Annotated in this window: 97 protein-coding genes and 1 tRNA gene (1 of these 98 running past the window's edge); 50 read left to right on the forward strand and 48 right to left on the reverse strand. The window is 48.3% G+C overall.

The window, feature by feature from the left end:
- The 5 genes from NATSA_RS02310 to hutU all read right to left on the reverse strand — a co-directional run.
- Nucleotides 1-802, reverse strand: an 802-nt coding sequence (locus tag NATSA_RS02310; protein WP_210510074.1) for a hypothetical protein, incomplete at its 3' end; no start/stop codon positions are given.
- Nucleotides 803-1,057: 255 nt separating this feature from the next.
- Entirely contained in the window at nt 1,058-1,948 is an 891-nt protein-coding gene (locus NATSA_RS02315) for a formimidoylglutamase (protein WP_210510076.1), read from the reverse strand.
- 91 nt (nt 1,949-2,039) lie between these two features.
- Nucleotides 2,040-3,359: an imidazolonepropionase gene (hutI, locus tag NATSA_RS02320; RefSeq protein WP_210510078.1), complete on the reverse strand. Its 1,320-nt coding sequence runs from the start codon at nt 3,357-3,359 to the stop codon at nt 2,040-2,042.
- A gap of 49 nt (nt 3,360-3,408) precedes the next feature.
- On the reverse strand, nt 3,409-4,935 hold the full coding sequence (hutH, locus tag NATSA_RS02325) for a histidine ammonia-lyase (protein ID WP_210510080.1): 1,527 nt from the start codon (nt 4,933-4,935) through the stop codon (nt 3,409-3,411).
- Between the two features lie 76 nt (nt 4,936-5,011).
- Complete coding sequence (hutU, locus tag NATSA_RS02330) at nt 5,012-6,688, reverse strand: urocanate hydratase (RefSeq protein WP_210510082.1); 1,677 nt, start codon at nt 6,686-6,688, stop codon at nt 5,012-5,014.
- Between the two features lie 173 nt (nt 6,689-6,861).
- On the opposite strand from hutU, the gene NATSA_RS02335 reads away from it, so the two are divergent.
- Together NATSA_RS02335 and NATSA_RS02340 are read left to right on the forward strand one after the other, a co-directional pair.
- Nucleotides 6,862-8,442 (forward strand): calcineurin-like phosphoesterase C-terminal domain-containing protein, encoded by a 1,581-nt coding sequence (locus NATSA_RS02335; protein ID WP_210510084.1) that lies wholly within the window; start codon nt 6,862-6,864, stop codon nt 8,440-8,442.
- A gap of 340 nt (nt 8,443-8,782) precedes the next feature.
- Entirely contained in the window at nt 8,783-9,913 is a 1,131-nt protein-coding gene (locus NATSA_RS02340) for a baeRF7 domain-containing protein (RefSeq protein ID WP_210510086.1), read from the forward strand.
- A gap of 48 nt (nt 9,914-9,961) precedes the next feature.
- Here NATSA_RS02340 and NATSA_RS02345 read toward each other — a convergent pair whose 3' ends face one another.
- Nucleotides 9,962-11,665, reverse strand: a complete 1,704-nt coding sequence (locus tag NATSA_RS02345; RefSeq protein WP_210510088.1) for a Na/Pi cotransporter family protein — start codon at nt 11,663-11,665, stop codon at nt 9,962-9,964.
- A 542-nt stretch (nt 11,666-12,207) separates the two neighbouring features.
- Between NATSA_RS02345 and pstS the strand changes: the two genes are divergently transcribed.
- The 10 genes from pstS to recR all read left to right on the forward strand — a co-directional run bounded on the left by pstS (nt 12,208) and on the right by recR (nt 22,648).
- Nucleotides 12,208-13,389 (forward strand): phosphate ABC transporter substrate-binding protein PstS, encoded by a 1,182-nt coding sequence (pstS, locus tag NATSA_RS02350; RefSeq protein ID WP_210510090.1) that lies wholly within the window; start codon nt 12,208-12,210, stop codon nt 13,387-13,389.
- Between the two features lie 93 nt (nt 13,390-13,482).
- Nucleotides 13,483-14,484 (forward strand): phosphate ABC transporter permease subunit PstC, encoded by a 1,002-nt coding sequence (pstC, locus tag NATSA_RS02355; protein WP_210510092.1) that lies wholly within the window; start codon nt 13,483-13,485, stop codon nt 14,482-14,484.
- Nucleotides 14,481-15,341 carry a phosphate ABC transporter permease PstA gene (pstA, locus tag NATSA_RS02360; RefSeq protein WP_210510093.1) on the forward strand — a complete coding sequence of 287 codons (861 nt, stop codon included), beginning with the start codon at nt 14,481-14,483 and terminating at the stop codon, nt 15,339-15,341. The genes pstC and pstA overlap by 4 nt, the downstream gene beginning before the upstream one ends.
- Nucleotides 15,342-15,495: 154 nt before the next feature.
- Nucleotides 15,496-16,242, forward strand: a complete 747-nt coding sequence (gene pstB / locus NATSA_RS02365; RefSeq protein ID WP_210510755.1) for a phosphate ABC transporter ATP-binding protein PstB — start codon at nt 15,496-15,498, stop codon at nt 16,240-16,242.
- 154 nt (nt 16,243-16,396) lie between these two features.
- The gene (gene phoU, locus NATSA_RS02370; protein ID WP_210510094.1) at nt 16,397-17,059 is read left to right on the forward strand and encodes a phosphate signaling complex protein PhoU; all 663 of its coding nucleotides are present in this window, start codon (nt 16,397-16,399) and stop codon (nt 17,057-17,059) included.
- 139 nt (nt 17,060-17,198) lie between these two features.
- Nucleotides 17,199-18,161 carry a type I restriction enzyme HsdR N-terminal domain-containing protein gene (locus NATSA_RS02375; RefSeq protein WP_210510096.1) on the forward strand — a complete coding sequence of 321 codons (963 nt, stop codon included), beginning with the start codon at nt 17,199-17,201 and terminating at the stop codon, nt 18,159-18,161.
- A gap of 145 nt (nt 18,162-18,306) precedes the next feature.
- Nucleotides 18,307-19,665 carry an aminopeptidase P family protein gene (locus NATSA_RS02380; RefSeq protein WP_246481630.1) on the forward strand — a complete coding sequence of 453 codons (1,359 nt, stop codon included), beginning with the start codon at nt 18,307-18,309 and terminating at the stop codon, nt 19,663-19,665.
- Nucleotides 19,666-19,735: 70 nt separating this feature from the next.
- Nucleotides 19,736-21,655 (forward strand): DNA polymerase III subunit gamma/tau, encoded by a 1,920-nt coding sequence (gene dnaX, locus NATSA_RS02385; RefSeq protein WP_210510097.1) that lies wholly within the window; start codon nt 19,736-19,738, stop codon nt 21,653-21,655.
- A gap of 27 nt (nt 21,656-21,682) precedes the next feature.
- Nucleotides 21,683-22,012 (forward strand): YbaB/EbfC family nucleoid-associated protein, encoded by a 330-nt coding sequence (locus NATSA_RS02390; RefSeq protein ID WP_210510099.1) that lies wholly within the window; start codon nt 21,683-21,685, stop codon nt 22,010-22,012.
- Between the two features lie 33 nt (nt 22,013-22,045).
- Entirely contained in the window at nt 22,046-22,648 is a 603-nt protein-coding gene (gene recR / locus NATSA_RS02395) for a recombination mediator RecR (protein ID WP_210510100.1), read from the forward strand.
- A gap of 187 nt (nt 22,649-22,835) precedes the next feature.
- Here recR and NATSA_RS02400 read toward each other — a convergent pair whose 3' ends face one another.
- From NATSA_RS02400 to NATSA_RS02415, 4 genes are all read right to left on the reverse strand, one after another.
- Complete coding sequence (locus tag NATSA_RS02400; RefSeq protein ID WP_210510101.1) at nt 22,836-23,954, reverse strand: hypothetical protein; 1,119 nt, start codon at nt 23,952-23,954, stop codon at nt 22,836-22,838.
- Between the two features lie 169 nt (nt 23,955-24,123).
- Nucleotides 24,124-24,693: a hypothetical protein gene (locus tag NATSA_RS02405; RefSeq protein WP_210510103.1), complete on the reverse strand. Its 570-nt coding sequence runs from the start codon at nt 24,691-24,693 to the stop codon at nt 24,124-24,126.
- 11 nt (nt 24,694-24,704) lie between these two features.
- Nucleotides 24,705-27,272, reverse strand: coding sequence for a type I DNA topoisomerase (gene topA, locus NATSA_RS02410; RefSeq protein WP_210510104.1), 2,568 nt, complete (start codon nt 27,270-27,272; stop codon nt 24,705-24,707).
- A gap of 27 nt (nt 27,273-27,299) precedes the next feature.
- Entirely contained in the window at nt 27,300-27,779 is a 480-nt protein-coding gene (locus NATSA_RS02415; protein WP_210510106.1) for a peroxiredoxin, read from the reverse strand.
- A gap of 348 nt (nt 27,780-28,127) precedes the next feature.
- On the opposite strand from NATSA_RS02415, the gene NATSA_RS02420 reads away from it, so the two are divergent.
- The 4 genes from NATSA_RS02420 (at nt 28,128) to argS (ending at nt 32,300) form a co-directional block, all read left to right on the forward strand.
- Complete coding sequence (locus tag NATSA_RS02420) at nt 28,128-29,306, forward strand: phosphorylase family protein (protein ID WP_210510107.1); 1,179 nt, start codon at nt 28,128-28,130, stop codon at nt 29,304-29,306.
- Nucleotides 29,307-29,309: 3 nt separating this feature from the next.
- On the forward strand, nt 29,310-29,768 hold the full coding sequence (locus NATSA_RS02425) for a GNAT family N-acetyltransferase (protein WP_210510109.1): 459 nt from the start codon (nt 29,310-29,312) through the stop codon (nt 29,766-29,768).
- Nucleotides 29,769-29,881: 113 nt separating this feature from the next.
- Complete coding sequence (gene radC / locus NATSA_RS02430) at nt 29,882-30,601, forward strand: RadC family protein (RefSeq protein WP_210510111.1); 720 nt, start codon at nt 29,882-29,884, stop codon at nt 30,599-30,601.
- Between the two features lie 64 nt (nt 30,602-30,665).
- Nucleotides 30,666-32,300, forward strand: coding sequence for an arginine--tRNA ligase (gene argS / locus NATSA_RS02435; RefSeq protein ID WP_210510113.1), 1,635 nt, complete (start codon nt 30,666-30,668; stop codon nt 32,298-32,300).
- A 124-nt stretch (nt 32,301-32,424) separates the two neighbouring features.
- On the opposite strand, the gene NATSA_RS02440 is transcribed toward argS, so the two are convergent.
- From NATSA_RS02440 to dnaN, 4 genes are all read right to left on the reverse strand, one after another.
- Nucleotides 32,425-33,180 (reverse strand): class I SAM-dependent methyltransferase, encoded by a 756-nt coding sequence (locus NATSA_RS02440; protein ID WP_210510114.1) that lies wholly within the window; start codon nt 33,178-33,180, stop codon nt 32,425-32,427.
- A 48-nt stretch (nt 33,181-33,228) separates the two neighbouring features.
- Nucleotides 33,229-33,657: a SpoIIAA family protein gene (locus tag NATSA_RS02445; RefSeq protein ID WP_210510116.1), complete on the reverse strand. Its 429-nt coding sequence runs from the start codon at nt 33,655-33,657 to the stop codon at nt 33,229-33,231.
- 75 nt (nt 33,658-33,732) lie between these two features.
- Nucleotides 33,733-34,548, reverse strand: a complete 816-nt coding sequence (locus tag NATSA_RS02450; protein WP_210510118.1) for an SAM hydrolase/SAM-dependent halogenase family protein — start codon at nt 34,546-34,548, stop codon at nt 33,733-33,735.
- A gap of 7 nt (nt 34,549-34,555) precedes the next feature.
- A complete protein-coding gene (gene dnaN, locus NATSA_RS02455) occupies nt 34,556-35,671 on the reverse strand; it encodes a DNA polymerase III subunit beta (RefSeq protein WP_210510119.1) in 1,116 nt (371 codons plus the stop codon).
- A 193-nt stretch (nt 35,672-35,864) separates the two neighbouring features.
- Between dnaN and NATSA_RS02460 the strand changes: the two genes are divergently transcribed.
- The 7 genes from NATSA_RS02460 (at nt 35,865) to NATSA_RS02490 (ending at nt 41,490) form a co-directional block, all read left to right on the forward strand.
- Nucleotides 35,865-37,007, forward strand: a complete 1,143-nt coding sequence (locus NATSA_RS02460; RefSeq protein WP_246481632.1) for a PorV/PorQ family protein — start codon at nt 35,865-35,867, stop codon at nt 37,005-37,007.
- 6 nt (nt 37,008-37,013) lie between these two features.
- Nucleotides 37,014-37,955, forward strand: a complete 942-nt coding sequence (miaA, locus tag NATSA_RS02465; protein ID WP_210510121.1) for a tRNA (adenosine(37)-N6)-dimethylallyltransferase MiaA — start codon at nt 37,014-37,016, stop codon at nt 37,953-37,955.
- Between the two features lie 51 nt (nt 37,956-38,006).
- Entirely contained in the window at nt 38,007-38,255 is a 249-nt protein-coding gene (gene purS, locus NATSA_RS02470; protein WP_210510124.1) for a phosphoribosylformylglycinamidine synthase subunit PurS, read from the forward strand.
- Between the two features lie 316 nt (nt 38,256-38,571).
- Complete coding sequence (gene purQ / locus NATSA_RS02475) at nt 38,572-39,267, forward strand: phosphoribosylformylglycinamidine synthase subunit PurQ (RefSeq protein WP_210510125.1); 696 nt, start codon at nt 38,572-38,574, stop codon at nt 39,265-39,267.
- A gap of 50 nt (nt 39,268-39,317) precedes the next feature.
- On the forward strand, nt 39,318-40,379 hold the full coding sequence (locus tag NATSA_RS02480) for a M42 family metallopeptidase (RefSeq protein ID WP_210510127.1): 1,062 nt from the start codon (nt 39,318-39,320) through the stop codon (nt 40,377-40,379).
- A gap of 11 nt (nt 40,380-40,390) precedes the next feature.
- Nucleotides 40,391-41,167 carry an LPS export ABC transporter ATP-binding protein gene (lptB, locus tag NATSA_RS02485; protein WP_210510129.1) on the forward strand — a complete coding sequence of 259 codons (777 nt, stop codon included), beginning with the start codon at nt 40,391-40,393 and terminating at the stop codon, nt 41,165-41,167.
- Entirely contained in the window at nt 41,164-41,490 is a 327-nt protein-coding gene (locus tag NATSA_RS02490; RefSeq protein ID WP_210510131.1) for a rhodanese-like domain-containing protein, read from the forward strand. The genes lptB and NATSA_RS02490 overlap by 4 nt, the downstream gene beginning before the upstream one ends.
- Before the next feature lie 126 nt (nt 41,491-41,616).
- Here the strand turns inward: NATSA_RS02490 and rho are convergent, their stop codons facing one another.
- From rho to glgB, 7 genes are all read right to left on the reverse strand, one after another.
- A complete protein-coding gene (rho, locus tag NATSA_RS02495) occupies nt 41,617-42,858 on the reverse strand; it encodes a transcription termination factor Rho (RefSeq protein ID WP_210510133.1) in 1,242 nt (413 codons plus the stop codon).
- A 182-nt stretch (nt 42,859-43,040) separates the two neighbouring features.
- On the reverse strand, nt 43,041-44,345 hold the full coding sequence (locus tag NATSA_RS02500) for a tetratricopeptide repeat protein (RefSeq protein ID WP_210510135.1): 1,305 nt from the start codon (nt 44,343-44,345) through the stop codon (nt 43,041-43,043).
- A 28-nt stretch (nt 44,346-44,373) separates the two neighbouring features.
- A complete protein-coding gene (locus tag NATSA_RS02505; protein WP_210510137.1) occupies nt 44,374-45,669 on the reverse strand; it encodes a hypothetical protein in 1,296 nt (431 codons plus the stop codon).
- Nucleotides 45,670-45,674: 5 nt separating this feature from the next.
- Nucleotides 45,675-46,880, reverse strand: a complete 1,206-nt coding sequence (locus tag NATSA_RS02510) for a hypothetical protein (protein ID WP_210510139.1) — start codon at nt 46,878-46,880, stop codon at nt 45,675-45,677.
- A 16-nt stretch (nt 46,881-46,896) separates the two neighbouring features.
- Nucleotides 46,897-47,691, reverse strand: coding sequence for a glycogen/starch synthase (locus tag NATSA_RS02515; protein WP_210510140.1), 795 nt, complete (start codon nt 47,689-47,691; stop codon nt 46,897-46,899).
- A 121-nt stretch (nt 47,692-47,812) separates the two neighbouring features.
- Entirely contained in the window at nt 47,813-49,357 is a 1,545-nt protein-coding gene (gene malQ / locus NATSA_RS02520) for a 4-alpha-glucanotransferase (RefSeq protein ID WP_210510141.1), read from the reverse strand.
- Between the two features lie 18 nt (nt 49,358-49,375).
- A complete protein-coding gene (gene glgB, locus NATSA_RS02525; RefSeq protein WP_336244673.1) occupies nt 49,376-51,577 on the reverse strand; it encodes a 1,4-alpha-glucan branching protein GlgB in 2,202 nt (733 codons plus the stop codon).
- Nucleotides 51,578-51,731: 154 nt separating this feature from the next.
- Between glgB and NATSA_RS02530 the strand changes: the two genes are divergently transcribed.
- Nucleotides 51,732-52,964 (forward strand): ABC transporter permease, encoded by a 1,233-nt coding sequence (locus NATSA_RS02530; RefSeq protein ID WP_246481637.1) that lies wholly within the window; start codon nt 51,732-51,734, stop codon nt 52,962-52,964.
- 33 nt (nt 52,965-52,997) lie between these two features.
- Here NATSA_RS02530 and NATSA_RS02535 read toward each other — a convergent pair whose 3' ends face one another.
- Nucleotides 52,998-54,677 (reverse strand): UDP-N-acetylmuramoyl-tripeptide--D-alanyl-D-alanine ligase, encoded by a 1,680-nt coding sequence (locus NATSA_RS02535; RefSeq protein ID WP_246481639.1) that lies wholly within the window; start codon nt 54,675-54,677, stop codon nt 52,998-53,000.
- A 350-nt stretch (nt 54,678-55,027) separates the two neighbouring features.
- Between NATSA_RS02535 and NATSA_RS15565 the strand changes: the two genes are divergently transcribed.
- Nucleotides 55,028-56,068, forward strand: a complete 1,041-nt coding sequence (locus NATSA_RS15565) for a sugar phosphate nucleotidyltransferase (protein WP_210510142.1) — start codon at nt 55,028-55,030, stop codon at nt 56,066-56,068.
- Nucleotides 56,069-56,119: 51 nt separating this feature from the next.
- On the opposite strand, the gene NATSA_RS02545 is transcribed toward NATSA_RS15565, so the two are convergent.
- A complete protein-coding gene (locus NATSA_RS02545) occupies nt 56,120-57,049 on the reverse strand; it encodes a cation diffusion facilitator family transporter (protein ID WP_210510143.1) in 930 nt (309 codons plus the stop codon).
- A 221-nt stretch (nt 57,050-57,270) separates the two neighbouring features.
- Here NATSA_RS02545 and NATSA_RS02550 point away from each other — a divergent pair, with 221 nt between their 5' ends.
- The 3 genes from NATSA_RS02550 to NATSA_RS02560 all read left to right on the forward strand — a co-directional run bounded on the left by NATSA_RS02550 (nt 57,271) and on the right by NATSA_RS02560 (nt 62,273).
- Nucleotides 57,271-58,710 (forward strand): CCA tRNA nucleotidyltransferase, encoded by a 1,440-nt coding sequence (locus NATSA_RS02550; RefSeq protein ID WP_210510144.1) that lies wholly within the window; start codon nt 57,271-57,273, stop codon nt 58,708-58,710.
- 6 nt (nt 58,711-58,716) lie between these two features.
- Nucleotides 58,717-59,601 (forward strand): 4-(cytidine 5'-diphospho)-2-C-methyl-D-erythritol kinase, encoded by an 885-nt coding sequence (gene ispE / locus NATSA_RS02555; protein WP_210510145.1) that lies wholly within the window; start codon nt 58,717-58,719, stop codon nt 59,599-59,601.
- A gap of 143 nt (nt 59,602-59,744) precedes the next feature.
- A complete protein-coding gene (locus NATSA_RS02560; protein ID WP_210510146.1) occupies nt 59,745-62,273 on the forward strand; it encodes a glycogen/starch/alpha-glucan phosphorylase in 2,529 nt (842 codons plus the stop codon).
- Here NATSA_RS02560 and NATSA_RS02565 read toward each other — a convergent pair whose 3' ends face one another.
- From NATSA_RS02565 to gcvT, 11 genes are all read right to left on the reverse strand, one after another.
- Nucleotides 62,274-63,095 carry an energy transducer TonB family protein gene (locus NATSA_RS02565; protein ID WP_210510148.1) on the reverse strand — a complete coding sequence of 274 codons (822 nt, stop codon included), beginning with the start codon at nt 63,093-63,095 and terminating at the stop codon, nt 62,274-62,276.
- A 4-nt stretch (nt 63,096-63,099) separates the two neighbouring features.
- Entirely contained in the window at nt 63,100-63,510 is a 411-nt protein-coding gene (locus NATSA_RS02570) for an ExbD/TolR family protein (RefSeq protein WP_210510150.1), read from the reverse strand.
- Entirely contained in the window at nt 63,507-64,244 is a 738-nt protein-coding gene (locus NATSA_RS02575; protein ID WP_210510152.1) for a MotA/TolQ/ExbB proton channel family protein, read from the reverse strand. The genes NATSA_RS02570 and NATSA_RS02575 overlap by 4 nt, the downstream gene beginning before the upstream one ends.
- Nucleotides 64,245-64,283: 39 nt before the next feature.
- Nucleotides 64,284-65,678 (reverse strand): SPOR domain-containing protein, encoded by a 1,395-nt coding sequence (locus NATSA_RS02580; RefSeq protein WP_210510153.1) that lies wholly within the window; start codon nt 65,676-65,678, stop codon nt 64,284-64,286.
- 7 nt (nt 65,679-65,685) lie between these two features.
- Nucleotides 65,686-65,880 carry an HU family DNA-binding protein gene (locus NATSA_RS02585; protein WP_210510155.1) on the reverse strand — a complete coding sequence of 65 codons (195 nt, stop codon included), beginning with the start codon at nt 65,878-65,880 and terminating at the stop codon, nt 65,686-65,688.
- Nucleotides 65,881-65,891: 11 nt separating this feature from the next.
- Nucleotides 65,892-67,517, reverse strand: a complete 1,626-nt coding sequence (locus NATSA_RS02590; RefSeq protein WP_210510157.1) for a hypothetical protein — start codon at nt 67,515-67,517, stop codon at nt 65,892-65,894.
- 219 nt (nt 67,518-67,736) lie between these two features.
- Nucleotides 67,737-68,771, reverse strand: a complete 1,035-nt coding sequence (locus tag NATSA_RS02595; protein ID WP_210510159.1) for a lysylphosphatidylglycerol synthase transmembrane domain-containing protein — start codon at nt 68,769-68,771, stop codon at nt 67,737-67,739.
- Nucleotides 68,772-68,777: 6 nt separating this feature from the next.
- The gene (locus tag NATSA_RS02600; protein WP_210510160.1) at nt 68,778-69,482 is read right to left on the reverse strand and encodes a LolA family protein; all 705 of its coding nucleotides are present in this window, start codon (nt 69,480-69,482) and stop codon (nt 68,778-68,780) included.
- Nucleotides 69,466-72,009, reverse strand: a complete 2,544-nt coding sequence (locus NATSA_RS02605; protein WP_210510162.1) for an FtsK/SpoIIIE family DNA translocase — start codon at nt 72,007-72,009, stop codon at nt 69,466-69,468. The genes NATSA_RS02600 and NATSA_RS02605 overlap by 17 nt, the downstream gene beginning before the upstream one ends.
- Nucleotides 72,010-72,738 carry a 2-phosphosulfolactate phosphatase gene (locus NATSA_RS02610; RefSeq protein WP_210510163.1) on the reverse strand — a complete coding sequence of 243 codons (729 nt, stop codon included), beginning with the start codon at nt 72,736-72,738 and terminating at the stop codon, nt 72,010-72,012.
- The gene (gcvT, locus tag NATSA_RS02615; protein ID WP_210510165.1) at nt 72,735-73,838 is read right to left on the reverse strand and encodes a glycine cleavage system aminomethyltransferase GcvT; all 1,104 of its coding nucleotides are present in this window, start codon (nt 73,836-73,838) and stop codon (nt 72,735-72,737) included. Before gcvT ends, NATSA_RS02610 begins: the two co-directional genes overlap by 4 nt.
- 189 nt (nt 73,839-74,027) lie before the next feature.
- Between gcvT and NATSA_RS02620 the strand changes: the two genes are divergently transcribed.
- Complete coding sequence (locus NATSA_RS02620) at nt 74,028-75,125, forward strand: Mrp/NBP35 family ATP-binding protein (protein ID WP_210510166.1); 1,098 nt, start codon at nt 74,028-74,030, stop codon at nt 75,123-75,125.
- Nucleotides 75,126-75,209: 84 nt separating this feature from the next.
- Here the strand turns inward: NATSA_RS02620 and rplS are convergent, their stop codons facing one another.
- From rplS to ffh, 5 genes are read right to left on the reverse strand one after another with little or no spacing between them, the layout of a single operon-like run.
- Nucleotides 75,210-75,548, reverse strand: a complete 339-nt coding sequence (gene rplS / locus NATSA_RS02625; protein WP_210510167.1) for a 50S ribosomal protein L19 — start codon at nt 75,546-75,548, stop codon at nt 75,210-75,212.
- 15 nt (nt 75,549-75,563) lie between these two features.
- Entirely contained in the window at nt 75,564-76,256 is a 693-nt protein-coding gene (trmD, locus tag NATSA_RS02630) for a tRNA (guanosine(37)-N1)-methyltransferase TrmD (protein WP_210510169.1), read from the reverse strand.
- Between the two features lie 3 nt (nt 76,257-76,259).
- On the reverse strand, nt 76,260-76,787 hold the full coding sequence (rimM, locus tag NATSA_RS02635) for a ribosome maturation factor RimM (protein ID WP_210510171.1): 528 nt from the start codon (nt 76,785-76,787) through the stop codon (nt 76,260-76,262).
- Between the two features lie 39 nt (nt 76,788-76,826).
- Entirely contained in the window at nt 76,827-77,702 is an 876-nt protein-coding gene (rpsP, locus tag NATSA_RS15655; protein ID WP_210510172.1) for a 30S ribosomal protein S16, read from the reverse strand.
- 33 nt (nt 77,703-77,735) lie between these two features.
- Nucleotides 77,736-79,082, reverse strand: a complete 1,347-nt coding sequence (ffh, locus tag NATSA_RS02645) for a signal recognition particle protein (protein ID WP_210510174.1) — start codon at nt 79,080-79,082, stop codon at nt 77,736-77,738.
- Nucleotides 79,083-79,343: 261 nt separating this feature from the next.
- Between ffh and NATSA_RS02650 the strand changes: the two genes are divergently transcribed.
- The 6 genes from NATSA_RS02650 to NATSA_RS02675 all read left to right on the forward strand — a co-directional run bounded on the left by NATSA_RS02650 (nt 79,344) and on the right by NATSA_RS02675 (nt 84,396).
- Nucleotides 79,344-80,183 (forward strand): enoyl-ACP reductase FabI, encoded by an 840-nt coding sequence (locus NATSA_RS02650; protein ID WP_210510175.1) that lies wholly within the window; start codon nt 79,344-79,346, stop codon nt 80,181-80,183.
- 4 nt (nt 80,184-80,187) lie between these two features.
- Nucleotides 80,188-80,775, forward strand: coding sequence for a crossover junction endodeoxyribonuclease RuvC (gene ruvC / locus NATSA_RS02655; RefSeq protein ID WP_210510177.1), 588 nt, complete (start codon nt 80,188-80,190; stop codon nt 80,773-80,775).
- Nucleotides 80,776-80,799: 24 nt separating this feature from the next.
- Nucleotides 80,800-81,387, forward strand: a complete 588-nt coding sequence (ruvA, locus tag NATSA_RS02660; RefSeq protein ID WP_210510178.1) for a Holliday junction branch migration protein RuvA — start codon at nt 80,800-80,802, stop codon at nt 81,385-81,387.
- Between the two features lie 91 nt (nt 81,388-81,478).
- The gene (locus NATSA_RS02665) at nt 81,479-82,162 is read left to right on the forward strand and encodes a response regulator transcription factor (RefSeq protein WP_246481641.1); all 684 of its coding nucleotides are present in this window, start codon (nt 81,479-81,481) and stop codon (nt 82,160-82,162) included.
- Nucleotides 82,159-83,241: a sensor histidine kinase gene (locus NATSA_RS02670; protein ID WP_210510180.1), complete on the forward strand. Its 1,083-nt coding sequence runs from the start codon at nt 82,159-82,161 to the stop codon at nt 83,239-83,241. The genes NATSA_RS02665 and NATSA_RS02670 overlap by 4 nt, the downstream gene beginning before the upstream one ends.
- A 57-nt stretch (nt 83,242-83,298) precedes the next feature.
- Nucleotides 83,299-84,396 carry a mannose-1-phosphate guanylyltransferase gene (locus tag NATSA_RS02675; RefSeq protein ID WP_210510182.1) on the forward strand — a complete coding sequence of 366 codons (1,098 nt, stop codon included), beginning with the start codon at nt 83,299-83,301 and terminating at the stop codon, nt 84,394-84,396.
- A gap of 13 nt (nt 84,397-84,409) precedes the next feature.
- On the opposite strand, the gene NATSA_RS02680 is transcribed toward NATSA_RS02675, so the two are convergent.
- The 3 genes from NATSA_RS02680 to NATSA_RS02690 form a co-directional block, all read right to left on the reverse strand.
- Complete coding sequence (locus NATSA_RS02680; protein ID WP_210510183.1) at nt 84,410-85,168, reverse strand: MBL fold metallo-hydrolase; 759 nt, start codon at nt 85,166-85,168, stop codon at nt 84,410-84,412.
- Entirely contained in the window at nt 85,165-85,446 is a 282-nt protein-coding gene (locus NATSA_RS02685) for a hypothetical protein (RefSeq protein ID WP_210510185.1), read from the reverse strand. Before NATSA_RS02685 ends, NATSA_RS02680 begins: the two co-directional genes overlap by 4 nt.
- A gap of 322 nt (nt 85,447-85,768) precedes the next feature.
- Nucleotides 85,769-86,476 carry a porin family protein gene (locus NATSA_RS02690; protein ID WP_210510187.1) on the reverse strand — a complete coding sequence of 236 codons (708 nt, stop codon included), beginning with the start codon at nt 86,474-86,476 and terminating at the stop codon, nt 85,769-85,771.
- A 439-nt stretch (nt 86,477-86,915) separates the two neighbouring features.
- Here NATSA_RS02690 and NATSA_RS02695 point away from each other — a divergent pair.
- The 4 genes from NATSA_RS02695 to NATSA_RS02710 all read left to right on the forward strand — a co-directional run bounded on the left by NATSA_RS02695 (nt 86,916) and on the right by NATSA_RS02710 (nt 90,868).
- Nucleotides 86,916-86,989 (forward strand) — tRNA-Asp (locus NATSA_RS02695).
- Between the two features lie 321 nt (nt 86,990-87,310).
- The gene (gene mnmG, locus NATSA_RS02700) at nt 87,311-89,200 is read left to right on the forward strand and encodes a tRNA uridine-5-carboxymethylaminomethyl(34) synthesis enzyme MnmG (RefSeq protein ID WP_246481643.1); all 1,890 of its coding nucleotides are present in this window, start codon (nt 87,311-87,313) and stop codon (nt 89,198-89,200) included.
- A 44-nt stretch (nt 89,201-89,244) separates the two neighbouring features.
- Entirely contained in the window at nt 89,245-89,925 is a 681-nt protein-coding gene (locus tag NATSA_RS02705; protein WP_210510188.1) for a 16S rRNA (guanine(527)-N(7))-methyltransferase RsmG, read from the forward strand.
- Between the two features lie 10 nt (nt 89,926-89,935).
- Nucleotides 89,936-90,868, forward strand: coding sequence for a helix-turn-helix transcriptional regulator (locus NATSA_RS02710; RefSeq protein ID WP_210510190.1), 933 nt, complete (start codon nt 89,936-89,938; stop codon nt 90,866-90,868).
- 21 nt (nt 90,869-90,889) lie between these two features.
- Here the strand turns inward: NATSA_RS02710 and gyrA are convergent, their stop codons facing one another.
- Together gyrA and gyrB are read right to left on the reverse strand one after the other, a co-directional pair.
- Nucleotides 90,890-93,484 carry a DNA gyrase subunit A gene (gene gyrA, locus NATSA_RS02715; RefSeq protein WP_210510191.1) on the reverse strand — a complete coding sequence of 865 codons (2,595 nt, stop codon included), beginning with the start codon at nt 93,482-93,484 and terminating at the stop codon, nt 90,890-90,892.
- Between the two features lie 19 nt (nt 93,485-93,503).
- Nucleotides 93,504-95,426 (reverse strand): DNA topoisomerase (ATP-hydrolyzing) subunit B, encoded by a 1,923-nt coding sequence (gene gyrB, locus NATSA_RS02720; protein WP_210510193.1) that lies wholly within the window; start codon nt 95,424-95,426, stop codon nt 93,504-93,506.
- Nucleotides 95,427-95,715: 289 nt separating this feature from the next.
- Between gyrB and rpmB the strand changes: the two genes are divergently transcribed.
- The 6 genes from rpmB (at nt 95,716) to tyrS (ending at nt 98,684) form a co-directional block, all read left to right on the forward strand.
- Nucleotides 95,716-95,961, forward strand: a complete 246-nt coding sequence (gene rpmB / locus NATSA_RS02725) for a 50S ribosomal protein L28 (protein WP_210510195.1) — start codon at nt 95,716-95,718, stop codon at nt 95,959-95,961.
- 6 nt (nt 95,962-95,967) lie between these two features.
- A complete protein-coding gene (gene rpmG, locus NATSA_RS02730) occupies nt 95,968-96,138 on the forward strand; it encodes a 50S ribosomal protein L33 (protein ID WP_210510197.1) in 171 nt (56 codons plus the stop codon).
- 11 nt (nt 96,139-96,149) lie between these two features.
- Nucleotides 96,150-96,320, forward strand: a complete 171-nt coding sequence (locus NATSA_RS02735; protein ID WP_210510199.1) for a DUF4295 domain-containing protein — start codon at nt 96,150-96,152, stop codon at nt 96,318-96,320.
- A gap of 133 nt (nt 96,321-96,453) precedes the next feature.
- On the forward strand, nt 96,454-96,912 hold the full coding sequence (locus NATSA_RS02740) for a GatB/YqeY domain-containing protein (RefSeq protein WP_210510201.1): 459 nt from the start codon (nt 96,454-96,456) through the stop codon (nt 96,910-96,912).
- 2 nt (nt 96,913-96,914) lie between these two features.
- Nucleotides 96,915-97,442, forward strand: a complete 528-nt coding sequence (locus NATSA_RS02745) for a CvpA family protein (RefSeq protein WP_210510203.1) — start codon at nt 96,915-96,917, stop codon at nt 97,440-97,442.
- Between the two features lie 27 nt (nt 97,443-97,469).
- The gene (gene tyrS, locus NATSA_RS02750) at nt 97,470-98,684 is read left to right on the forward strand and encodes a tyrosine--tRNA ligase (protein WP_210510205.1); all 1,215 of its coding nucleotides are present in this window, start codon (nt 97,470-97,472) and stop codon (nt 98,682-98,684) included.
- Nucleotides 98,685-98,699: 15 nt separating this feature from the next.
- On the opposite strand, the gene NATSA_RS02755 is transcribed toward tyrS, so the two are convergent.
- Entirely contained in the window at nt 98,700-99,248 is a 549-nt protein-coding gene (locus NATSA_RS02755) for a class I SAM-dependent methyltransferase (RefSeq protein ID WP_210510207.1), read from the reverse strand.
- Between the two features lie 88 nt (nt 99,249-99,336).
- Nucleotides 99,337-101,388, reverse strand: a complete 2,052-nt coding sequence (gene uvrB / locus NATSA_RS02760; protein ID WP_246481649.1) for an excinuclease ABC subunit UvrB — start codon at nt 101,386-101,388, stop codon at nt 99,337-99,339.
- Between the two features lie 137 nt (nt 101,389-101,525).
- Here uvrB and tyrA point away from each other — a divergent pair, with 137 nt between their 5' ends.
- Both tyrA and NATSA_RS02770 read left to right on the forward strand, forming a co-directional pair.
- On the forward strand, nt 101,526-102,659 hold the full coding sequence (gene tyrA, locus NATSA_RS02765) for a bifunctional chorismate mutase/prephenate dehydrogenase (RefSeq protein ID WP_210510209.1): 1,134 nt from the start codon (nt 101,526-101,528) through the stop codon (nt 102,657-102,659).
- Between the two features lie 259 nt (nt 102,660-102,918).
- A complete protein-coding gene (locus NATSA_RS02770; RefSeq protein ID WP_210510211.1) occupies nt 102,919-105,018 on the forward strand; it encodes a S9 family peptidase in 2,100 nt (699 codons plus the stop codon).
- Nucleotides 105,019-105,255: 237 nt separating this feature from the next.
- Here NATSA_RS02770 and NATSA_RS02775 read toward each other — a convergent pair whose 3' ends face one another.
- The gene (locus tag NATSA_RS02775; protein ID WP_210510213.1) at nt 105,256-107,997 is read right to left on the reverse strand and encodes a CotH kinase family protein; all 2,742 of its coding nucleotides are present in this window, start codon (nt 107,995-107,997) and stop codon (nt 105,256-105,258) included.
- A 146-nt stretch (nt 107,998-108,143) separates the two neighbouring features.
- Here NATSA_RS02775 and metH point away from each other — a divergent pair, with 146 nt between their 5' ends.
- A complete protein-coding gene (metH, locus tag NATSA_RS02780) occupies nt 108,144-111,890 on the forward strand; it encodes a methionine synthase (RefSeq protein WP_210510215.1) in 3,747 nt (1,248 codons plus the stop codon).
- Here metH and NATSA_RS02785 read toward each other — a convergent pair.
- Nucleotides 111,827-114,112 (reverse strand): hypothetical protein, encoded by a 2,286-nt coding sequence (locus tag NATSA_RS02785; RefSeq protein ID WP_210510216.1) that lies wholly within the window; start codon nt 114,110-114,112, stop codon nt 111,827-111,829. The two genes, metH and NATSA_RS02785, sit on opposite strands and share 64 nt — an antisense overlap.
- A 74-nt stretch (nt 114,113-114,186) precedes the next feature.
- Here NATSA_RS02785 and NATSA_RS02790 point away from each other — a divergent pair, with 74 nt between their 5' ends.
- On the forward strand, nt 114,187-115,131 hold the full coding sequence (locus NATSA_RS02790) for a protein-disulfide reductase DsbD domain-containing protein (protein ID WP_210510218.1): 945 nt from the start codon (nt 114,187-114,189) through the stop codon (nt 115,129-115,131).
- Nucleotides 115,132-115,244: 113 nt separating this feature from the next.
- Nucleotides 115,245-115,343 carry the 5' end (the start) of a thioredoxin family protein gene (locus NATSA_RS02795; protein WP_210510219.1) on the forward strand. The gene runs 522 nt beyond the window's last position, so 99 of the gene's 621 nt are visible here — the first part of the coding sequence; it begins with the start codon at nt 115,245-115,247; its stop codon lies beyond the right edge, outside the window.

A 115,343-nucleotide genomic window follows, 5' to 3' on the forward strand; every position in this document is an offset into this window, starting at 1 on the left:
GGCCGAACAGGCTCACCTGAAACTCCGGGGAGACCAGCAGGTTTTCCGCCGGCGGGGAGAAGTTGCGGCGCGTGCGGCCGGTGCCCCCGCCGAAGCCGGCCTCAGGATCCTGCTGTTCATCGAAAAACGAATCCGGAACGTCGATCGAGCCCTCATCGTCGCGGGCATAGAAGCCCGAGAGCATAACATAGCTGCGGTTCTGGTTACCGTAGCCCAAACGGCCTCCGTAGAGCATGCGCTCGTAGCTCAGCCGGCGAACCGCCTCATCCTCACGCGGGCCGACCGCTCGGGCCGCCCGCCCGCCGGTCACCTCCAGGGTCAGAAGTCCCGGGGTCAGCTCCAGGCGCCCCCCGCGCAGACGCGTCCCGCTCAGGCTGTAGCGCGACCATGACGGGGATACGTCCCCGGCCGACAGGCGCACCCACCGCCAGCTGCCGCTGAATCCGATCTGGTTCATCGACTGGCGCAGGCGCGAGTCGTCGGTGTTGTAGCGAAAACTCAGCCCCGAATCAAAGCCCAGCACCGAAAAATTCGTGGTCGCCGTGGTCACGTTGCCCAGAGGGGCCCGGCGGTTGGCATCGCGGCTGGTGGTGTAGGCGTGCGCTTCAGTCGATACACTTCCGGTTATGTTGAACACCTGGATGTCGGTGTCTCCTACCGTTCCCGTTCCCTGGCCATGGACACTGGTCGTAATAGCCAGTGTCATCACAATCAATAATAAGCATCCCGGTACCAGGCGACGTAGTCCCTCACTGATATAAAACATACCCTCCAGTTGCAAAGAAAATTTCTTGATTCTCACTTGTGTGGACACCAGGATTTAAATGCATACTCAGACTCACCGACCTCATAAAACAGGCACTTGCAGGTAAGATACCGTTTACAAGAATAAATAAAAGTAAAATTTTATTAATGCGGAATTACGCAGTTTTCCTATCCCCTCCTGATTGATTCCGGCACTCCTGAATGAGCCAGTCAAAAACTCCTGCTGCGCATCTTCAAATATTATGAATGTGCATTTTCAAACTTCTGACTGTGTGTATCGGCCACCACTGCATTAAAACCGACTCGCCAATCCTTCAATACATTTCCAGATGGTTAAAGCCGCAAGACGAACGGTCTGGCTGTCAACGTCAAATGCCGGATTGACTTCCGCAATATCTATTGATGTTACATTCGGATTCCTCCCCGCATGCCACGCTGCTTGCAACAATAGTGATTTAGAAATGCCATCCGCACACGGAGCACTAACCCCGGGAGCGACGGATTGATCAACGGCATCCATATCCAGCGTTACAAATAGCGGATAAGCCGCTTCTTCCAGCAGCTCCCTGATTACCGAAATTTCGGTTTCATCCTTGAAGAACGTTTTCCCGTCATTCTCTTTGATATAGTCCAGATGGCTTTTTGAAACGGCATGGGGTTGCAGACCGGCAACATGATAACGACGGCATTTCGTGTCGGGATATCCGAGTATCTGGCGAAACGGGCTGCCTGAATGCCCGGCTCCCTTCTTCAGCGGACGCACATCCGTATGCGCATCCAGGTTCATAATAACATGTGCAATTCCTGCATGCTGATACCCCAGAAAATGGCCATAACTGGTTTCGTGTCCGCCTCCCATGATGATCACCGGTCTCTGCTTTTCAAGCCACGGCTGAATCGTCCTGCCCAGGTTTTCCTGCATGGCCTCCATATTGTCCGATGGGATGTCGCCAAGATCGCGTCCGTTTTTTACTATCGCCGAAAAGCGGTCACAGTTCAGCGCCGGAGGTGTCATCCTGAATAACTGATCCCTGATGAGCCGCGGAGCGGATGCTGCCCCCGGCCGGCCGTTGTTTCTTGCCACACCTTCATCGACCGGACACCCGGCCAGCACAAATGAAGGATCCCCGCTGCCTGTACCCAGTATTTCACCTATCCGTGTATCTTTGTCTTGAACCGTCATATTCTCATCTCTTTCCTTAAAAATTGCCCATTGGTAAAAAAGTTAACCCGTTAACATCCAATACCTTGAAAAAGAGTATTAACCGACGGCATCAGTTACGCTGCCGGGTAACGAGGCACGCACCCTCTGACCATACCCGCGCTGCTGCATCCGGACGAAAATGATACAGCCAATGATTTACGGACTCCGTATCCAGTTCCACAAAATCCGCTTTTTTCCCCGGCTCGACAGAACCGGTAACATTATTCACCCCCAGAGCCCGGGCCGCATAAATCGTCGCCCCTTTGAGTACCTCGGCCGGAGACATGTATTGCAATGTACAAGCGAGGTGCATGGCCATCGGCAGGTGGAATGAAGGAGCAGAACCGGGATTGAAATCGGTCGATACCGCCACAGGAACCCCGGCCTCCATCAGTTTGCGTGCCGGAAGCGGCTCTTTTCTCAGGTACCATGTAGCCAGCGGCAGACTTACCGCGACCGTGCCTGCTTCCCGTATGCTTGTGATTCCCCGGTCTGAAACGCATTCGAGATGGTCGGCGGAAACGGCGCCGACTTTTGCGGCAAGCTCTGCTCCCCCGTTGGCCGTAAGCTGATCGGCGTGAACCTTTGGAATCAGTCCTGCTTTTTTTCCTGCCTCCAGAATTACCTCCCCCTCTTCGATGGTAAAAGCCGGCGCATCTACAAAAACATCACAAAATTCAGCCAGGCCAGCTTCGGTTACCGCCGGAATCATTTCCTCTGTTACAAGGCGGACATACTTCCCCCGCTTATCGCGATATTCCGGCGGGATGGCATGGGCGCCTAAAAATGTACTCATCATCCGGATGGGAAAACTGTTTTTCAGACTGCGATACACCCGCAGCTGCTTAAGTTCGTCCTCCAGAGTGAGGCCGTATCCGCTTTTGCATTCGATGGTGGTGACCCCCAGCCTTACCATCTCTTCAAGGAGCCCTGCGCTCTTCCTGATCAAATCCTGCTCGCTTGTATCACGTGTGGCCGATACCGTGCTGAGTATTCCCCCGCCGGCTGCGGCAATCTCTTCGTAGCTTTTCCCAAGTGACCGCAGTTCAAATTCATCAGGGCGCCAGCCTCCGAAGGCCAGGTGGGTATGACAATCGATCAGTCCGGGAATGACAACCCGTCCTTCAGCATCAAATGACTCATCGGGTTCCGGCAGATCACGATTTCCGGGCAGCTCCCCCTCCGACCCTGCCCATAAAATGACATCTCCCTTCCACAGCAGGGCGGCATTCCGCCGCGGTTTTACGTACTCCTGCCCGCCGTCGTCCGGGCAGATAAAAAGCGTACCTATGTTTTTTAACAGCCGGACCGCCTCGGGGTCAGCCCGGTCTTCCGGCCAGATGATTTCATTGGTGTGTCTGGACTGCAGATACTGATTTCTGGCACTCATATACGATGGTTTTTTTACCTTGCCTGTTTTGCCTGTTTCCTTTCCCTGTTTATTTCAGTTTGCCGGATGCCGATTCGGCGTGCTCCCGGAGCTTCTTCTCTTTCAAAAGCACCTTTCCCCGGTCGATTTCTTCCCGCATGTAGCGGTCCTCCTCGAGGTGGGGAATCTGTGACCGAAGATAGTCGTGGGCTGCCAGCACGCCCCTGCCCGGCTTCAGCGGCTTCCGGAAATCAAGCGCCTGTGCGGCGGTCATGAGTTCGATGGCCAGTATCGTTTCCACATGCTCAAATACCTGAAGCAATTTCAATCCGGATATGCTGCCCATGCTGACATGGTCCTCCTGTCCCAGGCTTGTGGGTATCGAATCTACCGATGCCGGATGGGAGAGAATTTTGTTTTCCGATACCAGCGATGCCGCCGTGTACTGCGGAATCATGAATCCGGAGTTGATACCGGTCTCCTGCATCAGCAGCTTGGGCAGCCCGTCGTGTCCTTCCAGAAGCAAATAGATGCGGCGTTCGGAGATGCTGCCCATTTCCGAAAGCGCAATGGCGGCATAATCCATAGCCAGGGCCAGCGGCTGCCCGTGAAAATTCCCGCCGCTCACAATATCCCCGTTTTCGAGCACCAGCGGATTGTCATTGACCGAATTCAGTTCCGTTTCTATCACATTCCGGGTATGACGGATGGCATCACGGCTTGCTCCATGCACTTGCGGGACGCATCGCAGACAGTAGGGATCCTGCACTTTGCCGCAATGGCGATGGCTGTCAAGTATTTCGCTTTCCTTCAGCAATGACCGGACATTGGCGGCAACATCGGATTGTCCGGGATGGGGCCGCAGACTGTGAATCCGCTCGTCAAACGGCACAATGCTTCCCTGCAGTGCCTCCAGGCTCATAGCGGCGACAAGATCAGCCATGGCAAGAAGGTGGCTGCATTTTTCCATCACCCACGCTCCGCAGGCGGACATCAGCTGCGTGCCGTTGATCAGGGCGAGTCCGTCCTTGGGCTGAAGCGAGATCGGCTCCAGCCCGTGGTCTTTCAGTGCTTTCACTGCATCAACCGGCTTGCGACGGTCTGCGGAAGCGCCCGGGCCTCCATCCCAAAACTCGCCGTATCCGATCAGCGGAAGGGACATATGTGCCAGCGGCGCAAGGTCTCCCGATGCCCCGAGGCTCCCGCGGGACGGTATCACCGGTATGAGATCGTTTTCGGCAAAATAATGCAGCCGGTCAAAGGTCTGCAAAGATACCCCGGAGTATCCCAGTCCAAGGGTATAGAGCTTAAGCTTGAGCATCAGGCGGGAAATTTCAAACGGAAGCGGCGGTCCCACCCCGACGGCGTGACTGAGCAGCAGGTTGGTTTGCAGCTTTGAAAGGTCACCGGCACCAATTTTTTTTCCGGCCAGCGCCCCGAATCCGGTATTGATCCCATAATAGGGCCTGCCGTCTGCAAGTGCGCGGTCAACGACTTCCCGTGATTTCTGAAGAGCACTCCTGCTGCTTTCAGAATTCCGGATCTCCCGGTCCAGATCCTCGTACAAATGCTCCACTCTGATTTTCGATTCCACCATATTCACAAGCTAAATTATGTCATCCGGTCACCCGGCCATCCTGAAACGATGTTGCTGCCGGCTGCTTCTTTACAAGTTACTCATTCTGAATGGACGGCAAGTCCACACCGCGCTCCCTTGCCGTTCGTACGGCCTCCTCATAGCCGGCATCTGCGTGCCGCATGACTCCGGTCCCGGGATCCGCCGTCAAAACGCGCTGAAGTCTCCTTCCGCCGGATCCGGTACCGTCTGCCACACAAACCATTCCGGCGTGTATGGAATAACCGATACCCACTCCGCCTCCGTGATGCAGCGATACCCAGCTGGCGCCGCAGGCCGTGTTGAGCATGGCATTCAGAAGCGGCCAGTCGGCGATGGCATCGGACCCATCCCGCATACCCTCTGTTTCCCTGTTGGGGGATGCGACCGAGCCGGTATCAAGGTGATCCCGTCCGATCACAACCGGCGCCTTCAGCTCTCCCTTCCGGACGAGTTCGTTGAAATGAGCGCCCAGTTCGGCACGTTCGCCATACTCCAGCCAGCAGATACGCGCAGGCAATCCCTGAAAGTGCACCTTTTCACCGGCCTTTCGGATCCAACGAGCCAGGTGATCTTTATCCGGAAATATTTCCAGCACGGCCTGATCAGTGCGCCGGATGTCGTTTGGATCACCTGACAAAGCCGCCCAGCGGAACGGGCCGGCACCTTTGCAGAACAGGGGCCGTATGAATTCCGGAACGAATCCGGGTATCTGAAATGCCTTGTGCATATCCCGGTAATCGGCTACCTGGCCGCGCAGATTGTTTCCATAGTCGAAAACTGCTGATCCTCTTTTTTTGAGTTCCAGCATGGCCTCAACATGCCGTACCATGGAATCCAGAACCTGATGATCATATTTTTCCGGATCCTTGCGTCGAAGTTCACTGGCCTCTTTGAGGGTGTACCCGGAAGGGATGTAGCCTTCTCTGAGATCGTGTGCCGAGGTCTGATCGGTGACGACATCCGGAAGAACGGATGTGTCACCGGATGATCGATTTACAATTCCGGGCATCACATCGGCGATATTTGCGACCAGTCCGACCGAAAGCGGTTTTTTTTCGGCCACGGCACCGGCAACCAGGTCCAGGGCTTCATCGAGGTCGTAGGAAATGCGGTCACAGTATCCGGTTTCCACCCGTTTCCGCACTCTGGATTCATCAACTTCGACAGCCAGGCAGACACCGCCGTTCATGGTCGCCGCAAGAGGCTGGGCTCCCCCCATCCCCCCAAGTCCGGCAGTCAGAACAAACCGGCCGGCCAGGCTGCCCTGAAAATGTTTTTCCGCACAAGCGGCAAATGTTTCATACGTACCCTGCAGAATGCCCTGGGTTCCGATGTAAATCCACGAACCTGCAGTCATTTGTCCGTACATGGTGAGTCCGAGCTCTTCCAGCCGCCGGAATTCTTTCCATGTAGCCCAGCGGGGAACCAGCTGGGAGTTGGAGATCAATACCCTGGGTGCTTCGTCGTGCGTCCGGAACACCCCGACGGGTTTGCCGCTCTGGACAAGCAGCGTCTCGTCATTTTCGAGCCGCTTCAGCGTACGCACAATTTGCCGGTAGCATTCGTGGTTCCGGGCTGCTTTGCCGGTTCCTCCGTAAACGATGAGCTCATCCGGCCTCTCAGCGACTTCCGGGTCGAGATTATTCATCAGCATGCGCAGTGCTGCTTCCTGATGCCAGCCTTTGCATGACAAACCGGAGCCGACCGGTGCGCGAATCGAACTGTCACCCATTTTTTTCTCCCTTTAAATGCAGCAGCCGGTAACCGGCTGCACCGCTGGTAATATAGCTTACTCAATGGCAAGCTGAAAGATGCGCAATAACATACTTGAGTTCTTTCCTTCTTAGAACTACATTTTCTGTTACAAGTACATAGCCGGAACCAGAACACACAACTACAATGACCATGTCAGAAAACTCAGAAAGCAAAAAACTGCAGCAGTACCTCAGTTCGAGAAGATCGTTTTTGAAAAAAGCGGGCCTTTTATCGGGCGCGGGTTTGATATTACCGGCCGGACTCACATCTGCATCCGGCCACAGTGCTGACGCCGCACCGGGCAGTGCTTCTGCGGCAATCGCCGGCAACGGAAACACACCCGGTTCAGCCGGAAGAATGGTGCGAATCCGCGGCAAGGTGACTTCACAGGATGGCGGCATTCAGGGCGTTGCTGTTACTGACGGTCTCCGCATAACCGAAACCGATTCCGGCGGGGCCTACGAGCTGGTCTCCGACGGGCGCCGGCCGTTTGTGTACATCTCCATCCCGGCCGGATACCGCATTCCGACCAACCCTACAGGAACGGCACGATTTTATCACAAAATTGAGCCCGGTTCCAATGGTGAGATGACCGCATCGTTTGAGCTTGAATCCGATCCCGCTGACAGGGATAATCATCGTTTTTTGCTGCTTGCTGATCCGCAGACCGAAAATGAATATGAGGTTGAGCGTTTTCACTCGGAAACCGTACCGGACATCCAAAAACTGATCCGCAACAGCGGCGATGATGTCCCTCTTTTCGGAATGGGTTGCGGGGACATCATGTTCGACAATCTTGAACTGTTTCCGGAGTACGAAAAAGCGGTAAAAAAAACGGGTATCCCCTTTTTCCAGGTTCTCGGAAACCATGACATCCTCTTTGATGTGCGTTCAACCGAAGCATCATATGAAGTCTTCAAGGAATATTTCGGGCCGGCTTATTATTCTTTCAGCATCGGCGAGGTTCATTACGTGGTATTGAACAATATTTTCTGGTATGGTGCGGGCTATGTCGGCTATCTGGACAAGGACCAGCTGGACTGGCTCGAGGCTGATCTTGCACGAATTGAACCGGGTAAAACGGTCATTGTTGCCATGCATATACCGGCCGAGAGCAAGCAGTACAGCCGGTTTGATGACGACAGTCCGTCACCGCGACTTTCCGTATCCAACCGCCACGAACTGTATCGCATTCTTGAGCCGTACAATGCCCATATCCTGTCGGCTCATACCCATGAAAGCGAACATGTCTTTGAAGGGGGCGTCCATGAGCACATTCACGGCACGGTTTGCGGTGCCTGGTGGACCGGGCCGATCTGTTTTGACGGCACACCGAACGGATATGGTGTCTACGAGGTCAGGGGCAGCGAACTGAGGTGGCACTACAAGTCGACCGGCTACGACAGCGACCACCAGATCAAGGTTTACAAGCGCGGAGCAGATCCCGAAGCGCCCGGAGAGATTCTGGCGAATGTCTGGGACTGGGATCCGGAGTGGAAGGTGTACTGGTACGAGAACGGAACCCGGCGTGGCCGGATGGCCCGGCGCAGAGGCTACGACCCGCTGGCCGTTGAACTCTTTGACGGTCCGGACAAACCGGAGCGGCGAACCTGGGTCAATGCTGTTCCCACCGACCATATGTTTTACGCTCCTGTTCCTGAAAACGGCCGGGATGTTGTTGTAGAGGCCGTCAGCCGGCACGGGAAAACCTACTCCGCCCGAATTGATTAATCACACAAGTTTTTTGGTGAAGAGTGTGGCATATTTCATTCCCAGACTTCACCGCTGCACACAACACATTGCAATATCATCTCTGTTGCAAACGTCAGTTCTGAACAGGGGATGTATTACTTGCTCCGCCAGAACCGGCAGAGTTAAAATTTCTATCCCGGTCCGGAAACAGCTTTTATTCGAATGCAGTTACATCAAAATTTGTTCTGATAGTACCGGCGCACGCAGTATGGAAGATGTGCTGCTCCACTAAAAACCCTTAAGTCACGCATCATGTAAAACACCCTGAATCTGACTATTAACTGAATCCATTATAATTAACAAAGCAAAGAGGTTCTGAATGGTTACCGAAAAAACGATCAGAGATCTTATTCAAAAGAACGGAAAGCGCAAGATTACCATAACCTTGCCAACTGAAAAAGTCGGAGACAAACGACAGCAAAACCCTATCAGATTCAAAAACCTCTTAAATGAGACGTTGCAAAAGCTGACAGCCGAAGGCATGAAAGAAGATGATGCCAATACGTTTTTGCAACCTGCCAAAGAACTTCTTGGACAACCGCTGTTCTGGTCCGGCATGGAGCAGGGAATGGTTGTTTATTTGGCAGAAGATTATTTCGAGATATTCAAAGTGCCATATGATATCAGGGAAATGACTTATGTTCATGACCATTTCCGGATTACACCGCTTATGCCGATGATAAGCACCAACGGAAGCTTTTGTGTGCTCGCTGTTGGTCAGGAAAACCCCCGGCTGCTCCGGTGCACCCGAACCAACGTGAAGGACATTACACCGGAGGACGTTCCCGAGAGCCTTAAAACCTGGGTCGGGCAAAAACCGGAACAGCAGGTACAGTTTCACACCGGAAGTAGTGAAGGTGACGGCGCCATTTATTTCGGACATGGTGCTACAGAAGAAGACCATAAGGAACTTGTTCAGGGTTTTCTGCGCGACGTGGAACGGCCGGTGACAAAAAAGATGAAGCAGATCAACGATCCGCTGGTACTGGCCGGCACGGAACCCAATCTTCCCATTTACAAAAAAATCAACAAGTACTCGCGGATCCTGGAGGATGCCGTCGACCGGAACCCAAACGGCATCAGCGACATACAGCTCAGGGACATGAGCTGGAATGTGGTCAGGGACTACTTCCTCAGCGAAATGTACGAATACATGGAAACCTACCGTGAGGGATCCAGCGATTATATTTCCCGGGATCTTACCGAGGTGATCACTTCCACGGTGATGGGTAAATCGGCAGCCATTTTCATCACAAAAGACCTGGTCCGCTGGGGTAAATATGACGAAGAACAGCATAAGGTGTTTTTCAATAACGCTCCGGCCAACAGCGACCTTGACCTGATGAACTGGCTGACCATGAAAGGGATAGAGACCGGCAGCAAAGTATATATCCTTTCCGGTGAGGAAATGCCGGACAATTCCGAAGTGGCGGCATTGTTCCGGTACTAAGCTGCTGTCAGCTAACCAACTGCATTCAACGGGGCATTCTCCGGACTGCTATTTCAATCCGGCGGATGCCTCGTTTACGTTCAGGACGTGGTCTCCTACCTTTTCAAGCCTGTTGATAAAATCGAGGTAGTAAATACCGGCACGCACATCATAGTCCTTTCGTTCAAGCCGCCGGAAGTGAGCCTGGCGCAGTTCGTCACGCAGAGCATCGATTTTTTCTTCCATGAGCTTGGCTTTTTCCATGTCCACCAGTCCGTATTCGCCAGCCAAATTTTCTCGCATCAGCTGCAAGGCATCCTGCACCAGCTGCATCATATCCCTGATCTCCTCAAGAGCACTTTCCGGAAACCCGATGCCTTCAGACACCATCCGGTCATAGGTACGCGATATCTGATAGTAAAGATCCGCAATCCGCTCAAGATCATTGACCATGCGCATCATACTGCGGACCCTGCGTGATGATGTTCGTGACAGGTTGAACTCGGTGACATTGGTAAGATACTGCGAGACCTCCAGCTCGATCCGGTCTGTTATCTCTTCCCGCCGTTTGATTTTGTCCAGAAAACCCTGATGTTTTTCCTTGCCCTTGAAAAAGAGGCCGTATGTACTGAAGCTGATTTTTTCGGTAACCCGGGCGAGGACCTCCACCTCTTTGTAGGCCTCATCTATCGACAGCTCGGCGGTAGGCATCAGTCCGCCGCTTATATACTTCAGTGTCTTCTGCTCATCCTCCTTTCCGCGGGATGGCTGCAGCCATATTACCAGCCGTATCAGCAACGGGACAAATCCGAAAAGCAGGAGAACATTCAGCACATTAAAGGTCGTGTGAAACAGGGACAGACCGATGGTGGCGTTAATTCTGGCCTCCGGCGAGTCATCCAGCACCGAAAGCTGTGCCGGACTGAAATTGATCACCATGTAATCCACAAACTTGAGGAAAAACGGCAGCATCAGCAGCATCCAGATAACGCCGATCAGGTTAAAAAACAGGTGGAAGCGGGCTGCCCTTTTGGCATGCACATTACCAATCAATGCCGCGATGTTGGCTGTTATCGTTGTTCCGATGTTCTCCCCGAGAATCATGGCTGCGGCAATAGGGAAGTTAATCCAGCCCTGTGCCAGCATGACCAGTGTAATTGCCGTTGCAGCGCTTGACGATTGTGTAATAAGAGTGAGGAGTGTACCGACCATGACGAATATCAGCGTGGACCCGAATCCGTAGTCGGTAAATCTGTCCAGAAAAGCGAAAATCTGAGGATTTTCTTCAATATCAGGCACCGAATCCTTAATAAACTCAAGGCCGATAAAAAGAATACCAAAGCCGATCATCGCTTCGGCAACGTGGCGCAGCTTGGTATTGCGCACAAAAAGAAAAGGGAAAAAGATGCCGATCAGACTTACGGCAACCGGGGTAATCTGAAACCGGAACCCGAATACCGATACCATCCATGCCGTAACCGTGGTACCGATATTTGCCCCCATGATCACACCGGTCGACTCAAGAAACGTCAGCAGTCCGGCATTCACAAAACTGACCACCATGACAGTAGTCGTCGTCGAAGACTGCGTGACCGTTGTTGCGGCAAAACCTGTTGCGATACCGGTCACCCGGTTTGTAGTCATCCCCTTGAGGATTCCCCTCAGCCTGCCGCCGGCAACCTTCTGCAGCCCTTCGCTGAAAATCTTCATCCCGTAGATAAAAATCCCCAGTGAGCCTATCAGCTGCAGAAAATCAAAAAATGTATATGTCATACCTGCAATTCATTGCCGGCCACCATCCTGATACGAATGACGCCCGGTTTGTTAATCGCCCGGATTAAGCCGGTCCTGCCAATAGTCTGAGTCTGTTAAAGAATGCTATTTATACAATTACTTCAGAAAGAACTGCAAATTACATGAATATCACATAAAGACTCACTGATAAACGGCATGAAAGATAAGCATCCCGGAGGGCAATCCGCAAAACTGAATCTTAAAACTGACAGAATTTCAATTCGGGGTCAGTTTCAAGCCGGCGGACACAGTCCTAAACTGCATGGTCTGTATTAAGGAAACATCATTTTTTTATTACTGCAATGTTTCCTTCTGGTACCGATGGTCCGGGTCTGACTTCTGCGGATTATTTCATAACAATTCGATAACACACCGGTAACACAGCGGTAACATCTTCTGATTAACATTCATTTGGTGTCAGGAATCACCTATCGAAACTCTGTGCTCATGGCACAGTATTCCTGCAATCTGTACAAAACAGCAATGCAATCAAAAAAAAACAGCAAGTCATCATAACAAATATGAATCAACTACAACCAGTGGCATTATTGACCTTCCTTGCCCTTTTGGTGTTTTCATGCGGCAATGGCAATAACGGAACTCCCGGCCAGCTTCAGGAAGAAGGCAGAAGTGACCGGTCAGGAAGAATGGGTATTATTGGTGCCGGTGCTACTTTTCCGGCCCCGCTGATAACAGCAATGGCAGATGACTACCGCGACCTTACTGAAGGCAGGGTTACGGTGAACTATCAGTCGATCGGTTCGGGAGGTGGCATCCGTCAGTTCATGGAACAAACCGTAATGTTTGGCATGAGCGAAGCATACCTGTCTGATGACGTTATGTCGAATATTGAACAGGCAACCGGTGGAAAGGCATTTAACCTGCCGATAACGCTGGCAGATGTCGTCCCGACGTATAATCTGCCCGGTATCGATAAAGGCCTTGTGTTCAGCGGAGAGCTGCTGGTCGAAATTTATATGGGTGACATCACGCGCTGGAATGACCCCAAAATAAAAGAGCTGAACCCGGATATTGATCTGCCTGATCTCCCGATCACAGTGGTTCACCGTTCCGATGGTTCGGGTACAACGAACGTATGGACCAGCTTTCTCAGCCGGGTTTCTGACCGGTGGCGCTCCCAGGTTGGGTATGCAACGAGTGTAGGCTGGCCGACTGGCATCGGCGGTAACGGCAATGAAGGTGTTGCCGGTGCGGTGCAGAATACACGCGGGGCCATAGGTTACAACAGTTTTGCTTATGCTTTGCTGAATGACATGACCTACGGCTCCGTCGTCAACGCTGCCGGAAATGTGATCGAGCCCAGCTTTGAGGCCACTACAGAAGCAGCCAACATTGACCTGCCGGAAGATACACGCATCCTGTTCACCAATACTCCGGCTGAGTATGGCTATCCGATTGCCGGATTTGCCTGGATGCTGGTCTATGAAAACCTTGACGCCAATAATGCCATCCGGGGCAAAAAAGAGGCAGAGGAGCTGATCCGGTTTTTAATCTGGTCTATCACCGACGGACAGGAGCTCTCGGAGTCACTGGGCTTTGCCCGGCTTCCGGAATCAGCATTGGAACGAAACTATGAGATGATACGGCAGCTCAGATGGCAGGGAGAAACCATCGGCAGCGACCTTCTGGATGAGCATATGGCTGATGACGAATTCTTGACTGCTGATGGTATCACTGAATAACCGCAGCAACAGCATTATCTGCATGCTTTACGACAGCGAGTCCATCCGCCCGCAAGGCATGCAGCCATATTAAAACAACCACCCTAATAGGCAATGGAAACAGAATCACCTGAAAGTAACACAACCGGGAATCTGCACAAGTGGCAGCCCGCTGCGATCTATCAATGGCTCGGAGACCGGATTTTTGCTGTTATAGTCGTCTTGCTTGGTATTACCATCATTGGCCTGGCCCTGGCAATGGCCTTCGTGCTTTTCAGTGAAGGCTATCTTGCCATCCGGCAGTTCGGCTTTATCGGTTTTGTGACCGGAAGCACGTGGGACCCTGCGGTCCGGATGACATTCGGTGCTCTGCCCTTTTTTTTCGGTACAATAGTTACAAGTTTCGCAGCCCTTCTGATAGCTTTCTTCCCCGCCCTGGCGGTGGCCATTTTTTCTGCTGAATATGCGCCAAGATGGCTTGCCGGCATCATAGACAACCTGATTCAGCTCATTGCCGCCATTCCGAGTGTGGTCGTCGGCATCTGGGGTATTTTCGTACTTGCCCCCTGGCTCAGGGATACGGTCTACCTTCCGATTGACTCCTGGGCTGCTGCTAATTACCCGTCTCTGCTGCCCGTCCTTGGCAATCCGATGGGATATGGAATAGCCACAGCAACCATCGTACTGGCTCTTATGATCGTTCCCTATACGACGGCTCTTGCCAGGGATGCAATCAAATCTGTACCTGTCGAACAGCGTGAAGCCAGCAGGGCTCTCGGCGCAACCCGGTGGGAAGTTATACGCATGGCGGTTCTGCCTTATGCCCGCGGCGGGATTCTTGCCGGTGCCATCCTTTCTCTCGGACGTGCTATAGGTGAAACAATGGCGGTTGCCATGCTGATAGGAAATAAAAACACGCTTCCGTTTTCCATTTTCGGTGCAGGTGCAACCATGCCGTCCGTCATCGTCAATGAATTTCGCGAAGCCGTTGAAAGCCTGCATCTGTCAAGCCTCATGGCCATCGGCTTTACCCTGTTCATCATTGCACTGATAGTAAACCTGATAGCGGCCTACCTGACCCGGAAGTTTTCAATTACTGGAGGTCAGACGGTATGAGAACGCTGCTGCAAAGAAACATACGCGACCGGATAATGGAGTCACTGCTGGTTCTGAGTACCATCATTGTGCTGCTTCCGCTGGTCATCATCATCATTCACGTCGTTGTTAACGGAATCAGCGCCCTGAACTGGGAGTTTTTCACCGAGGAACTGGGATCACCTTCAAGGGCGATACAGGGACGTCCGACCGGACTTGTACATACCATAATCGGCACCTTGGTGGTGGATTTCATGGCGCTGATAATCGCTGTGCCTATCGGCATAGGAGCCGGTATCATGCTTTCCGAGTATCCGGATCACAAACTTAATCCTACTCTGAGGATTATGAACGATACACTGAACGGTATGCCGGCCATACTCAAAGGTCTGCTGGCTTTTGTACTCATTGTAAAACCTATGGGTACATTTTCCGGACTGGCAGGTGGTGTTGCCCTGGCTTTTGTGATGCTTCCGATTATAGCCCGGACAACCGAAAGCTCACTGATGGCCATTCCATGGTCAATTCGTGAAGCGGGACTGGCTATCGGGCTGCCGAGGTGGCGGGTTGTATTGTCAACGGTCATGCCGGCAGCAAAGTTCGGACTTGTGACCGGCACCCTGATCGCATTTGCAAGAGCGGCCGGTGAAGCAGCGCCCCTGCTGTTCACGTCATTTGGCAATAATTACCTCCCGAATCACTGGTTTGGATTTATCCTCAATCCGGTGGACACATTGCCGCAACGACTCTACAGCCTGGCCATCAGCCCGTACACACATTGGCACTCAATGGGCTGGGCTGCTGCCATAGTGCTGCTTGTCTTTGTCATTCTCTGCTTTGCCGCAGCCAGATTTATTACCAGAAAAAAAACAACGTAACCAGGGCAAAATGAATATGTTTAATATGATGACCTCGCGGTTTCAAAACTTTCAGATTCTGAATATGAAAACAGATAAAGCGCCTGCCTCTGTGCCTCAGACCGGCGGCGTATCTCAGAAAGCTCCTTCTTCATCTTCAACTGGAAAAGTGAGGATGCAAACGCACGACCTGACGGTGAAATATGGCACCAACATTGGTGTACAGAATGTAAGCCTGCCCATATACTCGAATAAGGTTCTTGCTCTGATCGGCCCGTCCGGATGCGGAAAAACCACCTACCTCCGGGCTCTGAACCGCATGCATGACCTAACCCGGGGAGCAACTGTAACCGGCAAGGTAATTCTGGACGGAAAAAACATCTATGAACCGGACGCTAATCCGGTAATCATCCGGCGCCGGATCGGAATGGTCTTTCAGAAGCCAACCCCGTTTCCGACCATGTCCATTTATGACAATGTGGTTGCCGGCCTGAAGCTTGTGGGCATCCGAAAAAAAAGTATTCTGGATGACGTATGTGAAAGGGCGTTGAAACAAGCGGCTCTGTTTGATGAAGTAAAGGACCGGCTTCGAAGTCCGGGTGCGGGTTTGTCCGGCGGACAGCAGCAGCGGCTTTCAATAGCCCGCGCACTGGCAGTAGATCCCGAGGTAATACTTATGGACGAACCTACCAGTTCACTTGATCCGCAGTCTACAAGCCGGATTGAAGATTTGATCCAGGAACTGAAAAAACACGTTACGATCGTTATCGTCACACACAATATGCAGCAGGCGGCCCGGGTATCGGATCAAACGGCTTTTTTCTATGTCGGTAACCTTGTGGAAACCGGGCCCACCAACACGCTCTTTACCAATCCGAAGGAAACCAGAACGGAAGATTATATCACCGGCCGGTTTGGTTGAGCCGCAAATTCCCCAGATAACCCGCTTTTCAGCTTCATACATATGCCAGATACTGAATAAGGTCTAAAATATATGAATCCAGCTGATATTTGAGCAGAGCAGTAATATCCAAGCCACCTTTACCGACAGATAACACGATCCGGAGATATCATTTATGCGTACAGCATTTGAAAAATCTTTAAAAGAGCTTCAGGCTGAGCTGTTTGACATGGCGGCCATGGTCAATAATGCCGTGGAGCGTTCTGTTGACGCCCTGAAGAATCGTGATGTGGAACATGCCGGGCAAATAAAGAATGATGACATCCACATCAACAACATGCGCTGGAAAATTGAGGAGCAATGCATTCAGCTTATAGCCACACAACAGCCTGTTGCCACTCACCTGAGACAGATTATTGCTGTGCTCAACATCATTACCGAACTTGAACGAATGGGGGATCATGCCGAAGGTATTGCAAAGATCGTCATTAAACTGAACGGGGAATCTCCTGTCAAACCACTGATAGACATCCCCCGAATGGCTCAGATTTCCACCGAAATGATCTCCGGGTCACTCCATGCCTTTTCTGAACGGGATATTGACAAAGCCCGGAAAATCATTCTCCGTGATGATGAGGTGGACGAACTGTATCACCAGATACTCCGGGAACTTATTTCCATAATGATTGAGGATCCCCGGACCATTACCCGATGCACCTATCTTATGTGGACAGCCCACAACCTCGAGCGGATTGCAGACCGTGTCACCAATATTTGTGAACGCATCATTTTCCTTGTAACGGGCGAAGTAAAGGAAAACATCAAAAGGGATAAATGAACAGGCCGGAATGAAGTAATCATTGCTGTTTATTGGATTGCCATGATCACATATGGGATCGCCTTGATTACATATTGGATTGCCATGATCGTATTTGATATTTTGTCAGCCCCGCAGTTTGCCACATGTAAAGCAATCCATGCAAAACAAACGATCAGTCGCCTTTGGCCACTTCCCGAGAATCAGGATTCAGGATGGTGAACACCTGCTCTGGAATCCGTTAAAAAAGCAAGCTTTTCGTCAACGGCCTGAAGAACGGGTCCGCCTGCAGTTACTGGAATATCTCATTCTTCAAAGCAGCATACCGACCAGCCGTATTGCAACTGAGACTGCGGTTCCTTCCCGCTATTCACGCGGACGAACAGACATTTTGTGCCACGACCCGGATTTTCAGCCCTGGCTGCTGATCGAATGCAAAGCCGATAATGTTAAAATCGGGCCAAAAACCGCACTTCAGTCCGCACATTACAACAGGCACATCAGCGCTCCGTACATCATGATGTCCAACGGGATACAGGACCTACTCTTTGACATGTCACCGAAACCTGTTGCGCTGGAACCTTCCGGCTATCCGCCCGAAATCAAACCCGGATTTCCCTTCACGTCCATGGAACCATCTTACTGGACCGGGCGCGGATTCCTGCCTGAAAATATGGATTCAGATGCGGCATCCGCACTTTCAGCCCTGCTCTGCCACCTGTTTCATCAGTCCGGAGAATCCCGGTCCTACCTTACTCTGAATGCCCCTCATGAAAGCAAGGTGTACACACATTTTTATCTGCTGACCAATGCTCCCGGTTCACCTGATTCACTTTTGGCATTTACTGTGATGGCTGCAGGTCCCGGCGATGCCGTCATTGTTGCCGCCGGCAACCGCCGCAAAAAAATCACCGGCATTCTGACCATCGCCATTGATCAGAGCGGCACATTTCACTCACCGGAATTGATTATGGCTGAAAACGACAATATTATCACTCCTGATATCTCTCCGGTTGAACAGATATGCCTGGAGCCGTCATCTGCACGAGCCGGCAAACCGGCTGAAAACATTATACCAAAACTTGCGCGGGCACTCGAAGAACTCCTGCTTCACGGCAAATAATCACCTTTCAGTCACCGGATGCAACGTGCACCTGCAGCCGTGCTTCAGTAACTATCCGGAAAGCAATCACTAACCTGCCAAGAACGAAATCAGCATCTATTAATAACGCTGTCAGCAACAATCAAGAACTTAAACATTACACATTATGAGCACCGATCCTGACAAGAAAATTTCTGAAATGTATTCCGGACACCGGCAGAATCTGATGAGTCTGTTCAGGGAGTTTCCATCCGATGTTATCTTTCTCAAAGGCGGATCTGTTGCTCACCGTTACGACACAGACTTCGAATATCCCTTCCGCCAGGAATCAAATTTTCTGTACCTCACAGGTATTGAGGAGCCTGATATGGCGGCTCTGTTTGACTGTAAAAGCGGAGAGTACCGGCTCATTATCCCCCGGAGAGATGCTCAGTTTGCGGTATGGATGGGATACGTCAGATCAGCGGATGAGTATGCTGTAATGTATGGTCCTGATCATATCATGTACAATGATGAAGTGCCGGACTGGCTCAAGAAAAGACAGCCGGGTACCGTTCACTGCCTGCCGGATGCTGAAGGTGATATCCGTCAGTTAGGATTAAAATCCGACACCGGTCATCTGAAAGATGCCCTTGCCTATTGCAGGGCAATCAAGTCAGAAGGCGAAATCGATTGTCTGCGCAGATCTGCCGCGGTTGCAAACCAGGCACATCTCGATCTCATGCATACCGTATTTCCCGGGATGTACGAATATGAGCTGAAGGCGGTTTTTGACCGGCATACTACACAAAGCGGACATTTACACGATCCCTACTCAGGAATATTTGCATCCGGGCCCGGTTCCGCCATTCTGCATTACACCGGAAAAAACCGCATGCTGCAGGATGGAGAGCTGTTCCTGGTTGATGCCGGTACCGAGTACAGGGGCTATGCCTCAGATATCACACGAACCTATCCCGTGAACGGATCATTTACCCCGATTCAGGCAGAACTCTATGACATTGTTCTCGAAGCTCAGAATACGGCTTTGAATCAGATACGGCCGGGTCAGAAAATGGAGGATATTCATCTCTCTGCGGCACGTATCATAATTGAAGGTCTCCGCGATGCGGGAATCGTGACCGGAGAAACGGAGGAACTAATGGAAAAAAATGTTTTCGCCTTGTTTTTCCCCCATGGTCTCGGACACCTGATGGGGCTGGACACTCACGATGTCGGTGGCTATCCGAAAGGGACGGAAAAAATCGACCGTCCCGGATTGCGGTTTTTGAGGGCCCGGCGAACGATGGAGCCCGGTATGGTGCTGACCATAGAGCCCGGACTCTACTTCATCCCTGCATTGCTTGAACCAGCTTTTGCTGATGACAAATACTCCCCCCATCTGAACCAAAAAAAACTGAAGGAGCTCTTCGGCTTCGGCGGTATCCGCATCGAGGATAATGTGCTTGTCCGGGATGACGGAATTGAAAACATGACCAACGTACCCAAATCCAGAAAAGAGATTGAACACGTCATGAACAGATGACAGTCGGTGCTCATTTTCGTAAATTGTCTTATTCGATCACCATCCGCTCATCACCACACTATCACACGTTATGTCCACCAGCTATAAAGCCCTGACCCGGGCCTACCGGCCGCAAACATTCGAAGACATCGTATCCCAGGAACATGTAAGCAACACCCTGAAAAATGCGATTGCCAATGAACGGCTGAGTCATGCCTATCTGTTTTGCGGTCCGCGGGGCGTGGGAAAAACCACGATGGCGCGTGTTCTGGCCAGGACCATCAATGAAGTGGACATGAACGTGGACGGGGAGGAGCTTAACAACACACTGAACATCATTGAAATTGATGCCGCCTCGAACAACAGTGTGGAAGATATCCGGTCGCTGAGGGAGCGTGTTCGTATTCCTCCGCAAAGCGGACGGTACAAAGTCTATATCATCGATGAAATTCACATGCTCAGCAAGGCCGCATTCAACGCCCTGCTCAAAACGCTGGAGGAACCTCCCGCCCATGTCATTTTCATCTTTGCAACAACCGAACCGCACCGGATTCTGCCAACCATTCTCTCGCGTTGCCAGCGTTTTGACTTCCGGAGAATCACCGTGGAGGAGATTGTCGACCGGCTCAAAACCATTGCTGAAAAAGAGAGCATTGAGATTGACACCGAATCACTCCATGTCATAGCCAAGAAGGCGGACGGCGCTCTGCGCGATGCGCTCGGGATTCTGGATCAGGCCGTTGCATTCTGCGGCACGAGTATTTCCTATGACGAGCTGCACCGGGCGCTGAATATCGTAAGCACGGAACGCATGTTTGAGCTTACGGACGCACTGATCCGGAAAGATGCACGGGCAGGCATGGCGCTGCTTCACAATCTTCTGCACATTGGTAATGACATTCAGGAGTTTCTTGGGGCCCTGACCGAGCACTTCCGGAACATGTACCTGGCAAAGGACTCACAGAATTTTTACCTGATTGAAGCCACCGACGACACTAAGCAGCGTTTTCAGAAGATAGCATCGCATTTTTCGGAAGACGATCTGATGCGCATGATGCATATTGTGCACGAGGCGGAGTTTTCCATCAGAAATGCACAGCAGCCGAGAATTCACCTTGAAGTGACCCTGCTGAAGCTTTTCCACATGTCCCGCACCGATGGTCTCCGGGAGCTGGTTCTGAAACTGGATCAGCTTGAGCAAAAAGTGACCTCAGATTCCCCGGGCGGGGATACCGGAAAAGCCGGTCCGGAGCAAGACAGTCCGGGGCATGGTGGGAAACCATCTCAATCTGCTGAGGAAGCGGCAAAACAGAAACCACAGCCTCCGCCCCGGAAAGAGAAACCAGCCCCCTCTTCAGCCTCACAGAATGTCGGAACCGGTGATCGCTCCGGAAGTACCGCCGAGCCCGGAGGACAGGTTCGAGATGAGCCTGACATTTTCGGAACTCCTACATTAAAGCGACCGAAAAACCATCTCTCGGCAGTTTCGCTTCCGGACAAGAATGCGGATACTGCTTCAGGTCATGGAGAAATCAGGGGCAATCTTGCCCTTTCTCCTAAACCGGATCCTGAAAAGTCCGGAGAAACTGCGCAAAGCGGGCAGAATCCCCTGCCACAGGAAACCAAACGAAAACCGCTGCGACAGGCAGAGAACCTGGATGAAATCACTGAAATCTGGCCTGATTATCTCGAGACCCTGCGCAGTTCAGTGAGCAACATGCTCTATTTTTCGATCCAGAAAACGAGACCCGTCGCTCTTGACAAAGGGCTGGTGACACTGGAATGCAGTGACAGTTTTACCTCGGATATAATCCGGGAACAGCACCGGAAATTATGCGATGTCCTCAAAGAACATTTCGGGTATGCATTACGTTTTACATCACAGCTTGTAGAACAGGAAAAGCGCAGCGACAACGTGCATGACCCGTACGAACACTTTGCGGAGCTGCAGAAAAAAGACCCCGCACTGCGGCGCATTGTTGAACTGTTCGGTGCGGAACTTGAATATTAATTGAATCATAATTACCGGAGTCAGCTTATGAATATGGCAGATATGTTTGGCAAACTGACCGATATGCAGAAAAAAATGGAAGAAGCCAAGCAGCAGCTGCATGAACTGGAAGTGGAAGCTCATGCGGGCGGCGGCATGGTAAAGGTAACCGCCAACGGAAACCGTGAAATCACCTCAATAAAAATTGACAAAGATCTTGTCGACCCCAACGACACAGAAATGCTCGAAGATCTTGTCGTAGCCGGTATCAATCAGGCACTTAAAAAGGCCGAAGAAGCCGGACAGGAAAAAATGAGCGAGATAACCAAGGGCATGCTTCCGGGTGGAATGGATCTCGGCAACCTTGGCCTGAAGTGATAATATCCAACACAGACAGTTGACACCCCACTGATGCAGCTCATTTCAGAAACGCTTGAGCAGGCTGTTGAACAGCTGGCCCGGCTCCCGGGAATGGGACGAAAGTCCGCCCAGCGTATTGCCATGCATTTGCTCAAGCAAAATGACGAACAGGTCCTGCGGCTTTCAAAAGCCATTGCCGATCTCAAGAAAAACATCCGGTATTGCTCGACGTGCTTCAATATCACGGATCAGGATCCCTGCCCCATCTGCTCATCCGAAAAACGCAACACGGGTGTGGTTTGTGTCGTGGAAGAGCCAAAGGATGTCTATGTCATAGAGCGCACGAGGGAGTTCAATGGCCGTTACCATGTGCTGGGAGGTGTCATCTCTCCCCTTCAAAATGTGGGGCCCGATGAAATCCGTGTCAATGAACTCATCCGGAGAATTCGCGACGGAGAAGGAATCAAGGAGCTGATTCTGGCTCTTAATCCCGATGCCGAGGGTGAGGCAACCGGATATTATATCAACAAGCTGGCCCAGCCCATGGGAGTTGATGTGACCCGCATTGCCCACGGAATACCCATGGGTACGGATCTCGAGTTTATCGATGATGCCACGCTGACCCGGGCGTTTGCCGGACGCAGAAACTTCTGAGATTCCCTTTCATTTCTCTTTCTGACCGCTTCAGAACGCACCTGACTGCTCGTGTACGTATCTTGAACACTTCTGACCGCTTCGGACCACTTCTGAACAGATCTGACAACACCAGACTGCCCGACTGACTAACTGTTTAACTGTATTACTGTTTAACTGTTAACTGAATAACGGTCTCGCCTGCATATTAAAAGTAAAACTGTGCCTGCAGCATAACCACATGGGCAGGATCATCGAAATCGATATCGTCCGACGGTTGTGTTCTCAGATTGTATGCCAGAATGAGTCTGTTCATGAAAAACGGTCGATCCTGCAGTACGCTGATGCTGTATGAGCCTCCGGCTGTTAGGAATACCTGCTTTTCCGTACTCGCATCACCCAGGTCATTATACAAGTACTCACCCATCGCGAAAAGCTCTATATGCGATGCTACCAATGCACTGCCAAACAGTGAGGCGCCAAGATGATGATGGATGCCGTGAGGCTCCACCTCCTGATAGCTGATTCCGATGAAGTCTGCCTTGACACGGAAGGGCTGCTGTCCCGGAAGCGGCCCCCAATAGGCATTGGCAGAGTAGGAGTAATAATTTCTTCCGGTTCCGCCGATTTCCGTTAACGGATTTTGTGATGTGTTCACACTTCCATACGCTCCCAGCTCCAGCTCATCACGATCGCCGGGCCAGTGCGTCGCTGATGCACTGAATGCAAATCCGTCAGTACTGATTCCGTCGTCAACCGGGTCATTGCTTGCTCCCCTTCTGAAGTTCCAGCCATTGTACCCGTTATGCAGGAAACCCCTGAGTTCCCAGTTCGGAGTATTCCATAGCGCTTCAACACCATAGTCGCGGCCGTCAGCGCCAATAGTCATGCGTGCCCATTTATCCGAAATGGCCGGACGGTCGATTGCATCAATATGAGCATGTCCTGTTCTGGCGTAAGCCCGGGGCTGTGTACCGACAAAACGACCTGCCCGAATGGTCAGATTATCATTCAGGTAATATTCACCCCGGACATCCAGCAGGGTGGCACTGGCACCCGAACCTTCCATCTGAAGAAAAACACCGAGGTCGTCTCCGATATCTGTATAAAGCCGCAGCCTCATTCTCCGAAGGCCAAACCCGACACGTTCGTTCTGATCTGAGGTGTAGGTCAGGCGGGGCTGTATGGTGCCTCCTATACCAAGCGAAATATCATCCGCCATGGTGCGGACGATGCCGGGTTCGTTTTCCTGAGCTTGTGCTTCAGAGGTTATGCCCGCGAGAAGGGCGGCAGCAACAGCTGCAAACAGTACTTTATTTATATTCATATGATTATATCCTGATCAATTATTGGATAATGTAAAATGCGGGACGCGGAAGGAACAGCCCGCCGGTAACGCGGGCAAAATTACAATTATATCATAAATTCTTTATGAAACAGTACTTTTTCATACCGGAAATGCCCCGGACCGTCTGCAGTTGTTTTTCAAAAAAGGATTAAAACAGCCTGGTTTGTACTGTTTCTTTTTTTTCGGCCTTCTCGATGCTTGGCCTTGCATGCTGGCCGCGGTATACCGTCAGCATTTCCGGAACAAATGATCTCTCGAACGCCCTCCTGGCAAAACCCTCAAGAGCTTTCTTTCCGTTGCTTGTAATGGCGATGTTTCCGTTCTCATCCTCCTGCAGAAACCCGAACTGGCGAAGATCATTTACAATGAGAAACGAGAGCTGCGGTACGGTGCCGGAGTGGGACTCGATAAAACTTCGGTGGTTGTTGTCATCGGGCGGATAGACCGCCATGCCCATGATATTAAATTCCACTTCCGTCAACGGATAGCCTGATGAGTCTTTGGTAAGCATATTATCCCATGCCGGCTGGCTGTAATACAGCCCAAACCAGTGCTTGGCCTCTTTAACCAGCTTTTTTGTAACTGTGCAGGCAAAGTACTCACCGGATAATGCCCTTCTCGGTTCCCCGCGGGACCGGTACATTCCTACCATGGATGCCAGATCCAGGACATGCAAATTTGGCGGATACACAAAAAAGCCATCGGACTTTTTTTGCATGGCAACCTCAGTTATCCAACTTTTTGTTTGATTAAGTCAAGAACCGAGCCCATATCAATTGATTCTGCATCCTTGTGCCTGGGAATGCTGATGTTCTTTTTCCCATACTTGACATAAGGCCCGTACCGCCCGGTCATAATCTGAATATTTTCACCTGTTTCCGGATGTTCTCCCATATCCTTGACCACCGATGATGTCTTTCGGCTTTTTTTCTGGGCCTTCTGCTTCAGCAACTCGAGAGCGCGGTCAAGTCCGATATCAAGAATATTATCATCTTTGGACAGAGACTGGAAGGTGCCGTCGTGTACAACATACGGACCAAAACGTCCGATACCGGCTTTTACATCCTTCCCGGTTTCAGGGTGCTCACCAAGTGATCGCGGAAGGGAGAGCAGCTTAAGCGCCGTTTCAAGATCAACATCCTCCATATTCATACCCCGCGGGAGTGATGTCCGCTTCGGCTTTTTCCCCTTTTCATTGTTCTTGGCCTCACCAAGCTGAACATAGGGGCCGTACCGACCTGTAAGGACAAAAACATCTTCCCCTGTCTCTGGATCCCTGCCAAGACTTTCAGGTCCATGCTCGGTGCTTTCGATCAGCTTCTTAAGTTTATCCGCACTGATGTCAGCCGGTGACATGCCTTCCGGTATGGATGACATGATCTCCTGCCCGTCCTCCTTTTTGGCCTGGACGTACGGACCGAACCTGCCCAGCAGAACACGCATTCCATTGAGCCCTTCAACAGGAAGTTCAATATGTCTCGCCTCCTGAGGATCAATGCGCGACTCCTGTTTTTCAACAATGTTTTTCAGCCCGTTATCTCCTTCGTAGTACGACTTCAGGTAATTAACCCGGTCTTCCTTGCCGGAAGCTATATCGTCGAGCCTCTGCTCCATTTCTGAAGTAAACTGTTCGTCAACCAGATCAGGAAAGTGTTTTTCAAGCAACTCTGTGACGGCAAATGCCGTGAAGGTGGGCACCAGGGCATTGCTCTCCTTTCTCACATAGTCACGCTCCATAATAGTTCCAATAATCGTGGCATAGGTGCTTGGCCTGCCTACGCCGTCTTTTTCAAGCTGCTTCACAAGACTTGCTTCGGTAAATCGGGCCGGCGGCTTGGTTTCATGCTGAACCGGCACCACATCACGACAGTGAATATTCTGATCTTTCTGCATTTCCGGCAGAATCTTGTCGCGATCCTCAATCATTGCATCAGGATCATCACTTCCCTCAACGTAAGCTCGGAAAAATCCCGGGAATAGCACTTTCTTGCCAGTAGCCCGGAAGGTTGCCTTCGACTGCTCAGTCGTGGCATGTATGGTCACATTGGTGAATTCCAGCCTGGCCTCGGCCATCTGGGTTGCCATGGTTCTTTTCCATATAAGATCGTAAAGCTTTGCTTCGCGTCCGCTTAAAGGGGTGTCTGAGGGTGTGCGAAAGGTGTTTCCAGCCGGACGGATCGCTTCGTGCGCTTCCTGAGCTCCTTTTGATTTTCCCGAGAAGGATCTCACGCTTGGGCTCAGATAATCTTCACCATACATACTTTCCACTGCAGCTCTTGCTGCATTTAATGCCTGACCGGACAGGTTGGTGGAATCCGTACGCATGTAGGTTATATAACCCTCTTCGTACAGCTTCTGGGCAATACGCATAGTATCTCTTGCGGAATAACCGAATTTCCGGTTTGCTTCCTGCTGCAGGGTGGAGGTAATGAAGGGAGGCGCCGGTGAGCGTTTTTGAGGCTTGGTTTCTATATCGCTGACCGTCCACTTCGCTTTTTTTAGATCATCTTTCAATGAGCCGGCCTCTTCACCTCCGAGCAGTACTACTTTGTCGGGCTTTTTAAGCTTGCCGGTTGATTCATCAAAGTCCTTACCAGCCGCCAGGCGTTTGTCATCAAGATGAGTCATCTCCGCTTCAAAATCCCGCTGCTCATTTTCTGCGGATGTGTTCAGAACAGCCTTGAGATCCCAGTAGCTGCCGCTGCGGAACTTCATCCGTTCACGTTCACGATTTACCAGCAGCTGAACGGCCACGGACTGAACCCGTCCTGCTGAAAGACCGGGACCGATTTTTTTCCATAACAGCGGGGATATGGTGTATCCGGCAAGTCGGTCAATGATCCTTCTGGCTTCCTGCGCATCCACCAGGTCCATGTTAATATCCCGGAACTCCTTAAGAGCCTTGTTTATGGCCTCTTCGGTAATTTCATGGAACACCATCCGCTTGACGGGTATTTTCGGTTTCAGTTCATCTTTGATGTGCCATGAAATACCTTCTCCTTCCCGGTCCTCATCCGTTGCCAGTATCAACTCATCCGACTCTTTTATCAGTTTCTTGAGTCTGGTCACCGTTTTTTTCTTGGTCGGCGGAATGACATACAGCGGCTCATAATTATTGTCGAGATCGATTCCGAGGTTGGCCCATTTGTTTTTTTTCAGCTTTGCCGGAATCTCCTTCGCCGAGGCAGGCAAATCACGTATATGACCATTGCACGAATCCACAGACATGTGCTTTGGGAGAAACTTTTTTATGGTCTTGGCCTTGGTCGGCGATTCAACAATTATGAGCGACTTCATTCAAGCAGTTTATTTGTTTATCCCTGTTCAGGATGTGAGTTCTTTTATTTTTTCCAGCAATTCAGCAGCATGATTTGCTGTATCGATCTTTTCAATAACGGCTTTGACGGTTCCGTCCGTATCAATAAAATAGGCAGATCGGGACGGACCATGAAACGTTTTGCCGTACATCTTCTTTTCTACCAGCGAATCCGTTGCTTTTGCAAAGTTATGATCGGGATCGGAGGCGAGAATATACTCAATTCCAAGTTTATCAGCGTATTTTTTATGTGAACCGCAGGTATCCTTGCTGAGGGCAATGAGATTATACCCGTGATCTGCAAATGCCGAAGCATGTTCTGCAAGGCTTGTGTTCTGCCGGTCACATCCGCTTGTATTGTTCTTCATATAAACGGAAACTACCACCGGACGGTCAAGCAAATCAGCAAACTGAACCTCTTTTTCTTCCTTGCCATCCCATATTTTCAATGGGAACGATGTCTCGATTTTTTCTCCTGGCTTTACCATGATTTACCCCTCGGATTTGATTCTGGTGATTGATATTAAGCAGATCATGCGACGTATCAGCTCTGCTTTTACTCATCAATTATCCCTCAGCTGTTTTCGTTCCGCAAGAACAATTCAACAATGCAGATCAGGATAACTGATAATCCTTACACTCGCAACGACATCCTTCAGCAATCCGCAGTCTGCACAACATCAATAAATCTCTGCCTTACTGTTTGATTACGACTTCGGATTCAGCCTATCTTGCAAAAATTTTTTACTTTGTCTGTTACTGTTTTTTTCAAATCTGGCCCTGCGTGACTGCAGCAGCCGCACAACCTTTTTTACCGACAGCTCAAACCATCATTTATGAACAAAGACAAACTCACCATAAAAAAATCAGGCAAAAAAAATGACTCTTTCCGGGAGCAAATCGAGGAGGCCTGTGATTTGATGGACCGGATTTACCGGCAGGGTTTCTATCCAAAAATGAAGGTGTTCCGCGCATGGTCCGAACACAATCCGGTAATCGAAGGTGAGTTTGCAAAGCCGGAGGTCTATCGCTGGTACTTGAAAAGGGAGCTGGGCAAAATGGTGGATTCCGGAGCTGAAGTTACCATTTCGCCATCGCGTGAATGCATTTCACTGAATGACCCGAAACTGCTTGATGCCATTGACGAAGACCACTGGGACTTCACAAAGAAAAAGCTTTTTCTGTTTCGGGCCGAACGGATCGATCTGTCCCTGGACCGGCTTGAGCATTACACTGGCACTCCTGCAAAAGACTTCCAGCGCTACATCATGTTTACTAATTACGACATGCATGTGGAAGTCTTCAAACAGAGTTATCCTGACTGCGTCAAACCGAAAAGAAACGTTCAGATGCCTGCCTATCATCACAAACTGGATGATAACCTCGGGCTGACCCTTATCAACATCGGTGTCGGTCCGTCAAATGCAAAAACCATTACCGATCACATAGCGGTACTCCGGCCGGACGCCATGATCATGGTCGGACACTGCGGCGGGCTGCGCAATCATCAGGATATCGGTGATTTTGTCCTGGCATCGGGCTATATGCGCGCCGACGGTGTTCTGGATCACAGCATGCCAAAAAATGTTCCCATCATACCCAACCACCTCCTCAACTATCATCTGCAGTCGGTTCTGGATGAGGAAAAAATGACCTATCGCACCGGCACGGTTTATACGATCGACAACCGGAACTGGGAGTTCATGAAGCACCGGGTTGTGCAGGAAATTCATGTGAGCCGCAGCATCGCCATCGATATGGAGTCGGCAACGGTAGCCACAAACGGTTTCCGGTACCGGATTCCAAACGCCACGCTGCTCTGTATAAGCGACAAGCCGCTGCACGGCAAACCCAAGCTTGGAAAATCCGCGCAATCGTTCTATCAGAACTCAAAGCAACGACACCTGAATATTGTCATCAAGGCCATCAACCTGTCAAAACAAAATTTTCCGGGCGGACTGCCCAATGCCAACATCCGGGCCATGGATGAGCCGCTTATGGGCGGGGGCTCCTGAGCGATGATATCCCGTTCCGGATTATCCGGAGTTGAATTTCGCCGGGCCGGGTCGGATGAAATCCTGCCCTTGCGTGCCCGGCTGTTGCGGCACGGAAAGCCGGTCGAAACAGCGGTTTTCTCTGAGGATTCCCTGCCGGACACCCACCATTTCGGGGCTTTTTCCGGGGGAACGCCCATCGGATGTCTGACTTTGCTTCATCATCCCGGTGAGGAACCGCCGGCCTGGCAGCTGCGCGGGATGGGCACGGAGACCCGGTGGCAGGGCAAAGGAGTGGGCCGGGCGCTTTTGGAAAAGGCTGAAAATGACCTGACCAAACAATATGGATGTATCCGGATCTGGTGCAATGCACGGGCTCACGCGGTGCCGTTTTACAAAAAAATGGGCTACAGGGTCACTTCAGGTGAATTTATGATTCCGGATATTGGCAAGCATTACAAAATGGAGAAAGTCCGGCAATGACGGACTGTAAGGTTTTGTGATTCTGCAACTCCCTCTGATACTGTGCGTGTTTTGCTGTCAACAGTATTCACGCACAATCCAACATAACCTATTTTTTTAAAACGGGGGATTAAATGCAAGCTACCGGAGAGTACCGGCAAACCGGAAAGAGAAAACCCATGGTCAGGGATCTTGCCGAAGACGAACAACCCAGAGAGCGGCTCATGCGGTATGGAACAGAGAGCCTGAGTGATGCCGAAATTCTGGCAATTCTGATGCGTACTGGCAGCCGGAAAATGAATGTACTGGACACCTGCCGGTCGCTGCTCGATCATTTCGGAGGCTTGCACAAGCTGGTACGAAAAAGCTGGAGAGAGCTGCGGATCGTCGAAGGCGTGGCTGATGTCAAAGCGATCACTCTTGAAGCTGCGTTTGAGCTGTCCCGCCGGCTGCAATCCGGCGGAAATGCCAAGCCCCTGTTTTTTCATACCCCTGAAGACGTTGCGGCGTTTTTCGGGCCAAGACTGCGCGATCTTCAGACAGAGCAGTTTCTTGTTGTTTTCATGAATGCGGCAAAGGCGGTCAACGGACACCAGGTTATCAGCAAGGGCGGGAAAACGGCCACAATTGTTGATCCCTCTGAAGTGATGCGCCAGGCCATCATGAACGAAGCCAACAGTATCATCATCGTGCACAATCATCCCTCGGCCAATCGCCGGGCTTCCAAAGCCGACATCTCCATTACCAGAAAAATTGTCCAGGCCGGAGATCTTCTGGATATTACCGTAGACGACCACATCATCATTGCCGGATATGATTACCTGAGCATGAGAGCAGAAGGATTGATGGGATAAATGCGACATCCTTCCGCTAAAGCTTGTATATTTGGGGCTTCGAACAAACAACTCAATCCCGACGATGCAAGATTACCTTAAGCAACAAATTACAGAAGCACTGCAAAAAATGGCACCCGGTCTCGAGATTCCGGAGATCACCATCGAAAAACCCCGTTCTCCGGAACATGGCGATGCCGCAACAAATATTGCGCTCGTTCTGGCCAAAACCCTGAAAAACAGTCCGGCAAAAATTGCTGAAGAAATAGCCTCACATATAGAAACACAGTCCGGTTTTATCAAGAGTGTTGAAGTTGCCGGACCCGGTTTCATTAATTTCCGGTTTTCCGAAAACTGGTTGAGTGAACAGCTGATGGATGCTTTCCGAAAGAAAGATCAGTACGGCCGCAGCAATGTGCTTCAGGGTAAGCATATCCAGGTAGAGTTCGTCAGTGCCAACCCGACCGGACCGCTGACTGTAGGTCACGGCCGCAATGCGGTACTTGGGGATACCGTCGCCAGAGTACTTGAATGGGCAGGTGCCAAAGTTGAGCGGGAATACTATTTCAACAATGCCGGAAGACAAATGAGAGTGCTGGCTGAAAGTGTTCGTGCGCGTTATCTGCAGGAAATCGGGGTTGATGCAACATTCCCTGAAGGAGGCTATGAAGGCGCCTATATCACTGATATCGCCCGGCAGGTTCGTGAAGATCATGGTGATGATCTGGCCGGTGAAGAACATCTTGGCGTATTCAAAAAAGCCGCCGAAGAAAGCATATTCGAGGATATAAAACGGACACTTGCGCGGATGAATATCTCGATGGACTCCTTCTTTAACGAAAACACACTGTATGAGGACGGATCCATTGACAAAGTCATCGACTTGCTGAAGCAAAAGGGTCTGATTTACGAAAGCGAAGGGGCAACCTGGTTCAAAACGACGGGGTTCGGCAAGGACAAAGATACGGTATTGATCAAAAGCTCCGGTGAGCCTACTTACCGGCTCCCGGATATTGCATATCACATAAACAAGCTCTCGCGTGGCTTTGACCTGGCTATTGATATCTTCGGTGCAGACCACATTGCAACCTATCCCGATGTTGTATCAGCCGTAGAGGCCTGTGGCTTTGACAGCAGTAAAATTGATGTCATCGTATATCAGTTTGTGACCATTGTAAAAGATGGAAAGCCCTTCAAGATGAGTACCCGCAAAGCCAATTTTGTTACACTTGACGAGCTCATGGATGAGGTCGGTGCTGATGTTACACGTTTTTTCTTCCTTATGAGGGCTCCCGGCACACACCTGGAGTTCGACATCAACGAGGCCAAGGAAGCCGGGGAAAAGAACCCTGTTTTTTACCTGCAGTATGCCCATGCGCGCATTCAAAGCATCATGAGAAAAGTCAGGGAAACGTACGATTTTGAAAACGCTGAGCCCGACTTCACATTACTCCGGCATGAGTCTGAAATCTCCCTCATCAAACGGGTTCTTGAATTTCCGGAGGTAATCAAAAGCACCGCCGGACACCGCGAACCTCACAAGATTATCAACTATCTGAACGAGCTTGCAACGGCTTTCCACCGTTTTTATCACGACTGCAGGATTCTTGGTGAAGACGAAAAGCTTGCCAAAGCCCGGACCGAACTGCTCACCGTTACTGCTACGGTATTGTCAAACGGCCTTGGTATTCTTGGAATTAATGCGCCGGACCGGATGTAGCTCGGTCAGATGGCCACGCATCCTGTTGCGTATTGCTAGCTTCATTGCGGGACATTTTTTCAACCGACGCCGGCCCTGATCCGGCGCTTTTTTCAGCCCGTCCCTGCTTTAGTCCAGACCTGTCTCAATTCAGGTCTGACTGAGTGAAATCCTGCTTCAGCTCAAGTCTGACGATTCTCATCAGCCCGGCCTCTCGTTTTTCCCTGATTTCAAAACCGGCCTTGTCAAACAGCCGGCAAGCAAAATCCACTGCCGGCACCCATATACCCCCTTTTGACAGCAGGCGCAGTAATACAGAGTTTGTCTTGCTTTCAGTAGCCAGGAACATAACTACAGCACGCCCGCCGTGCTTCAGCAGTCTGGACAATTCCGTTAAAACAGCATCCGGCCTCGTCAGTTCATTCAGCGTCCCTCCCATTACAATGCCATCCACTGCATCAGAATAAATTGGAACCGATGCAGCATCACATGCAAGAAAGGATGCATTATTCCCTTCGGGCATTAATTTCACGGCCTGCATCAGCATGTGCTGCGAATAATCAAGCAAGATCACGGAAGCATCCGGTTTTTCTTCAAGAATCACTCGGGCATACAATCCGGTGGAACAGCCGGCATCAACAAGAATCTCATTTTCCGAAGGCTGCAGCAGCTGAATCATATGACGGCATTCATCCTTCACATTCCAGCGGTTTCCGGTTAGCAGCGTACTGGAGAAGCGGCGCCAGAAGGGCTCATACCCCAGGGCCGTCATTTTCCACAAATTACTTCGCTCTGCAAGACTTTCCGGGGCAAAGTAAAAAGCAGGTGCCTTGTGGAGTTTCCCCGGATTCAATAACAGGGCCTGAGGAGACCATCTTCCGAACGCATCGGTTTCTTTCATATTCAGGATAAAAATCAGGAATCAACTGTGTCCGGGAAAGCGAACCCTTTATTTCCGGTCGGAGTTCCTTGGACTTCCGGGCCGATGCAGGTCAAGACGGTATCTGGACCATTCGTACGCATCTTTCATGGAGAAAACGGTTTTATGCTTGAAGAACGATTTGTTGCCAAAGCGATAGTGGGACAACCAAAGCATTGTGGATAAATAGATCCGCATAATGGAGGAAGAAACCACCATTGCCGTTCCGGCCAGCTCATGCATGTCCGAGCTTTTCAGCCAGGATAATATCTTCTCCCTCACTTCGCCGTCAAGGTTTCCAATTTCACGAAGATCCATCACAAAGCAGAAATCCTCATTCCGGTTACGAAACTCATCCACCCTGCTGATCAGCTCTTCAATATCCGGGCGTGTTTCCTTTCCCGAAAAAGTTATAATGACAATCGGCCAGCGATTCTCATCAACTACAATACGTGTCATAAATACTTTGTTACAGTCCTTAACCAATAACTGTTTTTACCAGTGGTTAATGCCAAAATATACCATTATTAATCTTCAGGAAACATTTTTTTGAACCACCAGCGAAACAGGTGCTCCCTTTTCAATACCAAGCATCTGTTCGGCGCTGCCTTTATTGATTGCTATTTCCAGCATACCGGAACTCCCGATCAAAGCAATTGCTTCACCGTCCGGAACGTCCGTATATGAACGGCTTATTTTTTTCAGAATTGTATTACCAGCATAGATTTTCACATTGGATCTGATGTTCTTTTCTTTGATCAATGTATCAGGAATGTTGGTAATCAGATTGCCATATCTGTCGATATGAACAATCCATCCCTGGATACCCTCTTCATCGGAAATCGGCTTTGCCCATTTGTATCTGGTAAGTTCAGTAAGCTCTGTCCCGAATTTGCCGATGCCCTCTTCAGGATCCTGCTCGCACAACCAGGCTGCAACCGGCGCAAATATGTCCCGGCCGTGAAACGTAGCCGAAATGGCATCTCTCCAGTAACTTCGATTATCCAGCTCAATCACTTCTGAAGTTTCGTCCTCCATCACAAGAGAGAACAGGCCATTGTCCGGACCGACAAAAAACTGATCCCTGATCTTGACCAGCAGCGGCTTTCGCATGCTGCCGACCCCCGGATCCACAACAGCCAGGTGAACCGTCCCGGGAGGATACAGGAATGCCGTATTTTTCAGGATCCATGCGGCAGCCATGACATCCTGCGGGGGAATATCATGGGAGATATCAACCAGGCGAACATTCGGCGAGATCCCGAGGATCACGGCTTTCATCGCACTGACATAATAATCCCGGCTGCCGAAGTCTGTCGTCAGGGTAATAATGCGGGATGTTGAAGACATTTCTGCATCAACTGTAACTATTGAGCATTACAGGCATTACAAGCATCAGCATATCCTCATTGTCATCCTGAACGGACGGACGCACAATACCGGCCCGGTTGGGTGTGGAGAACTCGAACATAACCTCAGGATCATCGATATTATTCAGGACATCAAGCAGATATCTTGCATTGAATCCGATTTCCATGGGTTCATCCGAGTATTCTGAGGCGATACTTTCTTTGGCCTCACTGCTCATATCAAGATCTTCCGCCGATATCATGATTTCATCAGGCTTCATTTCCAGTCTGATCTGCCTGGTCGTGGAGCTTGAAAAAACGGCAACGCGCTTGACGGTCGCCAGCATGTGCTCGCGGTTGATCTTCAGTGTTTTGTCATTTTCTCTCGGTATGACCGACTCGTACTTCGGATACTGCTCATTGATCAGCCGTGTGATCACCATGGTTTTACCGGACTTGAAACTGACGTGATCATCGGTAACCATCATGACACATCCGGAATCATCAAGAGCCTTGCCAACCAGGGTCAGAGCTTTTTCCGGCACGATGAAAGAGACTGATTTGGCCGCAGAAATATCGCTTCGTACCAGCCGCACGAGACGATGACCGTCAGTTGCAACAATACGGCTGTCCTCTTCACCTATATCGAAAAAAACACCCATCATGGCAGGACGCAAATCATCGCTTGAAACGGCAAAGCTGGTTTTTTTAATGGCATCTTTAAGGCTTTCCGTCTCAATATTTATGCTTTGGCCTTCCGTCAGTGCCGGCATATCAGGAAAATCCTCTGATTTTTCACCAGCAAGCTTGTAGGTTCCCTTATCGGTCCGGAACCTTACCTGGGCCTTGTCATCAACTTCAAAAGTGACAGGAATGTCGGGAAGCTGCCGCAATGTTTCAATCAGGCGGCGCGCCGGTACGGCGACGGAACCTTCGTTTTCAATATCTGCATCAACATACTCAATAATACTGACTTCCAGGTCAGTGGCACTCAGTTTAATCCGGCTGTCTTCGGTCTCAAATAAGACTGTTTCCAGTATCGGAAGCGTGGCCTTGCTGGGAACGGCGCCGATTACAGCTGTAAGACTTCTTACCAGATCTCCGCTTGTGACGTTGAATTTCATAGATTTACCTGATCGTTGAAAAATTTTGAAGTGTGCTCTTTGGTTGAAGTGTAAAGTACAAAAATCCGGATTTTATTCTAAGAAATAGTAAAGCCTGAATCAATTCATGTCATTTCTTATATTAGTAAGAATAACGGACACGTTAACTGCGTTTTTAACGGAGCATAGAATACGATCCGGTACCGGATACTTTTTGCGTGCTTTAATTGCAGATACGCTATATATCTATCAACACCTTTCTTTTTTTCAGATGACCTTGCGCAACAGTCTCCTGGCTACCCTGCTGCTATTCATAGCTCTTCCGGCATACAGCCAGGGATTTGAACAGGCTAAATACGGCGGTGATTTCCTTTCCGTTGGCGGTGGTGCAAGACCCCTTGGAATGGGCAGCGCGTATACCTCGGTGACAAATGATGTTCTGTCCGGCTACTGGAACCCTGCAGGACTTTCCGGAATTGAAGACTGGCAGTTTGCCTATATGCATTCCGAGCGATTTGCCGGCGTTGTGGGATATGACTATGGCGCCGTTGCCATACCTATCAGCGGTTCAGACGGTGTAGCCGCAGTAAGCTTTTTCCGGCAGGGCGTGGATGGGATCAAAAACACACTGCATGCGTGGGATCCTGAGCAAAATCGTCCGCGTTCAGACCCTGAAAGCTACATGCGTGAATTCAGTACAGCTGACATGGCTTTCTTTCTGTCCTACGCCAATCGCTTTTCCTCAGAATGGCACTGGGGTGTTTCTGCCAAAGTGCTGAACTCGCGGCTTGGCCCGTTTGCTGATGCCTGGGGCTACAGCATTGATGCCGGTGTTCAGATGCGTGGAGAGCGCTATCAGTTCGGCGTTAATGTCATGAACCTTACCACATTGATGAAGTTCTGGTCTGTTGATCATAGTGAACTTGAAGCACTTGAAAGTTTCATCAATCCTGAAACCGGTGAACCTGAAACACTTCCAGAAGGAACCAACGAATATGTCAGGCCTTCCATAAAGATCGGAGGTAGCCGGATTTTTAAATTCGGTGATTACTTGCTGACAACAGCTTTTGATACTGACATTTTATTCGAAGGCCGCCGGACCTATTATATCAATCTCGGAGACGTCAGCTTCCAGCCTCATCTTGGTGCCGAACTTGGTTACAAGGATGTGGTATTTGTCCGGGCCGGTATCACTGATGTGCACATAGATGATGAAAATGATGTTTTTGTATCGCCTACTCTCGGCAGCGGACTGAAAATCGGTGCTTTTTCGGTTGATTACGGATTCAGCAGCTTTGCCGGCATCGCTTCCGACCTGGGCTTTACACACCGAATTTCCCTTCAACTAACGCTGTAAATTAATTTGTCCCCTGCTCCTGTAATCATAATAACAGGTCCTACAGCCACCGGAAAAACTGAACTCTCCATAGCATTGGCCCGATTATTCACGGCTCCTGTAATTTCTGCCGATGCACGTCAATGCTATAAATATCTTGATATAGGTACTGCCAAAGTGTCTGAAGCAATTTTAGAGGAAATTCCGCATTACCATATTTCTACCCTGTACCCAGATGAAACATTTACAGCCGCTGACTTTGCAGCCAGCGCAACAGAGTGGATTGATGATATCCGAAAAACCGGAAAACCTGCCATAATATCAGGCGGAAGCACACTCTACATCGAATCCCTGATCCGCCCTTTTGACCCTGTCCCGCCACGCAATGAAGAAAACATCAGAAAGCTGGAGTCCGAATCCGAAAAACATGGTCTTGAGTACATTGAGCAGAAACTGAAAAAAATTGACCCTGAATATGCTGCCCGTGTTGACGGCCCAAACCGGCACCGGATGTTCCGGGCGCTGGATGTCTGGATGCAGACAGGAAAGCCCTTCAGCAGCTTTCATAAAAACCATGATTTAGACATGCCAGACAACACGTTCTTATACTGCCTTTACCGGGACCGTCCCGAGTTGCATGAACGGATAAACCACCGTGTTGATACCATGCTGGAGCAGGGGCTAGTTGATGAAGTCCGCTCGATTCTTGACATGGGATACACTCCCGGTTTACAGTCCCTTCAGACGGTCGGTTACAGAGAAGTAATAGAATATTTAAAAGACAATACTACCGAAGCACAAATGACAGAAGCCATTAAGACCAATACGCGCCGTTATGCCCGGCGTCAGATTACATGGTTTCGTCGCTGGAAAGACAGTGCCCGCTGGATCAATCAGTCACACAATTCAACTGACGACATTATCCATTATATTCTTGAGGATATTCATAAACTGGAAGCTGATTCCTAAAGGCGTTACCTTCTACAGTTGCCATCATTCATTCCCAATAAATAAACCGTTATGCAGGTAGAAATCATTATCACACTCCGTGAGTCCATCCTCGATCCTAAGGGGAAAGCGTCACACCACGCTCTGGAAAACCTTGGGTTTGAAGATATAAAGGGTGTCCGGATAGGAAAATTCATACAACTTGAAGTCGACACAACAGATCCGCAAAAGGCCAGAGAAGTTGCACGCGAGGCAAGTGAAAAGCTCCTTGCAAACACCGTGATGGAAAATTACGAAATCCGTATCCCCGACAACGCCTGAAACAAGCTCATACAGTATATATGCAGTGTCTGTAACCAGCAGGCTGCCGGACATTCCAGCGTATGATTAATTATGTAAGGGCACCACTTCTGAAGACATAAACAAAATCTTAAACACATGAAATGATCATGACCGGCCGAAATCCGGACACACATGAGCATGATCAAAAACGGTCATGTCATTCTATCTGACATTATAAATCAGAAATTTTATACAGATGAAATGTTCATGACCGGGCAGGCGCGGACACACAGGCGTATGATCAAATACAGTCATGGCATTACATGTGACGATATAAATCCAAACATTTAAACAGATGAAATTCGGCGTACTTGTTTTTCCCGGGTCCAATTGCGATCATGATGCTTATCATGCGATCAAGCACATTCATAACATTGAAACCACATTCATCTGGCACAAAGAGAAAGAGCTGGGTGATGTTGATGCCGTAATTGTTCCCGGCGGCTTTTCATACGGGGATTATCTTCGCAGCGGAGCAATTGCCCGATTCTCTCCTGTCATGAATGAAGTAGTCGCATTTGCCGAGTCCGGTGGCCCCGTGCTAGGTGTCTGCAACGGCTTTCAGATTCTTCTTGAAGCACGTTTGCTTCCCGGGACCATGATGGCCAATGAACAGCTTCGGTTTACCTGCAAATTTGTGCATCTTCGGTGCGAAAACAGGCAGACTCCTTTTACAAACGCCATTCCGGATGACACCATTCTCAATATCCCGGTCGCCCACGGTGAAGGCAATTATTTTGCTGAAAACGACTTGCTGAAAGAACTGGAGGATAACAATCAGATCGTTTTCAGATATTGTGATCAGCGGGGAAACATCAGCCATGATTCCAATCCGAACGGTTCAGCCGCAAATATTGCTGGTATATGCAACCGCAAGGGCAATGTGGTCGGTATGATGCCCCATCCTGAAAGAGCTGTAGAGACCCGGCTTGGCTCTGATCATGGAAAACTGATATTCGATTCGGCCATTTCGCATCTTTCATCCGTCTGATTTCAGAATGCCTTTCCGGGATTAGTCAACCGATATAATATTTTCGAAAAATGGATTTCAACCTTCTTAAAAGAATCGTAAAAACACCCGGAATACCGGGGTTTGAGCAACAAATTCGCAGCCTTGTATCTTCTGAAGCGGCACCTTTTGGTGACTCCGTTTCCACAGATACCATGGGCAATCTCATTATCAAAAAGGGTGCGGGTAAAAAGAGGGTAATGGCTGCAGCTCATATGGATGAGATCGGACTGATGACAACTTATGTAGATGAGCAGGGTTTCATCAGGTTTCATACGCTCGGGGGTTTTGACCCCAGAACACTCTTTGCTCAACGTGTTACCGTGCTGGGGAAAAAGAACCTTCCCGGTGTCTTGGGAGGGAAACCAGCCCATGTACTTACTGATGAGGAAAAAAAGCGTGCCCCAAACATCGATGATCTCTTTATTGATGTCGGATTGCCTGCAAGCAAGGTCAAGGAACTTGTACCTGTCGGAACACCAGTTGTCAGAGACCGCTCCTGCATCAGAATGGGCGACCTTGTTACCGCTAAATCTCTGGACAACAGATTATCGGTTTACTGTCTGATAGAAATACTGAAAAAGGTCACCGTGCCGGATGATATCAGTTTCTTTGCTGTTTTCACGGTTCAGGAAGAGGTTGGTCTCAGAGGTGTCCGTGTCTCCGCAGAAACGATCAGGCCCGATGCAGGCCTGGCCATGGACATCACCATTGCCAATGATATTCCGGGTGTATCCGCTCAAAAAAAGATTACCGAACTTGGAAAAGGACCTGCTGTCAAAATCATGGATGGCAGCGTAATTTCCTCTCCGTCATTTGTACAATACATTGAAGATACTGCAAACCAACATGACATATCCCTTCAGCGTGAAATACTCACATCTGGCGGAACAGATACACCTGCCATGCAGTATCTTACCGGTATTGGTGCACATGTATCATGTCTCTCCATCCCTACCCGCTATGTTCACAGTACCGTGGAGTCTGCCCACGGCAGTGATATAGATGATACCATAACACTTGGCACACATCTCATATCTCAGGCAAATACCTTTTTGCAAGACTCTGACGTTGTAAAAGCCACTGACAATTGAATTAGTAATTAATGACGTCAATCGGGCAACAAAAACTCTACTGCAATGACCTGGTCAAACGGTACAAAAAACGGACCGTCGTTGACCATGTATCCATATCTGTGAACCAGTCACAGATTGTGGGTTTGCTCGGCCCTAACGGAGCCGGTAAGACGACAACATTTTATATCGTTGTTGGTCTGATCCGGCCTGAGAAGGGAAAGGTGTTCCTGAACGACAGAAACATCACGTCTCTTCCGATGTATCGGAGGGCACGGCTCGGAATCGGCTATTTGTCACAGGAAGCCAGTGTTTTCCGCAATCTTACCGTGCGGCAAAACCTCGAATCCGTCCTGGAGTTTTATGATTTGTCCAAACAGGAAAGAAGAGAACGTGCGGACGAACTCATTGAAGAATTCAATCTTCAGACTGTCATCAACAGTAAAGGATATAATTTATCCGGAGGCGAACGGCGCCGGACGGAAATTGCCAGGGCCATGGTAACCAAGCCCAACTTTCTGCTGCTTGACGAACCTTTTGCCGGTGTAGATCCCATAGCCGTAGAAGATATACAGCAAATTATTTCCGGATTGAAAGAGAAAAATATTGGAATTCTGATTACTGATCATAATGTTCATGAGACACTGGCTATTACAGACCGTGCCTATCTTATGTTTGAGGGCAGAATTCTCAAGGAAGGCTCTTCAGACTTTCTTGCTGAAGACAAAGAAGCCAGAAAACTGTATCTTGGTGAACAATTTCGGCTTGACCGATATAACTACGAAACTGAAAAGGAAACTCAGAAATGACTGTAGAAGAAGTTACCGTTCAGGAGTTAAAAGAATTACTGGATAATGATGAACCCGTTTATCTGCTTGATGTACGGGAACGGTTTGAAAAAGACCTTGTGGATATCGGAGGTGATCTGATTCCGCTGGGACAACTTGGCAGCAGGATTTCCGAGATTGAAAGCAACAAGGAAAAGCCGGTTATCATCTACTGCCGCAGCGGGGCACGGAGTGCCGAAGCATGCCGTATGCTGCTGGCTGAAGGTTTTCAGAATGTCAGAAACCTCAAGGGTGGTGTCCTGAAATGGGCTGATGACATTGATCCAAGCCTGCCAAAGTACTGAGCGGGCTCCTGAATATCATCTCACTCTTCTCGCGCAAAACGTGCCCCTGCGATTACTGGCCAATAAAACCGAATATTGTCTTATCTGATCAACTGTCAACTGTGAAACTGACACACTGACACACTGTTACACATACGCGGCAATCTGATTAAGCAGCTCTTCGTTGCTTTCTGTGCGCTTGAGGACCTGAAGCAGGCTCGCCATGGACTCCTTGGGTGATTTTTTAAGCAAATATCGCCTTACCATGTTCCGCTCCTCAAGTGAATCGTCGATAAACTTGTCCTCGTTTCGGGTACCTGATGCTGCAATATTAATAGCCGGGAAAATTCTGTCATTTGCGATCTCGCGGTCAAGAACCAGCTCCATATTGCCAGTTCCTTTAAATTCCTCAAATATAAGGTCATCCATTCTGGAATTCGTTTCCACAAGACAGGTAGCAATGATGGTAAGCGAGCCTCCGTTTTCGATTTTTCTTGCAGAACCGAAAATTTTCTTAGGGATGTCAAGTGCGCGAATATCGAGTCCGCCCGACATGGTACGCCCCCCGCCTGCTTGTGCGGCATTGTAGGCACGACTCAGGCGCGTTATTGAGTCGATAAGCAACACTGAGTCTTTACCCATTTCCGCTTTTCGCTTGACATAGCCCAGCGCCAGTTCGGAAATACGCGTATGGCTTTTGGTGGACTTGTCATTGGATGATGCAAACACCCTTCCCCTGGTGGTTCGGATAAAATCTGTAACCTCCTCAGGCCGCTCATCCACAAGCAGCACAGCCAGCTCAATATCCGGATGGTAATCGTCAATGGACCTGGCTATGTTTTTCAAAAGAACCGTCTTCCCTGTTCTGGGAGGCGCCACAATCAAGGCACGCTGGCCTTTGCCAATGGGAGCTATAAGATCAATAACACGCTGTTCTGTCTCATCAGGAGTTCGTGACAGCTTGATCTGTTCAATTGGCATGATGGGTGTCTGTAGGTCAAACCTGACTGCTTTTGCCCAGACTTCATACGGTTCACCATTAACCTTGCTGACACTTACCAGTCTCTGATTGCCACGCTGATCTTTTTCAATTTCTCCCTCAACAAGTAGCCCCGGTTTCAAATTGAAAAACCGAACCATCTCCGGCATAACGAACGGATCCTGCTGTGTCGCTGAAAATTCGTGATCAAATTTTCTCAAAAATCCGACACCTTTCTCCGTAAGTTCCATCACCCCGGAATATACACCGGCCGGCTTTACATGTTGATTGTCAAGAAAATTGGGAAGACCACCACCACGATTCTGGTTGCCGCCTTTTTTTCCTTTGGGACGGTTTTTGTTTTTCTTCCGTTTTCTGTTGCGACTTTTTTTATCCTGAGAATTACTCATAGTTTTATTGTTGTCGTAGATGTGAATACAGTACCAGTACCATCAGCCGAAGTATTTAAACAGGCATAGCGAATACAGTACAGATGCATTCCGCACTCCTGCTGTCCCGATTATCCGGACAGATTGATTATTTCACAGAAATGTAGAGAATTCCAGGGAGCCGCCTACATGCTCATTGCATGTTATCTGACCGTAGTCTCTTCGGCAATCCAGGAATAACAATCTCTCAGCGAACCATTGATTTCAAGAGATTCACCGGTATTCCAGTTCTGATAGAATTTCTCTTCGGCTGTTGGCGTAACCGGTTCATAAGTCCGGTAGAGTCTGTCAGCCGTACTGGCTACACCTGAGTTACGCTCTTTTGCCTCATCAAGGTAATCCAGTACTAACCAATATACAGCTTTGTCTCTTCTGCCCATATCGCCGCCGGCACAACGTGATACTGCTTCAACGTATATCCTGGCAATGGTGATCTTGGGTTCTCCCCAGTTCGGATCTTCATTGGCAGCACGCCGTGCATAATTTCTTGCTTCCTGAAGCTCCCTCATGCTCAGATAGTTTTCTGCAATACGAAGTGAGCTTTCAGCTTTTTCAGATCCTTCCTGAACTTCATGAGCTTCCCGGAAGTATTGGTTGGCCTCACTATAGTCTCCGCGATCCTGATGCTTATTCGCCAGTCTGAGAATATTTTCTGCACTGGGGTCTTCTTCGTACATTCTGACGGCCATATCCTCCGCTTGTTCAGAGTCGCCGATCGCCATATACAACTCATAAAGCTCATCCATAAGACCCAGATTTGACGGATCCTCTTCCAGATCTCCCAATAGCAGCTCAATACGTTCTTCCGGATCGGTAATCAGCTCATTACGGGTTTCGGCAAAAAACTCCCTGAGGTTGTCATCCGCATATGGTTCGGCACTATTGATTATGGAAAAGGCTCTGTCAGTCTGATTTCTTCTTGCATAGTTCTGCACCATGATCTGAACATAGTATCCGTTTCCGGCTTCCGTAGCCCTTTGCGTGTCCATATTGAACATGGTCTCATAATCTTCCAGTGCCTGCTGATGAGCATTGCTTATGTAATCGGCATGCTCCTGGAAAAAGCGCCCGCGGTTAAAATGCCACCGGTATTTGTCGATCTGTTCGTCATCGAAAAGTGCAAACACCCTGTCATACATCTGCAGAGCGGAGTCAAGATAGGCTTCCCGCAGCGAGGGATCATCCTGCTGTTCGGACATATGCTCGTAAATATTGATCATTCTGCGGAAGTTGCGGTCTCCACGGTAGTTTCCGGGATATTCCTCCATTTGAGTCGGATGTGCTTCTGTCAGCCAGCGGCCGTAAACCAGGGCGGTTTCATACTGTTCATTCCGGTAGTCTTCAGAAAACAGCGACTGAATCTGAAGCGGAGTGTAACCGAATGGTTGTGAATGAGCTGACCCTGCAGCTACAAGAAAAATAAGCAGGAATAACGTTGATCTAATCATGGTCTTGAAATTATACTTAAAGTTGTTGCTACTGCAGACGTCGTTGTATGAACATCAGTTCAGACAAGTTGAATGAAACCTTGAGGCCAAACACTCTTTCCGAAACCAGTCCGTCGCTGTCCGTTCCTCGGAACCCATACTCGGCATTAATATCAATGGAGGAGTTGGTCCTTGAAGACGGAATACCAATACCGGCATGTATCGAAAACGTTTCAATGCTTGAATCATTAAGTTTCAGGTTGCCTGTATCGTATGATACGCCCAGCCGGTATACAAAGTTCGAAAACATGGTCGCACCGTCTCTTCGGGGAGCGATATACTGTCCGCCCAGTCCGGCACGGAACCTGTCCTGAAGATTGGGATCAGATTCGCCATTGAAATTTGAGTAGTTATCCCAGTTCTGATAGAGAAGGTCTGTGCTGAGCTGAAGGGCCGGGTTAATATTGTAGGAAAATCCAGCGCTAGCTTCAAGCGGATATGTGGCATCACCATCGCCATATTCCGAAGCCGGTCTCACATCGACATCCATGAAATCAACCCGTGTTTCAAGACTTCTCTCCGAAACAAAATTTACGGGCAATGATACCATTAATCCAAATGCCGCACGATCATTCTGCCTGAAGGCGTCTCTTCTGGAGTAGTACAGTCCAAAACGGTTCCCAAACCCGTAGTGCGATGTAGATTCTTTAAGATTGGATGAGCGGTAATCGGCATCCTCGAATGAAACCGTTTGCGTTCTGTTAATGGATCCAAGAAACAGAGACGGAGCATAACCGACCGACAAATGCCTTGTAAAGCGGATACCAATACCGGCTTCGATTTTGTTTATGCCTCCGCTGCCCTGATTTTCAATAGAATAATTAAGATCCGACCCGGAATGGTTTTGACTGGCCGGAAGTACATAATCGTTCAGAGTGGTATATCTTGAGCTGGTTTTGGGTGTGATGGATAATGATACACCCATTCGATCGCGATAAATAGGCATAACCATCTGAAACGGTCCGGTCTGGAATTGGGTTGACTGGACCTGCTCTGTTCCGAATGTTGCATCATGGCTTTTCATTTCAAAAACACCGCTGACGTTGGTGAAAACCGCCCGTGACCATGAAGCCGGGTTGGCGACACTCGAAATACGGTTATCATGCATGGCAACCCCGTAAACTCCCATTCCGTCTGCATACGTTGCCCGAAAATCGTATGGTGTTCCAAGACCATAGTGGGAGTATACCGACCCGCCCTTCCATATATCGCGGGACTCAGAGCTGGCTGAAAGACCCACAACGAGAAAAGCAGCTAAAGCCAGTGTTGTGATTAACTTTTGCATAATGCTTACTGATCTTTGGAGAAACTGGTTATGAGTAGCTTGGGGCTTCGTCCCGGGTCGTTTTTACCTGAAATAATGTGCGGGAAAACTCTTCCGTCATTGGCGCCGATAACACCATACAATTTACGGGAATCCGAATTCAGATGAAGCCGTTCATTAACGAGATTGGTCAGATTGAACCGGAATGAGTTGTCTTCAGAACGAATGTTTGACTGGAATGTGGGGTCTGCTGTAATGGCGAAATCCAACTGCTCGTCTTCCAGCTGATACACCCGCATGGTTTCGGAACCCGGACGCAGAAATGTTGACGGAACATCCTGCTGCATACTCACTGTATCTTTATACATCACGAGTTCGACTCGCGAAAAATTGTTTGTGCCCAGGAATTCTTCTGTAAATTCAATATCAAGTTCCAGCATGTGTCTCATGGTATTGAAGACCAGCCGGCTTCCGTCTGCATCATTACTGAAGGTGAGATCTTTTTCAAGCGAAACAGCCCATCGCCGGAATTCCTGGCTGATTCCACCCTCACCGTCAGCAGTTTCAAAAAGCAGTTCAGCCTGAGACGGTTCAAATGAGAACATTTTGCCGTTATCGTCGGCAGGAACAATTGCCAGTCCATGCATTTCTGCTTCATATAATGAATCCCGGACCGCATCGGATTCCGTCATGAAGATTTCACGGTACTTGTCGGCCCATTGCTGATCAAGGGGAACAACAATCGAGTCACTGTCGGTAAGAGTAAATTCTGCAACAACAGAATGTCCGAGTTCCGGAATGGAATCATAGCGCCAGGAGCTGCTTCTCCAGCGCCTTTCGATTTCCACGATGTGATAGCTGGCCGGCTCCGCCTCCATCCCGTAAAAATAATCGGGACTCAGGGCGATGCTGGCCGCGGCACCCGGCCCGATACTGTCTGCTCCCTCTTCGCGATCGATGGAAGGTCTCAGCATGGCTGTTGCAAACAGTTGCCCGATAGCCGGATCATCAACACTTCCGGTGGTTACATATTGTCTGTTTCCGCTGAACGATGGAGTACTGATAATGGAGGTGTCATCCAGCAACACGGTGTCTGCTTTGACAGAGGCATCGTCAGGAGACAGATCACCGCCGACAACAGGAGTATCATCACAACCTGAAAAAATCCATATGGTCAGAAGCAACGCAAGGGATAATGTCAGACGGTTGGAGATGCCGTCGAACGTTTGCATATATTGAAAACCTGTGTTATTCGGTAATTTTTTTGTAGTAATCGGCAAATTTTGCTGACACATCCTGGGGTGAGCCCTGAATTTTGTCGGGTGTGACACCGATCTGACTGAATGTATCATCAAGCTCGCTGCCAAGCTCATTGCCGGTCACAATGTGATCTGCATAACGCAGACCGGCCCTGAGAAAGTCTACCTTGCCGTCGAAAATAACGGAACTTCGGTCAAAGTCGTCAGGAAGTGCCATTATGTCCAGGATGCTTTCATCAAATATGCCGTGATTTGTTGCACTGTGCACATTAAAAACTACCCGGGTATTCGAAAAATTGTCATCGTTTTTATAAACAGACTTCAGAAAAACCGGGATAAAACCGGACGCCCAGTCATGGCAATGAATTACGTCGGGCTTCCAGCCGAGTTTCTTAACGGTTTCCAGAACACCCTTATTATAAAAAACGAGGCGCTGATCATTATCAGGAAAAAAAGTATCGGTCTTCTCGTCAGTAAACAGACCTTTCCTTTTGAAAAAAGTGTCGTTATCGAGAAAATAGACCTGAAGCTTGGCATTGGGAATGCTTGCAACTTTTATGCGCATGCTCTCATCCCGGTCGGCAACACGTACTTTTATACCCGCAAGCCGTATTACCTCATGAAGCCGGTTGCGCCTGTCGTTGATCGAACCGTATTTGGGGAGTAGCAACCGAATTTCAAACCCTTTATCCTGCAGTGATGCCGGCAAAAAACGCAGCAGATCTGCAGTGTGTGTCATGCGTGCGAAAGGTGATATTTCTGCAGCGGCATATAAAATTTTCATAGTAAGACGTTTGACTTTTCAGAACTGCCTTTGGCAATCCGGACAATAGTATTGGTGAACGATCAAATCGTGTTTGGTTAATCTTGTAAAGATACGGAAAATCGGCCTTAGATTAAAATATTCAAGGCTCTTCTGCCTCAATATCGGAGATATTTGAGTCTTCCCGGGCATCTCTGGAGTTCCTGTTGCTGATTGCGGCAATATGCCGTATCCGTTCTCTGTCAAGACTTTCCAGCATCTCATCCGTATACCGCCACAACCAGTTGTTTTCAGTAGTTCCGGGGAAGTTCATGCGATGCTCCCCGTCAAGGTCCATAAAATCCTGAAGCGGAAAGATAGCCTGATTGGCAACCGACAGCATACCCAGACGGATAAGCTGCCAGCTGACATCCGAACCGTCAGACTGTGTATACTCCCTGAGATAGTTGCGCTCTTTCTCAGGAGCCTGCTGGTACCAGCCAATAGTCGTGTCGTTGTCGTGTGTCCCCGAATAAACGATGCAGTTGGATGTCCCATAGTTGTGCGGAAGAAATCCATTGCCGGGATCATCAAATGCGAATTGAAGTACTTTCATGCCAGGAAAGTTGAACTGATCCCTCAGCCTGACCACATCAGGAGTAATAACCCCCAGGTCTTCAGCGATGATGGGCAGCTTGCCAAGTTCTTTTTCAATGGCAAAAAACAGTTTTTCTCCGGGCCCTTTAACCCATCGCCCGTTTTGAGCTGTTTTAGCATCAGCCTTGATCTCCCAGTAAGCGTCAAATCCTCTGAAATGATCAACACGGATAGCATCAAACATGACAAACATCTGCCGGAAACGTTCAATCCACCATTTATAGCCGTCTTTTTCCAGCTCCTTCCAGCGATATAGCGGGTTCCCCCACAGTTGTCCCGTCTCGCTGAAATAATCCGGCGGCACACCGGAAACAAGCAACCGGTTTCCGGTTTCATCAACATCAAAAAATTTCTTGTTTGCCCAAACATCGGAACTGTTATGGTCGACGAAAATCGGAATGTCACCGATAATTTTTATCTGCTTGCCGTTCGCATATTTACGCAGGGCCATCCACTGCTCAAAAAACTCAAACTGTATCCAGTACTGAGATTCAATGCGCTTTTTCAGCCGCTTTCTGGCGTTACTGAGTGCCTTGCCCTCACGCCTGGCCAGCGCCTCATCCCACTGGTTCCACGGTTTTTTATCGTTTTCAAGCAGACAGGCCATAAACAGGACATAATCATCCAGCCAGTGGCTGTTGTCTTTCTTGAATGCCCTGAACCTTTTTTTCTCCTTCTCATCAGATTTCTGATAAAAGCGTTCACACGCAATATTGAACAGCTTGTCTTTTATGGCGTAGGCTTTGTCATAATCTGCTGTTGTTGATTGAGGCAGCCTGCTTTCTTCCAGTTCTGATGCCGTGAGAAGCCCTTTTGCCCTGAGCACCTCGGGACTAACAAGGTAGGGATTTCCGGCAAATGCCGAGTAACTGGCATAAGGGGAATTGCCGAATCCGGTCGGACCAAGGGGCAGAATCTGCCAAACCCCCTGGTGTGTTTCCTCAAGAAAGTCAATAAAGCGGTAGGCTTTTTCTCCCAGGTCTCCAATGCCATAGTCGGACGGAAATGATGTCGGGTGGACAAGCGTACCGAATGATCTCGTAAAATCCATAAAAAAATAATGTATTAATTACTCTGATTTGATTACCAGTCCTGCAAGAGGCGGTATATTGATCTGAATACTGGCCGGCTGATTATGCCACTCTCCCTCGACGGCTTCAAGTTCCGCATTTCCGAAGTTGCTGCCTCCGTAAAATTCGGAGTCACTGTTGAACAGAATACGGTATTTTCCCTCTTTGGGCACTCCGATATAATAATCGTAATGAACCTGCGGTGTGAAATTGAAAATGCATACTACCGAGTCATAATCATTTTTGCCTTTCCGGATAAAGGCAAGTATGCCGCTGTCGGCATCTGAAAAATCGATCCATTGAAATCCGCTCCAGTCAAAATCAATCTGATACAGCGGTTTCTGCTCCTTGTAGAGTTTGTTCAGGTCACGAATGAGGGTATGGATGCCTTTATGCCGCTCATATTCGAGCAGGTTCCAGTCTAGTGATTTTTCACTGTTCCACTCGGACCATTGCGCCAGTTCTGCGCCCATGAACAGAAGCTTTTTCCCCGGATGGCAGAACATATATGTGTACAGGAGCCTCAGATTTGCAAATTTTTGCCAGTCGTCGCCGGGCATCTTGGAAATCAGCGAACGCTTCATGTGCACCACTTCATCGTGCGACAGCGGCAGAAGGAAATTCTCCGTAAAAGCATAAATCAGGGAGAATGTAAGCTGATTGTGATGATATTTTCGGAATATCGGATCAATCGCCATGTACTTCAGCGTATCATTCATCCAGCCCATATTCCACTTGTAATCAAACCCGAGTCCGCCGATATAAGTCGGGCGGGACACCATCGGCCAGGAAGTGGACTCTTCGGCCATAGTCACAACGCCGTCGAATTCTTCGTTGACAACTTCATTGAAACGCTTCACAAAGTTGATGGCTTCAATATTTTCACGCCCTCCATACTGGTTCGGAACCCAGTCACCGTCTTCACGGGAGTAGTCGAGATACAGCATCGATGCCACGGCATCCACCCTGAGCCCGTCTATATGGAATTTGTCGCACCAGAAAACAGCGTTGGAGATAAGGAAATTCTGCACCTCTGTGCGGCCGAAGTTGAAAATCAGTGTCCCCCAGTCCCTGTGCTCACCCTGGCGCGGATCGACGTGCTCATACAGGGCGGTTCCGTCGAACATGCGCAGACCGTGATCATCTTTTGCGAAGTGCGCAGGAACCCAGTCCACAATCACACCGATGTCTTCCTGATGGCACCTGTCAATGAAATACATAAGATCTTCCGGTGGACCGAACCGGGAAGTCGCTGCATAATAGCCGGTTATCTGATAACCCCAGGAGGGGTCGTAGGGATGCTCGGCAACCGGGAGCAGCTCGATGTGAGTGTATCCAAGTTCTTTTACGTAACTAACCAGATCATCTGCAAGCTCGCGGTATGACAGGAAGCCGGAAGGATCGAGTTCCTTTTTTTTCCAGGATCCCAGATGCACCTCATAAATGGACATCGGGGCGTCAAACGATTTATTCCTTTTGCTCATCCACTCACTGTCGGACCACTCGTAAGTGTTGATATTCTTTATTATGGAAGCATTACGGGGCCGCATTTCCGAGTAAAAGGCGTACGGATCAGCCTTTAGCAGCGGGACATCCTGCCCCTCAACTGCAATTTCGTATTTGTAGACATCCCCGTCCGCCAGCCCGGGAATGAAAATCTCCCATAATCCCTGCTCGTGATACTTGCGCATGGGATGCCTTCGCCCGTCCCAGTCATTGAATGACCCAACTACGCTCACCCGTTTCGCACCCGGTGCCGTGACAACAAAACGTGTACCGGCAATACCGCCTATTTCCATCAGATGGGCGCCCATCCATTCATAGGCCCTTCTGTGCGTACCTTCTCCCCAGAGCTGCAAATCGTAATCACTCAGTGTCGGGCCAAAAGAATAGGGATCGTGGAGCGTATACTCGGCACCTTCAAACGGAACAATTTCATAGTAGTAGTCAAAACTCTCGTTTTTACCTTCAAAAAATGCCTCAAAAACACCAGCTTCGCTGATTTTTGACATTTCATGGTAGGATGTGCCGTTTTCATACCATATCTTTACAATTTCCGCGTTAGGTTGAACGGTGCGTATCACTATCCCCTTTTTTTTACCTTTACTGACCGAATGAGGCCCGAGAATGGAAAACGGATCGGAATGATCAGCCCGCTCAAGAGCTTGTATCTGAGCTTGGTCTAACAATTTCTTTGTCACAGGCGAATATTTATTAGAGGATAGTTTTCAAATTCCGGGGTAAAATACAAAGAATTACCTAAAAATAACTCACCCCTTTTACAATGCTTGATTTGTATCCGGTGCAGAAAGTAAACGCAATTTTTTTTGAATTTCAACAGATGATTGGAACAGTTTGAATGCTTCACGACTCATAGCTCGCCGGTATCTCTTTTCGAGAAAACATATCACTCTGATCAGCACCCTGACCATGATCAGCATTGCCGGAGTGACTGTCGGCACCGCACTTCTGATTGTGGTACTGTCAGTTTTCAACGGTTTTTTTGACATAATCAAAGGCATGCTGCTGTCGAGTGATCCGGACCTTCGCATCGAGTCGGCCGAGGGGCGGGCCTTTACTGATACCGGAGAACTTGATTCCGCCCTTGCTGATATACCGGAAATATCTGTCCGCTCTCCCTATATCCAGGGGAAGGCGCTCGTGGCTCACAGAGGCAGCAGAGACCAGGTGGTCACAGTAAAGGGCATTGACCCGGAACGATTTGCTCAATATGCCGACCTGGATGCACTGCTTACGGCAGGAGGACTCGACCTGGAAGTACGTGACCAAAAGCCAGGGATCCTGATCTCCGATCCCCTTGCCCGAAGTCTCAGGCTTAACACCGGGGATGAGTTGTCCCTTTTGAGCGCCTCCGGAATGCAGCGGGCCCTGACACAGTTTACAGGACCGAGAATCAGCCGGTTTGAAGTCAGGGGTATCTACAGCCTGCAGCAGGTCATAGAAGACCCGGTCATATATATTGATATCCAGGCGGCTCAGCGGCTCTTTGACCTTAGAAATCAGATATCCGGTGTTGATATCAGCCTGCACAATCACGAGAAAGCCGAGGCAGTCAAGGCAAAACTGCAAAAACAGCTTGGTGATCAATATAATGTAATGACGTGGTATGACCTGCAGCGTCCGCTGTATGATGTGATGAACCTCGAAAAGTGGGGAGCTTATTTTATTCTGATGATCATCGTACTTGTTGCTGTTCTGAACATCGTCGGATCACTTACCATGATCGTCATCCAGAAGCAGCGGGATATCGGACTGCTGCGTTCTATCGGATTCCGGAAAAATGACATCAAGAAAATTTTTCTGCGCCAGGGCCTTTATATCGGGCTGATCGGATGCCTGATCGGAGGAGGACTTGGACTGCTGCTTGCATTCCTGCAGGACAGGTATGAAATGGTCAAGCTTGCCGGGGCGGAATCATTTATTATTTCAGCCTATCCGGTTCAGATTCTCTGGCCCGATGTCGTTTTTGTCCTCGGCGGAAGCTTGCTGCTGTGCATCGCAGCGAGCTGGTACCCGGCCGTCAGGGCCGCATCCATTCAGCCTGCAGATGCTGTCCGGAATGAGTAGGTTCACCAGTGCAGTGTTCCCGGCTCACATGATTTACTCTGAATAGCTGTCAGGCAGGTCATTTTCATAAAGTACCACATCACCGGCTTTCAGTTTCTGCTGCAGCTTGCTGTTGGCCTCATTCAGGCTGCTGACCACCGTGATGTTCCCTTCAGGGTACCCGCCCAGGGTCAATCCTTCAAAAACGGGCCGGGTCTGATTCTGTCCTACAAGAAAAACATGGTCCGGCGGATGTTTTGCCATCCATTTCCCGAATTCCCGGTTTTCCTCATCCTGGCGGTCTCCCAGCTCAATCATGCCTGGTGTAATGACATATTTTTTCCCGGCCCGGAATGAGCTGAGCACCGAAACAGCGTTGCGGGCGCCCACCGGATTGGAGTTGAATGCATCATCTATGACAAGCACGCCATTTCTCTTCTTCAATTCAAGGCGATGCTCTACCGGCGCCGCCTTGCTCAAGCCTATGCGCACTGTAGCAGGCCTGAGCCCGGCTATGAGTCCGGCTGCTGCGGCATGCAGCGCATTCATCACACTGTGCTCCCCCAGCAATGACATGGATATACGCTCCTGCAAACCCGTCCTGAGCGATGAGTCGTGCACTCCTTTGTCACTTACAACTTGCATTTCAAACGTACATCCGTTTTCATCATAGGTGATGTCGCGGGCTCGGATGTGATTGTGATCCGGTGACAGCCCGGTAAAAATCACCTCTACATCAGAGCGCATACCCGCCATATTCCTGACTTTCTGATCATCTCCGTTCAGAATGGCCGTCCCCCCTGATTTGAGATGCCTGATCAGGGCTGACTTGGTCTGAGCTATGGCTTCAACAGAACCGAAACTTTCCAGATGGGATACTCCGATGTTGGTAATCACCGCAACATCCGGCTGTGCTATTTTACAGAGCTCATCAATATTTCCTTCATACCGGGCCCCCATCTCAAGAACAAGTATCTGATGAGAGGCCTGAAGATCATTGTTGATTACCTTGCATATCCCCATCGGGGTATTGTAACTGCCCGGTGTTGTACAGACATTGTAGCGCTCCTTGAGAACAGCGTCGATCAGAAACTTTGTGCTCGTTTTCCCGTAGCTGCCGGTGATGGCGATCACCTTAAGACCGGGCATGTTTTGTATCTTTGTTGCTGCTTTTTTCTTGAATCGATTCTGAAAAAACAACTCCAGCGGATATAAGACCGTGGCTCCAAGCACAAGCAGGTAGGGAAGCAGCAGACTTGCCAGAACCCAGGTGAATATAAGAGAATAGGCATCCGGATAGAGACTGCCCCTGTAAAAGGCAAATGACGTCCCTATGAGAGGGATCCATACGGAAAAAAATGAAAAAACAGCTGTAAGACGCAGCATTCTGGCGGTATAAACCAGCGGTTTTTTGGCAGCAGAAATATCATACTGAGATATGCTTCCGAACCAGAAAACGGAGAAAATCAGCAGCACAACAGTAACCGCGGTGGATGTCAGCCAGTCCTCAAGGTAGGCAACACCAATCAGTGCTACCAGTATCAGCGCCAGATGAGGTACCGGAAACAGAATGGTATTCCAGTGACGAAAAAGCCACCTGCTGAACTCATTGATTTTATAACCGTTTTGCTGAAATATGTGAAGGAGGTATTGTCCTCTGTAAATAGCATTCCGAAGCATTACAAAGATGACAACCCAGCAAAAAAGCTCTATAGCCGTGTAATACCAGATCAAAATCGGGACTTATTTGAGTTACATTTAATTGCATGATATTTTAATGCGCGTAATATACCAAAGTCTGATATCTTGTCAGTCGTTTCTTTACGGCATGACTTCTGATGTCAAAAATCGAACATTTTAACGCATGAAATACCCATGACAGAGCATAAACTCTGACAAACAGGCGTATGATTGAAACTGTCAGGGTATTTCACTTCGTGAACTTCGGTTCATCTGTCATTATAATTCGAAAATTTTAAACACATGAAATGTCCATGACCGGGCTGGCGCCCGGACAAACAGGCGTATGATTAAATACGGTCATGGCATTACATCTGACCATATGAATCAAAAATTTTAAACAGATGAAGCTCATTATTCCGATGGCAGGCCGGGGAACCCGGCTTCGTCCCCACTCGCTGTTAACACCCAAGCCGCTCCTGCCTGTTGCCGGACCCACACTCATTGAGCGCATCATCCGGATGTTCGGAAAAACCATCAACCGGCCCATTACAGAAATTGCTTTCATCCTCGGAGATTTCGGGGATGAAGTTGAGGAGCAGCTCGCTGTCATGACCCGAAAATTCGGCGCTGAACCGGCTTTTTATCATCAGAAGGAAGCGTTGGGCACGGCTCATGCTATTTACTGTGCTGCTCCTTCCCTTGACGGTGAAGTTATCATTGCCTTTGCAGACACCCTTTTTGAGCTGAGCGGACAGGTTGATCTCGACAATGCCGACAGCATCATCTGGCTGAAGAAAGTCCGGGACCCTTCGCAATACGGCGTAGCCGTGCGCAACGGTAACCGTATCACAAGGTTTGTCGAGAAACCACAAACCCCCGTATCTGATCTGGCCATCATAGGTGTCTATTATTTCAAGGAGGGAGAGCGCCTCAAAGAGGAGCTGAAACATCTGCTTGATAACGACATCCGGGGGCACAAGAATGAATTTGACCTGACGGATGCCATCGACAGTCTTTTGCAGAAGAAGGCTGTTTTCAGATCTGCTGATGTGAAGGAATGGCTTGATTTTGGTACACTGGATGCCTGGTTGTCTTCTACCGCTGCTGTAATGGATCGCTTCGATCCCGCAAAAAAAACGGAACGTACATTCCCGGATACACGCATTATACAGCCTTGTTTCATTGGTGACAATGTCAGCATCTCCGGAAGCACCATAGGTCCGTATGCTACAATCGGGGAAGGCTGCACCATTACCGACAGCACCATAAGCAACAGCATAATTCGGGAGAATGCCGTCGTGGAGAATTGTACGCTCGATAAATCCACAGTGGGTGCCTCAACACAGCTGCACTCCTGCAATCAACAGCTTCATGTCGGTGACTTCTCTGTTATCAAGCCTCCGGAAAAATCTTCCGGAAAAAAGCAGCCCGCAAAAAAATAGCCGGATAAATCAACAGAGTACGGGCAAGGTCATTCCCGGATCCGCAACCGTTCAGCTGTCACGGTTATCCGAATAATTGTCTCTGAGTTTTTTATGATGGGCGACGTCTGCACCTTCAGGCTCCAGATGAATGGTAACAATGACATTTTCTTCATCCAGCGCATCCATTACTTTCCGCTCCAGTATGGTTGCCTGACGGTGGGCATCTTCCAGGTCTATCCCCTTTCTGAACAGCAAATGAAAATCAACCCAATAAGTATTCCCCGTGCTGCGGTGCCGGAGATCATGCCACCCGGTAATATCGCGCCCGGACTCGGCAGCCAGCACATTCCTGATTTTTCTGTCAGTATCCTCATCCGTTTTATCCATCAAACCTTTGATGGCGTACCCCACCAGTTTGTATCCCTCAATGGATATATATGCGGCAATGGCCATGGCCACAACCGCATCCAGAAACATAAGGCCGGTTGTGGAAATCAGAAAAAGCGTAATCAACACACCGGCACTTGTATAAACATCCGTCAGCGTATGTTTGCCGTTCCCGATCAGGATCATGTTGTTTTCCTTTTTCCCCGTACGAACCAGCCAGATACCAAGTACCAGGTTGATAAGGGCGGAAAGAAAAATGATGCCGGCACCGGTCTGAATGTGAAAGACTTCAACTCCTGTGATCAGACTTTTGACGGACTGATAGCAAATGGTCAGCGCCGCGATGAGGATGAGCATCCCTTCGGCTCCGACTGAAAAAAATGAGATCCTGTCATGACCGTACCGGTGATCCTCATCCGGGGGTTTTTGACTCAAATGAATCCCGAATGCTGAAAAACCTACTGCAAAAACATGAACGAAACTTTCAGCGGCATCAGACAGCACACTATTGGCACCGGTAATCACAAATGCGGTAAATTTTATTCCGAATACCACAACCGATACAACCAGGCTGATGTGAATCGCTCTTTTGCTTCTGTTATTGCCGGACATGCTCACCCTTTCTGGCCAGGTTTAATCGTCGCCTTGAGACAAGGATGCCTCTTTTTGGTTAAAGTTTCAGGGGTGAAATTTTTCCTGATTGCAGAAACTGCGACAAGACAACACCTGAAACTGAAATGATCGTTATCTTTAGTAAGTGAACTGCATAAGATATCGTCTGTTTACCGGTTCAATAATAGTACTTTTTTTTTACAAGCAGAACCTGTTTCAATTTGGAAAATCTCAACCCGTCATATAAAAAACTGTTTCAGTCCATATCCGATGCTGTTGCAGCCATCGATCAGCGCGTTTATGTCATCGGTGGTTTTGTCCGTGACTACTATCTTGACCGGCTCTCCGGTGGCAGCGCCTATGATATCGACCTGGTGACTGTCGGATCGGGTATCGAAGCGGCTGATGCTGTCGCAAAAAAACTCGGAACCACGAATGTGGCCACCTACAGGCGTTTTGGAACAGCGCGCGTCACCTGGAATGGTTTTGTTCTGGAGTTTGTGGGAGCCCGTAAAGAAAGTTATCGCCACGATTCACGCAAACCGGCCGTGGAAGACGGCACGCTTGAAGATGACCAGTACCGGCGCGACTTTACCATCAATGCACTGTCCTGGTCCCTGAACCCCGATGACTACGGCAAACTTAATGATCCCTTTGACGGACTTGGGGACCTGAAAAAACGCCTGCTCCGCACGCCGGTTGATCCGGACCGCACTTTTTCCGACGATCCGCTGCGCATGCTGCGGGCCATCCGGTTTGCCTCGCAGCTCCATTTCAACATCGAACCGGATACGAGAAAGGGCATCGAACGCTCGGCCCATCGCATCGGAATCATTTCCAAAGAACGGATCATTGATGAGCTGAACAAAGTCGTCATGTCCGACCAGCCTTCCGCAGGTTTCCGTCTGTTGTTTGAAACCGGGCTGCTCGATGAGTTTTTCCCGGAACTCTCCAACCTGCATGGCGTGGAAGAGGCACACGGCCTTCGCCATAAAGACAATCTCTGGCACACCCTGAAGGTGCTCGACAATGTTGCAATGGTATCTGACAATCTCTGGCTTCGATGGGCAGCCATACTGCATGACATTGCCAAGCCGGCAACCAAACGGTTTGACACCCGGCAGGGATGGACATTTCACGGTCATGATGCCCTTGGCGCTCAAATGGTGCCCCGGATTTTCCGTAAACTCGGACTGCCCATGGATGACCGTATGCGCTATGTTAAAAAACTCGTCAGACTGCATCTCCGCCCTATTGCCCTGGTTGATGAGATCGTTACCGACAGTGCCGTCAGAAGGCTGATATTTGAGGCCGGTGATGCCATAGACGACCTGATGATGTTATGCCGGGCGGATATTACCAGCAAAAATGACCGGAAAATCCGGCAGTTTCTTAAAAACTTCGACCATGTTGAACAGCGAATTGCCGAAGTTGAGGAAAAAGACCGGATGCGGAACTGGAAGCCGCCTGTGGATGGCAATGAAATCATGGAAATCTGCGATATCCCCCCGGGACCTCTGATCGGAGAAATCAAATCAGACATTGAAGAAGCCATTCTCAACGGTGACATTCCCAATGACCGCGAAGCCGCACTAAAATATTTGCATTCCATCAAGGATCATTATCTTGAGGGGCACTCTTCCAAAGAAACCAAATCCTAAATCAGCGTGACACCTGCAGATGAAGCTGTCTGGATCTCACGATCCTGCGGAAAAATAAATCTTGGATTGCAAATCCTGAACAGACTGCCCACCGGGTACCATGAGATAGCCACCGGGTTCTGCTTCATCAACTGGAGTGACCGTTTTGAGGTTACAAAGGCACCTTCTTTCCGGCTTTCGATGTCTGATGACCGGCTTCCTGCCGACAGCAGCAACCTGATTATCAGAGCACTCAACAAGCTTCGCCGGTATGCCGATTTTGATGACAGCTGGTCTGTATATGTCGACAAGGTGTTGCCTTTTGGTGCCGGACTTGGCGGGGGGAGCAGCAATGCCGCCACCATGCTGCGGATGATCAACAAACTGAGCGGACTTGGTCTAAAAACCGGGGATATTCAGTCATTCGTTTCCGGGCTGGGTGCCGATATTCCGGTATTCCTGCACGGTAAAACCGCCATTGGAACGGGAATTGGCGTGCAGCTTGATTTTCAGGACATACAACCCGGCGCGTGGATACTCACCGTTTTTCCCGACATTCATGTTTCAACGGCGGATGCCTATCAGCACTGCACCCCCAACCCGGAGCCGGAGTTTCAGCTGGAACACATCCTGCTGAATGAACCGCTTGAGGAGTGGCGGTATCTTCTGTTCAATGATCTTGAACCCTGGGCCATTCACCAGCACCCCATGATCGGCAACATCAAAGATCAGATGTACGAACTCGGCGCCGATTATGCGGCCATGAGCGGCAGCGGCTCATCGGTGTTCGGTTTGTTCAGGCAGGAGTTTGTTGCCGTTGATGCCTACAACCGGTTTATCGACTGGGACCTGCAGGCCAACCTCACTCCGCCCTCCTTTCAGCCTGATTTCGGTATTTATCAAACTATGTAACTTTGATTTTTTTGCCTCAAATCTTACTTTTTCTGCCACAGACTGTAACCTGGCCGGAATTTGTTGTATATTTAATAAAATGAATGTAACCGCTTACATTTTAGCGGCACTACCCCGATTGAGAATTTCAAACAAACACGCACATGATCAAACTGAACGATGACATCACCAAGGCAATGGATGCCGAGTCCCTGAAACTGGATATCCAGCGGCACTTGCGCTTCACCCTGGCCAAATCCAAATACTCCACGACGAAATGGGACAAATTTCGAAGTGTTGCATTAACGGCGCTGGACAGACTCCATGACCGGTGGATCGACACCCAGGAGCACTATTACGATGTCGATGCCAAGCGTGTCTACTATATTTCGATGGAGTTTCTGATGGGCCGGCTGCTTGACAACATGCTTGTCAACCTTGACATACTTGATGAGGTCAAAGAAGCCCTTGATGAGCTCGGGCTGGATTACGATGAAGTCAAGGAAAACGAATTTGATGCCGGACTTGGAAACGGCGGGCTGGGAAGACTTGCGGCCTGCTTTCTCGACTCCATGGCAACCATGGGTATTCCCGGATACGGATATGGCATACGGTATGATTACGGAATTTTCCACCAGCAGATAAGAAACGGCTACCAGATTGAGAAGCCCGACATGTGGCTTCAATTTGGCAATCCCTGGGATGTCGTAAGACCCAAAGTCCTTTACCCTGTAGACTTTTACGGAGAATCTGTCCCGTATACCGATTCTGACGGACAGCTTCGTTTCAAGTGGGTTAACACTCAGTCGGTGAATGCCCTGGCATTCGACACGCCTGTGCCCGGATACAAAAATGATATTGTCAACAACCTCCGCCTCTGGAAGGCCAGTTCATCCAAGGCCATCGATTTTCAGTCATTCAGCCAGGGTGAATACATTGATGCGGTTCGGGATTCCCAGCTGCAGGAAAATATCTCCCGAGTTCTTTATCCCAATGACAAGGTGTTTGTCGGGCAGGAGCTGCGTCTGAAGCAGGAGTACTTCCTGGTTTCTGCCACACTGCAGGATATACTCAGAAGGTTCAAAAAAGTTCATAACGACTGGAGGAAGCTTCCGGACAAAGTTGCCATTCAGTGCAACGACACCCATCCCAACCTGGCCATTCCTGAACTGATGCGGGTCCTGATGGATTACGAAGGGCTCGACTGGGAGACCTCATGGGATATTACCAGAAAAACGATCAACTATACCAACCATACGGTCTTGCCTGAGGCGCTTGAAACCTGGCCTGTGCCTCTTATGCGCAATCTGCTGCCGCGGCACCTGCAGATCATTTATGAAATCAACAAACGATTCCTGAATGATGTCCGCGATACTTTCGGTCATGACGTAAACAAAGTCAGAAGAATGTCCATCATCAGCGAAGGTGAAAAGCCTGCCGTTCAGATGGCCACTCTTGGTATTGTCGGATCCAACAAGGTCAACGGTGTGGCTAGGCTGCATACCGAGCTGATCAAAAAGACCATTTTCAAAGATTTCTACGAGCTGTACCCGGACAAATTCATCAACATGACGAACGGGATCACCCCGAGGCGCTGGCTCAAGCAGTGCAATCCCAGGCTATCCGAACTGATCTCGGAGCAGATCGGTGACAGTTGGATTACCGATCTCAACCAGCTCAAGAAAATCGACAAGCTTGCGGACTCCAAAGCGTTCCGCAAAAAATTCACCGATGTCAAGCATCAGAACAAAAAAGATCTGATTGCTTTCATTGAAGCTGAGTACGGGATTTCTCTTGAGCCGGATTCCATATTTGATATCCAGATCAAGCGGATACACGAATACAAGCGCCAGCTTCTTGTTGCTTTGCATACGGCCATGCTTTATAACCGGATCAAAGCCAATCCTGATGCTGAGTTCCAGCCCAGAACGGTCTTGTTCTCAGGCAAGGCAGCCCCCGGGTACACCATGGCCAAACTTCAGATCAAACTGATCAACTCCATTGCCGAGAAAATCAACAACGATCCTGATACCAAAGGCAAGCTTTCCTGTCTGTTCCTGGAGAACTATACCGTGTCACTTGCCGAAAGGCTTATACCGGCTGCTGATCTTTCAGAGCAGACCTCAACCGCAGGAATGGAGGCTTCAGGTACCGGAAACATGAAATTCGCCCTTAACGGTGCATTAACAATCGGAACCCTCGACGGTGCCAATATTGAAATCCGTGAAGAAGTCGGCGAAGATAATATTTTCATCTTCGGACTCACCGACGAAGAAGTGGAGCAAAAGCGCAGGGAAGGCTACAACCCCCGCGACTATTACGATTCCATCCCCGAGCTGCAGCAGGTTCTGAATCAGATCCGCGACGGTTTCTTTGAGCCGGATGAGCCCGAACTGTTCCACCCGATTATCCGCAATTTGCTGGATGAGGGAGACTACTTCATGGTTCTTGCCGACTTTGAGTCGTACACAAAGCAGCAGCAGGAGGTGGAGAAGCTGTACAAGGATCAGGCAAAATGGATTAAAAAAGCCATTCACAATGTCGCCCGGGTAGGCAAGTTTTCCTCGGACCGGACCATTCTTGAGTACAGCAAGCAAATATGGGATTGTGAGCAGATCTCCCTTCCCAAAGACCGGACTTCCCAAAAAAACGGGAACAACAAGAAACGAAAGGTTAGCAAGCAGAAAGCCTGATCAGTCGAGAACGAAGCGGAACGTTATGGTTCCGTACTGAGACTCTTGCGGGACATTGGAGGGAAGTCGTGAGAACCTCCATTCCCGCAGGGTTCGGAACACTTCACGTTCAAGGTCTGGATCTCCCCTTCTCCGGGGTATGAGTTGCCCTACCGTCCCGTCCGGACGTACTTCAAACCGGACAGAAATAACCGTTTCTGTTTCTGAAACATATCTTGGAAGTGGTTGGTTTTGCGGCTCACGACTAAAGTCGCCCTCCCACTCCAGTTGGTAAGGAGCGGAACGGATCTGGTCCGTTTCGGTACCCTGGTCTGCATCAGCCCTGCCGCGAATACCCCTGATGTCCCCCGCTTCCTCTTCGCCTTCCATCTCTTCTTCATCCTGCTGAGCCGGATCCGGAGCGGTCTGTTCTTCGGTCTCCTCGGTTTGCTCCGCCATTTGCTCAGGATCGATCTCTTCGGTGTCGGGCGTTGTAACCACTTCGTCAGATTCTACCTCCTCTTCCTGATCGGGCAGGTCGACATCCCTGGCCGGTTCCTCAGGCTCAGGTTCCGGCTGAGGCGTTTCTTCCGGTTCGGGCTCCGGCACTTCCGGTTCTGCCTCCACCGGATCGGGTCTTGTCTCCGGCTGCTCTTCCTCTTCCCTTGAAAACTCGGCAATTGTGCCATCCTGAAACTCACCAAGAGTCACTTCGATGAAGGCGGTCCGCTCCTGCTGGTCTGGTTTGATGACCATGTAAAGAGCAAACAGCAGCATGATCAGGTGCATGACTACCGTGATCAGCAAGCCGAATAATTCATCTGGGGTGAGTTTGCGTCGCATAGTTTTATCTGCTGGCCCGTTCTGTAGCCATCATCATACTGAGGTTGAGCGCTTTTCCGACATTCATCACATGCACGGCATCGTCGACTATGGCGTTTTTATCAGCCCTCACTACAAGCGTGGCCTGCGGGTGCCTGCTGTGCTGTTCGCGAATGGCAGAAGCCACATTGGCCCGTGTGACCGGATCACCCATTACATAAAAACTGCCGTCATTTGTTATGGTGACGTTGATGAAATGCTGTTCGGTTACAGCTGCGGTTTCAGCTCTGGGAATATCAACCCTGATTCCGAAATTTGTCACAAATGACGATGTCAGCAGGAAAAAAATCAGCAAGAGCAGAACGATATCTGTCAGTCCGGCTGCTGCAAAAAGCGTCATCGGCTTTTTTACTTCATTGTCTGCCCGAAAATTCATTGCGGTATTCCCTGTTGCTCTTTTTTGTTGGCCGGTTTCTGCAGCAATTCAATAAACTCGGTGGAGGAGTCTTCCAGATCGAAGATCATCCGGTTCATGCGGCCCAAAAGATAATTATAGAAGCCGTAAGCAATGATTCCGACGGCAAGTCCGGAAGCGGTTGTTATCAATGCTTCCCATATTCCGCCAGCCAGAACACTTGGATTCACATTGCCCTCGAGCGTCTGAATCTGCATGAACGCCTGAATCATACCGGTGACGGTACCAAGAAAACCAAGCAGCGGTGCCACACCGGCGATCGTAGCAAGCCAGTCCATTTTTTTCTCAAGGAAATGGACTTCCCGTTTTCCGGCATTTTTTATCGCATCGTCAATATCCTGTATTGGTCTGCCGAGCCGCTTGATACCCTGCTTCATTATCCGGGAAAAGGGCTTGTCCATATCATCACAATACTGAAGCGCCTGCCTCATCTCACCTTTTTTCAGCATATCCTCAAGACTGTCGAGAAACCTCTGATTATCCATTACGGAGTTGGAAAGTACGCGCCATCGCTCGGCAATGACATAAATAGCAAGCAGCGACAGCAAGGTGATGGGAATCATCACAAACCCGCCCTCCGAGAGCATCTGCAAATAGGAAATTTCTTCTGAGGTGGCAGTAAGGGCTTCTAATGTATCTTCGGCAATGCCATTTTGGAAAAGTAATACCGACAGATAAAGGGATACCGATGTCATGAAATACCGTTGTTGAGTTGGTGGGTTTTGTTGTTAGTATTAACGAATTCTGATGATAAAATTATTGCTCCGGTAGGGTTCGGGAAGTTCGGAGATGGCCTCCTCTGCTTCTGATACGGTTTCAAACTGTCCGATACCTACCCGCCAGCGCTGGTTGCCGTCCGGCAGTGTCGCCTGCCATAATGTTGCCTTGAAATCCCGTTCTGCAAGACGATCACGTTCAATCTGTGCCTTTTTCTCATTGTGAAGGGAGTGAACCACGATCGTATATGCTCCGATAAGTACCTCTTCTTCCGGTCCGGTCAGACCAAATGGCAGTTGATCATCGAGATCCGCTTCGGCAGGCTCCGGTTCTTCAGGTACCGGCTCCGGCTCTTCTTCGGCAGGCTCCGGTTCGGGCTCCGGCACCATTTCTTCCGGTTCATCGGCTTCCTCTTCCTCATCCGGCAGGGGGCCAACCTGATGTTCTGACGGCTCATCCTGAAGTGCTGCAACATCTTCCTGTTCCCGGCGTTGCTCCTGCTCATCGCGGAACTGCCGGTCCAGCTGAAGTCCGTCAAAATGAAAATAGAGTAAAATTGCCGCAATGATCACCGCAGCAGCCGGTATGAACCAGATGGCATAGCTCTTTTTCTCTTTGGCATCTCCACCGGACTCCTTTTTGCCGGTTTTGGATTTTTTTCCTGAGGAAGCCGTTATTTTCGGGATATCTTCCCCTTCAGAAGCTTTCCCTGATTCTTCTCCGGACAGTTCAAACGGATCCTCTTCGGATTCCTTTTCAAGTTCCTGCTCAAGTTCTTTCCCAATTTCCTCCTCCGTTTCCCTGACAGGATCTTGCTCCGGTTCTATGCCAGGCTCCTCCCCTGGATCCTCATCAGGCTCCGTTTCGGGCTCCTCCTGAAATTCTTTCGGGAGCTCTTCCTGGTGCTCTTCTCCGGATTCCTCCATTTTTTCTTTTTCCGGTTCCTCAGGGAATTCCTCCCGGGATTCCTCCGGATCTTCGGTTTCAGCCCCTGACGCCTCTTCCCCCGGGTCTTTGGAGCGTGGGGTAGTCATTTCCTGCTCGTCTTTCGAAGTGGCTTTTTCCGGGGACTCCTCCTCTTCCGCAATACCGAACGGATCATCCTCTTGCCCGGCTTCTTCACCCTTATCTTTTTCCTGAATTTTCCGGAGAAAAGAGGGGGAAACCTCAATCGGATTCATTCCTGCGTATTTATGGTTTACTTCAATAGCAAGCTTTTCATCCGGCACAAACTCAATACCGGGCCCTTTTTTCCTGAACGTTCCCAATCCCGGTACATGGCTGGTTTCCTTCTCCCCTGTTTCTTTAATTATATTTTCTATCCATGCATCGAAAGCAGCTTCCGCATCTTTGGCCTCAACACCCAGGGATTTTGCAAGCTTGCTGATCAGCTCTTCATGTGATAGCTTCATAATTCCCTCACTTTTCAGGTAAAAACGTAATTATATCAGCCGGAGGAGTCAGAAAGACCCGGCCACTTTTATCCTGTTCCTGCTGCTGGTTTCTGTGCTGAACCTTTATTGTCCCCAGCTTTTTTATCTGAACTTCCTGATGATTCTTCAAAGCAGAGGCTATGATGGATGAAATTTTATTTTCTGCTTTTTTTTGATCCATAGTTGCTCCTCTCATAAGTGTAAAGTAATCCCCCCGTAGAACTGAAACGGCTGTTCCTGATAACGGTGCCACACCTCGTAGTCCTGATCCAGAATATTCAGTGATTTAAAATAAACCCCGACCCGTTCGTGCAGGCGAATATCTGAACGCATACCGAGCTGGAAAAACCCGTCGGCCTCTGTATCTTCTGCCGCCGTTTTTCTCTTGCCTGAAAAATCAAGCCAGGTTGACAGATTCAGCCAGGAAAGAGGTTGGGACATGATTTGCGCAGATCCGCGTACAAGTGGAACATATGGAATATAACCGGAAGGCACCACCTCTTCATCCATGGATGTAAAGTTAAAGCCAAGTTCAAATGTTGCCTTGGTTCTGAGTTCCGGAATCCGGTGTGTCAGGCCACTGTACCACTCGACATGGATGGCTTCTTCTGCAAACTGATATGAGTAAAACGGGTTGGCAGGATCCTGTGATCTGAGGTAATAGCCTTTATTGTAGTATTGACGATAATCAAGACCGGAAAAAACCCGGGTATCGGTCAGAAGATCAAACCCTGCATTCAGATGGATTTGCAGGCCACGTTCATGCTGGAGTTCATTGTCACTTTGAATCATGAATCTGTTTTCGGCATGAAGTTTCTGCAGTCCGGGATTCTCTACAAAGCCTCTCAGCCGCAATGAAGCCTGTACTCTTCCTGTTCCTTCAAACCGGTAAAAAATATCAGGATAGAGAAAAAGGTCAAATTCATTGACCGGATCATAAAGCTGATAGAAACGCAACCATGCCTCTACCTGATGAGCGTAGCCAAACTGATGTCTGTACCTTGCACCGGCAGCGTTGGTCAGCCAGTATTGGGTTTCATCGTCAATAGTATCGTATAAAGAGCCGGCAGCCCGCAAATCAAAACCGAAAACCTGCTCCTGATGACGTCCGTCACGGAAGTGGTTCAGATAAAGATTATAATTTGTCTCGTTAAACGATTTTTCGTCATCACCGGTTGTTCCTTTCCCTGTAAAATGAGTCAGGTCAAACCGTGACTGCCATCCCCTGTATGCGTGCTCAAGGTGCTGCCACTTGCCATGCATTCCGAAAGTGGTATTTGAAATCCGGGACGGGTCCGGAAGCACTTCGTCTTCATTATTGTCTGCAGGACCCGGAAGTGCAGAATAGTTAAACGATGAGGCACCATTAACGCCTAAAGCCCAGCGGGTTGGCCCATCCTGTCTCATCCACTGCAAATCAGTGTTGAAGTCTCCGAACGAACTGAAGTCCCGGTCACCCGCAGAAGAACGATGGTTGAAATCCAGTGAAATGTGTTCGTTTTCACGAACGGGAGCTTCTGCTATAATGGAAACTTCAGGACTTTGATATGTTCCGTATCCGGCACGGGCAAAAAGGTTTCTGCGTTCGGAAAAGGAAAAAAAGTGGTGGTCCGGTCTTAAAGCCGGTTCAAGCTGGCTGATGGGTACAGAAGTTACAATTTCATCATCAGATTCCAGAAACGGCATTCTGTCGGGATCGACACGATATATTGGTTGTCTCGGGCTGAATCCCAGGATGGGTTGTCTGGACAGGCCGGGAAACGTGACATCAAATTCTCCGCGAATTTCAATATCCTGCGGATCGATATCCGGCAACATTGATGTGGTTCCTCCCTCTTGCTGAGCATTAACTGCACTGGGCAGGGAAAACACAGTAAATAATAAAGCAGTCAGGAGAAAATTACGTGGATTCATTCCTTGGATCCATTCAGTTGATAAGCGTAGTGTCCAAATAGTGAAAATAAGCTATTTTCCGCAATAATTTGATAAACGAGTTTGGCCCTGAAAAGGTATTTTTTTACTAACCTCTGAAAGGTTTTATTTCTGCACCCTTACAAACTTTTCCTTCCAGTTGACTTTGTTAACGGCAAGCAGCATCGGTGTAACTGCCAGAATTATGATCATCATCACCAGGTGGGTTACAATTGCATAAGCTACTCCGATTGTTTCCGGGACGGCAAACAGGATCAGCATGGTGCGGCTTACCAGCCAGTGATAGGTTCCGATACCGCCCGGAGACGGAAGTATTATGCCAAGTGCCGAGACGACGGTGATCACCAGCGCATCCTGCATTCCGAGACCATAGGTGGTGTGCAGGTCAAAGGCTGTGAACGGAATGTATGTCATGAGCACATAGCAGAACCAAATGCCACCAGTCAGCAGAATGAACACAGGCCAGTTCCGTACTTTTCTGATGCTCATCATCCCCTGTGCGAACTTTTTGGATTTGTCAGCGGCAAACCTGAAGAAACCGGCAAGGGATGGTATCCAGTTGCTTACATAGGACAGCAGGCGATAGCCAAGGTAGACAGCCAGAACACCGAATATCAGTATAATCAGAAGCACCGCCAGGCCTTCCGGACTGAAAATCACATCAAGCACATTTATGGTGCTGTCGCCGATAATGGGTACTATATCACGATAATCTGAAAACAGATAGATTATGACAAAAACAGTCAGGAGCACCGTGATAAGCAGGTCAAGTGCCCGCTCGATCACAACAGTGCCAAGAAGGTTGGAGCGGCTCAGCTGTTCCCGGTTGCCGACATAAACACACCGTGAAATTTCGCCAAGACGGGGAACGGCATAATTGACCAGATAGCCAAGCATAACACCACTGAACAGGTTCATTCTGCTTGTCCTGGCATCTTGCTGTTCAATGAGCTGTTTCCATCGCTCGGCACGAAGATAATGGCTCAGCAGCGATATAACGATGTAGGGAACAAGCCAGTAATACGTGAGCTTGTTCATTGTCAACCGAAGTTCACTTAAAGACACATCACGAAGTGCCAGCCACAAAAACAGCAGAGCAATCAGAATACTGACCACAAACCGTAATGAAGATTTCCACATGCCGCCCTACTTTCTTAAATCGATAATTTCGGCATCATCGGGATAGTCAAGCGTAAAAACCGCATCTGAGTCTTCCAGAAATTCTGCATCTTTGAATGTTGTACTCATGTTGTTATCCATCTGATCAACAGCGCTGATCTCAAGCGGAACACGGTCCGGTCCAAGGACTATGGTAACCCGCGTAAATATTTCAAAAGGATCATCCGGCTTGAGGGTAAAGGCAGTGTTGCCGTTCTGGGGAGAGGTGTCAGATACGGAGAACACTTCATCTTTTCCCGAGAAGAAGCGGGAAGGCGCAAAATCATCCTCCTCCGGCTCATATCTGCTTATCAGGACTTTGTTTTGCGATTCATTGTATACAACCGAAGTCTCCCCGTCAACAAGAATGGTCTGGTATTCCGCCCTGATCAGATACTTGTCTTGTGATATCCAGATCTCCCCTTCGGTCACATCTTCTTCACCAGTATATGAGTCCGTAAAAGTATGGGTCATAACGGCGTGAAACACCCGGCCCTCCTGAAATGTCTGAATCACACGGTCCAGATCCGATTGCTCAATATCATACGCTTTAACCAAGCTGCCCGATGCCATCATCACTATCATCCAGGCTGTCAGCAACACCGTTTTCTTCCATCCCGGAACCGGCACGTTACCCGCACCGTCCGTTAACCGCCATCCGCCATTTCGTTTTTTTTCAGTTGTCCAGATCATTCAATAATTCCTGCAGTTCATCTTCATTTTCTACAAGGACTTCCCTTGCTGTGCTTCCCTGGTAAGGTCCGACGATTCCGGCCGTAAAAAGTTGGTCAATAAGCCGGCCGGCCCGGTTATAACCCAGTTTGAGCTTGCGCTGCAGCAGTGATACCGAACCTTGCTGATGCAATACCAGCACTTTTGCGGCTTCCTCAAACAGCTCATCCCTTTCCCCCTTCTCAAGTGAGCCACCCTGGTCATTGGGATCCTCAGTTTCGGGGAGATAATAGGGGCGATCATAACCTGTCTGGTTTCCAATGAATTCATTTATCCGGTCCACTTCCTCTGTGGAAACGAAAGCATTTTGCAGACGGACCATGCTGACGCCACCGCTGTTGTAGAGCATATCACCTCTTCCAACGAGCTGATCAGCCCCCATGGTATCAAGAATGGTCCTTGAATCAATTTTGGAGGCCACTCTGTATGCAACTCTTGCAGGGAAGTTCGCCTTGATAGTCCCGGTTATGACATTTACGGATGGCCGCTGAGTCGCAATGACAAGATGTATTCCAACAGCCCGGGCAAGCTGTGCCAGCCTGGCAATCGGCTCCTCTATCTGCTTGCCTGCAGTCATCATCAGATCTGCAAGCTCATCGATTATAACTACAATATAGGGTAAATGCCTGTGCCCGAGCTCATTATCCAGGGATCCCTCCTTGAACTTTTCATTGTAGGAAGTGATATCCCTGACCGTGGCCATCTTGAGCAGATCATACCGTTCATCCATTTCTTTGCAGACACTGTTAAGCGTTTGCAACACTTCGGCAGTATCCGTTATGATAGGTTCTGTCGCATTCGGAAGAGTTGCCAGGAAATGATTCTGAATATTGCGGAAAAGTGACAGCTCGATTTTTTTCGGATCCACCATTACAAATTTCAGATCATCCGGATGGCATTTGTAAAGAAGACAGGTGATTATCGTATTAATGCCCACTGTTTTTCCTGATCCTGTCGCACCTGCCATCAACAGGTGGGGCAGCCGCGCCAGATCCACCATAAACACTTCATTTTCGATGGTTCTTCCGAAAGCAACGGGCAACTTCATGGATGTTTCTGCAAATTTCCGGGTATTGATCAGCGAGCGGATATAAACGGTCTCTTTTTTCCGGTTGGGCACCTCAATTCCTACGGCCGATTTACCAGGGATGGGGGCGATTATGCGCAACCCTTTGGTAGCCATCGCCATTTTAAGATCATTGGCATAACTTTCTATTTTACTGATTTTCACATCCGGGGCGGGTTGCAGCTCATACAGGGTGACGGTCGGTCCAACGATAGCCTCTATAGCTGTGATATCTATTCCGTGCCGGTTAAGTTTATCGAGGATTATCATTTTGTTGCGATTGATCTCCTCATAATCGACCTCGTTGTCCTCTTCAGGAGCTTTATCCAGCAGGTCAAGAGCAGGAAAACGATATGTAATCTGGGGTTTTTCGAGCTGCTTCTTTCGTTCCTTTTCCAGCTTTCTTTTCCCGGCCTCTTCTTCCGGAGTCCCCTTGTAAATACGAATGTCAACGTCCTGCTCACCGGCTTCCGCCGTGCCGTCCGCACCTTGATCATCTCCGGGTTCATTTTTCCCGGAACTTCCTCTTTCGGCGCCGTCGTCACCTCTGTTTTCACGGGACAAAATGGCTCTTGGGGGGCGGGTTTCCCCGGTTTCCTTCTGCTCCTTTAGTTTCCTCGCCTGCTCTCTTTCACTTGAGGAAGAAACAAGCTCTTCCCATCGTTTTCGCCTGCTGTCCTCATCCTCCTCTGTTCCATTCTTCTGGTTTCTGCTGCCGTCAGAACCTTTTTCCTGAGCAGAGTCACGGACTTGCTTTACACTGGCCGCATCCCGTTCTTCCGGATCTTCATTAGCAGAAGCACTACTTGAGAAAATACTTCCGAACCATACTCCGGCCTGTCTGATTCGGTCAAAAGCAGACTGAACATCTTTATTGAACAGCAAAATGAGTGCAATTAAACTCATGCTTCCAAGAATGATGACGGGTCCGTACTGTCCGGTCAGGCCTCTGAGAAGGTAGGCAATGGCAACTCCCGAAGATCCGGCCCAGTCGGCCGAAACAGCATCAAATTCATTATGCACCCAACCCATGATTGATGCCGACAGAATCATCACAAAAACAGCATACAACGACTTGAGATGCACTATGGCAAGTGCATTGTGCCTGAAAATATTCCAGCCGTATGACAGCATGATGACAACAAGGATCATGGAAATATATCCAAAAAGGATATGCACAAAGAAGTGTGACATGTACGCACCCAAAGGACCAAGGCCGTTCTGGATGCGCAATGCCGGGCCCTGCCCTAAATCCATCAGTGTCCGGAAGCTCACACTTTGTATGATGGCGAAATCCTCGCTCCGGTAGGTTATGATACTGATCGCAATGGATGCAGCTATGGCAATGATGATGATGCCAAGCATTTCCATTTTCCTTTCATAGCTGATAAGAGGGGTACTATTATTCTTTTTTTTACTCATTTAATTCAATCTGATCATTCCCTGATACAATACCGGCACAGAGGAATAAAGGTCAACCTGACTGCAAAAATCAATATCCTTTTCGTAGCCAATGGCTTTAAGTCTTTTTGCATGATTGGATGAATCAATCAGCTTTGAAATATTTTCCCCGAATTTCTGATAAAGGGAAAAAGCGACCTTGGTTCCGTCTGTTGCATCTGCAGGCAGTTTTCCGTCAAACAGCCGGTATGTGAGGGTACCCGCGCACAACATGTCTTCTATTGAAAGACGATTATTCCACCCGGAACATATCAGCAGAACATCCCTCGTGTTTTGCTTTTTGAGATAATCAACTACAGCAGTCAGGTTGAGAAAACTTGCGATAAGCACTTCTTTTGCATTGCTGCTTCTTGTGACAGCCCTTGTACCGTTGGTTGTTTTCAGTATTATGATTTTAGCGTTTACTATATCATATACATATTCGAGCGGCGAGTTGCCCAGCCGGTACCCTTCAATTTTTTTTCCTCCTTTTTCTCCGCAAAGTAAAATTCGCGATGCATCAAGGCTGCGGGTGTATTTGCCCGCATCATCGTTTTCTGCGACGGGGATTACCCCGGCGGCTCCGTTTTCCAGTGCCGCCTGTATGGTTGAACAGGCCCGGAGCACATCAATTACCACAACCGTCTTGTCCCTTACGTCATCTTCGGTAAAAGCAACCGATGATGAATAAACATCTATGTTATTATTCATTTGCTGTTACTGTAGAATGGTGGTTTAACCGTCTCGCATGGACAGTGCCGGTTTCTGATGGTTATTCCAATTTCGTGACCGGGTCCTGCATAAGAAGCGGGCACATATCCCATTGCGATACCTTTATCCAGCATGACGGACAATCCTCCGCTGGTTACTTCTCCAATTTCATTGTCATTCTCGTCAATAATCGGAGATCCGATTCTTGGTATTCTTTTGGGCTCCTTCATCACCATGCCGTAAAGCTTCCTGCTGACCCCTTCTTGTTTTTGCTTCAGAAGAGCTTCTTTGCCCACAAAATCACCTTTATCCCATTTGACTAGCCAACCAAGCCGAGCCTCGAGAGGTGTGGTGTCTTGCGTCAGGTCATTTCCATACAAGGGCAGTCCGGCTTCCATGCGCAGGGTGTCACGCGCACCGAGTCCGCATGGAACCAGTCCGAGAGCATCACCGGCAACCATAATGTTCTGCCATAAATCACAGGCATTCACATGCCGGATGTTGAAATACAGTTCGAAGCCTTTTTCTCCGGTATAGCCGGTTGCTGATACCAGGATATTCTCATAGTCGGAAATCTGCATTGACCGGAATTCGAACTGCGGTATGGTATCCGGCCTGTCCGTGGTAAGTGATTTCAGGACTTTTGCTGATTCAGGTCCCTGGACCGCAATCAGCCCTATCTCATCTGAGATATTGCTAACCTCCGCCCTTCCGGCATTTACTTCGAGTATCCAGTTAAAATCTTTTTCAATATTGCTGCCGTTGATGACCATCATGTATTCCACATCCGACAGGCAATACACCAGCAGATCATCCACGATTCCGCCATGCTCCCAGCACATGACCGAATACTGCGCCTTGCCGGGTTTCAGCTTTGAGGCATCATTTACAGTCAGATCCTGAACCACTTCCAGCGCTCTCTCTCCGCGAACCAGAATCTCTCCCATGTGTGATACATCAAACATACCGGCCTTTTTTCTGACCGCGATGTGCTCTTCTTTAATACTCTTGTACTGCACCGGCATTTCAAAACCGTAAAAATCCACCAGACGGGCATTAAAAGACCGATGCACTTCAAACAAGGGTGTTCTCTTAAGCATAATTGTTTTTTTAGGTTCCCAGTCAAGATACAAATATCGTAATCCATTTGGGGGGATTGAAATATTTAAGCTAACTGATTTTCAGTTTCTGTTGGAATATTTTTTATTTCTTTTATGTTGCAAGCATAAGAAATCAGATATATTTATTAGCTCTGAGTTTTTTTACGTTTAACCAAATGCTGATCTGTTATGGCTATTACACATGAAGATGTTCTGGATGCGCTCCGGAATGTCATTGACCCGGACCTTGGAAAGGACCTGGTCTCTCTTAATATGATTGAAGACATTAAAATTGACGGGAAGAATGTATCCTTTACGGTTAATCTTACTACTCCTGCCTGCCCGATGAAGGCGGAAATTGAACGTGCGTGCATCAATGCCGTAAAACATCTGGTCGATGAAGAAGCTGTTGTCACTCCCAACATGAGTTCAAAGGTTACAAAAAGCAGGGCGGAAGGACAAGGCGATCAGAATCTGCTCAAGGACGTCAAGAATGTGATAGCCGTTGCATCAGGAAAGGGCGGCGTTGGCAAGTCGACCGTATCGGTTAACCTGGCCGTCGCACTGGCTCAAACCGGCGCCAAAGTCGGCCTCGTGGATACTGATATTTACGGCCCGAGTATCCCTACGATGTTTGATATACACGAACGGCCCAATATCAACACGCAACGCAAACTGGTGCCTCTGGAAAAATACGGCGTCAAGCTTCTGTCGATGGGATTTCTTGTGAAGCAGGATGAGGCTGTTGTCTGGCGCGGCCCGATGGTTTCCAGCGCTGTGAAACAGTTTCTCAGTGAAACAGACTGGGGAGAACTGGATTACCTCATCCTTGACCTGCCTCCCGGCACAGGTGACATTCAGCTCACTATTGTTCAGTCTGTTCCGCTTACCGCCGCAGTCATTGTTTCCACCCCGCAGACCGTAGCACTTGATGATGCCAGAAAGGGTGTCGCCATGTTCGGCAAGGTCAACGTGCCGGTTCTTGGGATCATTGAAAACATGGCATATTTCACTCCTCCGGATCTTCCGGACAAGAAGTATCATATATTCGGAAAGGACGGGGCCAAGAACCTGGCTGAAAAGATGGGTGTTCCTTTTCTCGGAGAGGTGCCTATTGAACAACAGCTCCGTGAAGGCGGAGACTCCGGCAAGCCGATCGTTGTGGAGGATTCAACCGCTCTTTCATCTAAGGCATTTACAGAACTCTCACAGAGAGTTGCACAACAGGTTGCCATTCGTAATGCTACCGCCGAGCCAACGGAAAAAGTGGAGATACAGTACCGCTGACAAACAACATTATAATCGATCTGAACTATCAGAGTAACGGGTGCTGGTCAATGAAAGGTCCGGCACCCGTTTTTTAGCTGCAATCTATTTTTCACGAAGCCTTGCCGCACGGCCACGCAGGGACCGCAGATAGAAAAGTTTGGCTCTGCGCACTTTTCCTCTTTTCTTCACTTCAATCTTGGCTATGGCCGGTGAATTCATCGGGAAAATCCTCTCAACTCCAACGTTGCTGGAAATTTTCCTGACGATAAATGTTTTGTTGGCACCGCTGCCTCTTTTGCCGATTACGACGCCCTGGTACTGCTGAATTCGTTCTTTTTCGCCTTCTCTTACCCTGTAATGAACGTTTACAGTATCTCCTGCATCGAACTCCGGGTGATCATCACGGATCTGTGTCTGTTCAATAAGACTGAGCTTTTCCATTGTTTTGCCTATTGATTAGGATTTGTTGATAAATTTGTTGTACAAGTCCGGCCGGACTTTTTTGCTTAATTCTATAGCTTTCTGTTCCCGCCATTTTCTTATTTCGTTATGATTTCCGGAAGTCAGAACTTCCGGAATCGTATTGCCACGAAAGTTGGCCGGACGCGTATAAACCGGTGGTGACAGTAATCCATCCTGAAAAGAATCATCCAATGCACTTTCTGCATCGCCGAGAACACCGGGCAAGAGCCGGACTATACCGTCAACCAGGACCATCGCCGGCAATTCACCGCCAGACAATACATAATCGCCAATGCTGACTTCAAGAGTGACAAGTTCATCGCGAACTCTTTGATCAACCCCCTTATAGTGTCCGCAAAGGAGAATGATATTGTTTAAAAGAGTGAGTTCATTAACTTTTTGCTGTTCAATCACGGGAGCATCCGGTGTCGGAAAAATAACTTCATCGTATGCCCTTTGCTTCTGCAGTGACTGAATGCAGTCAAAAATCGGCTGGGGTGTCATTACCAGACCTGCTCCGCCGCCGTACGGATAGTCATCAACCTTACCGTGTTTGTCCGTTGTGTACGATCTCAGATCATGGATGACGACTTCAACATGTCCGGCTTTGCGGGCCCGGCCGACAATGCTGTAGTCCAGCGGACCAGACAACAGCTCCGGAACAGCAGAAATGATATCAATTCTCATTTTTTAAGCCAGTGATTCAAGATCCAGGGTATTTTTGGTCATGACTTGTTCCTCTGTGTGATCGCAATCCGTGACATACTGATCAACCCAGGGTATCAGGACTTGTTTTTCCCCGGCCTGAATAACAAGAATGTCATAGGCGGGTGTTTCCAGTATATCGGAAACTACGCCAATGTGACTTCCGTCGCTGCGCAGGACATTATAACCGGCAACTGATGACTCTTCGTCTTCAATTGCAGACACGGGCTGGTCCGTCATCAGCGTAAGATCCCGGAGTGATTCGGCTTCCGTTCGCGAGCTAATTCCTTCCAGTATAACAAAGAACAAGTTCCGGCTCCTGGATTTGTGCTCCCTTACATCCGAAAGTCTGTAAGGTACCCACTGCTTGTCAGGATACCGGATATATACCAGTTCCGGCAACTCATTTACTGAGGCCGGATTAAAAACTTCAATCAATAAACCACCTCTGGTGCCCTGGGCTTTCACCACTTTTCCCAATTCACTAAGACCCGGAGGTGTTTTTTTAATCATGTCAGGAGCTGGCCCTGAGACTGACCGTTACTGCCCAGCCTACTTTTCTTCTTTATCTGAAGAGCTTTCCGCTGCAGAGTCATCCTTGTCCTTGGGCTCTTCTTCAGCCTTTTTTTCTGAGTCTGCCTTCTTCTCTTCATTGCCGGAAGCATCCTTTTCTGCTTTTTTCTCAGCCTCTTTCGGCTTTTCTTCCTTCTTAGCTTCCGCTTCAGCTTCCTTGCTGTCAGCTTTCTCTTCCTTTGCTTCTTCAGCTTTGCCGACATCAGCTTCTTTCTTCTCAGCAGGAGCTTCTGCTTTTTTCTCGGCTTTTTCCTTCTTTTCTTCCTTCTTTTCTTCCGCTTCAGCTTCCTTGCTGTCAGCTTGCTCTTCCTTTACTTCTTCGGCTTTACCGGCATCAGCTTCTTCTTTCTTTTCTGCAGCAACTTCTTCACCCTTCTCTGCGGCAGCCTCTTCTGCTTTTTTGGCTTCGGCAGCGGCTTTAGCTTTTTCAGCCTCTTCCTTAGCCCTTGCTTCCTGTTCTTTTTTGAACTTCTCTTCTTCCGCTTTCAGCTGCTGCTTCATACGCTCAGCCTTGGTGACTGCTTTCTTTTCACCTTTCTGGCGTTCTTCTTTCCACTGAGAGATAGTCTGTTCGATTTCATCTTCAGACTTTCCCCATCTTTCCAGATGAAGACGATAGAAGATACCTTCCTTTTTGAGGATGGACCGAACGGTATCTGTGGGCTGCGCACCGTTTTTGAGCCAGTATATGACTCTGTCGGTTTCAAGTTTTTTCAGTGACGGTTCCTGAGTCGGGTTAAATCTTCCCAGGTCCTCAATTATCCTTCCGTCGCGCTTGGTTCTCATGTCAGCTGCGACGATATGATAATAAGGCAACCGTTTTCTGCCGTGTCGTTGTAATCTTAGTCTAACCAATGTTTTAGCTCCTAAGCAGGTTTGTCTTTATTGCTAATGAAATTTTCGTTTTCCGGTTAAATTCTTCAATCCCTCCATGGCGCGGCCGGCTTTGTTCATCTTGGTCATGGTCTTCATCATTTTCTTCATCTGACCGAACTGCTTCAGAAGATCATTGACCTCCCGAACAGTGGTACCCGAGCCTTGTGCAATTCTTTTTCTGCGACTGCCTTTGATGATCTGGGGATTTCGTCTTTCTTCTATCGTCATTGAATTGATGATGGCCTCAACGGGTTTCATGGTATCATCATCAATTTCTGCGTCTCCCAGCTGCTTGCTCATGCCGGGGATCATTCCAACAAGATCCTTCATGGATCCCATTTTTTTTATCTGCTGCAACTGACCATAAAAATCTTCGAGGTTAAAGCTGTTGCTGGCCAGTTTGGACTGCAGTTTCCGCGCCTGAACTTCATCGTACTGTTCCTGCGCTTTTTCCACAAGTGTCACAACGTCTCCCATACCGAGAATACGCTGTGCCATCCTGTCAGGATAAAACGGTGAAATCGTATCCATCTTTTCACCGGTGCTGACAAACTTGATGGGCTTGTCAACTACGTTACGAATGGATATTGCTGCGCCACCCCTGGTGTCTCCATCCAGCTTGGTCAGCACAACACCATCAAAATCAATCTGCTTGTTGAACTGCCTGGCAGTATTTACAGCATCCTGTCCGGTCATGGCGTCTACCACAAAAAGAACCTCTGTGGCATTGACAGTTTGTCTGATGCGCGACACCTCATCCATCATGTGCTCATCAACGTGCATTCTGCCGGCAGTATCAATGATCAGTACGTCACGGGCAGCTTTTTTTGCTTCCGATACTGCTTCTTTGGCAACGCGAAGGGCATCTTTTTCAGCAATGGAATGCACCGGCACATCGATATCGGATGCAAGGGTCCGCAGCTGATCAACGGCGGCCGGCCTGTAAACATCTGCTGCGGCAAGCATTGGGTTCTTGCCCTGGTCTTTCAGCCATTTAGCCAGTTTGGCCGAAAAAGTTGTTTTACCCGAACCCTGAAGGCCGGCTATCAAAATTACGGTTGGCGGTACCTGGCTGAATGTAATCTCTTCCTGCTCCTGACCAAGAGCGCTGACCAGCTCGTCATACACAATTTTCGTAAATTGCTGCCCCGGCGTTACACTTGCCAGCCCCCCCTGTCCCAGAGCTTTTTCTTTTACCGCCGATGTCAAAGAACGGGCCACCTCATAGTTGACATCCGCATCCAGAAGCGCACGGCGTATCTCCCTTACCGTCTCAGCGACATTGATATCGCTCAGACGCGCTTGTCCTGAAACCGACTTGAACGCGGATTCTAATTTGGTTGACAGATCTTCAAACATAAAACGGGCTGTTGACAGCTGACCCAGTGTGAAATTTGCAGACTGGGTGACATTAAAATAATGAAAACATCATTTATGATTCGCAAAGTCAGGAAAAATATGCAAAACATCATCTTTAATCAAGATATTATTTCACTATTGACATGCAGATGGATTTTTTGTCTCAGGTGTTGTTTGTTACAGGATCTCATTTTAGCTACTTTTACAGGAACACTGCCGAGGAGGTTTAAATTTTATCAGACATTTAACTATCGTTATCAAATGAATCAGGAAAACAGTCATAACCTGCTTAAAGGAAAAAAAGGTCTCATATTCGGAGCACTGGATGATCGCAGCATTGCCTGGCGGGTTGCCATTGCCTGCAAGCGCGAAGGTGCTGATTTCACTTTGACCAATGCACCTATCGCACTGCGGTTCGGTGCACTGGACAAACTTAGTGAGGAAACAGGCGCCGAAGTCATACCGTGTGATGTCACCGATTATGATCAGGTTAAGGAGTTAATCGAAGCCGCAAAAAAACAGCACGGCGGGTTGGACTTCATCCTGCATGCCGTTGGCATGTCGCCCAATATCCGGAAGAAAAATGACTACACCAGTATCAATTACAGACTGATGCAGCAAACGCTTGAAATCTCTGCCATATCCCTCCACCGGGTTTTACAGGCCTGTGTTGAAAAAGAGGCTTTAAACGACGGTGCCAGCGTTGTGGCTTTATCATATATCGGTGCCCAGCGGGTGTTTTCAAAATACTCCGACATGAACGACGCTAAAGCACTCTTGGAAAGTATCGCAAGAAACTTTGGCAGCCGGCTCGCTGACAAGGAAATACGCGTCAATACCATCTCCCAGGGCCCTACAAAAACCTCTGCCGGATCGGGTATTAAAGGATTTGATGCCATGTATGATTTTGCCGAGCTGCTGGCCCCCCTTGGAAACCCGTCAGCCGATGAGTGTGCCGATTACTGCATCACGCTGTTTTCTGACCTGACCCGAAAAGTGACCATGCAGAACCTGTTTCACGACGGTGGCTTTTCTACCAACGGAATCAGTGAACAGCTGATATATGAACTTGCAGAACTGAATAAATCTAAAGAATCATAAATGTATGATTACACGGATTCTGGGTGTTGATCCGGGTTCCCGCAGTACCGGTTATGCCGTCCTGGAAAAGAAAGGACAGGTTTACCGCTCCGTCTGCTGCGATACCATACGACTTTCCGGCACACCGGATCCTCATGAACGGCTCAAAGTTCTGTACGCTGACATTACACATGTTATACGCACTTATGAGGCAGAAATTTGTGCCATTGAAACCCCCGTTTACGGCAAGGATCCTGCAGCTATGCTGAAACTGGGACGAGCCCAGGCCGCATTGATCATGGGCGTGCTTCACTGCGGCATACCTCTTTTCGAATACTATCCCAAGGCTGTAAAAAAGGCGATAACTGGTACCGGAAATGCCACAAAGGGTCAGGTTGCATATATGCTGCACAAAATGATATCCATTCCTGATGAAGCTCTTTCGGATGACGCTACCGATGCTCTCGCTGTGGCCTGGTGTCATTTTCAGAAACTGCGCGACCCGCAGGGTGTCACCGAATCTGCAGACACTTCAACAGGATTCAGACACAGACGAAAAAACTCCTGGGATGACTTTGTTGAGAACAACCCGGACAGGGTCAGAAACCCATAAACCCGTTCAGGCAACGATATTATTATGATCGCTCTGTTAAATGGCTCTATCATCAATAGTGAAGGCGGAAAGGTACTGGTCGACACCGGCGGCGTAGGATATGCTGTCCGCATTTCCAATCACACACTGGACCGGCTGCCGTCACCCGGCTCCAAATGCACACTATTCATTTACCATCATATTTCAGAAAACGACCAGCAGCTCTACGGATTTGCTGATTTGGAAGAAAAAAATCTTTTTGAATTATTGATTTCAGTAAAAAGTATTGGTCCGCGGCTGGCACTTGCCCTTCTTTCTGCCATGCCTCCGAAAAACCTGGTACAGGCTATCATTCATCAACAGGCCGGATTGATCGCAAAAAGTCCGGGAATAGGCAAAAAGTCAGCTGAACGTATTGTGCTGGAACTGAAAGACAAACTCGGTGAAATTTCTGAGCATGAAACCCCGGGCGAGGTCACAGATTCACTGCAGCAGGAAACAGTTTCTGCTCTTGAGTCCCTGGGTTATCACCATAATGCCGCACTAAAGGCAGTCCGGACCGCTGCCGACCAGACGAAAGAATCCGAAACCGTCTCGGATTTACTGAAAAAAGCATTGAAACACCTGCAATAGTAACAATTTAATAACACCTGTTATCTTTTTATTACCATCATTGCTGAGTAAATTGAGGTGATTACAATACCGTTCAATTCAATTCTTCGTCTTGCCTAATACACGTATACTCGTTGTTGATGACGAGCATGACATCCTGGAACTTCTTGAGTATAATCTCAAAAAGCTTGGGTTTGAAGTATTTATGGCTGATAATGGTGCCGATGGTATCAAACTGGCCCGTGAACACAAGCCTGATCTTATCCTTCTGGATATAATGATGCCTAAAATGGACGGGCACGAGGTATGTGCACGGATCAAAGAGGACAGCGCCCTTAAAAACACTCCGGTCATTTTCCTCACTGCCCGGGAGGATGAAAAAACGGAAATCCGCAATCTGGATGAAGGTGCCGATGACTTCCTTACCAAACCTATCAGTATTTCCAAACTTATATCCAGAATCAAAGCGGTGCTGAGGCGCTTTCAGGGATATTCTGATGATGAAAACAAACTTTCCATTCGCATTCATGACCTGAACATTGATCGTGAACGGTATGTTGTGATGAAAGGTGAAAAAGAGTACCGTTTACCCCGGAAAGAGTTTGAGGTGCTTTTCAAACTTGCTGAACACCCCGGTATTGTGTTAAAAAGAGAAGTCCTGCTTAATGAAATTTGGGGTAGCAATGTATTTGTTGTAGACCGGACGGTTGATGTTCACATCAGGAAAATCAGGGACAAGATCGGAAGCGAATATATTGAAACCGTTAAAGGTGTCGGGTACCGGTTCAGAAAATGAGCACTGTTTCACGATACGTATTCAGGCTTGGTCTGCGGCTGGCTGTTTTATCAGCATCTGCGCTTTTTCTGATCTCTGCCCCGTTGTATTACGTATTTTCCAATGATGTCGGAGTTTCTCTACTGTTCGGTATTTCCATCGGTTTAATCAGCTTTATCGCCGTTTATTTTTGTTCTTATTATCTCATGTTCAGTAGGCTTTCCGGTATTCAAAAAGTGGTTGCTGCTACACCCCGCACATCTATAAGCTTCAGTGACAGCAAATCTTCGGGATCAAATGATGAACTTGACCGGATCCTTGAACTCAGCAAAGAATCAAAAAAGCTCGTCCGGGATCACTTCCGCAATATGGACGAAACCGACCATTACAGGAAAGAGTTTATCGGTGATATCTCGCACGAATTGAAAACCCCCATTTTCTCTGTTCAGGGATATCTTGAAACGCTTAGTCAGGGAGCACTGGATGATCCCAAAGTCAACAAGCTTTTCCTGACAAAAGCCATGAACAATGTTGACAGGCTAATATCGCTTACAAATGATTTGATGGAAATTACCAAAATTGAGACCGGCGAACTTAAACCGGAACTGCAAATCATCGCACTTAACAACATTATCAATGATGTCATTGATTCGCTTAATTACAAGGCCGAACAGGCTCAAATAACTATCCGGTTTCAGCCAAAAGAAGTTAACTCATTTGCTTTTGCAGATCGCAATCAAATACGTCAGGTGCTGATTAACCTTGTCGAAAATGCGATCAAATACAATAAACCTGAGGGACGGATATATATTGGGACAACAATTGAAAAAAGCGATCCTGAGCATGTACTGGTTTCTGTAAAAGACACGGGTATCGGCATAGAACCTGAAAACTTAAAAAGGGTCACTGAACGCTTTTATCGGGTTGATAAATCCCGGTCGCGGGATCAAGGCGGCACGGGCCTTGGTCTTGCCATCGTAAAACATATACTTGAATCACACAACTCACAACTCCAAATTAAAAGCAAACCGGGAAGCGGCTCTCAGTTTTCTTTCAAACTCAAACTTGCCGATCACTATTCAGATCACATTTCTGCTTGATTCCGGATTTTGGTAACTTTGCCTTACCAAATTTCCACCAAATATCAGGAGAATTTCATGAACTACGCTCTGATCATGGCCGGCGGGATCGGCTCCCGCTTCTGGCCCAAAAGCCGGATAGATGCGCCAAAGCAATTTCTTTCTTTTTTTGAGGATAAAACCCTGCTGCAAAATACTATTGACAGAATCCGGCCGATCATCCCGGTGGAGCGCATCATTGTGAGCACAAATGCCGATTATGTTGATATTGTCAAAGAACAGATACCTGATATTCCGCTTGAAAACATAGTTGGTGAGCCTGTAGCTAAAAACACAGCCCCATGTATCGCTTTTGCCGCCAGTTTTATACACTACAGGGATCCGGAAGCCACCATGGTTGTGCTGCCTTCGGATCACTTTATCCAAAATGAAGATGCTTTTCTGAAAGATCTCGAGCTTTCAGCCCGAATTGCTGAAGAAAAAAACCGGCTTGTCACTATCGGAATTACTCCGACCCGACCGGAAACGGGATACGGCTACATTCAGTATAATGACGAAAACACTATTTCCTTTAATGGTGACACTGCGTATCCCGTTAAAACATTTGCCGAGAAGCCCGATGTTCAGACTGCTTTGAAATTCCTCCAGTCCGGAGATTTTTTGTGGAACAGCGGTATGTTTATCTGGAGGACAGAAAGAGTACTTGAAGAAATAAAAAAACACCTTCCTGTACTTCATCATCAAGTTGAAATATTACATCAGCACCTGTCTGACAATGACGGAAATATCAGCCGGGATGTCCTTCACTCCGTGTATCACTCTTGTTTTTCCGTTTCCATCGACTACGGCATTATGGAAAAATCTGAAGATGTTGTCGTTGTTCCGTCTCATTTTCACTGGAGCGACCTGGGCAGCTGGATGGCCATTTATGAACTTCAAAAAGACCAGGGGGATGAGGATGGCAATATTCTGAATTCACAGAATATTCTGACCGTCAAGTCACAAAATTGCTACGTCTCTTCCGCCAACAGGAAGCTGATCGCATTGGTTGGCTTGCAGGGTATTGGTCTGATTGAAACGGATGATGCCATGTTGATCTGCAAGCTTGACAGCTCCCAGAATGTAAAAGAAGTATATGACAAGCTGGAAGAACGGGACCTGAGAGAGTATCGGTAATTATCACTCCGGGCTAAATAACCACCTCAAGCTGATCAAATGCAAGCTGTACATTACCGGGCAGCCGTCCGGATATTTCCTCATGGCGGACAAAGGGCGATATATGTATCAGATATGTGCGCCCGACATTCAGTTTGTTCGCAACTTCGCAGGCTTCCGGAATGGTAAAATGCGTAGGATGGGACGGCTGCCAGCGCAATCCGCTCATTACAAGTATTTTTGATCCGTTGATTTTTTCGGCCGTTTCAGGAGGGATATAGCTGACATCGGTAATGTAAGAAATATCATTTATGCGAAAACCCAGCACATCCATATTCCCGTGTTTAACAGGCAGTGGTGTAATAACACAGTCACCGTCAATTATTTCATCGCTCCATTTTCTAAATACAATATCAACCGACCCGGGGGTTTTGTCTGGTGGAAACATGTAAGAGTATCGTTTCCGGATAGCCGTTTCCGTCCTGTTGTCGGTATAAACGGGTATTGGCTGCTTTTGAGCGTAATTATAGGCCCTCAGATCATCCAGTCCGCCGATATGGTCTGTATGTTCATGAGTAATGAATAGTGCGTCAATACGTCTGATTCCGGCTCTGAGTGTCTGAAGCCTGAACTCGGGACCAATATCGATTACAAAGGATCTTTTGCCGGATTGAATCCATGCAGAACATCTGTACCTGTTATCCCTGGGATCTGATCCTCCGTTTTCTGTTCCAAAGCCCCCGGCCACAGGCACACCCATTGAAGTCCCGGTTCCTAAAAATGTCAACTTCATGAATTGGCCTTCTCTTTTTTAAATATGCGCTCCATCCATTTGTCCAGTTCCTTTCTGACTGCCGGCTTGATATAGATGTCGTTGATATCTCTTTCAGATAAAAACCGCACCATTTGTCCGATATGGAATTCTGCTGGGTAATTCTTATTTATCATTACAATTTTGTCACCATCCAGCACACAAAAGTCCCCCTGGAAACTTCCCTTCTCCTTTCGGAGCTGATATCCCAGATCCTCTATGATTTTTTCCAGTTCAGATTGGAATCTCTCTGTTTTCATGTGTTTAAAATTTTTGGTTAAGTGGACACATGCAATTCTAGGACCGGTTTTAATCATGCGCCTGTGTGTCCTGACGCCCGTCCGGTCATGCTCATTTCATGTGTTTATAATTTGTGATTCTGACGTCACATGTAGTACCCATGTTGGCTATAATCATGCTCCTGTGTGACGGTAAGCCGCCATGGGCATTTCATCTGTTTAAAATTTTTCCGGAAAAATATATCAGCCAGGTACTGAGTAAATTGCGTCTGCAAACATGCTGATCATTTACCCTTGTCCATTTTAATATAGATATCTGACATTCGGGGTGCAGTGGAAATAGTCAAAATGTGATTCCCACACTCACGTTGTGTGAAGAAATATCATATTCAAATCGCTCTTCAATTCCTGAGTATCTTCTCCAGGAGTAGTTATAGCCGAAAGCCATTCCGATGCTCCCGAATACATGATCGATATGCAGCCTTGCTCTGGCATTTAACTTGGTAACCTGGCCCGAATCGGTCCCCAGAGAAGAAACAGTAAATCCTATCTGAGGTACAGATTCGGCACGAAACCGGATATTGCTTGACATACGATAATAAAACCCTGCTCCAATTCCGACAGCAATAAGGCTTTGCCGGAATTCATCTGATTCTGAGAGTCCCCCATCTGTGGAGCGGATTCGCGTAAAATCAGTTGACAACCTTACCGGTAGTGCAACGCCGACGCTTCTGGACTCTGCCAGTGGCAGTCTGCCTGAAACATTCGCACCAAAGTTCAAATAACTCAACGTATCACTGCCTTCATCCGAATTACCCAGCCCCCCGCGATAACCTGCATATGCTTCTATTCCGGGTAATTCCAGATACGCCCTGAATACCGGATCTGAAATATTGTAAACCACATCATGCTCATCTGCATCCGGGCGGAAATCAGTCTCAATGAAACCCAAACCCAGGGTGAAAGAGCTGGTAGCCGGACGCGTTCTTCGTTCCGGCTCCTCGACGGAAAACATCTGCGCAACAAGATGGCCCGGAACCATCAGGATCATAAAGACAAAGAGAAATGTAATGGCATTAATTCTACAGAATGGGGATATATCAGACATGGCGATGCGCAGTATTAAAAGAGAATTTCAGCAGGCTTAATTATAGCAAAACTAATCTCAAGATTCACCTATGGTAAAGCCAGAACAACAACCGATCTGATTTCATTCTGGATGATGGTCCTTGTCGTATAAATTAACGGACAAAACTCTGTTATATGCTTCGGATTATCATTTCATAAGATATCTTCACGGTCATCAACCACAGGGTGATATCCCGGCATCTGAGTTTTTATCTATTCACCCAAATCAGAAACAAAATAGAGCGTTCGGTTATTTCGTTACGAGTATGGAAATGATCAAAACAAAACAAGAGCAGTCTTTTTAGAAAGTTGCAAATTGATCTTGACTATATGATCAGAACGTTATTATATTTGATGTCCTTGGTCCGGTAGTTCAGTTGGTTAGAACGCCTGCCTGTCACGCAGGAGGTCGTGGGTTCGAGTCCCATCCGGATCGCTAAAGCGCAAGCAGTTGCCTCATAACTGTTTGCGCTTTTTTTATTTGTAACGCGCTCATAAACACCTGACCTGAACGTTACCTATGGCATCTCTGGTTGTCACTGTATAAATCGACCAGCACCGGGTACTACTTTTGCAATCTGAGCCAGGGCCTGTAAAACCCGGATTAATTAGAATATAAATCGAAACTCTTTAACACATGAAATGTCCATGACCGGGCCGACGCCCGGACACACAGGCGTATGATTAAATACTGTCATGGCATTTCACTTCGTGACCTTCGGTTCATCTGACTGTATAAATCCAAAATTCTAAACTGATGAAAAGCAGTATGCTACACCCTCAATACGATGTCATTGTAGTTGGAGGAGGACATGCCGGTGCTGAAGCAGCGGCTGCTTCCGGAAGAATGGGGTGCAGCACATTGCTGATTTCTCTGAATCTGAATGCAATAGCACAAATGTCCTGCAATCCTGCGATAGGAGGCGTGGCCAAGGGTCAGCTTGTCAGAGAAATCGATGCCCTTGGAGGCATCATGGGTGCTGTTGCTGATTCTTCCGGTGTTCAGTTCAGGATGCTTAACAGAAGCAAAGGGCCCGCCATGTGGAGTCCGCGTGCCCAAAGTGACCGAATGCTCTATGCACAGCATATCAGAGAGAAACTTGAAGAAATACCAACCCTGCACATGAGACAGGACAGTGTTGTCGGGTTGCTGACTGATTCCGGCTCAGTAAATGGAGTGGTCACCCAAAGCGGACAACACATACCCGGCAAAGCTGTAATTCTGACCAACGGTACTTTTCTGAACGGCCTTATACATATTGGCGAAAAGAACTTTGGCGGAGGCCGTTCCGGAGAACGGGCTTCCGTTGGCATTACTGAAAATCTCGAGCAGCTTGGTTTTGAATCGGGCCGCCTTAAGACCGGCACCCCGCCGCGACTGGACGGCCGCACCATCGACTTCGAAAAACTTGAGATTCAATACGGGGATGATGAGCCCACGCCTTTTTCTTATCTGACAAAATCAATCCCTGACAAAGACAAGCAGTTGACTTGCTGGATTGCCTATACCACCCCTGCCGTTCATGAAGTTTTAAAAAGTGGTTTTGATCGCAGCCCCATGTTCAACGGACGCATCACCTCCACGGGCCCCAGGTACTGCCCCTCTATTGAAGACAAAATCAATCGTTTTGCTGAAAGGGACAGACATCAGCTTTTTGTTGAGCCGGAAGGCTGGAATACTTATGAAATATACCTTAACGGATTTTCTACCAGCCTTCCCGAGGATACACAGTACCAGGCGCTTCGAACCATCCCCGGATTTGAAGAAGTTGTTATGATCCGGCCCGGATATGCTATTGAATACGATTACTTTCCGCCCCACCAGATCAACAGAAGCATGGAAACCAAGCTGCTAAGCAGTCTTTATTTTGCCGGTCAAATAAACGGCACTACAGGATACGAAGAAGCGGCAAGTCAGGGTTTAATGGCCGGCATCAACGCAGCCAGAAAAATTCAGGGTAAGGAGGAGATTGTTCTCAAGCGATCAGAAGCCTATATCGGTGTACTGATTGATGATTTGGTAAACAAGGGTACGGAAGAACCCTACCGCATGTTCACTTCAAGAGCAGAACACCGCATTCTCTTACGGCAAGATAATGCTGATTTAAGACTCACTCCATTATCCCGTGATATAGGACTTGCCACTGAAACCCGTATAAATGATTTTGCAAGAAAGGAAACTGAAATCTCAAAGCTGAAAGAGTTTCTTTCTGATTACAGTGTCCGTCCTGAAAAATTCAATTTACTGCTTGAACACAAACAACAGGCTCCTTTAAAGCAGAGCCAAAAGCTGCCCAAGCTTATCACCAGGCCGCACCTTGGCCTTAATGAGCTTTTTGATCATGACCCCGAACTCACAGAGGGCGTTTTTTCTATTACTAAAAACCCACTGGTTATTGAACAGGTTGAAATACAGTTCAAGTATGAAGGCTATATCCAAAAAGAGCACGAGATGGTCCGTCAAATTTCTGAAAAAGAAAATATGTCCATTCCGGAATCTATTGATTACTCCAAAATTCAAAGCCTTTCCAGTGAAGGCCGCCAGAAACTGCAGAAAGTACTACCAGAAACCATTGGCCAGGCCGGACGAATTAGCGGTGTTTCAGCTAGTGACATTGCGGTCCTCATGGTATACCTTAACCACTAAGATGTTTCACGTGAAACATCTTTGACTCTTAAAGTGCCAGCGCAATGACCATTCCAAAAAGTCCCCCAGATTGTTCCATTGTTTCACGTGAAACAATGGAGGAGGCTCGTTCACTTATTGATGAAAACAGGGATATATTTTCCCGTTTACAAGATCTTTGGCTTTGGTGGAATAAGTCCGTGAATCTTTTTAGCAGGAAATGCGGCAATACTGAGTTGTATTACCATATCTGGCACAGTCTTCTGCTATCTTGCCATAACCCCTCCGGCTTTATAGATGATTCGAATATTATCGTTGATGCAGGAACAGGCGGGGGTTTGCCTGGTATACCCATGGCAGTTGCTTGTCCTGACAAACAATTCCTGCTCGTTGACAAGGTCAGGAAAAAGCAACGGGTTATAAAAGACATTTCAACGAAGCTTGGTCTCAGTAATATCACTGCTGTACATGATAAAATTGAGAATGTCCGTCCGAATAATAAATTCCGGGTTGTATCAAAGCATGCATTTGATGCAGCCGATTTGCTTAGCAGCCTGGGCATTGCTCCGGAATCAGTAATGATGCTGAAAGGAAAAGATGTGTTTGAAGAACTTGATAAAGTTGACGAAGAGCAGGTTTCAGCTATAAGAATCGATGAAATTGATGCTTCATTCGGATCTTTTTTTAAGGACAAGTATATTGTGACCTTTCAATTAATAATGCCACAATCCGCTCATGGGAAGTAATGAGAGGCGTTTGAAAATCATTTACATGCTGCAGTCCGGCAAGAGGATAACCGTTGATGTGCTTGCCGGGATGTTTGATGTCAGCCGCAGAACCATATTTCGTGACATGCGAATTATTCAGGACCTGGGGGTGCCGGTCACGCATGAAAGTGAAATGGGATATGGTGTGATGAGGGAGGCTACCATTCCGCCCATTATGTTTTCTTTCAGAGAATTGTCCGTAGTAATGATGGGTCTTTCATTCGTCGGTTCTCAGATAGATCCTGATATGGTAGAAGATGCAAAAAATGTCTCATTGAAAATTCGCAATGCCATCCCTCATTCCCTGCAGGAAAGAATGAACAGCCTTGAGTCAGGAACAATTGTTTCTCCATATATCCATAACATAGAAAAAAGAAAGAAAGGTGGTGACTGGTACCTGATATGTACATCTTTTGCTGAAAAACGGGCGGTTCGTTTCTTATACAGTGACAGAAAGGGGAAAACGAGCACCCGATTGATAGATCCCCACACTCTTATCCATTACACAGACCACTGGAATGTGATCGGTTTTTGTCACGACCGGAAAGCGCTCAGAAATTTTGTGCTGGACAGAATGACAGATGTAACACTCACTGATGAACCATTCATTTCAGATACGAACTATTCCAGGGACGAACTATTATATGGGAGATTGGAAAAGGAGTACACGGTTACAGTAGAGATCGCCCGCGAAAAAGCCTTTTCGTTTCTTTCTACCCTGCCCGGAAAAATCACGGAAAGAAAAGACCTTTCCCGTGTGATCAGGCTGTCATTCCTGATAGATAACCTGGACTACATAAACGAGTGGATGCTCGGATTCGGCCTGCATTTGCATATCATCTCTCCGGCTTCTCTTAAGAAAAAAAGAGCCGTACTGTTGGAAAAGATGCTTGGATCTGAGCTGCAGCCCCCGGCCGGTTAATCACGGCCGGCCGGAACACCACTATCGCTCATCAGAATCATCAAATCCCAGCTGACCCGTACCGGAATCACTATTTTCGTCATCCCCATTATTTCCGGAAATATTATTAGCATCAGCCGTACCCTTGGTAAGATCAACGTCCTCCTGGTCCCCCACCTTTTTTACGCTGTCTGTATCATCTTCACTGACAACACGGGTTATGCCGGATATGGTATCCTCACTGCCCAGTTTCATCATTCTGACTCCCTGGGTGTTTCTTCCCATAGACCGGATATCCTTGCTGTGCATTCTGATGATTTTTCCTTTTTCAGTAATAATCATTAAATCATCATTATCACTAACTTCCTTAAGAGCAATAAGGCTTCCGGTTTTCGGCGTAATTTTCAATGTAATGACTCCTTTCCCGCCGCGAGTCTGTTCTCTATAATCTTCTACAAGACTCCGTTTACCATAACCGTGCTCTGATAAGGCAAGAACGGAAGCATCTCTTGTATTTTTAATGACAACCATATCCACCACTTTATCATCTTTGCCTGTGAGGCTGATGCCTCTGACTCCGCGGGTATTTCTCCCCATCAGCCGGACATCCGTCTCTTTGAATCTGATAGCTCTGCCATTTTTTGCTCCAAGCAAAATGGTACTGTTGCCATCCGTCAGGCTCGCACTAAGGAGTCTGTCATCATCATCTACTTTAATAGCCATGATGCCATTTTTCCTGGGCCGGCTGTAGGCGTCCAGGCTGGTCTTTTTAACCACTCCCTTATCGGTTGCCATGATAATATTATGAGCCTGAGTATAATTTTCGTCGTCAAGGGTTTTGACAGGTACAAATGCCTGAACTTTGTCATCTTTCTCAATTTCGATGAGATTGACAATTGCCCGGCCCCTGCTCAGCCTTGATCCCTCGGGTATTTCATATACCTTGAGCCAGTAACACTTTCCGTTTTTGGTGAAAAAGAGTATGTAATTGTGGTTGGTTGCAACAAACAGGTGTTCGACGTACTCATCATCCTTGGTTGTTGCTCCTTTCATACCTGATCCGCCGCGTTTCTGTCTGCGATATCCGCTGACCGGCGTTCTCTTGATGAATCCGGTATTGGAAATGGTTACTACTACATCCTCATCGGCAATCATATCCTCGATGTTGAAATCATCTGCTGAGTGTATGATCTGTGTGCGGCGCTCATCACCATATTTCTTTTCGAGCTCATCCAGTTCTTCTACGATGATTTCTTTTTGTGCATCTCTGCTGGACAGAATTCTACGGTATTCACGGATCTGATCGAGAATCTCTTTGTATTCAAGGTCTATTTTGTCTCTTTCAAGTGCAGTCAGCTTCTGAAGTCTCATGTCGAGAATCGCCTTGGCCTGCAAATCCGAGAGACCGAACCTTCTCCGGAGCCGTTCATTGGCAACAGGTACATTCTTTGAAGAGCGAATCGTCTCAATAACCTCATCCAGATTATCAACACCAATTTTTAGTCCTTCAAGAATATGAGCCCGGGCTTCCGCCTGATCCATGTCGTACAGCGTACGGCGTATAATAACTTCTATGCGATGCTCAACGAAATGTTTTATTATATCCTTGAGCGTCAACACCTTAGGCCTGCCCTTGACCAGTGCGAGATTGTTAATGCCGAATGTGTGCTGCATTTGCGTGTACTTATACAGCTGATTAAGAACGACACTCGGCACGGCTCCGCGTTTAAGCATGATTACAATTCTCATGCCTTCACGATCCGATTCATCCCTTACATCAGTAATATCGGTGATTTTCTCAATCTGAACCAGGTAGGCGATCTTTTCAATCAGAGCCGCTTTATTTACCTGGTAGGGAATTTCGGTTACGACAATTTGTTCTCTGTTGCCGCGGAGCTCTTCTACAGATGCAAGCGCCCTCAGTACCACACGGCCCCTTCCTGTTTCGTACGCCTGTTTCACTCCGTCATAACCGTAAATAATACCTCCGGTAGGGAAGTCAGGAGCCGAAATATGCTTCATCAGTTCAGCAGTTTCAATCTCTGAATCCTGTATATAAGCCTTGATTCCGTTCACAACCTCCGTCATATTATGAGGCGGCATGTTGGTTGCCATCCCTACGGCTATACCCGACGCTCCGTTGATCAGAAGATTCGGAACTTTCGACGGCATGACAGATGGTTCTGTCAGGGTATCATCAAAGTTCGGCTGGAAATCTACGGTATTCTTGTTGATATCAGACAGGATCTCCTCAGACAGCCGCTCCATCCTCACTTCGGTATAGCGCATCGCTGCAGCAGAGTCACCATCAACCGATCCGAAATTTCCCTGTCCGTCTACAAGTGTGTAGCGCATCGAGAAATCCTGCGCCATTCTGACGATGGTATCGTAGACAGCGGAGTCGCCGTGCGGATGATACTTACCAAGAACTTCACCGACAATTCGCGCACTCTTTTTATATGCCCGATTGTGGAGCATTCCAAGCTCACTCATTCCATAGAGCGCTCTTCTGTGTACCGGCTTAAGTCCATCGCGGACATCAGGTAGTGCCCGTGCAACAATTACCGACATCGAATAATCGATGTAGGAGGACTTCATCTCATCTTCGAGATTGATTTTTATGATCTTGTCTGACATCTGTTGTGCGTTTTAGACTTTAAATATCAAGATTGGCGTACTTCGAATTTCTTTCAATGAAAGCTCGGCGCGGTTCTACCATATCCCCCATGAGTACGGTGAACAACTTGTCTGCAGCTGCGGCACTTTCAATTGTAACCTGCTGCAGGGTGCGGGTTTCCGGGTTCATTGTCGTCTCCCAGAGTTGTTCGGGATTCATTTCACCCAGTCCCTTGTATCTTGAAACATCAATTTTTCTTGTAGAGGATTTCATTTGCTTCAGGATTTTATCCCGGCTGTCATCATCCCATGCATACTCTATTTTGCTTCCCTGTGTGATTTTGTACAGAGGCGGGGTCGCGATGTAAACGTGACCTCCTTCAATCAGGGGTTGCATGTAGCGATAAATCAGCGTAAGCAAGAGTGTCCGAATGTGAGATCCGTCAACATCCGCATCCGTCATGATAATAATTTTGTGATATCTGAGATTGCTGATATCAAAATCTTCAATAAAACCGACACCAACCCCGAGCGCCGTAATCATTGCCCGGATTTCATTGTTTTCGAGGATTTTTCCAACTCTTGCCTTTTCTACATTCAGAATTTTACCTCTCAGGGGAAGTATCGCCTGAAAACTTCTGTTCCTTCCTGATTTGGCCGATCCACCGGCTGAATCACCCTCAACAATATATATTTCGCAATGAGCGGGATCGTTAATTGAGCAGTCCGCTAGTTTTCCGGGCAGGCCCATTCCCGCCATGGCGCTTTTTCTCTGAACCAGCTGCCTTGCTTTTCTTGCTGCCTCCCTTGCCTCGGCGGCCTTCATCACTTTCTCAATAACCGTTTTGGCAACTTTGGGATTGAGTTCCAGATATTCACTCAGCTTTTCATAGACAATAACTTCTACAATACTCTGGATTTCGGTGTTACCAAGCTTGGTTTTTGTCTGTCCCTCGAACTGAGGTTCGGGAACCTTGATGCTGATGACTGTTGTAAGGCCTTCGCGAAAATCTTCCCCGCTAATGGTCACTTTGCCCTTGATGAGACGGTTTTTTTCACCATAATTTTTCAGGGCCCGGGTAAGAGCACGCCGAAATCCGGAAATATGTGTACCACCTTCATGCGTATTGATGTTATTTACGTATGAGTGGACATTTTCCGAATATGAGTTGTTATACTGCATGGCTACTTCGACCGGGACATCATCACTTTCACCTGAAAAGTACATAGGTTCCGGTACCAGGGAGTCCCTGCCTTCGTCGAGATATTTAACAAAATCAATGATTCCACCTTCATAATGAAAAGTCTCTTTGAGCGGCTCTTCTTCCCTTTCATCCTCAAGTTCAATAGTAACTTCCGGATTAAGAAAGGCCAGTTCCCTCATTCTTTCTGATATGATATCAAATCGAAACTCATTTCCCTGTGTAAATATGGTTTCATCGGGATGAACGGTGATCCTGGTTCCGGTCACATCAGTAGTTCCGACCTTTTCAAGCGGCCTGGTTGTTTTGCCGTACTCAAATCCCATAACATGAACTTCACCATCCCGGTGAATTTCCACATCGAATTTCTTCGAGAGCGCATTAACACAGCTGACGCCAACCCCGTGAAGTCCGCCTGATACTTTATAAGAGTCCTTGTCGAATTTCCCGCCGGCATGAAGTTTAGTCAGAACGAGCTCTACAGCAGGTATGCCGAATTTCTTGTGCGTATCAACAGGAATGCCCCGGCCGTTGTCAACAATGGTAATTGAGTTGTCTTTGTTGATTTTGAGACCGATATAATCACAATAACCGCCTAATGCCTCGTCAATGGAGTTATCAACCACCTCATTAATAAGATGATGCAAGCCACGTTGTCCGGTATCACCAATGTACATGGAAGGGCGCTTTCTGACGGCCTCCAATCCTTCCAGTACCTGAATGTTAGACGCTTTGTATTCCGGTAATTTTTCTTGACTCATTGGGGAATTTGCTAATTTAAGTTTGCCTGGCCGGGAGGCGGGGATGGACCCCCTCCCGTTTTGCTTTACAGGATTCCAGAAAATAGGCCTTAATCGCAAGATTTCAAAACAGGCAAAGACATTTATCGTTTTTATATATAACGTAATACATAGGCAAAATTTCGCGCTCTCAGAAGAATGCCGGAAAGCCTGTTTTGTTTATTTATCACTGATAATTGTTTGTGATTTTTAGATAATAGAATTATATTTAGTGTCTGTCTACAAATTTCCACCTGAATGATAGTGAATCATGTCTTTGCGAGATGACATCTACGGTACAAGAGCCCTGAACGGCTACCGTTCTTCCAAGTCCAATAACAAGACCAAGCATCGCTTCAAGTTAAACTTGCAGAAGCGCCGGTTTTATATTCCTGAGGAAGACCGCTGGATTACATTGCGGGTAACCGCCAAAACGGTACGTACGATAAACCGTAAAGGTATTTCTGCCGTACTTAAGGAAGCCCGAGAGAAAGGCACTCTAAAACAAAATATTTAAACCGTTATGGCCAAGGCTAAAGGAAATCGCGTACAGGTTATTCTTGAATGTACGGAAGCACCAGGAACTTCACGGTATGTGACTACCAAGAATCGAAGAACGACAACAAACCGGCTTGAATTAAAGAAATTCAACGCCAAACTCAGAAAACACACTTTGCATAAAGAGATTAAATAAGGAACGTAATCATGGCCAAGAAACAGGTTTTCGGTGAACAGGTTTTGGCTGCAAAGGCAGCCCAGAGAAAAATGGCCAAAGTCATTGTTTCTAAAAAAACCTCCAAAGGAAAAATAGCTTTTCATGAATCAACCGTGGATCAGGAAAATGTAAAGGACTTCATTTCCAGACAAAAATCCTGACCATGTTGTTTTGAAGTTTATTAAAAGGTTGCACATGTACTTGTGTGACCTTTTTTTGTTTGGTCAATCTGCCTAATTTCCTTTGGCGGCAATTTCACCCGCCACAACAGGTTCATTGTTATTATCACATACTATGAGTGCCATATACGAAAAAATTCTCGCTGATTTAAAGGATGCAATGCGTAATAAAGACACGCAGAGGCTGCAGGTTTTACGTTCTCTGAAATCCAAGATTCTGGAACGTGAGATCAGTGAAAGAAAAGGCGGCGATGTTACCCTGTCGGATGAGCAGGTTCAGCAAGTCTTGATGAAATCCGCCAAACAGCGCAAAGAGTCAATATCCCAGTATAAGGATGCCGGAAGAACCGACCTTGCACAAACCGAAGAATATGAGCTTGGTATCATTGAAGCTTATTTGCCGGAAATGCTTTCGGAAGATGAAATAAGAGATATAGTAAAAAATGTCATTGACAAAATCGGGGCCAGTTCCAAATCTGACATGGGAAAGGTTATGGGCACACTTATGCCCCGGGTTAAAGGCAAGGCTGACGGTTCTGTTGTAAACAGAATTGTTCGGGAATTACTGGACTGAATATGAGCCTACTGGACGGCATAATTCTTATCATCCTGCTTGTCTTTGCATGGAAAGGCTTTCGCAATGGACTTGTAAAAGAAGTCTTCCGAATTGCCGGACTGGTACTTGCGGGCTTTGTTTCTTTTCAATATGCCGACCTCGTGTCTCAACTTTTAAAACCTTTTCTGGGTGTCCCTGATGAGTTCCTACCCTACATCGGGTTTGCGTTTCTTTTCATATTTGCCCTGCTGGCAGTGCATATAGCCATTTTTTTTATCGATTCACTGATTCAGCTCCTGCTGCTCAGCATACCAAACAAACTGCTTGGTTCCTTTTTCGGACTGTTAAAAAGCAGCCTGTTCATCAGCATACTGCTGATTTTTTTCTCCGGTTTTGGATTTCCTGATAACGGAATCAAACAGAACTCTCTTCTGTATAAGCCAATCCTGAAGGTAGCACCTGCATCTTATGATATTGTGGCGCGTGTATTGCCCGGAGTGAAACCCTACAAAGATTCTGTTGAACGTTACATATCCGTTCCTGACTAGACTACTTACCAGAACTTGTTTTTATAAATGACCATGCTTTCTGTAGAAAAACAACTCGAAATTATTGAAAGGGGGACCGTGGAAATTATCCCCCGGGATGAACTGACTGAAAAACTGGAAACTTCCGCAAAGACCGGCAATCCGCTGCGAATAAAGCTGGGGTGTGACCCAACCAGGCCCGATCTCCATCTGGGACATTCTGTCATTTTGAGAAAAATGAGACAGTTTCAGGATCTTGGACATCATGCTATTCTGATTATCGGTGATTTTACGGCAATGATCGGGGATCCCTCCGGAACCAACAAGACCCGTCCGGCACTGACCAGGGAAGAGGTTGTCGAAAACGGCAAGTCTTACTTTGAGCAGGCATCCCGGATACTGGATCCGGATAAAACGGAAATCGTTTACAACTCTGACTGGCTTTCACCGATGTCATTTGAAGATGTCATTCGCCTGGCATCGCATTATACCGTGGCAAGAATGATCGAACGGGACGATTTCACAAAACGATACCAAAACAACGACACGATTTCACTTCACGAATTTCTGTATCCGCTTGCCCAGGGTCAGGATTCAGTCCATCTGAAATCAGATGTTGAGCTTGGGGGTATTGATCAGAAATTTAATCTTCTTGTGGGGCGCCATCTTCAGAAGGAATTTGGCCAGTCTCAGCAAATTTGTCTGATGATGCCATTGCTTGTCGGAACTGACGGTACCCAAAAAATGTCAAAGTCGTACGACAATTATATCGGTATAGACGAGAAGCCTGAGGATATGTACGGCAAGGCTTTGTCCATTCCTGACTCCCTGATTTATCCCTACTTTGAACTGGTAACCGATGTTCCGCACGACCAGCTTCCGGAGTATAAATATAAAGCAGAGAAGGATCCGAGAAACACAAAACATGAACTTGCCTGGATTATTACCAGAATGTACCATGGTGAGGACAGGGCGAATCAGGCAAAAGAGCATTTTGAAAAAACCGTTATCAAGAAGGATGTCCCTGACGATATTCCGGAGTTCTCTTTTGATTCGGATAGATCCCACCGCCTGATTGATATCATTAAAACTGCGGGATTCTCACCCAGCAACAGCGAAGCCAGAAGACTTGTCTCACAGGGGGGCGTATCTCTTGACGGTGAGAAGGTTACCAATCCAAACCACGAGCTTCAGCTATCAAATGATGATGAAGTCATTCTGAAGGTTGGCAAGAGAAAGTACGGTTTGATCAAAGGTTCCTGACGCTGCAGAAGCTGCTTATTTCCTGGCGATATAAATGCACATGGGCGGAATATTCCTGTACTCCATCTCCGTAGTGACTTTTGGGAAATGCTGCTTCAGATAGGGCTTAAGATGCCCTGAAGTCTGATAGCCAAGAAAAGCACCGCCCTTTTTAAGTATAGTGGAAGACTGCTCCAGTATATCATGCTTTACATCGTCGTCAAGAAATGAAAAAGGGATTCCTGATACGATGTAGTCCACTTCCTGCCAGTCAAGATGTGAGGCAATCTCCCCCGCTTTCTCAGCACTTTCCATGAACACCTTCAATCTGATATCATCGAGTTTATTAAGAGCATTTACAAAGTCACCATTTGTTTCAATTGCAGCCACTTCGGAATCATCTGTCATTTTTTCAAGAAAGAACCTTGTATATACTCCATCTGCAGGACCAAACTCCAGTATCCTTATCTTCTCCCGAAAGTCGATATACTGACTCAGTTTCTGAACCGTAAATCTGGATGAAGGCGTAATGGATGCGACTTTTGGATCTTTTAAAAAATTTTTGATATATGAAAGCGTGCTCATTCTCGGCTGACCGGTTCGTTACATAAACATTATCTTTATTGAAGGTACTAAGAAAATGAAAAAAAGGAATACCGGATGGCAAACATGATTATCCGTCCAAATTTTTTTCAACCTGTGCTATCTGGTCCCTGATTCTTGCAGCTTCTTCAAATTCCATATTCTTTGCCGCAGTACGCATAGATTCCTTCAAATGAGTTATAAACTTGTCTTTATCTTCAAAGACAACCTCTTTCATAGCCGGAGCCGGTTTGTAGTGAATACCGTCATCAGCCACTTTTATTTGCTCCAGAAACTCTGTCTGCTGTTCATCCTCTTCCATTTCAAAAGATTTTGCACCAATAAGCGCGGGATCTACAAGGGGTTTCAGGTCTTTGGCAACAGTGGCCGGCACAATGCCGTTTTCTTCATTGTACTTCTTCTGGATCTCCCTCCTCCTCTGTGTTTCATCAATAACTTTCTTCATACTATCCGTGACCTTGTCAGCATACATAATCACCCTGCCGTCAACATTTCGGGCAGCCCGTCCCGAAATCTGAAAAAGCGATGTTTCTGATCTAAGAAAGCCCTCTTTGTCGGCATCCAAAATGGCCACAAGTCCAAGTTCAGGTATATCGATTCCCTCCCTGAGCAGATTGATTCCCACCAGAACGTCATAATCTCCCCGCCGGTAACGGTACAGCACCTCAACCCGTTCAAGCGCATCAAGTTCACTGTGCATGTAAGCAGCTTTTATTCCCAGATCTTTTAAATACTGCGAAAGTTCTTCACTCATTCTCTTTGTAAGAGTCAGGCACAGCACCCTTTGTTTTTTGTCCACAGCTTTTTGCACCTCTCCGACAATATCATCTATTTGATATTTAAGCGGCCGGACTTCGATTTCCGGTTCCATCAGTCCCGTTGGTCTGATAATCTGTTCCACGTAGGTGCCCTGGCTTTTTTCCAACTCATAATCTGATGGGGTCGCACTGACAAAAATGCACTGATTAACCATCGACTCCCATTCCTCAAAGGTCAGCGGACGATTATCAAGTGCCGAGGGCAAGCGGAATCCGTGTTCAACAAGATTGACTTTTCTGGAGCGGTCTCCCCCGTACATGGCTCCTATCTGAGGCACAGTTTGATGTGATTCATCCACAAACAGCAGAAAGTCTTCCGGAAAATAATCGAACAGGCAGTATGGTCGCTCATCTGGTTTGCGGCCGGCGAGATAACGGGAATAGTTTTCAATGCCGGGACAAAACCCGATCTCCTGCATCATTTCGATATCAAACATGGTGCGTTGTTCCAGACGCTGGGCTTCGATATACTTTTCTTCCGCTCGAAGAATGTCCAGTCTGATTTCAAGCTCATCCCTGATTTGATCGATGGCTTGTTTAAGCCTTGCTTTGGTCGTGACATAGTGGGATGCCGGATAAATAAAAAACTGATCAACTTCCTCCAGAAGCTCGCCGGTTTCGGGGTCGAACAGGGTCAGTGACTCTATCTCATCTCCCCAGAATGAAATACGAAGCGCATGTTCTGAGTAGGCAGGAAACAGATCCACGACATCGCCACGCACCCTGAACCTTGCTCTTTCAAACTGATGATCATTGCGGCTGTAGTGAAGCTCAACCAGGTCATACAACAGCTTGTTTCTGGGAATTTCATTTCCCGTCTTCAGGTTGATAATAAGCTTTTCATATTCGCTGGGTGATCCGATTCCGTATATGCAGCTGACAGATGAGACAATAATAACATCGCGCCTGCCGGACAAAAGCGAACTGGTAGCACGGAGGCGGAGTCGCTGAATTTCATCATTTATAGATAAATCCTTTTCAATGTACTTATCCTGGGATGCAATATAGGCTTCAGGCTGATAGTAGTCGTAGTAGGAGATAAAAAATTCAACGCAGTTATCCGGGAAAAAGTCACTGAGCTCGCGGTATAGCTGGGCTGCCAGGGTTTTGTTGTGGCTCATCACCAGTGTCGGCTTGCCCGTACTTTCAATAACCGAAGCCATCGTTCTGGTTTTTCCGGAACCGGTTATCCCCAGAAGCGTTTGAAACTTCTCGTTCTCGTTTATACCATCAACCAGTTCGGCTATTGCCTGGGGCTGATCGCCTGCAGGTTTAAAAGGGGAAGCAAGTTTGAAATCAGACATTCGTTCTATTTGTATTTAATAAATGATTACATTTAACAGCCGCGTCCGGTTAATAGTATAGACCACAATAACGACAGATCATTACATCTATTTAGCACCAGCAATTAATAAACGCAAAGAAGGCCGTATCCATACAAATGAGTGAAAAACAAAAAAGTCTCGAATCGTTTCGCAACCGCATCGATGAAATTGACGACCACATCCTCAAGTTGCTGCAGGAGAGAAATGAAACCGTAAAAAAGGTAATTGATACAAAAATTGAAAATAATCTTCCCATTTTTGTAGCTGACAGAGAGGAGGAAAAAATCGCTGCTTTCAGAAACAAAGCGGCAAAGCTTGGACTGGATGTTGACTGGGCGGAAGATTTTCTCAGAATGATTATGAGCTCGTCCAGAGCCTACCAGTCCGGCAACAATTTTCCTGTTACCCGTGCCGGCAAAAAAAGTATTCTGCTGGTCGGTGGCCGCGGCGGTATGGGCCGGTTGTATGCCAATATAGCCGAAGCGACCGGACACGAAGTCCGCATTCTGGATCGGGATGACTGGGATCAAGCTGAGGAGTTAACCCGGAATCTGGATTTGGTGATTATTACGGTGCCCATCAAGATCACCGAAGAAACCATTGCCCGTATCGGTCCCTTTCTTTCAGAGGAAACCATACTTGCTGATTTTACCAGCAATAAATCCCACGTCATTGATGCCATGCTTCATGCACACAGCGGCCCGGTCGTTGCTCTTCACCCCATGCACGGCCCTGATGTCATGAATGTATCAAAGCAGCTTATGATGGTTTGTCACGGCAGGGGTGAAAGTGAATATGAGTGGCTGATCGAACAGTTCAAATTGTGGGGGTTGCGCATCAAGTATGTTGATCCGGAGCAGCATGACCGTGCCATGCATCTCATTCAGGGCCTGCGCCACTTTGTTGCGCTGCTGCACGGATCCTTCATGAAAGAATTTGAATTAAAACCGGAAGACATGGCTGACTTTTCCAGCCCGATATATCGGGCAGAACTGATGATGACCGGTCGGATTTTCGCCCAGGATGCCGAACTCTATGCCGATATTGTGTTCTCCAATTTTGAACGAAGGACGCTTTTGATTGAGTTTCTGGAACACCATCACTTATTGGCAGATCTCGTTAAAAACAACGACCGGGATGGCTTTATCAGGGAGTTCAGGCAGATTTCTGAATTCTTCGGCAACTTTGCTGACCAGGCGCTTGAGGAAAGCAGCTACATGATCAACAGGCTGGCAGACCGTTTCGGTTAATCCGGATTTTTATAATTTTACTCCGTGCCGATGTTGCATTTTCAGTACCTCTGTTTTTTTAAATACGGAAAAAGGTAGTGAGTGCTTAATAGCAGCGCATTCCGGCACTTTGAAATATGCATCAACCTTTAGATGCGCTGATATTTCAACCCATTAACCCATGAGATTCCCATGACAAAGTAAAAAAACCGACACCCGGCAAATAAATAGAACTGTCATGCTCTCAGATCCGTCATAACAAATCCAAAACTTGAAACAGATGAATTTTCTACAAAACAGTATTTCAGATATTCGATTGTCCGTTTTCCTGCTGAGCCTGATTCTTGTGGCTTCAGCCGTAACGAAGTCAACAGCTTCCGGTTATGATGATAAGAAGCCGATTACAGCAGAAGATCTTTGGAATTTAAAGCGAGTTACTACCGGCGACGCCTCACCAAATGGCGACCAAATCATTTATCAGGTGACCGGATATGATATCGAAACCAATGAGTCCAGCACGAATTTATATGTCCGAAGCCTTGAGAACGGAAAGGAAAAGCAATTTACCAGCCAGAATGCGGACCGGCAGCCCGCCTGGAGCCCTGACGGCACACAGATCGCATTTGTTTCCGGCAGAGATGACGGGCCGGCACAGCTGTACCTGATTCCTGCAGACGGCGGTGAGGCCATTAAAAAAACAGATCTCCCCGTAGCTGTTTCCGCTCCGAAATGGTTTCCCGACGGAAAACATATCGCGTTTTCTGCCAATGTCCTTCCGGGATATGATGGAGACTTTGAAAAACTCGAGGAAATGATCAAAGAGCAGGACGATTCCAAGGTCAGTGCTAAAGTGACAGAAAACCGGATCTACAGACACTGGGATCGATGGCTGACGGACGGACGCTACCCGCGGATTTTCAAACTCAATACAGAGACAGGTGAAATTACTGATCTGATGCCGGGTTCAAAGCGATATTTTGCCATGATGGGATCACCGCAATACGACATCTCACCCGATGGCAGTGAAATTGCCGTATCTGCAAACAGCAATCCGCCGCCCTACGAGTATCTGAATTATGACATTTTTCTCGTTCCGACCGACGGCAGCGGCGAACTGGAAAACATCACCGAGCACAATCCGGCCAACGATGTTAGTCCGGTATACAGTCCGGACGGCAACACTCTGCTTTACGGCAAACAACGCCGCACTGATTTTTATGCCGATCGCACCCGGCTGGTATTCTATGACCGGAGTACCGGAGACCGGGAAGTAATTGAAAAAGTAGTGCATGAGGGCATTGATCTTTCCCCTTCCAACTTCATCTGGTCCAAAGACAACCGGGAGATCCACTTTACTGCTCAGGACCGTGGAAAAACGTCCCTTTTCTCCTATGAAATAAGAAATGACCGGGTCCGGGAGATTTACCGCGGTGGTACAAACACCGGAGCCATCCTGACGGGAGATCAGCTCGTATTTGTACACCGGTCCCTGAAACAGGCGCCCGAGCTCTTCCGCATTCAAACAAACGGACGTCGCCTTTCACAGCTCACGACACTGAATGATTCCATCATGGATAATATCGCGCTTGGCCGGGTGGAAAATGTTACTTACAAAGGTGCCAACGACGAAGATATCCAGATGTATGTGGTGTATCCGCCGGATTTTGACGAAGACAAAGAATGGCCTCTGCTCGTACAGATCCACGGCGGTCCGCACGGAATTTTTGGTGATGACTTTCATTTCAGGTGGAATGCCCAGCTTTTTGCATCGCCGGGATATGTCGTTGCCATGCCCAACTTCCACGGTTCAAGCAGTTTTGGCCAGGAGTTTACGGAATCCATTCACGGAGCACATTCCGAACTGCCCTACCGGGACATCATGAAAGCAACGGATTATCTGGAGGAAAGAGATTACATTGACCCTGAGCGAACCGCAGCGGCCGGAGGCAGCTATGGCGGATATATGGTAAGCTGGATTGCAGGGCACACCGATCGCTATCAGGCGCTTATAAATCACGCCGGGGTCTACAATATCATGACCCAGTTTGCGGCAGATGTGACTTATCACCGAAAGGCTGCTTACAGCGGATCACCCTGGGAGGACCCCGACAGCATGCAGCAATGGAATCCCGCTCTGTATGCTGAAAATTTTGAAACACCGATGCTTATTCTTCACGGGGAGCTGGACTACCGCGTCCCGCTGACCCATGCACTTGAAGTTTACGGGGTATACAAAGGCATGGGACTTGATGCGCGCCTGGTCTACTATCCTGATGAAAATCACTGGATTCTGTCTCCGCAGAATTCAATCCACTGGTTTGGGGAATTCCACAGCTGGTTAGAACGTTATCTTGGTGCAGGACCTGATAAAACGGATTAAATATAAAATATATACCAATGCGTAAAATATTGTTAATTATCACATAAAATGCTGACGTGATGTACAATATTTTGCCATCGTAGTTGTTATAGAAACCATACCATACCCTCCCCTCAAAAGCTCGTCCTTGACCGGACGGGCTTTGCTTTTTTTCGGGGGCTGCTTATAACGTTCTGCCATTAATATACACCTTGTTTAAACCCGAAACCACTGCGGATTACAGGCAATTCCGGATTTTTATCTGATAAGCGTAACCGGTATCGTTTCTCTTAAGCCGCCGCCTTCAATTACGGCTATGTAGATACCACTTGCCCAGTTTGAGGCATCAATCCGGAGATCATGATACCCCGCACGAAGCAATCCGTCATGCATGCGCCCGGCGACTCTTCCGTCAAGACTGTATACCGTACAGCGAATATGGGTATCGTGGGAAAGGGCAATCCGAATTGTCGATTTGCTGTTAAACGGATTGGGTCGCGCCGGTTCAATCCGGAATTCAGATGGCTTGTCCTCATCTTCTCCGGTATAACTACCTGATACATCAGTGGCTTCAAAGCGGGCTTTAAGCGACATTTCACTTTCAAAAGTACGTATTGTTATCTCTTCACTGCCACTGTCGGCACCATCCCATCCTGCAAAACGGTATCCCTCATTCGGACGGGCAGTTATGGTCAGAGGTACATCCCGGAAATATATCCCGGTCCAGGGCCAGGGATCATCCGGAATTCCCGGCACATCTTTGTCAATATCTATGGTGTGGACAGTAATATACCCTCCGTCCGGATCATTCACGTCCAGTGTCACATTCATTTCTCCGGGTAAATTAAAGTAGGAAGCGATGTGCCTGCGCTGGGTATCGGGCCTGTTTCTTGCAAAACGCCGCATTGACTCCACCTCCTCTTCCCAGAACGCCCTGGTTTCAGGACCTCTCCAGCGGCGAATGTGCTCATCGATATGAGGATCCAGAACCGCTTTCATTTTGTCAATTTCACCGACTACGTGATCCGCGTCAAATGCCGTATTCAACAGATCCGCAAACCGGTGAATAAAATCGTGCCGGAATGCCGTGTTTCTGAGCGCTCCCCGAAGCATGGCAACTGACCATTGCGGATTGGGCCAGGAGTTGCCGCTTCCGTCTATGGCAAATGCAAGCGTATTGTGTTCTGCTTCCACTTGATAGCCCTGAACATAATCGTAATCAAGATTGAATCCGAAATCGGTATCGTATAGCAGCCAGCGCCAGCGTCCGTCATGGCCCTCCGGGGCACCATCAACCGCACCGTTGGTCCTCTTTCTCCAGAAGTCGATATTATTTCCGGGCCAGTCGGTATTCCTGAAATAAATATTCGCAATATTGTAATCCCTCAGGTTGTCGAAGTCGATCTGCTCAACGAAATTTCGCCAGATAACGGGATTGTTCACATCTTCCTGCTCCAGCCGATCACGCAGCTGCAAATATGCATTGCGGTCGCTCTCGTTGCCTTCCTTGATCCCGGCATCGCCCTCCAGCAGAACCAGATCATCCCGGTTCATATCGTACATGGTTTCAAAATAGCGGTGATCGTACCGCATCCGGATATTATGGATCCCCCAGTACTCCCCGTTGATAAAAACGATGGACGGACGGTAATACTGGGTCTCAACCGTGGTGTGTTCGACGAGTTTCTGCATCAGTGCGTCTCGGAAAAGGGTGCGCCGCCAGTCGTTGCCGGAGTTGCGCAGCAGAAACCGTTTGTATTTTTCCACAGGTGCATCCGGAATAAACGGATATTCAAACCAGGTTTCACCATAGGAGCGCCGGGCATACAAGCGCAGTGATTTCAGCGGTCGTCCGCGCGAGGTGCCTCCGTGGATTCTCACACCGGCATCCTGCGACAAGACGGGCCGGCCTCCGGTTTCGAAAAAAGAAACATGAACCGGGCGCTCCCAGTCAGCCCCCCTGTTCCAGAAATTATCATTTACATAGATACCGCTGTCAGGTGAAAAGAAATTGTCACGATCAGTAGCAAGCGAAAACACCGGAAGCTGATATCTCTCCTCCAGCTGATCTCCGACAAAAAACGTATGCGTGGCTGTTTCGATGGACTTCGAATCCGGTGCCCAGCTCACAGCCCTTACAACCGTACCCTTGAACACCTGCCCGGAAGGCTCTTCCCAGTTCTCATTGTATTGATGATCGGGAGAATATCTGTTTGTCGGAATCATCGAAATGTCATTGGGCTCCTGCGTCCTGTCATCGATTCTCACCGGTTCGTGATATTCGGTGCCGTTATCAGGGCCGGGCTTGCTTCCGTCGGTTGTATAGAAAATCCGGACTCCCTCGTACCCATCCGGAGCCTCAAGCTTTAGATCGAATGGTTCGGAATAGAATCCGCCCTCATGGGAAAAGGAAGGCGGTTCAAGCAGTAAACTAACTCCCTCCGAGGTATTGGATTCCCCCGGAGTAGGTTCTGTGAAGTAGACCCACTGGTCAGAACCATCCGGCTTTCTACCATACGAAAAATCAGTAGGCAGAAAGACGGGGGGAACAGTATCAATCAGGTTGCCGTTAAAATCGCTCAGTCTGAGCGGTTCACCTGCGCTGGCGATTCTGAAACTGGTATGAAGGGGCTTTCCGGGGGTGCTTCGGTCCTTGCCGGAGGCCCACACAATCATGAATTCACCGGGCATGATGGTTGTATCCGGGAAAACCCACCGGAAAAAATCGCCCTCCCTGTCCGTTAAACCAAACCAATTCAAATCGACTGGTTCATTGCCGGTGTTCAGAATTTCGATCCAGTCCTCATTATCTCCGTCTTCATCTGCAATATTTTCATTGTTAGACGCCAGAAACTCATTTATGACCAACGCCGCTCCGGAAGTCGTGTTACCGGAAATACGGTTTTCTGCAGATTTGGTGCTGGAATATCCGGTAATAATAATGATGAAGAACGCACAAAAGAAAAAGCAGGTGGTCCGGCAGTAACAGTATTTCCCCATATTGTTCTAAAAATAACAGGTGGCGTACAGTGAATGGAGTCAGCATAATACGGTGCTCATGAAACAAGAGTATCAAATTTCGTATATTTGCCGTTTAAACAAAACGTTTATTTATCTGCAAACGTATCATTACAACCAGTATCCGGATGCACCCCATACAAAAAGAGCTCAGGCACCGAATTTTAGTCATTGACGGCGCCATGGGTACTATGATTCAGAAGCACAATCTTTCTGAAGATGATTTTCGCGGTACCAGATTCAAAAACCACTCCTGCGACCTGAAAGGCAATAATGACCTTCTCAGTATCACCCGGCCGGATCTCATTTTTTCCATTCATGAGGAGTTCCTTGAAGCGGGAGCGGATATCATTGAAACCAATACGTTCAGTTCCAACCCGGTTTCCCAGAAAGATTACGATCTGGAAGATCTGGTCTATGAAATCAATTTTGAGTCGGCCAAACTGGCCCGCCGCGCTGCCGATAAGGCTGCAGAGAAAACTCCGGACAAACCGCGTTTTGTTGCCGGTGCGATAGGCCCAACCAACCGGACACTTTCTCTCTCTCCTGATGTCAACGATCCCGGCTACCGGGCAGTCACCTTTGATGAAATGACGGCCTGCTACGGTGCCCAGATACCCGGCCTTATGGATGGCGGGGCCGATGTGCTCCTTATTGAAACGGTATTTGATACTTTAAACTGTAAAGCTGCGCTTTTTGCCGTCCAGGAATACCGGCGGCAAACCGGCAATCCGGTCCCGGTCATGATTTCCGGAACCGTTGTGGACCAAAGCGGACGCACCCTTTCCGGCCAGACAACCGAGGCGTTCTGGATTTCCGTTTCCCACATACCGGGTCTTCTGAGCGTCGGTCTGAACTGCGCTCTCGGCTCAAAACAGATGCGACCCTTCATCCGGGAATTATCACAAATCGCCACCGTGCCGGTCACACTGTATCCCAATGCCGGACTTCCCAACGAGTTCGGTGAATATGACGAATCGGCCGGATTCATGGCGAAGCAGCTCCGGTCGTATGCCGAAGAGGGATGGGTAAATATGATCGGCGGATGCTGCGGCACCACTCCGGATCACATATCCGCCTTTGCGGATGCCGCTTTGCAGTTCAAACCACGCGAAGTGCATCAGGCCGAACCCTATCTCCGCCTGAGCGGCCTCGAGCCCCTTGTCGTGCGGCCTGAAACCAATTTCGTCAATGTCGGCGAGCGCACCAACGTGACCGGATCCAAAAAATTCGCCAGACTCATCAGGGAAGAGCAGTATGAGGAGGCCTTGTCTGTTGCACGCGAACAGATTGAAAACGGTGCCCAGATCATCGATGTCAACATGGATGAAGGCATGCTTGATTCCGAAAAAGTGATGACAACCTTTCTGAACCTGATCATGGCGGAACCGGATATTGCAAAGGTGCCGGTTATGGTGGATTCCTCAAAATGGTCCGTGATCGAGGCCGGACTCAAGTGCCTGCAGGGTAAAGCGATAGTAAACTCACTAAGCCTCAAGGAGGGCGAAGATGCATTCCTTGAACAGGCTCATAAAGTCAGGGATTATGGTGCCGCCGTCATCATAATGGCATTTGATGAAAAAGGCCAGGCAGACTCCTATGAAAGGCGAATTGAAATTTGCAAGCGCGCCTACGACCTGCTTACCGGCAAAATTAACTTCCCCCCGCAGGATATCATTTTCGACCCCAACATTCTCACGGTCGCGACAGGAATTGAGGAACATAACAACTATGCGGTTGATTTTCTCCGTGCCACTGAGTGGATCAAGAAAAACCTGCCCCATGCCAAAGTGAGCGGCGGGGTCAGCAACATTTCATTTTCATTTCGGGGAAACAATCCGGTGCGCGAAGCGATGCATGCCTCGTTTCTGTATCACGCCATCCGGGCAGGAATGGATATGGGTATTGTCAATGCCGGTCAGCTCGAAGTATACGAAGAAATTCCCAGGGAGCTGCTGGAACGCGTCGAGGATGTCCTCTTCAACCGCAGGGATGATGCCACGGAACGACTGGTTGATTTTGCAGAGACCATAAAAGAGAAAAAGGGTTCGGTTGAAAGCAAGCAGGACGAATGGCGGTCCCGGCCAGTCGGAAAAAGACTGGAACACGCGCTTCTGAAGGGAATTGTAGATTATATTGATGAGGATACCGAAGAGGCCAGAAAAGAATATGACCAGGCGCTGGATGTCATAGAAGGTCCTCTTATGGACGGAATGAACGTGGTCGGCGACCTTTTCGGCAAAGGCAAGATGTTTCTGCCCCAGGTGGTCAAAAGTGCACGGGTGATGAAAAAAGCCGTGGCATGGCTGATCCCCTATATTGAAGAGGAGAAAAAGCAGCTTCAGGATGACCGTCCAAAAGGAAAAGTTTTGCTTGCCACGGTGAAGGGTGATGTTCACGACATCGGGAAAAATATCGTTGCCGTTGTGCTGGGATGCAACAATTACGATGTCATCGATCTTGGTGTGATGGTGCCTGCGCAGAAAATTCTGGATGAAGCCTTGGAAAGTAAAGCTGATGTGATCGGACTGAGCGGACTGATTACACCTTCGCTGGATGAGATGGTCGGCATCGCCAAAGAGATGGAGGCCAGGGAGATGAAAACGCCTCTGCTCATTGGCGGCGCCACGACATCCAGAATTCACACCGCTGTTAAAATCGCCCCCCAGTACTCCGGGCCGGTTATTCATGTGCTCGACGCATCGAAAAGCGTGCCCGTTGTAAGCAACCTTCTGTCCGATTCACAGAAAGATCCTTTTGTTGAGGAGGTCCGGAATACGTATCAGAGCCTGAGAGACCGTCACAGCCAAAGAACACAGAAAAAGAACAAGGTATCCATCGAAGCAGCCAGGTATAACAAGACTCCGGTCAACTGGCGCAGCGAGGATATCACAGCGCCGAATCATACGGGTTTGATTGATGTGCCGGTACCCGCGCTGGATGAACTGCGCCGGTATATCGACTGGACCCCGTTCTTTATCACCTGGCAGCTGTCGGGAAAGTATCCCGCTATATTGGAAGACAGCACCTATGGCGAGCAGGCCCGCAAGCTATTCGATGATGCTCAGCAGATGCTGGATCAGATCACAAATGAAAACTGGCTCAAACCTGCTGTGGTATGCGGTATATTCCCTGCAAACAGCATTGGGGATGATATCGCTATTTATGAGGATGAATCGCGGTCAGAGATCCGCGCCACGCTCAGAATGCTCAGGCAGCAGACACAAAAAAGAAAGGGGCAGCCCAACCGTTGTCTGGCTGATTATATCGCACCGGAGGAGAGCGGGCTGGCCGACTACATCGGTGCGTTTGCCGTAACGGCCGGACATGGAATAGAGCTCCCGCTGAAACATTTTGAGGAACAGCACGACGACTACAGCGCCATAATGCTTAAGGCTCTTGCCGACCGTCTGGCAGAAGCAGCGGCAGAATGGCTTCATGAAAAAGTCCGGAAGGAGTACTGGGGCTATGCCCCCGGTGAGCAGCTGAGCAATGACGATCTGATTCGGGAAAATTATCGCGGAATCCGGCCGGCTCCGGGATATCCCGCCAATCCGGATCATACGGAAAAGCCGTTATTGTTCGATCTAATCGATGCCCAAAAGAAAACAGGCATCACATTGACGGAAAGCTATGCCATGAATCCCGCGGCTTCTGTCTGCGGGTGGTACTTTGCACATCCGGAGTCTGAGTATTTTTCTGTCGGAAACATCTTCAGGGATCAGGTCGCCGATTATGCGTGCAGAAAAAGCATGAGTCTGGAAGAAGCAGAAAAATGGCTGGCTCCTGTCCTTGGCTATGAACCGGAAGATTACTCCGGAAGTGATGAGGAAAACGGCGTGTCCAGCAATGTCTCCGATGCATCGGAAGTCTGACGACCGGTGGTGCTGAATTCATAAAACCGAACTGCTTCCTGCAGGCGCTTTTTCTGAACCGGCCTCCAGTCATGCGCCTGGAATAGCTCCCCGTAAGAGATCTGTATGCCCTTTTCACCTGCCAGATAAATCATATTTCGATAGGTTTCAGAAAAATGTGGGTTGACGGGCGATCTGAACACTTTGCTGATCAAAGCTTTAAAATATTCAGTCTGATTATCCTCGCCGGCAATGTGGTTTTCCCAACCGGACGGAAACGAATGGCGCCTGAACAGTTCTGAAAAAAATGCCAGAATCAGATCCGCTTCTGCTATTGATTCACGTGGTCCGAGCCTGCTCAATACACCGTCCAGAATTTCAAAATCCGGGTGTTCCATATAAAGGATCTCTGCCAGTTTTTTCCAGAAAATGCCATCTCCTCTCAAATCCCATGCATTTCTCACGCGCAGCGGCAAATCTTCAACCTGCATCGCCTTTTCCCTGATTTCAAAAGCATCGTCCTTTTTCCCGGACAGTACCCTGGCATCCGTCAGAAGCAACGATATGGCTGCATGTTCCGGCATTTCTTTTTCCTTCCGGAGGATGTCCGCTATCGATGATTCATCATCCTGGTTCCTTGTTTCAAGCTTCAGCCGGATCCATTCTGTCCACCCTCTGTTCCAGTCGGACTCATAATAGAGGGCCTTTTCAAGGTGATGCATGGCAGTAGCAGTATCTTTTTCCGACATGGAAAGTCTCCAGCCATCCCTGTGCTTGTCAAATCCGCTATACACTCTGGGACATGAAGCTTCAAATATGGATGGTATGGAAAAAATCGCCTTTGCCAGCTCCTTCTCGTCCGGATCCACGCTCACCTGTTCCAGTTTCTCGTGCCAGGCCCTTACAGCCTCATCCATTACATCCCCATAGGCAAGCTCAAGTGAAGATGCGCCATAGGCCTCCTTGAACCAATCTACAGGATACTTTTCGAGCAGCACTGCAGTAAACGAGCCGGACACGGAGTACGCAACTGATGACTGTTCCCGGTAAAAACCGGTCATCGAAAAAAGTCGATTGATCTGTTCTTTGTCAAGAAAAGCATCATTGGCCACCACCAGCTGGTCTGATGTCAGTCTTGTGGATGTCGCTGGTGCCAGTGCCACCGCCAGGCCTTCGACGAGTCCGATAATCCAGGAGGCATTCAGTGTCCGGTTGCCGAATTCGCGTGCCAGGACATGCACCAGTTCATGACGAAGCGTCTGGTCCACGCTCTCTTTCCGCATATGCAGCTGCGGTGTCCGCTGCCAAACCGGCACAAAACTGACCCCTCTCGCACCGGTATTTCGTTGCATTTGTCTTTCATTACCGTACAAATAGCTTGAAATGCGCTTGTTTGCAGGCCATAAGACGCTCAGAGTGTCTTTCAGTTCTGAGAAATGAAACTCGTGAAGCCGGGAAACAAAGGCGATCTCTTTTTTTTCAAAGTGGTTCTCTGAATAATAAAGATCGAAATGTTCACTTTGATGGTGTCCTCCCAGGGATTTCCGGATGGATGTTTCTGGCGAGACCAGATTGTTCTGCGGCATCATGGTGTAACTGATGATGAGGCTGATCAGCAGCAATCCGAAGATCCCCTTTATCACGCGGTCCGATCCTTTCAGGTGGGGTATCATCCAGAAAATGCCGATCCATGTCAGCGAAATGATCCGGAAGAGAATCAGTCGGCCGGGGAAAGTGACACTTTCATCATAAATGGCTCCGGGCCAGTATCCGAATATGTGGTTGTAAAAAAAGAGCTGCGGAAAAAGGAAAAACGGAACAACTGCTCCGAGGATCAGAAACATCAGAAACAGAGTTACGGAAACAATCCGGCCGCTAACGGGGAACAGATACCGGCCCGCCCTGCCCAGTCCGTATCCGAAAAAAATGCTGAAGGAAGGGATGAATATCCAGAATGCAAGGCCATCGGCATCAATACATCCGGTTGCGAGATCACGGATTATGAGGGGAATGGCTGCCAGGTAAACAGCCGATATTATCCACAAGACATTGCGGTCACGTGCGTTTCGGCCGGATCCAAGCCATACTGCGATAGATCCGCCCAGGACACCGCCAATAATGGCTGAATCGAGGTGGAAAGACCGTATCAGTGGAAACGCCAGCAGCAAACATCCTGCCAGAATGGAAAGCGCCGGAAGCCAGACGGTTCGTTTCCGGATGATCGTTTTTTTGAATAATTCCAATATCTTGTCGTTAGAACTGACAAAACTGTTAGTTAATCTGTATAACAGATCAAATTACGTCATAATGAAGAAATATGAAGTATAAATCCATCCGAATGGCTGCCGGAGCATCCGTTGCGCTTTTTTTGGTGTCAACTGCCCTGGTGCATCCCGCCGTTGCGTTAAAACAGAAAACAGAGTCCCTGTCTGTCCGTGCCGTCCATACAGGAAAGGCCGAAGTTGTGGATGAGCAGCACGTTTCGGTAACTTTGATTCCTGAAGTTTCAAAAATGACGGATTCAGATACTGTGATGGTTGGTGTTCATATGAAGATCAGGGAGGGCTGGCACGTTTACTGGAGAAATCCGGGTGATTCCGGACTACCTACGCGGATTTCCTGGGATGATCATCCGTTACTGGAGCCCGGAGAAATAAAATGGCCTCAACCAGCCCGCTTTGATGAGGATGGTGTCACAACCTACGGATATTCGAATCACGTAACCCTGCTGGTTCCAATGCATGTCAAAGAACGTGACCGAAGCGGCGAAACTCATTATGAACATCTGGAAGCCGATATGAACTGGTTGGTATGCAAGGATATTTGCATTTCTGAATCGGACCGAATTACACTTGAAATTGACGGCAGCGGAAATTTTTCCGGATTTGATGATGATGCCCGGAAGTACATCCGTAAGGCAGAGGAGTCACTCCCGTCATTATCAAAAGCCTGGAGCGCAAAAACACGGTTTGATGGCGCGGAATTTGTTATCACACTTTCACCGGAACAAAATGACGCCCGCTTTCCGGATACTGACGAGTTATACTTCTTCCCTTATGAGCAGGGCCGGATCGATCATTCCAGTCCTCAGGATATCTCAAGAGAAGGTGATAAGTTGAAAATCAGGATGAAGGCCTCCCGCTATCTGAGCTCAGCACCTGATACCATCCGGGGTGTCGTATCCGGAATGCAGAGCTGGGTCAGGGATGCTGATATCAAATCCATGGAAATTCAATCCGATGTCATTGAATCCTTAGATTAAATGTCTGTTCCTGCATATATTATATGTCGTATTGTTTTTTGTATGTTTCGGTTAATCTGGCAGCGGCACTCACTGACACCAACATCTTTTTTACTTACTAAAAGGAGAAAATCATGAAATTAATTGGAAGCAGCTTAACTATTCTATTGATAGCGTTTTCCTTCATTGGCACGGCAATATCCGCCGGCAGTGACACGCCTTCGGTTGGTGAT

The organism is Natronogracilivirga saccharolytica (assembly GCF_017921895.1).
Taxonomy (GTDB): Bacteria; Bacteroidota; Rhodothermia; order Balneolales; family Natronogracilivirgulaceae; genus Natronogracilivirga; species Natronogracilivirga saccharolytica.

Excerpts from the sequence above, each read along its gene's own strand:
- NATSA_RS02340 (WP_210510086.1), top strand. The coding sequence starts at position 8,783 with ATGGTTACCGAAAAAACGATCAGAGATCTTATTCAAAAGAACGGAAAG.
- NATSA_RS02745 (WP_210510203.1), top strand. The coding sequence starts at position 96,915 with ATGAGCCTACTGGACGGCATAATTCTTATCATCCTGCTTGTCTTTGCA.
- NATSA_RS02445 (WP_210510116.1), bottom strand. The coding sequence starts at position 33,657 with ATGACACGTATTGTAGTTGATGAGAATCGCTGGCCGATTGTCATTATA.
- hutH (WP_210510080.1), bottom strand. The coding sequence starts at position 4,935 with ATGGTGGAATCGAAAATCAGAGTGGAGCATTTGTACGAGGATCTGGAC.
- hutI (WP_210510078.1), bottom strand. The coding sequence starts at position 3,359 with ATGAGTGCCAGAAATCAGTATCTGCAGTCCAGACACACCAATGAAATC.
- purS (WP_210510124.1), top strand. The coding sequence starts at position 38,007 with ATGCAGGTAGAAATCATTATCACACTCCGTGAGTCCATCCTCGATCCT.
- NATSA_RS02740 (WP_210510201.1), top strand. The coding sequence starts at position 96,454 with ATGAGTGCCATATACGAAAAAATTCTCGCTGATTTAAAGGATGCAATG.
- argS (WP_210510113.1), top strand. The coding sequence starts at position 30,666 with ATGCAAGATTACCTTAAGCAACAAATTACAGAAGCACTGCAAAAAATG.
- rpmB (WP_210510195.1), top strand. The coding sequence starts at position 95,716 with ATGTCTTTGCGAGATGACATCTACGGTACAAGAGCCCTGAACGGCTAC.
- radC (WP_210510111.1), top strand. The coding sequence starts at position 29,882 with ATGCAAGCTACCGGAGAGTACCGGCAAACCGGAAAGAGAAAACCCATG.
- gyrA (WP_210510191.1), bottom strand. The coding sequence starts at position 93,484 with ATGTCAGACAAGATCATAAAAATCAATCTCGAAGATGAGATGAAGTCC.
- NATSA_RS02575 (WP_210510152.1), bottom strand. The coding sequence starts at position 64,244 with ATGACATCGGTATCCCTTTATCTGTCGGTATTACTTTTCCAAAATGGC.
- NATSA_RS02775 (WP_210510213.1), bottom strand. The coding sequence starts at position 107,997 with ATGGGGAAATACTGTTACTGCCGGACCACCTGCTTTTTCTTTTGTGCG.
- NATSA_RS02650 (WP_210510175.1), top strand. The coding sequence starts at position 79,344 with ATGAATCAGGAAAACAGTCATAACCTGCTTAAAGGAAAAAAAGGTCTC.
- NATSA_RS02480 (WP_210510127.1), top strand. The coding sequence starts at position 39,318 with ATGGATTTCAACCTTCTTAAAAGAATCGTAAAAACACCCGGAATACCG.
- NATSA_RS02510 (WP_210510139.1), bottom strand. The coding sequence starts at position 46,880 with ATGCAAACGTTCGACGGCATCTCCAACCGTCTGACATTATCCCTTGCG.
- phoU (WP_210510094.1), top strand. The coding sequence starts at position 16,397 with ATGCGTACAGCATTTGAAAAATCTTTAAAAGAGCTTCAGGCTGAGCTG.
- hutU (WP_210510082.1), bottom strand. The coding sequence starts at position 6,688 with ATGGGTGACAGTTCGATTCGCGCACCGGTCGGCTCCGGTTTGTCATGC.
- mnmG (WP_246481643.1), top strand. The coding sequence starts at position 87,311 with ATGAAAAGCAGTATGCTACACCCTCAATACGATGTCATTGTAGTTGGA.
- NATSA_RS02585 (WP_210510155.1), bottom strand. The coding sequence starts at position 65,880 with ATGGATCAAAAAAAAGCAGAAAATAAAATTTCATCCATCATAGCCTCT.
- topA (WP_210510104.1), bottom strand. The coding sequence starts at position 27,272 with ATGAAGTCGCTCATAATTGTTGAATCGCCGACCAAGGCCAAGACCATA.
- NATSA_RS02440 (WP_210510114.1), bottom strand. The coding sequence starts at position 33,180 with ATGAAAGAAACCGATGCGTTCGGAAGATGGTCTCCTCAGGCCCTGTTA.
- NATSA_RS02600 (WP_210510160.1), bottom strand. The coding sequence starts at position 69,482 with ATGATCTGGACAACTGAAAAAAAACGAAATGGCGGATGGCGGTTAACG.
- ruvA (WP_210510178.1), top strand. The coding sequence starts at position 80,800 with ATGATCGCTCTGTTAAATGGCTCTATCATCAATAGTGAAGGCGGAAAG.
- NATSA_RS02595 (WP_210510159.1), bottom strand. The coding sequence starts at position 68,771 with ATGTGGAAATCTTCATTACGGTTTGTGGTCAGTATTCTGATTGCTCTG.
- NATSA_RS02345 (WP_210510088.1), bottom strand. The coding sequence starts at position 11,665 with ATGACATATACATTTTTTGATTTTCTGCAGCTGATAGGCTCACTGGGG.
- NATSA_RS02420 (WP_210510107.1), top strand. The coding sequence starts at position 28,128 with ATGAACAAAGACAAACTCACCATAAAAAAATCAGGCAAAAAAAATGAC.
- ffh (WP_210510174.1), bottom strand. The coding sequence starts at position 79,082 with ATGTTTGAAGATCTGTCAACCAAATTAGAATCCGCGTTCAAGTCGGTT.
- NATSA_RS15565 (WP_210510142.1), top strand. The coding sequence starts at position 55,028 with ATGAAGCTCATTATTCCGATGGCAGGCCGGGGAACCCGGCTTCGTCCC.
- uvrB (WP_246481649.1), bottom strand. The coding sequence starts at position 101,388 with ATGTCTGATTTCAAACTTGCTTCCCCTTTTAAACCTGCAGGCGATCAG.
- NATSA_RS02670 (WP_210510180.1), top strand. The coding sequence starts at position 82,159 with ATGAGCACTGTTTCACGATACGTATTCAGGCTTGGTCTGCGGCTGGCT.
- pstS (WP_210510090.1), top strand. The coding sequence starts at position 12,208 with ATGAATCAACTACAACCAGTGGCATTATTGACCTTCCTTGCCCTTTTG.
- metH (WP_210510215.1), top strand. The coding sequence starts at position 108,144 with ATGCACCCCATACAAAAAGAGCTCAGGCACCGAATTTTAGTCATTGAC.
- dnaX (WP_210510097.1), top strand. The coding sequence starts at position 19,736 with ATGTCCACCAGCTATAAAGCCCTGACCCGGGCCTACCGGCCGCAAACA.
- NATSA_RS02565 (WP_210510148.1), bottom strand. The coding sequence starts at position 63,095 with ATGCGACGCAAACTCACCCCAGATGAATTATTCGGCTTGCTGATCACG.
- NATSA_RS02490 (WP_210510131.1), top strand. The coding sequence starts at position 41,164 with ATGACTGTAGAAGAAGTTACCGTTCAGGAGTTAAAAGAATTACTGGAT.
- NATSA_RS02380 (WP_246481630.1), top strand. The coding sequence starts at position 18,307 with ATGAGCACCGATCCTGACAAGAAAATTTCTGAAATGTATTCCGGACAC.
- NATSA_RS02415 (WP_210510106.1), bottom strand. The coding sequence starts at position 27,779 with ATGGTAAAGCCAGGAGAAAAAATCGAGACATCGTTCCCATTGAAAATA.
- pstC (WP_210510092.1), top strand. The coding sequence starts at position 13,483 with ATGGAAACAGAATCACCTGAAAGTAACACAACCGGGAATCTGCACAAG.
- NATSA_RS02790 (WP_210510218.1), top strand. The coding sequence starts at position 114,187 with ATGAAGTATAAATCCATCCGAATGGCTGCCGGAGCATCCGTTGCGCTT.
- purQ (WP_210510125.1), top strand. The coding sequence starts at position 38,572 with ATGAAATTCGGCGTACTTGTTTTTCCCGGGTCCAATTGCGATCATGAT.
- rimM (WP_210510171.1), bottom strand. The coding sequence starts at position 76,787 with ATGATTAAAAAAACACCTCCGGGTCTTAGTGAATTGGGAAAAGTGGTG.
- NATSA_RS02375 (WP_210510096.1), top strand. The coding sequence starts at position 17,199 with ATGCAAAACAAACGATCAGTCGCCTTTGGCCACTTCCCGAGAATCAGG.
- NATSA_RS02515 (WP_210510140.1), bottom strand. The coding sequence starts at position 47,691 with ATGAAAATTTTATATGCCGCTGCAGAAATATCACCTTTCGCACGCATG.
- ruvC (WP_210510177.1), top strand. The coding sequence starts at position 80,188 with ATGATTACACGGATTCTGGGTGTTGATCCGGGTTCCCGCAGTACCGGT.
- NATSA_RS02505 (WP_210510137.1), bottom strand. The coding sequence starts at position 45,669 with ATGCAAAAGTTAATCACAACACTGGCTTTAGCTGCTTTTCTCGTTGTG.
- NATSA_RS02620 (WP_210510166.1), top strand. The coding sequence starts at position 74,028 with ATGGCTATTACACATGAAGATGTTCTGGATGCGCTCCGGAATGTCATT.
- gyrB (WP_210510193.1), bottom strand. The coding sequence starts at position 95,426 with ATGAGTCAAGAAAAATTACCGGAATACAAAGCGTCTAACATTCAGGTA.
- NATSA_RS02390 (WP_210510099.1), top strand. The coding sequence starts at position 21,683 with ATGAATATGGCAGATATGTTTGGCAAACTGACCGATATGCAGAAAAAA.
- NATSA_RS02680 (WP_210510183.1), bottom strand. The coding sequence starts at position 85,168 with ATGAAGTTGACATTTTTAGGAACCGGGACTTCAATGGGTGTGCCTGTG.
- NATSA_RS02770 (WP_210510211.1), top strand. The coding sequence starts at position 102,919 with ATGAATTTTCTACAAAACAGTATTTCAGATATTCGATTGTCCGTTTTC.
- rho (WP_210510133.1), bottom strand. The coding sequence starts at position 42,858 with ATGAGTAATTCTCAGGATAAAAAAAGTCGCAACAGAAAACGGAAGAAA.
- rplS (WP_210510167.1), bottom strand. The coding sequence starts at position 75,548 with ATGGAAAAGCTCAGTCTTATTGAACAGACACAGATCCGTGATGATCAC.
- NATSA_RS02755 (WP_210510207.1), bottom strand. The coding sequence starts at position 99,248 with ATGAGCACGCTTTCATATATCAAAAATTTTTTAAAAGATCCAAAAGTC.
- NATSA_RS02685 (WP_210510185.1), bottom strand. The coding sequence starts at position 85,446 with ATGAAAACAGAGAGATTCCAATCTGAACTGGAAAAAATCATAGAGGAT.
- NATSA_RS02400 (WP_210510101.1), bottom strand. The coding sequence starts at position 23,954 with ATGAATATAAATAAAGTACTGTTTGCAGCTGTTGCTGCCGCCCTTCTC.
- pstB (WP_210510755.1), top strand. The coding sequence starts at position 15,496 with ATGCAAACGCACGACCTGACGGTGAAATATGGCACCAACATTGGTGTA.
- trmD (WP_210510169.1), bottom strand. The coding sequence starts at position 76,256 with ATGAGAATTGATATCATTTCTGCTGTTCCGGAGCTGTTGTCTGGTCCG.
- NATSA_RS02580 (WP_210510153.1), bottom strand. The coding sequence starts at position 65,678 with ATGAAGCTATCACATGAAGAGCTGATCAGCAAGCTTGCAAAATCCCTG.
- NATSA_RS02315 (WP_210510076.1), bottom strand. The coding sequence starts at position 1,948 with ATGACGGTTCAAGACAAAGATACACGGATAGGTGAAATACTGGGTACA.
- pstA (WP_210510093.1), top strand. The coding sequence starts at position 14,481 with ATGAGAACGCTGCTGCAAAGAAACATACGCGACCGGATAATGGAGTCA.
- rpmG (WP_210510197.1), top strand. The coding sequence starts at position 95,968 with ATGGCCAAGGCTAAAGGAAATCGCGTACAGGTTATTCTTGAATGTACG.
- NATSA_RS02610 (WP_210510163.1), bottom strand. The coding sequence starts at position 72,738 with ATGAATAATAACATAGATGTTTATTCATCATCGGTTGCTTTTACCGAA.
- NATSA_RS02590 (WP_210510157.1), bottom strand. The coding sequence starts at position 67,517 with ATGTTGCCGGATATCGATCCGCAGGATATTGAAATTCGCGGAGAATTT.
- NATSA_RS02560 (WP_210510146.1), top strand. The coding sequence starts at position 59,745 with ATGATCAAACTGAACGATGACATCACCAAGGCAATGGATGCCGAGTCC.
- NATSA_RS02605 (WP_210510162.1), bottom strand. The coding sequence starts at position 72,009 with ATGAGTAAAAAAAAGAATAATAGTACCCCTCTTATCAGCTATGAAAGG.
- gcvT (WP_210510165.1), bottom strand. The coding sequence starts at position 73,838 with ATGCTTAAGAGAACACCCTTGTTTGAAGTGCATCGGTCTTTTAATGCC.
- lptB (WP_210510129.1), top strand. The coding sequence starts at position 40,391 with ATGACGTCAATCGGGCAACAAAAACTCTACTGCAATGACCTGGTCAAA.
- malQ (WP_210510141.1), bottom strand. The coding sequence starts at position 49,357 with ATGGATTTTACGAGATCATTCGGTACGCTTGTCCACCCGACATCATTT.
- NATSA_RS02450 (WP_210510118.1), bottom strand. The coding sequence starts at position 34,548 with ATGTCTTCAACATCCCGCATTATTACCCTGACGACAGACTTCGGCAGC.
- NATSA_RS02335 (WP_210510084.1), top strand. The coding sequence starts at position 6,862 with ATGTCAGAAAACTCAGAAAGCAAAAAACTGCAGCAGTACCTCAGTTCG.
- NATSA_RS02570 (WP_210510150.1), bottom strand. The coding sequence starts at position 63,510 with ATGAATTTTCGGGCAGACAATGAAGTAAAAAAGCCGATGACGCTTTTT.
- tyrA (WP_210510209.1), top strand. The coding sequence starts at position 101,526 with ATGAGTGAAAAACAAAAAAGTCTCGAATCGTTTCGCAACCGCATCGAT.
- NATSA_RS02735 (WP_210510199.1), top strand. The coding sequence starts at position 96,150 with ATGGCCAAGAAACAGGTTTTCGGTGAACAGGTTTTGGCTGCAAAGGCA.
- NATSA_RS02705 (WP_210510188.1), top strand. The coding sequence starts at position 89,245 with ATGACCATTCCAAAAAGTCCCCCAGATTGTTCCATTGTTTCACGTGAA.
- NATSA_RS02690 (WP_210510187.1), bottom strand. The coding sequence starts at position 86,476 with ATGATCCTGATGGTTCCGGGCCATCTTGTTGCGCAGATGTTTTCCGTC.
- NATSA_RS02545 (WP_210510143.1), bottom strand. The coding sequence starts at position 57,049 with ATGTCCGGCAATAACAGAAGCAAAAGAGCGATTCACATCAGCCTGGTT.
- recR (WP_210510100.1), top strand. The coding sequence starts at position 22,046 with ATGCAGCTCATTTCAGAAACGCTTGAGCAGGCTGTTGAACAGCTGGCC.
- NATSA_RS02675 (WP_210510182.1), top strand. The coding sequence starts at position 83,299 with ATGAACTACGCTCTGATCATGGCCGGCGGGATCGGCTCCCGCTTCTGG.
- tyrS (WP_210510205.1), top strand. The coding sequence starts at position 97,470 with ATGACCATGCTTTCTGTAGAAAAACAACTCGAAATTATTGAAAGGGGG.
- NATSA_RS02405 (WP_210510103.1), bottom strand. The coding sequence starts at position 24,693 with ATGCAAAAAAAGTCCGATGGCTTTTTTGTGTATCCGCCAAATTTGCAT.
- dnaN (WP_210510119.1), bottom strand. The coding sequence starts at position 35,671 with ATGAAATTCAACGTCACAAGCGGAGATCTGGTAAGAAGTCTTACAGCT.
- NATSA_RS02500 (WP_210510135.1), bottom strand. The coding sequence starts at position 44,345 with ATGATTAGATCAACGTTATTCCTGCTTATTTTTCTTGTAGCTGCAGGG.
- NATSA_RS02425 (WP_210510109.1), top strand. The coding sequence starts at position 29,310 with ATGATATCCCGTTCCGGATTATCCGGAGTTGAATTTCGCCGGGCCGGG.